89 protein-coding genes, 2 pseudogenes and 4 riboswitches (2 of these 95 cut by a window edge) are annotated in these 115,343 nt (G+C 28.8%); of the genes and pseudogenes, 69 read left to right on the top strand and 22 right to left on the bottom strand.

Annotated elements, in window-relative coordinates; all coding sequences use genetic code 11:
• The 10 genes and pseudogenes from KHQ81_01430 to KHQ81_01475 form a co-directional block, all read left to right on the top strand.
• Positions 1 to 15, top strand: a pseudogene (locus KHQ81_01430) (sugar ABC transporter permease) (it extends 792 nt beyond the left edge of the window).
• Positions 4 to 1,047 (top strand): carbohydrate ABC transporter permease, encoded by a 1,044-nt coding sequence (locus tag KHQ81_01435; protein ID QVK19520.1) that lies wholly within the window; start codon positions 4 to 6, stop codon positions 1,045 to 1,047. The pseudogene KHQ81_01430 and the gene KHQ81_01435 overlap by 12 nt, the downstream one beginning before the upstream one ends.
• A 2-nt stretch (positions 1,048 to 1,049) precedes the next feature.
• A complete protein-coding gene (locus KHQ81_01440; GenBank protein QVK18406.1) occupies positions 1,050 to 2,363 on the top strand; it encodes a hypothetical protein in 1,314 nt (437 codons plus the stop codon).
• Between the two features lies 1 nt (position 2,364).
• Complete coding sequence (locus KHQ81_01445) at positions 2,365 to 4,773, top strand: beta-galactosidase (protein QVK18407.1); 2,409 nt, start codon at positions 2,365 to 2,367, stop codon at positions 4,771 to 4,773.
• Between the two features lie 33 nt (positions 4,774 to 4,806).
• The gene (locus KHQ81_01450; GenBank protein QVK18408.1) at positions 4,807 to 5,784 is read left to right on the top strand and encodes a LacI family DNA-binding transcriptional regulator; all 978 of its coding nucleotides are present in this window, start codon (positions 4,807 to 4,809) and stop codon (positions 5,782 to 5,784) included.
• 12 nt (positions 5,785 to 5,796) lie between these two features.
• Positions 5,797 to 9,111 (top strand): cellobiose phosphorylase, encoded by a 3,315-nt coding sequence (locus KHQ81_01455; protein ID QVK18409.1) that lies wholly within the window; start codon positions 5,797 to 5,799, stop codon positions 9,109 to 9,111.
• Between the two features lie 36 nt (positions 9,112 to 9,147).
• Positions 9,148 to 11,328 (top strand): beta-glucosidase BglX, encoded by a 2,181-nt coding sequence (gene bglX, locus KHQ81_01460; GenBank protein QVK19521.1) that lies wholly within the window; start codon positions 9,148 to 9,150, stop codon positions 11,326 to 11,328.
• Complete coding sequence (locus KHQ81_01465; GenBank protein QVK18410.1) at positions 11,325 to 13,709, top strand: DUF5110 domain-containing protein; 2,385 nt, start codon at positions 11,325 to 11,327, stop codon at positions 13,707 to 13,709. The genes bglX and KHQ81_01465 overlap by 4 nt, the downstream gene beginning before the upstream one ends.
• 733 nt (positions 13,710 to 14,442) lie before the next feature.
• Entirely contained in the window at positions 14,443 to 15,642 is a 1,200-nt protein-coding gene (locus KHQ81_01470) for a hypothetical protein (GenBank protein ID QVK18411.1), read from the top strand.
• 458 nt (positions 15,643 to 16,100) lie between these two features.
• Entirely contained in the window at positions 16,101 to 17,933 is a 1,833-nt protein-coding gene (locus KHQ81_01475) for an ABC transporter ATP-binding protein (protein ID QVK18412.1), read from the top strand.
• Between the two features lie 109 nt (positions 17,934 to 18,042).
• On the opposite strand, the gene KHQ81_01480 is transcribed toward KHQ81_01475, so the two are convergent.
• Complete coding sequence (locus tag KHQ81_01480; GenBank protein QVK18413.1) at positions 18,043 to 19,224, bottom strand: IS110 family transposase; 1,182 nt, start codon at positions 19,222 to 19,224, stop codon at positions 18,043 to 18,045.
• 270 nt (positions 19,225 to 19,494) lie between these two features.
• Here KHQ81_01480 and KHQ81_01485 point away from each other — a divergent pair, with 270 nt between their 5' ends.
• Both KHQ81_01485 and KHQ81_01490 read left to right on the top strand, forming a co-directional pair.
• Entirely contained in the window at positions 19,495 to 21,282 is a 1,788-nt protein-coding gene (locus KHQ81_01485) for an ABC transporter ATP-binding protein (GenBank protein ID QVK18414.1), read from the top strand.
• 296 nt (positions 21,283 to 21,578) lie between these two features.
• Complete coding sequence (locus tag KHQ81_01490; protein QVK18415.1) at positions 21,579 to 22,397, top strand: hypothetical protein; 819 nt, start codon at positions 21,579 to 21,581, stop codon at positions 22,395 to 22,397.
• Positions 22,398 to 22,589: 192 nt separating this feature from the next.
• On the opposite strand, the gene KHQ81_01495 is transcribed toward KHQ81_01490, so the two are convergent.
• Positions 22,590 to 23,741: an iron-containing alcohol dehydrogenase gene (locus KHQ81_01495; protein QVK18416.1), complete on the bottom strand. Its 1,152-nt coding sequence runs from the start codon at positions 23,739 to 23,741 to the stop codon at positions 22,590 to 22,592.
• A gap of 426 nt (positions 23,742 to 24,167) precedes the next feature.
• On the opposite strand from KHQ81_01495, the gene KHQ81_01500 reads away from it, so the two are divergent.
• The 4 genes from KHQ81_01500 to KHQ81_01515 all read left to right on the top strand — a co-directional run bounded on the left by KHQ81_01500 (position 24,168) and on the right by KHQ81_01515 (position 29,383).
• Positions 24,168 to 25,949: a M6 family metalloprotease domain-containing protein gene (locus KHQ81_01500; GenBank protein ID QVK18417.1), complete on the top strand. Its 1,782-nt coding sequence runs from the start codon at positions 24,168 to 24,170 to the stop codon at positions 25,947 to 25,949.
• A gap of 316 nt (positions 25,950 to 26,265) precedes the next feature.
• Positions 26,266 to 27,396, top strand: coding sequence for a leucine-rich repeat protein (locus tag KHQ81_01505; protein QVK18418.1), 1,131 nt, complete (start codon positions 26,266 to 26,268; stop codon positions 27,394 to 27,396).
• A gap of 66 nt (positions 27,397 to 27,462) precedes the next feature.
• Positions 27,463 to 27,615, top strand: a complete 153-nt coding sequence (locus KHQ81_01510) for a hypothetical protein (GenBank protein QVK18419.1) — start codon at positions 27,463 to 27,465, stop codon at positions 27,613 to 27,615.
• A 217-nt stretch (positions 27,616 to 27,832) separates the two neighbouring features.
• On the top strand, positions 27,833 to 29,383 hold the full coding sequence (locus tag KHQ81_01515; GenBank protein ID QVK18420.1) for an ABC-F family ATP-binding cassette domain-containing protein: 1,551 nt from the start codon (positions 27,833 to 27,835) through the stop codon (positions 29,381 to 29,383).
• A gap of 43 nt (positions 29,384 to 29,426) precedes the next feature.
• Here the strand turns inward: KHQ81_01515 and KHQ81_01520 are convergent, their stop codons facing one another.
• Positions 29,427 to 30,863 carry a hypothetical protein gene (locus KHQ81_01520; protein QVK18421.1) on the bottom strand — a complete coding sequence of 479 codons (1,437 nt, stop codon included), beginning with the start codon at positions 30,861 to 30,863 and terminating at the stop codon, positions 29,427 to 29,429.
• 437 nt (positions 30,864 to 31,300) lie between these two features.
• On the opposite strand from KHQ81_01520, the gene KHQ81_01525 reads away from it, so the two are divergent.
• Positions 31,301 to 32,065 carry an NYN domain-containing protein gene (locus KHQ81_01525; protein ID QVK18422.1) on the top strand — a complete coding sequence of 255 codons (765 nt, stop codon included), beginning with the start codon at positions 31,301 to 31,303 and terminating at the stop codon, positions 32,063 to 32,065.
• Positions 32,066 to 32,184: 119 nt separating this feature from the next.
• Here the strand turns inward: KHQ81_01525 and KHQ81_01530 are convergent, their stop codons facing one another.
• The 6 genes from KHQ81_01530 to KHQ81_01555 all read right to left on the bottom strand — a co-directional run bounded on the left by KHQ81_01530 (position 32,185) and on the right by KHQ81_01555 (position 37,523).
• On the bottom strand, positions 32,185 to 33,378 hold the full coding sequence (locus KHQ81_01530) for an IS3 family transposase (GenBank protein QVK18423.1): 1,194 nt from the start codon (positions 33,376 to 33,378) through the stop codon (positions 32,185 to 32,187).
• A gap of 59 nt (positions 33,379 to 33,437) precedes the next feature.
• On the bottom strand, positions 33,438 to 34,199 hold the full coding sequence (istB, locus tag KHQ81_01535) for an IS21-like element helper ATPase IstB (GenBank protein ID QVK18424.1): 762 nt from the start codon (positions 34,197 to 34,199) through the stop codon (positions 33,438 to 33,440).
• 24 nt (positions 34,200 to 34,223) lie between these two features.
• Complete coding sequence (locus KHQ81_01540; GenBank protein ID QVK18425.1) at positions 34,224 to 34,859, bottom strand: hypothetical protein; 636 nt, start codon at positions 34,857 to 34,859, stop codon at positions 34,224 to 34,226.
• A gap of 8 nt (positions 34,860 to 34,867) precedes the next feature.
• On the bottom strand, positions 34,868 to 35,431 hold the full coding sequence (locus KHQ81_01545) for a transposase (GenBank protein QVK18426.1): 564 nt from the start codon (positions 35,429 to 35,431) through the stop codon (positions 34,868 to 34,870).
• Between the two features lie 52 nt (positions 35,432 to 35,483).
• Positions 35,484 to 35,726: a hypothetical protein gene (locus tag KHQ81_01550; protein QVK18427.1), complete on the bottom strand. Its 243-nt coding sequence runs from the start codon at positions 35,724 to 35,726 to the stop codon at positions 35,484 to 35,486.
• A gap of 213 nt (positions 35,727 to 35,939) precedes the next feature.
• Positions 35,940 to 37,523: a transposase gene (locus KHQ81_01555; GenBank protein ID QVK18428.1), complete on the bottom strand. Its 1,584-nt coding sequence runs from the start codon at positions 37,521 to 37,523 to the stop codon at positions 35,940 to 35,942.
• A 370-nt stretch (positions 37,524 to 37,893) separates the two neighbouring features.
• Here KHQ81_01555 and KHQ81_01560 point away from each other — a divergent pair, with 370 nt between their 5' ends.
• Both KHQ81_01560 and KHQ81_01565 read left to right on the top strand, forming a co-directional pair.
• Positions 37,894 to 41,145: an ATP-dependent DNA helicase RecQ gene (locus tag KHQ81_01560; protein QVK18429.1), complete on the top strand. Its 3,252-nt coding sequence runs from the start codon at positions 37,894 to 37,896 to the stop codon at positions 41,143 to 41,145.
• Positions 41,146 to 41,174: 29 nt separating this feature from the next.
• Positions 41,175 to 41,888, top strand: a complete 714-nt coding sequence (locus tag KHQ81_01565) for a hypothetical protein (protein QVK18430.1) — start codon at positions 41,175 to 41,177, stop codon at positions 41,886 to 41,888.
• Between the two features lie 79 nt (positions 41,889 to 41,967).
• Here KHQ81_01565 and dcm read toward each other — a convergent pair whose 3' ends face one another.
• Positions 41,968 to 43,200 (bottom strand): DNA (cytosine-5-)-methyltransferase, encoded by a 1,233-nt coding sequence (gene dcm, locus KHQ81_01570; GenBank protein QVK18431.1) that lies wholly within the window; start codon positions 43,198 to 43,200, stop codon positions 41,968 to 41,970.
• Positions 43,201 to 43,319: 119 nt separating this feature from the next.
• Here dcm and KHQ81_01575 point away from each other — a divergent pair, with 119 nt between their 5' ends.
• The 20 genes from KHQ81_01575 to KHQ81_01670 all read left to right on the top strand — a co-directional run bounded on the left by KHQ81_01575 (position 43,320) and on the right by KHQ81_01670 (position 66,431).
• Positions 43,320 to 44,690, top strand: a complete 1,371-nt coding sequence (locus KHQ81_01575; GenBank protein ID QVK18432.1) for a restriction endonuclease — start codon at positions 43,320 to 43,322, stop codon at positions 44,688 to 44,690.
• Between the two features lie 319 nt (positions 44,691 to 45,009).
• Positions 45,010 to 46,482 carry a DUF2971 domain-containing protein gene (locus tag KHQ81_01580; protein QVK18433.1) on the top strand — a complete coding sequence of 491 codons (1,473 nt, stop codon included), beginning with the start codon at positions 45,010 to 45,012 and terminating at the stop codon, positions 46,480 to 46,482.
• Positions 46,483 to 46,530: 48 nt separating this feature from the next.
• On the top strand, positions 46,531 to 46,701 hold the full coding sequence (locus KHQ81_01585) for a hypothetical protein (protein QVK18434.1): 171 nt from the start codon (positions 46,531 to 46,533) through the stop codon (positions 46,699 to 46,701).
• A gap of 376 nt (positions 46,702 to 47,077) precedes the next feature.
• Positions 47,078 to 47,314 (top strand): hypothetical protein, encoded by a 237-nt coding sequence (locus KHQ81_01590; GenBank protein QVK18435.1) that lies wholly within the window; start codon positions 47,078 to 47,080, stop codon positions 47,312 to 47,314.
• 566 nt (positions 47,315 to 47,880) lie between these two features.
• The gene (locus tag KHQ81_01595; GenBank protein ID QVK18436.1) at positions 47,881 to 48,153 is read left to right on the top strand and encodes a hypothetical protein; all 273 of its coding nucleotides are present in this window, start codon (positions 47,881 to 47,883) and stop codon (positions 48,151 to 48,153) included.
• A gap of 183 nt (positions 48,154 to 48,336) precedes the next feature.
• The gene (locus KHQ81_01600) at positions 48,337 to 48,741 is read left to right on the top strand and encodes a C-GCAxxG-C-C family protein (protein QVK18437.1); all 405 of its coding nucleotides are present in this window, start codon (positions 48,337 to 48,339) and stop codon (positions 48,739 to 48,741) included.
• A gap of 401 nt (positions 48,742 to 49,142) precedes the next feature.
• Positions 49,143 to 49,244, top strand: a riboswitch (purine riboswitch).
• Between the two features lie 113 nt (positions 49,245 to 49,357).
• A riboswitch (purine riboswitch) is annotated at positions 49,358 to 49,459 on the top strand.
• A 53-nt stretch (positions 49,460 to 49,512) separates the two neighbouring features.
• Positions 49,513 to 49,992 carry a 5-(carboxyamino)imidazole ribonucleotide mutase gene (gene purE, locus KHQ81_01605; protein ID QVK18438.1) on the top strand — a complete coding sequence of 160 codons (480 nt, stop codon included), beginning with the start codon at positions 49,513 to 49,515 and terminating at the stop codon, positions 49,990 to 49,992.
• Complete coding sequence (purK, locus tag KHQ81_01610) at positions 49,985 to 51,094, top strand: 5-(carboxyamino)imidazole ribonucleotide synthase (GenBank protein ID QVK18439.1); 1,110 nt, start codon at positions 49,985 to 49,987, stop codon at positions 51,092 to 51,094. The genes purE and purK overlap by 8 nt, the downstream gene beginning before the upstream one ends.
• A 10-nt stretch (positions 51,095 to 51,104) precedes the next feature.
• Positions 51,105 to 54,794: a phosphoribosylformylglycinamidine synthase gene (locus KHQ81_01615; GenBank protein QVK18440.1), complete on the top strand. Its 3,690-nt coding sequence runs from the start codon at positions 51,105 to 51,107 to the stop codon at positions 54,792 to 54,794.
• A 12-nt stretch (positions 54,795 to 54,806) separates the two neighbouring features.
• Positions 54,807 to 55,535, top strand: coding sequence for a phosphoribosylaminoimidazolesuccinocarboxamide synthase (locus KHQ81_01620; protein ID QVK18441.1), 729 nt, complete (start codon positions 54,807 to 54,809; stop codon positions 55,533 to 55,535).
• Positions 55,522 to 56,922 carry an amidophosphoribosyltransferase gene (locus tag KHQ81_01625; protein ID QVK18442.1) on the top strand — a complete coding sequence of 467 codons (1,401 nt, stop codon included), beginning with the start codon at positions 55,522 to 55,524 and terminating at the stop codon, positions 56,920 to 56,922. Before KHQ81_01620 ends, KHQ81_01625 begins: the two co-directional genes overlap by 14 nt.
• A 21-nt stretch (positions 56,923 to 56,943) precedes the next feature.
• A complete protein-coding gene (gene purM, locus KHQ81_01630; GenBank protein ID QVK18443.1) occupies positions 56,944 to 57,969 on the top strand; it encodes a phosphoribosylformylglycinamidine cyclo-ligase in 1,026 nt (341 codons plus the stop codon).
• Positions 57,966 to 58,550, top strand: coding sequence for a phosphoribosylglycinamide formyltransferase (gene purN, locus KHQ81_01635; GenBank protein ID QVK18444.1), 585 nt, complete (start codon positions 57,966 to 57,968; stop codon positions 58,548 to 58,550). Before purM ends, purN begins: the two co-directional genes overlap by 4 nt.
• Positions 58,531 to 60,057 carry a bifunctional phosphoribosylaminoimidazolecarboxamide formyltransferase/IMP cyclohydrolase gene (gene purH, locus KHQ81_01640; GenBank protein QVK18445.1) on the top strand — a complete coding sequence of 509 codons (1,527 nt, stop codon included), beginning with the start codon at positions 58,531 to 58,533 and terminating at the stop codon, positions 60,055 to 60,057. Before purN ends, purH begins: the two co-directional genes overlap by 20 nt.
• An 11-nt stretch (positions 60,058 to 60,068) precedes the next feature.
• Entirely contained in the window at positions 60,069 to 61,328 is a 1,260-nt protein-coding gene (gene purD / locus KHQ81_01645) for a phosphoribosylamine--glycine ligase (protein ID QVK18446.1), read from the top strand.
• Positions 61,321 to 62,616, top strand: a complete 1,296-nt coding sequence (gene purB, locus KHQ81_01650) for an adenylosuccinate lyase (protein QVK18447.1) — start codon at positions 61,321 to 61,323, stop codon at positions 62,614 to 62,616. Before purD ends, purB begins: the two co-directional genes overlap by 8 nt.
• Before the next feature lie 878 nt (positions 62,617 to 63,494).
• A complete protein-coding gene (locus tag KHQ81_01655) occupies positions 63,495 to 64,547 on the top strand; it encodes a Hint domain-containing protein (GenBank protein ID QVK18448.1) in 1,053 nt (350 codons plus the stop codon).
• Positions 64,548 to 64,559: 12 nt separating this feature from the next.
• Entirely contained in the window at positions 64,560 to 65,024 is a 465-nt protein-coding gene (locus KHQ81_01660) for a hypothetical protein (GenBank protein QVK18449.1), read from the top strand.
• A 441-nt stretch (positions 65,025 to 65,465) separates the two neighbouring features.
• Positions 65,466 to 66,005: a hypothetical protein gene (locus KHQ81_01665; GenBank protein ID QVK18450.1), complete on the top strand. Its 540-nt coding sequence runs from the start codon at positions 65,466 to 65,468 to the stop codon at positions 66,003 to 66,005.
• A gap of 45 nt (positions 66,006 to 66,050) precedes the next feature.
• Positions 66,051 to 66,431, top strand: a complete 381-nt coding sequence (locus KHQ81_01670; protein ID QVK18451.1) for a hypothetical protein — start codon at positions 66,051 to 66,053, stop codon at positions 66,429 to 66,431.
• Positions 66,432 to 66,994: 563 nt separating this feature from the next.
• Here KHQ81_01670 and istB (KHQ81_01675) read toward each other — a convergent pair.
• On the bottom strand, positions 66,995 to 67,744 hold the full coding sequence (gene istB / locus KHQ81_01675) for an IS21-like element helper ATPase IstB (protein ID QVK18452.1): 750 nt from the start codon (positions 67,742 to 67,744) through the stop codon (positions 66,995 to 66,997).
• A pseudogene (gene istA, locus KHQ81_01680) lies at positions 67,744 to 69,029 on the bottom strand (IS21 family transposase). Before istA ends, istB (KHQ81_01675) begins: the two are co-directional and overlap by 1 nt.
• A gap of 1,011 nt (positions 69,030 to 70,040) precedes the next feature.
• Here istA and KHQ81_01685 point away from each other — a divergent pair.
• From KHQ81_01685 to KHQ81_01805, 25 genes are all read left to right on the top strand, one after another.
• Positions 70,041 to 70,199, top strand: a complete 159-nt coding sequence (locus KHQ81_01685; GenBank protein QVK18453.1) for a hypothetical protein — start codon at positions 70,041 to 70,043, stop codon at positions 70,197 to 70,199.
• Positions 70,200 to 70,562 (top strand): type II toxin-antitoxin system PemK/MazF family toxin, encoded by a 363-nt coding sequence (locus tag KHQ81_01690; protein QVK19522.1) that lies wholly within the window; start codon positions 70,200 to 70,202, stop codon positions 70,560 to 70,562. It abuts the gene before it with no gap.
• Between the two features lie 283 nt (positions 70,563 to 70,845).
• Positions 70,846 to 71,661 (top strand): zinc transporter ZupT, encoded by an 816-nt coding sequence (gene zupT, locus KHQ81_01695; GenBank protein QVK18454.1) that lies wholly within the window; start codon positions 70,846 to 70,848, stop codon positions 71,659 to 71,661.
• A gap of 69 nt (positions 71,662 to 71,730) precedes the next feature.
• Entirely contained in the window at positions 71,731 to 72,891 is a 1,161-nt protein-coding gene (locus KHQ81_01700) for an ArsA family ATPase (protein ID QVK18455.1), read from the top strand.
• Between the two features lie 67 nt (positions 72,892 to 72,958).
• Positions 72,959 to 73,137, top strand: a riboswitch (cobalamin riboswitch).
• A 98-nt stretch (positions 73,138 to 73,235) separates the two neighbouring features.
• A complete protein-coding gene (locus tag KHQ81_01705) occupies positions 73,236 to 75,335 on the top strand; it encodes a ribonucleoside triphosphate reductase (GenBank protein QVK18456.1) in 2,100 nt (699 codons plus the stop codon).
• Positions 75,336 to 75,337: 2 nt separating this feature from the next.
• Positions 75,338 to 76,015 carry an anaerobic ribonucleoside-triphosphate reductase activating protein gene (locus tag KHQ81_01710; protein ID QVK18457.1) on the top strand — a complete coding sequence of 226 codons (678 nt, stop codon included), beginning with the start codon at positions 75,338 to 75,340 and terminating at the stop codon, positions 76,013 to 76,015.
• 104 nt (positions 76,016 to 76,119) lie between these two features.
• A riboswitch (purine riboswitch) is annotated at positions 76,120 to 76,221 on the top strand.
• Between the two features lie 105 nt (positions 76,222 to 76,326).
• A complete protein-coding gene (guaA, locus tag KHQ81_01715; protein ID QVK18458.1) occupies positions 76,327 to 77,865 on the top strand; it encodes a glutamine-hydrolyzing GMP synthase in 1,539 nt (512 codons plus the stop codon).
• A gap of 21 nt (positions 77,866 to 77,886) precedes the next feature.
• A complete protein-coding gene (gene guaB, locus KHQ81_01720; GenBank protein ID QVK18459.1) occupies positions 77,887 to 79,359 on the top strand; it encodes an IMP dehydrogenase in 1,473 nt (490 codons plus the stop codon).
• Positions 79,360 to 79,518: 159 nt separating this feature from the next.
• The gene (locus tag KHQ81_01725; protein QVK18460.1) at positions 79,519 to 81,129 is read left to right on the top strand and encodes an alpha-glucosidase; all 1,611 of its coding nucleotides are present in this window, start codon (positions 79,519 to 79,521) and stop codon (positions 81,127 to 81,129) included.
• A gap of 386 nt (positions 81,130 to 81,515) precedes the next feature.
• Positions 81,516 to 83,213 carry an FAD-dependent oxidoreductase gene (locus tag KHQ81_01730; protein ID QVK18461.1) on the top strand — a complete coding sequence of 566 codons (1,698 nt, stop codon included), beginning with the start codon at positions 81,516 to 81,518 and terminating at the stop codon, positions 83,211 to 83,213.
• A gap of 18 nt (positions 83,214 to 83,231) precedes the next feature.
• Positions 83,232 to 84,473, top strand: a complete 1,242-nt coding sequence (locus tag KHQ81_01735; protein ID QVK18462.1) for a YeeE/YedE family protein — start codon at positions 83,232 to 83,234, stop codon at positions 84,471 to 84,473.
• Between the two features lie 325 nt (positions 84,474 to 84,798).
• Positions 84,799 to 85,560: an ABC transporter permease gene (locus KHQ81_01740; GenBank protein QVK18463.1), complete on the top strand. Its 762-nt coding sequence runs from the start codon at positions 84,799 to 84,801 to the stop codon at positions 85,558 to 85,560.
• Positions 85,560 to 86,555, top strand: coding sequence for an ABC transporter substrate-binding protein (locus KHQ81_01745; protein QVK18464.1), 996 nt, complete (start codon positions 85,560 to 85,562; stop codon positions 86,553 to 86,555). The genes KHQ81_01740 and KHQ81_01745 overlap by 1 nt, the downstream gene beginning before the upstream one ends.
• Entirely contained in the window at positions 86,539 to 87,306 is a 768-nt protein-coding gene (locus KHQ81_01750) for an ABC transporter ATP-binding protein (GenBank protein ID QVK18465.1), read from the top strand. Before KHQ81_01745 ends, KHQ81_01750 begins: the two co-directional genes overlap by 17 nt.
• A 489-nt stretch (positions 87,307 to 87,795) precedes the next feature.
• On the top strand, positions 87,796 to 88,494 hold the full coding sequence (locus KHQ81_01755; protein ID QVK18466.1) for a hypothetical protein: 699 nt from the start codon (positions 87,796 to 87,798) through the stop codon (positions 88,492 to 88,494).
• 144 nt (positions 88,495 to 88,638) lie between these two features.
• Positions 88,639 to 90,129, top strand: coding sequence for a glycerol kinase GlpK (gene glpK / locus KHQ81_01760; protein ID QVK18467.1), 1,491 nt, complete (start codon positions 88,639 to 88,641; stop codon positions 90,127 to 90,129).
• Between the two features lie 24 nt (positions 90,130 to 90,153).
• Positions 90,154 to 90,711, top strand: a complete 558-nt coding sequence (locus tag KHQ81_01765) for a glycerol-3-phosphate responsive antiterminator (GenBank protein ID QVK18468.1) — start codon at positions 90,154 to 90,156, stop codon at positions 90,709 to 90,711.
• Positions 90,712 to 90,847: 136 nt separating this feature from the next.
• Positions 90,848 to 92,299 (top strand): NAD(P)/FAD-dependent oxidoreductase, encoded by a 1,452-nt coding sequence (locus tag KHQ81_01770; protein ID QVK18469.1) that lies wholly within the window; start codon positions 90,848 to 90,850, stop codon positions 92,297 to 92,299.
• Positions 92,292 to 93,548, top strand: a complete 1,257-nt coding sequence (locus KHQ81_01775; GenBank protein QVK18470.1) for an FAD-dependent oxidoreductase — start codon at positions 92,292 to 92,294, stop codon at positions 93,546 to 93,548. The genes KHQ81_01770 and KHQ81_01775 overlap by 8 nt, the downstream gene beginning before the upstream one ends.
• A gap of 1 nt (position 93,549) precedes the next feature.
• On the top strand, positions 93,550 to 93,912 hold the full coding sequence (locus KHQ81_01780) for a DUF1667 domain-containing protein (GenBank protein ID QVK18471.1): 363 nt from the start codon (positions 93,550 to 93,552) through the stop codon (positions 93,910 to 93,912).
• Between the two features lie 139 nt (positions 93,913 to 94,051).
• Positions 94,052 to 94,678 (top strand): rhomboid family intramembrane serine protease, encoded by a 627-nt coding sequence (locus KHQ81_01785; protein QVK18472.1) that lies wholly within the window; start codon positions 94,052 to 94,054, stop codon positions 94,676 to 94,678.
• Positions 94,679 to 94,763: 85 nt separating this feature from the next.
• Positions 94,764 to 95,273: an RDD family protein gene (locus KHQ81_01790; GenBank protein ID QVK18473.1), complete on the top strand. Its 510-nt coding sequence runs from the start codon at positions 94,764 to 94,766 to the stop codon at positions 95,271 to 95,273.
• A 30-nt stretch (positions 95,274 to 95,303) separates the two neighbouring features.
• On the top strand, positions 95,304 to 95,732 hold the full coding sequence (locus KHQ81_01795; GenBank protein ID QVK18474.1) for a hypothetical protein: 429 nt from the start codon (positions 95,304 to 95,306) through the stop codon (positions 95,730 to 95,732).
• Positions 95,733 to 95,831: 99 nt separating this feature from the next.
• Positions 95,832 to 96,704, top strand: coding sequence for a hypothetical protein (locus KHQ81_01800; protein ID QVK18475.1), 873 nt, complete (start codon positions 95,832 to 95,834; stop codon positions 96,702 to 96,704).
• A complete protein-coding gene (locus tag KHQ81_01805; protein ID QVK18476.1) occupies positions 96,701 to 97,150 on the top strand; it encodes a MarR family transcriptional regulator in 450 nt (149 codons plus the stop codon). The genes KHQ81_01800 and KHQ81_01805 overlap by 4 nt, the downstream gene beginning before the upstream one ends.
• A 263-nt stretch (positions 97,151 to 97,413) precedes the next feature.
• Here the strand turns inward: KHQ81_01805 and KHQ81_01810 are convergent, their stop codons facing one another.
• Positions 97,414 to 99,930: a M48 family metallopeptidase gene (locus KHQ81_01810; GenBank protein QVK18477.1), complete on the bottom strand. Its 2,517-nt coding sequence runs from the start codon at positions 99,928 to 99,930 to the stop codon at positions 97,414 to 97,416.
• A 213-nt stretch (positions 99,931 to 100,143) separates the two neighbouring features.
• Here KHQ81_01810 and KHQ81_01815 point away from each other — a divergent pair, with 213 nt between their 5' ends.
• Positions 100,144 to 101,091 (top strand): IS1 family transposase, encoded by a 948-nt coding sequence (locus KHQ81_01815; protein ID QVK18478.1) that lies wholly within the window; start codon positions 100,144 to 100,146, stop codon positions 101,089 to 101,091.
• 176 nt (positions 101,092 to 101,267) lie between these two features.
• On the opposite strand, the gene KHQ81_01820 is transcribed toward KHQ81_01815, so the two are convergent.
• The 7 genes from KHQ81_01820 to KHQ81_01850 form a co-directional block, all read right to left on the bottom strand.
• On the bottom strand, positions 101,268 to 102,494 hold the full coding sequence (locus tag KHQ81_01820) for a M48 family metallopeptidase (GenBank protein ID QVK18479.1): 1,227 nt from the start codon (positions 102,492 to 102,494) through the stop codon (positions 101,268 to 101,270).
• 90 nt (positions 102,495 to 102,584) lie between these two features.
• Positions 102,585 to 103,076, bottom strand: a complete 492-nt coding sequence (locus KHQ81_01825; protein ID QVK18480.1) for a phosphatidylglycerophosphatase A — start codon at positions 103,074 to 103,076, stop codon at positions 102,585 to 102,587.
• Between the two features lie 212 nt (positions 103,077 to 103,288).
• On the bottom strand, positions 103,289 to 104,386 hold the full coding sequence (locus tag KHQ81_01830) for an FtsX-like permease family protein (GenBank protein ID QVK18481.1): 1,098 nt from the start codon (positions 104,384 to 104,386) through the stop codon (positions 103,289 to 103,291).
• A gap of 1 nt (position 104,387) precedes the next feature.
• Positions 104,388 to 105,059: an ABC transporter ATP-binding protein gene (locus KHQ81_01835; protein ID QVK18482.1), complete on the bottom strand. Its 672-nt coding sequence runs from the start codon at positions 105,057 to 105,059 to the stop codon at positions 104,388 to 104,390.
• 1 nt (position 105,060) lies between these two features.
• On the bottom strand, positions 105,061 to 106,167 hold the full coding sequence (locus tag KHQ81_01840; GenBank protein ID QVK18483.1) for an FtsX-like permease family protein: 1,107 nt from the start codon (positions 106,165 to 106,167) through the stop codon (positions 105,061 to 105,063).
• A 103-nt stretch (positions 106,168 to 106,270) separates the two neighbouring features.
• Positions 106,271 to 106,906: a response regulator transcription factor gene (locus KHQ81_01845; GenBank protein ID QVK18484.1), complete on the bottom strand. Its 636-nt coding sequence runs from the start codon at positions 106,904 to 106,906 to the stop codon at positions 106,271 to 106,273.
• A complete protein-coding gene (locus tag KHQ81_01850; GenBank protein ID QVK18485.1) occupies positions 106,899 to 108,080 on the bottom strand; it encodes a hypothetical protein in 1,182 nt (393 codons plus the stop codon). Before KHQ81_01850 ends, KHQ81_01845 begins: the two co-directional genes overlap by 8 nt.
• A 199-nt stretch (positions 108,081 to 108,279) precedes the next feature.
• Between KHQ81_01850 and KHQ81_01855 the strand changes: the two genes are divergently transcribed.
• The 3 genes from KHQ81_01855 (at position 108,280) to KHQ81_01865 (ending at position 111,475) form a co-directional block, all read left to right on the top strand.
• Positions 108,280 to 109,386, top strand: a complete 1,107-nt coding sequence (locus tag KHQ81_01855) for a nitroreductase family protein (protein ID QVK18486.1) — start codon at positions 108,280 to 108,282, stop codon at positions 109,384 to 109,386.
• Between the two features lie 84 nt (positions 109,387 to 109,470).
• Positions 109,471 to 110,007: a GNAT family N-acetyltransferase gene (locus KHQ81_01860; protein QVK18487.1), complete on the top strand. Its 537-nt coding sequence runs from the start codon at positions 109,471 to 109,473 to the stop codon at positions 110,005 to 110,007.
• 133 nt (positions 110,008 to 110,140) lie between these two features.
• Positions 110,141 to 111,475, top strand: a complete 1,335-nt coding sequence (locus KHQ81_01865; protein QVK18488.1) for an IS3 family transposase — start codon at positions 110,141 to 110,143, stop codon at positions 111,473 to 111,475.
• 90 nt (positions 111,476 to 111,565) lie between these two features.
• Here KHQ81_01865 and KHQ81_01870 read toward each other — a convergent pair whose 3' ends face one another.
• Entirely contained in the window at positions 111,566 to 112,036 is a 471-nt protein-coding gene (locus tag KHQ81_01870) for a DUF441 domain-containing protein (protein ID QVK18489.1), read from the bottom strand.
• Positions 112,037 to 112,202: 166 nt separating this feature from the next.
• On the opposite strand from KHQ81_01870, the gene KHQ81_01875 reads away from it, so the two are divergent.
• On the top strand, positions 112,203 to 114,197 hold the full coding sequence (locus tag KHQ81_01875) for an LTA synthase family protein (GenBank protein ID QVK18490.1): 1,995 nt from the start codon (positions 112,203 to 112,205) through the stop codon (positions 114,195 to 114,197).
• Between the two features lie 81 nt (positions 114,198 to 114,278).
• Here KHQ81_01875 and KHQ81_01880 read toward each other — a convergent pair whose 3' ends face one another.
• Positions 114,279 to 115,343, bottom strand: the 3' portion of a protein-coding gene (locus KHQ81_01880) for an aminopeptidase (protein ID QVK18491.1). 165 nt of this gene lie beyond the right edge of the window; 1,065 of the gene's 1,230 nt are visible here — the last part of the coding sequence; its start codon lies beyond the right edge, outside the window; its stop codon occupies positions 114,279 to 114,281.

The raw sequence follows: 115,343 nt of genomic DNA on the forward strand, positions 1-115,343 counted from the left end.
CTAATGGTTTTAATATTAGTTCTTATTTTTAGAATCGATGTCAAATTTTCAATTAATAAACATAAACAATTTGGAACATTTAGTTTATTGCATCCAGAGCGATATGAAAATAAGGAGTTCTTATTTTTACAAAAACCTAAGGCTCGAAAAGTTAAGAGAATTGTATTTGGAAAATTAGGTACCGATGGATGGTTGTTTAAAATATTTATCTACATTTTAGTCTTAAGTATCTTATTTGTTTATCTTTACCCATTAATATTTATGTTACTAACAAGTTTACAATCAATGTCTGACTTGAGAAATCCAGGGGTAAATTTGATACCAAGCTCACTTTATTGGGATAATTTTGCGAAAAGTCTTGAAGTTCTCGATTATTTTAATACTTTAAAATCGTCCTTCTTTATTTCAGTTGTCCCATCAATCTTATTGGTATTTTCATGTAATTTAGTAGGATACGGGCTAGCGAGATTTAACTTTAAAGGTAAAAATATTGTATTTGCTTTAATCTTAATGACCTTTATTGTTCCTTCACAAGTCTTAACAATACCGACCTACCTAATGCTTAAAAAAATTGGTTTATTAGGAAATGTTTTAGCGATTATATTACCTGCAACATTTGCCCAAGGGTTAAAACATAGTATTTTCATCTTAATCGCCTACCAATTTTATAAATCAATTCCAAAAGTGTTAGATGAGGCAGCAGAAATTGATGGTGCTTCTCCACTTAAGATATTCCTTAGAATTGCCTTACCATTATCAGTTCCAGCATTACTTGTCTCATTCCTATTCTCATTTGTTTGGTACTGGAATGAAACATCTACAATATCACAATACTTAGAAAATTATAAAACACTTCCGATTCAATTATCCAAATTTGCTGCAACATTTGAAAAACTTTATCCTATGAGTGATTATGTTGATCAAGCAAACAGAAGTATTAAAATGGCAGGAACACTACTTACAATACTACCCGTTCTAGGTGTATACTTCATTCTACAAAGATGGTTTGTAGAAGGTATCGACAGAACAGGGATAACAGGAGAATAAAAATGAAGCGATTTTCAATAGTATGTATATCTATTATCACAATGATTTTATTAGTAGGATGCACAGAAAAAAAAGTTACAACTAAAACTACAACGACAACCACAACAACGACAAATACACCATTAGATGATGTTTTATCTTATGAAATGAAAGGATCATTTGATTTTTTCTGGAATGAAACGATGACAACAGAAAGTCTTAAAAGTTATGGGCTAACGAAGGATAGAACGAATGGACCAGTTGCCAGTATCGCATCAAGTGGTTTTGCCTTATCCGCTATTCCAATTGGGATTGAAAATGGGTATATCACTTATGATGAAGGATATGAACGGGCATTAAAGACATTAAAAAGTTTAAAAGAATTAGAACGTGAGCATGGTTTCTATTATCATTTCTATACCTATTTGACTGGTAAGAAAAGAGATGGTGTTGAACTTTCAAATATTGATACAGCAATTTTCATATCAGGTGCTTTATTTGCTGGTGAATATTTTGGTGGAGAAGTAACCACTGTCGCAAAAGAAATTTATGATGAAGTAAATTGGCAATGGTTTTATAATGATTCTAAAAATCAATTTTATATGGCATGGTATCCTGACAAAGGGTTTCAAGGTGCTTGGGATTTCTATGCTGAGCAGTTGATGATGTATGTTTTAGCTGCTGGGTCTGATACTTATCCAGTTGGAAAAGAGGCATATGATGGTTTTATAAAACATGTTGCAACTTATAAAGATCATACATTCATCCATTCTTGGTTTGGGTCATTGTTTACTTATCAATTCTCCCATGCTTGGATAGATTTTAGAAATATTACAGATAGTAAGGGAATTAATTGGTTTGATAATTCAGTAGAAGCATCGCTTGCCAATTATGAATATACCCAAAGTCAATCTAGTCGCTTTGAAACATTTAATGAAAATGTCTTTGGAATGACAGCATCTGATGGACCATTTGGTTATAGTGGTTATTATGGGGCTATGCCATCAGGATATGATAATAAAGCCCATAAAAATGATGGAACAATTCCACCATGTGGTGCCTTAGGATCAATTGTCTTTACCCCTGAATTATCAATAAACGCTGCAAATTATTTTTATAATGAAATTGGTGAAAAAATTAAAGGGAAATATGGCTTTACCGATGCTTATAATTTAGATGAAGATTGGTATGCCTCTAGTCATATTGGAATAGATAAAGGAATTACACTTCTTATGATTGAAAATTACCGCAATGAAACAATATGGACTCATTTTATGAAAAATGATCAAGTACAAAAAGGATTAGAAACCCTTGGTTTCACTGAAAGTGGGGAATAATATGTCCATCGTTATAAAAGGTAAGAAAATATATATAAATGGTGAGCCAACACTTATTCAAGCAGGAGAAATTCACTACTACAGATTAAAACAAAGTGAATGGCAAAAAAGAATTGATGATTTAAAAAGCACAGGGATGAATGCGGTAGCATCGTATATCCCTTGGCTTTGTCATGAAGAAGAAGAAAATCAATTTGACTTTGAAGGAAAAACACATGAAGAGTTAAATTTAATTAAATTCCTAAAAATGGTAGAAGAGAATGGATTATATTTTATCGCAAGACCAGGTCCATTTGTCATGGCAGAGATGAAAAATGATGGAATTCCTTATTGGGTAAGAGAAAAATATCCACATCTAATCCCAAAAACTTGGGATGGGAATAAGGCTACAACCGTTACCCTTGATTACTTAAATGAGGATTTTCTACACGTTGTAAAAAAATGGTATGGAAAAGTTATTCCTTTATTAAAAGAATATTCGATTAATGAAGGTGGAAATCTAATCGCTTGCCAATTAGATAATGAAATTGGAATGTTGTCATGGGTAAGTAATAATCCTGATTTAACTGATACTGTTTTACAAGCATTTAGAACATATCTTAGGGATAAATATGAAAATCCATGTCAATATTATGATTTTATTAATGAAGATTTTTCAATATTTGTTGAAAAAATCCGCAAACCTGAAGAGTCATATGTAACTAATTTACATGTTGATTTAGGGGAATATATGCGGATAAGAACGATACAGTATGTGAATATATTAAAAGAATATGCAGAAATGTTTGGTTTAAAGGATATTCCATTTTTAATAAATATTCATGGGACTGGTGGAGGTCGCGCAATGACCTACCCCATTGGAATATCCCAATTATATAAAACTTATCACCAAGATAATTCATTTATTGCTGGAAGCGATGTTTATTTTGATGATTTAACCGTGCCAAGACTTGTTGATAGTTATATGGCTAATATTTTAACTAATTGTGTAAATAATGAGGATCAACCGTTAACTTCATTAGAATTTAATGCAGGAAGTAATAATTTTGGTGATGATTATGGTGGAAGAGTAAGAGCTAGTTCAAATAATCTTCGTGTAAGATTATTCATTGCCCAAGGCAATCGCTTGCTTAATTATTATTTATTTAATGGAGGCACCAATTATCGTTTTAATAAAAAACGCAATGATGGAAATGACCGTATCGCAACAACAGGTGAAGAACATGGATATGCCGCTCCAATCGGACCAAAAGGTGAAAAGACGTATTTATTTGATAAACTAAGTCAAGCAACAAAACTTGTTAATACCTACAAAGACAAGTTAGCAAGTGCCGTTGTTTTACATGATACAATCAGTTTTGCATTTATTCCTGATTACTTTATGACGGAGTTTAGTTATCCTAAGAGTCAAAAAATACGAAAAATTCATGATAATATTGCTCGTAATCGAGCTAATTTTGCTTGGGATAGTGTGTGTCGAGCAATGTTATTGTTAAATTATCAATTTAATGCAGTTAATATTCAAGATAATGAAATTGATAGTAAGCATACAAAAGTCTTAATATTACCATCTAGTCTATATATGGCTAAAAAGATTCAAGAAAAAATAGTGAAATACTTAGCCTCAGGAGGAAAAGTTTTACTTTATGGAGAAGTTCCAATGTATGATTTAGAAGGTAATGCCTGCTCTATCTTAGCTAATGTATTAGGTGTTAAGTTTAACAAAGTCATCACAGATAACCAATCTCATTATATCCCATCGGTAGAATGTGCTAACTTTTTGAAAGGATTAAAAGCCTATCATGTCTATTATAATTTAGCTTATCATTTAACCAAGGGACATCCGATTCTAAAGTTATATGATACTGATGAAACAGTTGGATTTGAAATCAATAATTCAAGTGGTCATTTAATTGGTATTACTTGTCAATATCCTTGTCATTTAGATGCTTTCGAACGCATCTTTAACAGATTTGGTATTCAAAATAGAGTAAGACATACCGATTCCTATCATGGGGTATATATATTATCGACTAAAAATGAGATAGAAGAAAAATTCATCCATGTTTTAAATTTAGATGATGTTAAAAAGAAAGTCCAAATAATTGAAGACGATGAAGTTTTATTTGAAGGAAATAGAATTGAAATTGAAGAAAATGATGGGTTACTTTTACCAATGAATATGAAATTAAAACAAGCTCATATTTATTATTCAACCAATGAAATTATTGAATTTGATGAAGATACCATTACCTTTAGATTAACAGGTAGTCAATTAGTTTGTAAGTTAAAATCAAATCGTAGGATTATGCCGGGACCGTTTAAAATTCATTATGAAAATGATTATATTTATATATTTAAAGAATCTAGACTTTACAATGAACATACATTGGTTGTACAATTTAAATAATTAGGTATAATTATCACACAAGGAGGAGTAGATATGGCTACCTTAAAAGATATTGCTCAAAAATCCGGTTTTTCGATATCAACTGTATCATATGCACTAAATGATCATAGTAGTATACCTGAAGAAACGAAAAAGAAAATATGGGAAGTTGCGAAGGAAGTTAATTATTATCCAAATGCTTCTGCCCGAAACTTAAAAAAGAATCATACAGATGTAGTGGGCGTTTTTATTAGTGGTTTTGAAGGACCTGCTTATCATCAAGTGTTAGATGGAATCAATATTGCCCTAACGAATACACCTTATACGTTATTTGTATTAAATGGAAGAGAAGCAAAGAAAATGGCTTATCAACGTCAAGTTGATATCGCAATTACGTTTGATGATACAATATCAGATGAAGATTTAATAGGAATTGCTGATTCAGGGACACCAGTATTAACCTTAGACCGCATTTTAAATCATAAAAATATGTACCATCATATTATAAATAACCAATTGGGTATGTTACTTATCACGAATTATTTATTAGAACAAGGATATCAAAAATTTGCTTATTTAAGTGGGCCAGTCTTATCACATGATAGTAATAATCGTTATAAAAGTTTTTTAGATGTCTTAAAAAGTCATCATATCGATTTTGATGAAACAAAATATAAATTTATTGGTGAATTTACGATTCAAAGTGGTTACCAATCTTTTATGGATATTTATAAAAAAACAGGATTAGATTTTGAAGTATTAGTATGTGGTAATGATGAGATGGCAATTGGAGCCATTCAAGCAGCTAATGATTTAGGTATAAAAATTCCAGAAGATTTATCAATTACCGGTTTTGATAATATTTTATTAACAGAATATTTTTCTCCTAGAATTACAACCATAGCGATTGATAGGGTTAATTGGGGAAAAGAAGTAGCGAAACTCGCTATGAATATATTAAATAATAAATATGTAAACAATGATACTTATGAAGAAATTTCCTTAATAATTGGGGCAACAACGAAAAGCTGAAAGGAGTCTGGCATGAAATTGGGGAAGGATATAAAAACAATAGAAGTAAAAAAGGATGGAATCACTTTTAGATTATTAGAATCTGGTGATATCCTTTCTATTAATAAAGACAATATTCAGTTAAATCAATATAGAGGTAATTATATTGATGGAACAGTTACGAATATATATTTGCGAGTTAAAAAGAATAATCAGTATAAATATACACCCTTAATAGGGGTAAAATCACCGAGTGAGTTTAAAACTTCTGATAACGAAGTAATTTATCAGGGTGTATTTGAAGAGATAAAATACCAACTTAAATTAACTGTCTTCAATGCCTCTTGGTTTTATCAAATAACACTAAAGAATCAAACAAATGAAAAAAAGATAGTCGATGTATTTTATGGGCAAGATGTTAATTTAGCTCCAGCTGGTGGTAATGAAGCATATATTAGTCAATATATTGACCATCAAGTGTTTGATAATGAGAATGGTTTTGTCGTTTGTTCAAGACAGAATATGTTTCAACCAGCTTATTTACAAATTGGTTCAATGACAAAAAATATAGCTTATGCGACAGATGGTTTTCAATTTTTTGGAAAAGGTTTTAAAACAAAAAGACAACCTGCTGCACTTAATCAAAAAGAATTATCTAGTCAAGTATATCAATATGAGTTTGCCTATACTTGTTTACAATCAGAATCAATTGATTTAATTGATGAAGAGAATATAGTTTTTTATGGTTTATATAAAGACGATCATAAAGAAGCAGTCACTCAAATTGAATATACTGAAGAAGTGTTAAATGACTATCATCAATTGACCACCAATGATTTCATAGGTAACTTTTCAAAGGTCTCATTATCTATTGATGTAGATGATGTGATTAATGGTTGTGATTTACAACTTGAAGAGGTAAATACTTTATTTCCTAATCGTTATCATGAAGAGTGTGATGAAGGATTATTATCATTCTATCTAAATAATAAATCACATGTTGTATTAAAAAGAAAAGAACAACTTGTTGAACGTCCTCATGGTCACATCTTGTTAAATGGTAATGTAAATGAAATAAAAGATAATGTTTATTCAACAACAAATTTTATGTATGGTATTTTTAATTCACAAATTGTTTGTGGAAATACTTCATTTAATAAAATGATTTCAAATGCGAGAAATGCGCTTAATCTACTAAAGACAAGTGGACAAAGAATATATGTTAAATTAAATGGATGCTATCAAATCTTAAATATGCCATCCGCTTATGAAATGGGACTTAATTATACGAAATGGTATTACAAACTATCAAATGAGATGATTATTGTTACCGTTTATACAAACTTTAATGGGCAAACCATTGTAATGGATATCGAGTCAACTAATCAACATGATTTTATGATTACAAACCACATGGTCATGGGAGTAGATGAATACGCTCATCAGATTGAGTATCTTAAAGAAGGAAATAGCTTAACCTTTAAAGTTGATTCTGATACATTTACAGCGAATCAATATCCTAACTTAACTTTTAAACTAGAATCAACACAAGATTTTACTGTTGTCCATGATGAAATTTTTTATGAAGACAAGTTAGATAGATGTGAACCTTTAGTGAATTTACTATTTAATCAAACTAAAAAGATTAGTTTACAAATAAAAGGTGATGTACATGGACAAATTGATGATAATAAAGTTAGTGATTTAAGTAGTGAATTAACTCAATTTATTAACTATTATCAAGAAAATGTGAATCATTTTAATATCAGTATTAATAATGAATCTAGCCAAGAAATCGATAAATTTAATTATTTAATATATTGGTATACACATAATGCTTTAATTCATTATGCTTCACCTCATGGATTAGAACAATATGGTGGAGCAGCTTGGGGAACTCGTGATGTTTGTCAAGGTCCTTTTGAGTATTTCTTAGCGACACAAAAATTTAGTATTTGTAAAGCAATTTTAAAGAAAGTTTATGCCCATCAATTCTTAGAAAATGGCGACTGGCCACAATGGTTTATGTTTGATAAATACAGTAATGTACAAGCAAGTGAAAGCCATGGAGATATTATTGTTTGGCCACTTCGATCATTAGCATTGTACTTAAAAGCAACAAGTGATTATTCGATATTAGATGAAGAAATGCCTTATGTAACCCTAAAGAATATGACATTTACAGAAGAAAAAGAAACCTTATTAAGCCATGTCAAAAAACAAATTGAACATATGACTGATAATCTTATTCAAAATACCCATTTATCGATCTATGGTGATGGTGATTGGGATGATACTTTACAACCAGCTAATCCTGAATTGAGAAAAAATATGGTGTCTGGTTGGACGACTGCTTTGACCTATGAAGCATTTCATTTATTAAGTGAATACTTAAATGAAGAGAATCTAGAATTAAAACAACTGTTAAAAGAGTTATCGATAAAAATTAAAGAAGATTATTTAGCATATGTCATAAAAGATAAAGTACCAGCTGGTTTCTTATTATTTGATCAAGATAAAATTAAATACATTGTTCATCCTGAAGATAAAAAGACAGGTGTTAAGTATCGTTTATTACCGATTAATCGTTGTTTTATTAGTGGTTTATTTGATAAAGAAGATGTTAATCATTACTTTGAATTAGTAAAAGAACATTTATATCATCCAGATGGTGTAAGATTAATGGATACAACAGTAAACTATCAGGGTGGAGTGAATACTTATTTTAAAAGGGCTGAACAAGCAGCGAATTTCGGTCGTGAAATTGGTTTACAGTATGTTCATGCACATATCCGTTTTGTTGAAGCAATGGCTAAAATTGGTTATAAAGATGAAGTTTATAAAGGATTAATGCGAATAAATCCAATTAATATACAAAAACATGTACCTAATGCTGAAATAAGACAAAGTAATTGTTATTTCTCTAGTTCTGATGCTAAATTCAACAATCGATATGAGGCAATGAAGAATTTTGATAAATTAAGAACAGGTGATGTTGCAGTAAAAGGTGGATGGAGAGTTTATTCTTCAGGTCCTGGGATTTATTTATATCAATTGATATGTAATTTTCTAGGAATAAGAATTGAACAAGGTGATTTATTATTAGACCCGCAAATTCCAACGTATTTAAATGGTCTTACTTTCCAATATAGATATATGAATAAAATAATTAATTTCCATTATCAAATGAAAGAAAATCAAAAAATCAACCAAATAACTATCAATGGAAATGAAGTTAAGTTTTCTAATATAGTTAATCCTTATCGAGTTGGAGGAGCTATCATCAAAAAAGAAGTATTAGAGAAATATTTAACAGAAGATATCAATAAAATTAATATTATGTTGTAAGGTGGAAAGATGAAAGAATTACAGATTAAAGAGGAAATGAGATCAATTAAACGTGATCCATTACCAAAGCGCACAAATGAAGAAATTAATCAATTAGTTAATGATTTAATGTCAAAAATGACATTAAAAGAAAAAATTGGTCAACTTTATCAAACCACCCATGATGGAGCAGCGATAACTGGACCTAGTTATGATGCCTCACAAAATAAAAAATTAATCAATGAAGGATTGATTGGTTCTTTTCTAGGGTTGTATGATAATATGGAAATTTATCGATTACAAAAGGAAGCAGTAGAAAATACGAGATTAGGTATCCCACTTTTCTTTGCTAATGATATTATTCATGGTTGTAGAACAAGTTTTCCACATAACTTAGCGATGGCTTGTTCGTGGGATCCAAAATTAATCGAAGAAGCATCTTCTGTTGCTGCTTATGAATCTAGTCATAGTGGGATTAATATGACATTCTCCCCTATGTTAGATATTGTTAGAGATCCTAGATGGGGAAGAGTAATGGAGAGCTTTGGAGAAGACCCTTATTTAGGTCAGTTATATGCTAGAGCCTACGTAGATGGTTATCAACAAGATGATTTAACGAGTTATGATAGTGTCGGGGCTTGTGCTAAACATTTTGTTGGGTATGGTCAAATTGAAGGTGGACGAGATTATAATACCGTTGATATGTCAGAACGAGTACTACGACAATTTTATTTACCACCATTTGAGGCTGCAGTTGATGCTGGGTGTGAAGCAGTCATGTCTTCTTTTAATGTGTATGATAGTGTACCAGCAACAGCGAATAAATTTTTATTAAGAACTGTTTTAAAAGAAGGAATGAATTTCTCTGGATTTATAATTTCTGATTATACATCAAGTGGTGAAATCATTAATCATAAAATCGCAAGTGATATGAAAGAAGTTGCAAAAAAGTGTATTGAAGCAGGCCTAGATCATGAAATGGTTTCTAATTCTTATATTAATCATTTAGAAACATTAGTAAATGAAGGTAGTATTTCAGAGTCTTTAATTGATGATAGTTGTAGACGAATGTTAACATTTAAATATAAAATTGGATTATTTGATAATCCATATAAAAACATCTATTTAAATTTTGAAGATTATTGGTTAAAGGATGAAGATAGACAAAAAGCAAAAGAAGTAGCATTAAATTCTGTTGTATTATTAAAAAATGAAAAAGTTTTACCTCTAAAGACGAAAAAGATTGCCCTAATTGGACCTTTAGCGAAATCAAATCAGGTCATCGGTCCATGGTGTGGTAAGGCTAGAGATGAAGATTGTGTTTCATTGTATGATGGTCTAAAGAGAAAATTTGGAGACGCTATTGAAATTAATTATTCATTAGGTGTTGATTACAATTCTCATGATGAATCATTATTTAATGAAGCAATAGAAGCAGCAAAACTTTCAGATGTTATCGTACTTGCAATGGGAGAACAGCAATGGATGAGTGGGGAAGCTCAATCACGTGCTAGCATCGAGGTACCTGGTGGACAATTAAAATTATTAAAAGAATTACGTAAGCTAGGAAAAGAGATTGTTTTTGTCCTATTTACTGGCCGACCACTAGATTTACGTGAAGTAGAAAAAAATAGTGATGCCATTGTCTGTGCCTGGTTTTTAGGAAATGAAAGTGGGAATGCCCTAGCAGATATATTATATGGTGATTATAATCCATCTGGCAAATTAACAATGTCGTTTCCTTATGTGGTTGGACAAATACCAATTTATTATAATCATTTAAATACAGGTAGACCGTATGTTCCAGAAGATTTCTATCGAAGTAAATATAGTGATATTCCAAATAATCCGCTTTATCCATTTGGTTATGGATTAAGTTATACTGAGTTTTCCTATACCAATATTTCTTTTAATCAAGAAGAAGATGAGGTAAGCGTTCATTTTACCATAACAAATGAGGGAGATTTTGACGGAGTTGATATTCCTCAAGTCTATATTGAGGCAAAATCTTTTAGTGTTTCAAGACCGGTGAATGAATTAAAAGGCTTTAAGAAAGTTTTTCTTAAAGCAGGTGAGTCAAAAGAAATTATAATTAAGGTTAAAAAGAAAGAATTTGCTTACTATAATATTGAGATGAAAAAAGCTGTAGAATCTGGAGAATATTTAGTTAAATTAGCTAGAAATGCAGAAGATATCGTTTCAACAAAAACAATTTCATTTAGAGAGGAAATTAAATGAATCAATATATTTTAAAACAATTTGAAATGAAGACAAACCCTCAAGGAAATATTGAAAATATCATCCAAGGGAATAATTATCGCTTTACACTGTTAAATCACAAGGTAATCCGTATGGAGTATTCACAGAATAATCAATTTGAAGATAGAGCGTCACAAGTTGTTTTAAATCGATTTTTCCCAAAAGTTGATTTTAAACTAGTTGAAACGGATACTAGACTTGAAATTATTACGGATGATTTTCATTTATATTATCAAAAAGGAAAAGCATTTAATAAAGATACATTAAAGATTCGCTTACTAGAAAACAATGAATATTATCAATTCGGGATAAAAGATAACAATAATTTATTGTCAACATCAAGAACACTTGATGGGGTTGATGGTAAAATGGAACTTGAAGAGGGGTTAATTTCTCGAAGTGGTTATGCAGTGATTGATGATTCAAAAACTTTATTATTTAATGAAGATTCTTGGGTAGAGCCTAGACAAAATGATAATCTTGATTTTTATTATTTTGGATATGGACATAATTATAAGGCTTGTATTCAATTCTTTCATGAAATGAGTGGGAAGACACCTTTATTACCAAGGTATGTATTTGGTAATTGGTGGAGTCGATATTATGAATATACAGAAGATAGTTTAAAAGGTTTAATTGAATCATTTGAGAAGAATGATATTCCCTTATCAGTTTGTGTCATTGATATGGACTGGCATGTAACAGATATCCCTAAAGAATTAGGAAATGGATGGACAGGTTATACTTGGAATAATAATTTATTTCCAAATCCTAAAGGCATGTTAGATTATTTAAAAAATAAAAATTTAAAGGTGACACTAAATTTACATCCAGCACTTGGTATAAGAGCACATGAGGATTGTTATAATGATGTAACTGAGTTTATGGGTGTGGACCCTAAAACAAATGAAGCTATTGAATTTGATTGTGCTGATCCTAAATTTATGAATGCTTATTTTAATTTAGTCCATCACCCACATGAAACTATGGGAGTTGATTTTTGGTGGATTGATTGGCAACAAGGTGAAACGACTAAAATTGAAGGATTAGATCCTTTATGGATGTTAAATCATACTCATTATCTTGATATAACTCGTAATAATAATCGCTCGATAATCTTCTCACGCTGGGCAAAACTTGGCTCACATCGTTATCCAATTGGATTTTCAGGCGATACCCTTGTAACTTGGGATTCACTTGATTTTCAGCCTTATTTTACAGCGAATGCCGCGAATATTGGGTATAGTTATTGGTCCCATGATATAGGGGGACATTTCTTAGGTAAAGAAGAAGCAGAGTTATATACTAGATGGGTTCAATTTGGGGTATTCTCTCCAGTATTTAGACTGCATAGTTCGAAAAATCCTTTTACTAGAAGAGAACCATGGAACTGGAATGAAAAGACGTTTAAAATCGTTAAAGACTTTATGCAGTTAAGACATAAACTGGTTCCTTACTTGTATACAATGTCTTATAGAAACTATGAAGAGAACTTACCAATGATTGTCCCAAGTTATTATGAATGCGATGATTACCATGCCTATGTTTATAAAAATCAGTATTATTTTGGTACAGAGTTCTATGTTGCTCCTATCACTAAACCAATGAATAAAGATATTCAATATTCCCTTCATAATGTTTGGTTACCAAAAGGAAAATGGTATGATTTCTTTAATTATCAGGCATATGCTGGTGAGAAAGTATATCAATTACCTTATCAAGTAAATGATTATCCAGTATTCGCCAAAGCAGGAGCAATTATTCCATTATCAAACGATAAAGGAAATACTTATGATAATCCAAAAGATTTAGAAATAAAGATCTTTCCAGGAGAAAATAATACATTTACAATGTTTGAAGATGATTCAACTTCAAACGGCTATTTAAAAGGTGAATTTACGAAAACACAATTTGAACTAACATGTATAAAAAAATCAATGAATTTATCAATTATCTTTGATGAACATTATGAAAATTTTATTCAAGATAGAAACTATACCTTACATTTTGTGAATATAAATGATGATTTTACGATCAATTCGAATATATCATATGATTATCGTTATGAAGATCATCAATTATATCTAACATTTACAAAAGGTACAGATCAAATTAATTTTGAAATTGTACATGAGGATCAAATTGAATATAAACAAAAAATTGATATTAATCAATTGATTCATAAAGTATTGTTTGAAGCTGAAGTAGATATGTTATTTAAGGAACAAGTATATAGTGCAGTTTTATATTCTAAAGATGTAAATGAGCAGATCTCTAAGTTGATTTCAATAAGAAATAATGAAAATACTGAGTTTATTGATTTCGTTATCGCTATTTTAGTTAATTTAAATAATAATTAAGCAAATATCCTATAAGATAGACAATTATCTTATAGGATATTTTTTTATCAGCACCATTTCATTATTTGAATAAAAAAAGAAAAAAGATAAACATAGTATATTATCACTACAATATTTCCCAAATTATGGTAAAATAAAAAGATAAGGGGATTCTAAGTTAAAAATAAATTTTAACAAAATGATAGAAAACTAAGAAATGTAGGGGGATGATTTATTATGTCATTACCAATGTGTCAATATTGTTCTAATGAATTTACGTGGAAAATAATTATAAAAACGATATGGTGGAATAAACCAGTTTTATGTGTTAAATGTCATACTATGCATAAAATTACTTTTCCATCAAGAATGTTTTTATCTTTTTTTACGTTTTTACCAATCTATATATTTATATATTTTTATTGGAACTATTTTATTCCTAATTTAAATGCAATTTGTTTTGTATGGCTTTTCACCATTCTACTAGCCTTTATTTTAATGTGGAATACTGTATCTATATTTATTTCACCGTTTTATGTTAAATATAAAATAATAAGCAAGAATTGATGGATAGTAGTTATTTGATAATTAGTATTATGGGTAATCAAAATTGGTTTACATTTATTTGTTAACCCTAATTCACTTAAGGTATATAGACTTGACTATGTATAGATGTAATAAAATATGTTTTAATAGTTATTATTACAAATTCATTATAAGATAATTTAAAATAGATATTTGAGAGGGGATATAAATGATAAATTTAATAATTGATATGTTACTTATCTACTTAATTCAATTAGGTGGCGCATTATTCTATGCTCACTTAACCAAAATAAAAGTTTTTAATCCAATATTTATTGGCTGTGAAGTTTTTATCACAATAATATTTATAGGACTATTGGTTTATAACCTATTCAAAAAGTTACCTTCATACGCAATAGAACATTTTAGGAATAAATGTTTTTTAATATTCCTATTTGTATCTTTTATTCCGTTATTTTCTAATATATATATGAATTATAGAGTGGTTAATATTAATTCAATTGATGATTTTATGAAAATTAAATGGAATACACATGGGAAATATATTTTAAATAAAGATTTAGATTTTAAGGATTATTCAAATGATGAAGGATTTGTTATTGAATCATTTAGTGGAACATTAGATGGAAATGGGAAATCAGTAAATAATTTGAAGTTGCCTTTATTTAAAAATCATCAAGGTACCGTTAAAGATTTATACCTCGAAGATGTGAATATTAAATCTAGTGGGTCATTTGCATTTTATAATTCTGGAAAAATAAAAAATGTTCATGTAAGTGGAAAAATTGAAGGTGGATTTTGGGTTGGTGGATTAGTTATGGTTAATAACTCGACTATTGAATATTCTTCATTCAATGGAAGTATTATAGGTGATTATGTAGTTGGTGGACTAGTAGCTTTTAACAATTCAATGATAAAATCAAGTTATGCCCAAGGAGAAATTAGTGGCAACTTTAAAGTAGGAGGGATTGCTGGTCAGTTGGGTGAGGAAGCAATAATAAAAGATTGTTATACAAAACAAGAAATTAGTGGTAAGAAAATAATAGGTGGGATTGCTGGAGCAATTGATGATGGAGGTATTATAAAGACATCTTTTGTATTAGGTAATATAACAGGTGATGAAGTTATAGGTGTATTATCTGTTGATGATAAAAGAGCTTTTAAAAGTTTTATAGTAGGTGAAATACATTGCGATTCTTATATAGTCGAGTCAAATATTTTTTATTTATCGACTACTTACAATGAGGTAGAAAATGAACAGAGTATTAATTCTAAGATAATGACAAAAGAGTGGTTCATAAATATATTGAAATTTGATGAAACCATTTGGGACTTTTCTCCACTAAAAAATAATGAAGCACCTATTTTAAAAGGTATTACTGATCAACCTCGGGTTAAGCTTAATTAATATATTATAATAAATACTAAAATACCACCATCATTAACTGATACTGGAATTTCAGAAATTAACATAAAAATTTATGTCCCATCTAATTATGTTATTCTTTATAAAACTGAATGGCCACAGTATGCTAGTATTATTTATCCAATTCAATAATTGATTTGAAATGATTACTTTATAATTACATTTTTAGGGTAGAATGAAAACATGAGTAATATAATAATCATTTTATAATTCTAGATTAAATTTTCAAGAATATAAATTTAAAATCCTCAACTAAGATAATCTAATTGAGGATTTTTTTTCATTCTCGTAATGTCACTACGCCTACTTAAGAATAGTAATGATAGTAGAATTTAAACCAAGATATTTGTATTTTTTAATCCAAATTTGTCAAATTATGGTAGAAATTGTCAAACTTTTCATTTATAATTGAAAGTATAATTCATTATGAGGAGGATTTGATGGAGGAGAAGAAGAAATTTAAGCTTAAAACCCTATTTTTTATGATACGAAGTATTTTAAATGCTTCACCTATCCTTTTTCCACTGATGGTCATACTGAGTATTATTTCTATAGGGATTTCAGCATATGCACTCTTTGTTTTAAAAGATGCTACAAATGCGGTAGTTGATTTAGTAAGATTAAATACGACATTCAATCAAGTTATATTTTTTGTATTGTTGTATTTACTGATTGAAATACTTTTCAATCAATTTCTACAATATATCTCTGATATTACTGAAAGACATTATTATAAGCAAGCAGACAGATATTTTAGAACAGTATTATTGTATAAACTAGGCAAATTACCTCAAGTAAATATGTATGATAGTGAGGTCTATAATAAATATCAATATACATACACCTATTTATACATGTTTCAACAACTTCCTTGGCATTTAATACGTTTTTTAATTAATTTTTCATTATCCAAACTTCTTTATTTAGGGATTATATTTTCCTTTAATCCAATAGTTGGATTATATTGTACGTTTTTATTTGCGATAAACATTATGACAAGTATATTTGTGACAAGTAAGCAAGCAGAGGTTGATAAGGAACAAGTCTTACCAACTAGAACTAAAAATTATTACCATTCTTTAGTATCAACTAAAGCAACAATCAAAGAAACTAAAATTAATCGGTTAGAATCTTATTTTTTTAAGCGATTTAAAGAACTTTATTTATCTGTTAGAAATGCTCACTTTAAAGTGAATAAAACTGATACTTGGATCAATCAAATCATTAGTACGTTTAATTTTCTTTTTAATAATGGATTAACCTTTTTACTGTTATACATGGTTTTTAAAGATAAGATTAATATTGGTGAAGTGACATTGATTCAAGCAGCAGGGACTTCTTTAATTTATGCTGCTTGGCAATTTAAACGTCCAACTAAATATATTGTTCAATTTGTTAAATATGCACCAACCATGTTAGAAATGTTGTATCCTTTAACTAAAGAAGAAAGAAAGGATATGAAAGAAAAAGATTATCCTCCATTTGAATTAAAATATGGGGAATTAAAAAATATTGTTTTAGATAATGTTAGTTATCAATATCCATCGAGTGAAGAAAATGTGGTTAAAAGTATTTCTTTGTCAGTTAATCAAGGTGAAGTGATTTCTATTTTAGGTTACAACGGTAGTGGTAAAACAACAACATGTAAATTAATTAGTGGAATTTTAACACCTACAGAAGGTAAGGTATACTTTAATAATCAAGATATTGAAACATTAGATAAAGATGACTATTACAATTATTTTGGAATTGGCTTTCAAGATTATGCAAAATACAGTTTATCGTTAAAAGATAACATAGGTTTTGGAAGAATTGAGGATTTAGATAATAAAGATATGCTTGAATCTGCCGTTAAGAAAACGAATCTTACGAATATTATTGATAAACTTCCAAATGGTATCGACACATTTTTGGGGAAAGAGTATGACCATCAAGGGCAAGACTTGAGTGGTGGACAGTGGCAAAGAATTATTTTAGCTAGGGCCTATATGGGAAGTCCTGAAATCTTAATTTTAGATGAACCAACAGCTTCTATTGACCCATTTGAAGAAGAAAGAATGCTTGATGAGTTTCGTTTAGCATTAGAAAATAAAACTGCCATTTTGATTTCTCATCGAATTTCATTTGCACGATTAGCTGATAAAATAGTGATGATGAAAGAGGGGGAAATTGTTGAGATGGGAAGTCATGAAGAATTAATTTTGAAAAAAGGTTATTACTATGAACTCTTCTCTTCACAACAAGAGCTTTATCAAAGTGAGCTAACTATTTAGAATGCAAGTGTTTTTTAATAAAAATTTTAAAAAATATTTTCTAAATAAATAAGTATGCTAAAAAGAACTCAAGGAACTTTGAGTTTTAGATCTTTGATAATTTAATATGTTAATGATTAGTTACATAAGCTGTATTATATTTCAATATAGAATATATGGTTCTTATAACTTTCTTTCCTACATGGCTTAATGCAACAAAATGGTGTTTACCTTCATTAATCTTTTTTTGATAATATTTAGAGAATTTTTCATCTGAATGAATGATTCTATTAGATACATGATGTATTGCATAACGCATGTATTTTGAGCCTCGTTTTGACATTTTCGAATTACTAGATTCAAATTCACCAGATTGATAAATAGATGGTTCAGCACCAATAAAAGCAACTAGTTTATCTTCACTAGAAAATAATGAAATATCGCCAATACCGGCAATTAATATTGCTCCTGTTGTATATCCAACGCCAGGAATAGAAAGAATTATAGAAAAGTGTTTATCCATTATTTCTTTTATGTAGTTATCGTATTGATCTAGTTGTGAATTTAAAAACTGAATTTTCTCAACAATTAATCGGATTTCAAAAGCATAATATGAAGCATCATCGCCAATAGATTCTTTCGCTAATTGTTTAATTAATTTCGCAGTGGTTAAATAGTGATGGCCCTTAGAATGCTTAAGAAGATTAGATAACGCATCTATACGTGTGTTTTTGATTACAGAAGGAATAGAGTAGGTTTTTAATAATTCTAATGAACAATTTATATATAAGTTACTAAATACAGTTTTATATTCTGGAAAAGCATAGTCAATTAGATTAGATAATTGAATTTTAGTTTGAGAAATCTCTTTAGTTAATCTAATTCTGTGACGTGTTAATGACTTTAGTTCTTCGGCATGGTATAATTTTCTTGTATAGGGTTGGAAGTCTTTCCAATTTCCTTGTAGAAATTTACAGATGGCTTTTGCATCGGTTTTATCTGTTTTAGTTTTACGAACAGATGAAGCTTTCTTAGCCATACTGGTTAAAAGTGGATTAAATAAGTAAACATCAAATTGTTGGTCAAAAAGATAATTCAGTATGTTCTTAGAATAATGCCCTGTAGACTCTAATCCTATACGCACATAATTATCATTAACTAACTCTTTAAAGTCATTAATAACTTTAGAGAGTTTTTTAAAACCCTCAATATCATTAGTAATCGTAAATACATCACAGGGAACTACTCCGTTGTGATCAGTAATAAAGCAATCATGTTTTTTCGAAGCAACATCAATACCTACATAAATCATGATATATAAATCCTCCCATATAAATAGCTATTACTAGTAGCGTGTCACTACAAACTTTATAAATGTAACCTCGCTATTGATAAACAGTCTATTCGCTGTAACTAACTAATTAACATATTAAATAAAGCTGTAGCTATAAACTCACTAAAACAGTCTTATAAGCTGTAAGGTGACAGAAAATAGTCTACTAGTTATTAAATATAATTATAATATAAAAAATGTAGTTACAGCAAATTATGACTGTAATTACATTATACGAGGTGATAGATGATGAAAAATAAAAAATCCAATTTTTTGAAACTATTACCAATGGTTTTTAAACAAGGAATTAAAGATGGTAAAACAGGATTTGTTCTTTTACATCTATTAGGAATAATTGTTAGTGCTTCCTGGTATTTTAGTTTAAGAGTACCAGAAATTACCACAAACATTGCCTACAAGTTCATTACTAAAGAAAACCTAGACTTTGTTGAAACCATAAAGCCTTTATTTATATTAATTAACATCCTATTAAGTTTTCATTTTGTATCAATTATTAAGCGATTGCTTAGTATTTATGTTACACGAAATATAAAAACAAATTATGAGCTTGGCCTAGCAAGAAAATTATCTAAAATGACTTGGGAAAGTTATGAAACACATGAAGTCAACTTGAAAATTGAAATGGTTAAAAGAGATGGTGTTAATTCCTATATGGCTATCTCACTTGATTTAATCACTTGGCTTATAAATACAGTTTGTGCTTTTATTATTTATGTGTTAGTTGTTATTCGAATTAGTTGGTTAATCGGTTTTCTTTTTCTTTTAGCTTCAATCATTTATATAATAATAGGCGTATACTGCGGAAATATAGTTTATAAAACCCATCGTAATAATGATGGAATCTATAAAAGAAGATCTTATTTATATGGATGTAGTAAAAGTAAAGAGGCTCATCAAGATGGGATTGTTAATAGACTTTATCACCATTTATCAAAAAGATGGCGTAAAATGAACGATGACTGGATGAATGATACAATAAAAGCACAATCAAAAATTGAAATTTATAATTTAATCCCAAGTTTTATATTTGCTTTAATCGCTGGTAGCTTACTGTTTATTGTTGTTAAAGAAATTCAAGCAGGAAGACAAGAAATAGGTTATTTCACTTTGATTATCACAACTATAATAAACTTTCGAGGGACACTTTACAGTTTATCCACAAATATTCAGTGGTATCAAAAATATTTTAATGTATTTCAAGATTATTTAACGCTTATGAAAGTTGAAGAAGAATTACCAAATACTAATAAATTATTAAGGAATAATTTTGAAATAACTTTTAATAATGTATCGTATGTTTACCCACAATCTGAACATAAAGCATTAAATCATCTTAATATTGATATTAATTCTCATGAAACAATCGCAATTGTTGGTGTTAATGGAAGTGGGAAAACAACCTTTGTAAATATATTGATGGAATTATCTAAAAAATATCAGGGGGATATTTTTGTTAATGATCAAAATATTAATGACACAATTGGTATTTTACGAAATAGTTGTAGTTGTATTTTCCAAGATTTTTTAGAGTATCAGTTTAGTATTAAAGAAAATATTGCTCTTGGTGATCTATCTAGAGACTTAACTGATGAAGAAGTATGGCGTATTTTAAATGATGTTGGTTTAGCTGAATCTGTTAAGAAATTACCAGATGGTATTCATTCAATGTTAGGTCAAATTAATAAAGGAACGGAATTATCTAAAGGACAGTGGCAACGTTTAGCTGTTGCAAGATTATTAGCTAACAAAAATTCAAAGATTTGGATACTCGATGAACCAACAGCTTATCTAGACCCAATTGGAGAAATTGAGATGTATAATTTCATCTATAAACTTAAAGGTAATAGAACGGTCATTTTTATTTCACACCGTTTAGGATTTGCGAAGAAAGCTAACAGAATTATTGTATTTAAAGATGGATCTGTGATAGAAGATGGAACACATAGTGAATTAATGAAAGATTCAACTAGTGAATATGCGATAATGTATGACAAACAAAAGAAATGGTATGAATAATGGCTAATAAAACCCTCATTTAGAAATCTAAATGAGGGTTTCTTATAAGAAATAATTTATTTAAACAATAAATTGAATTATTTACTGCATGATAATTAAAACTAGTGTATAATGTAACTATATGGTAGATATTTTTGATTAGAAAAGATTTGAATAACATCAAAAATAGATGTTAACAAATATAATAATAAAAGAAAGGTGGGGGAATCTGTTATCAATTTAAGTATAAAAAAGTAAATAGTTGAATAGGGAATATAATAAGAGTTGATGTCTTTTTGGTAACGGATACAATGAATATGATTAACAAATTAAATATTTTTTTAAAGAAAGCTTTTATATATATACTTTATATTATTATTGCTATTATTTCTATTGTAATGATAAAGGTAAAATATAATCAGGGGGATTGGCAATACCCATTTAATATATTTACTGATGCAACAGTGGGAGCAGCTTTATTGTTATTTTCGTTAGTAGGTATTTTAATTGAATTATACATATCTAAGAAATTATCACTAATTATATCCAAAACAAAGATTTTGATATCAAGATTTCGATTCGAATTAGTAGTTTTATGTATTTATATATTATTGTTTTATTTGACTTTCAAATTTTCATTCTTAGTAAATTTGATAGTAGTCGGAATTGTTTTGATTAGTAGAGTTACATTTATTGGAATCAAGGAAAAGGAGAAAATTTATTTTTTTCTTCCAATCGTTATCATTGTTTTATTGATTAATACCTCGTGGCTTTTTCCTACAGTTGAAGTTGATTCAAGTGTTCAAAGTTTTGAAACTATTTTATTCACTATACTCATGATGATTTCTATTTATGGACTGATTATATACAGTATTTATATTGTTATAAGAACGATTATTATTAAAAAATCTATATTAAAGAAAATTATAGTCTTTTCACATATTTTTCTTTTAATTATCTCATTAGATACTTTGACAAATCAGACTACATATCACTGTTCAAATTTTAATAATAATTGTGAAGTTGTATATGACAATTCATTTAATTATGTAATTTTAATGATATACATGATTGATTATACATTTATGATACTAAAGAGTGTAATTTATTCAAGAAAAGTGTTGAAAAAATCTTAAACAGTAAGAAATTGCAACAATATAAAAAGTTGTTAGAGGTAGAAATCACAAAAAGAATACGATAAGAAAAAGAAAGAATAATTAGAATAAATATAAAGTTAAAAAAACCTCATTTAGAAACTTAAATTAGTTTCTTTTTGAGGTCTTTTAATTTTGGATAGAAGTTATATATACAATAAATTGAATAATAAACTACATATCAATTCCATAGAATGCTGCTTTATAAATAGCTTTAACATCTTCTACAGTAGGGTTTCCTGGATTTGTTAATGTACATGGATCAGCTAATGCATTTTTAGACATACGATCTAATACTTCAACAAATTTTTCTTCAGTAATTTCAACTTCAGTTACTTCTTTGAAAGTTAAAGGAATATTTAATTTAGTGTTTAAAGCTTTTAATGCTGTAGGTAAATCTTCAACACCTAATTGTTTTTCAATATCTTTATATTTATCAGTGTATTTACGGTTGTATTGGATAATATATGGCATTAAGATAGCGTTAGCTAATCCATGAGTAACACCAAACTCTCCACCGATTTTATGAGCTAAACTATGAACTAATCCTAAAGAAGCATTAGTGAATGCCATTCCTGCTAATGCAGATGCATTATGCATAGCAAATCTTGCATCCATGTCATCTCCGTTTTCAAATGCAACAGGTAATTTTTCATAAACTAATTTGATTGCTTCCATAGCATATGGGTCTGTATAACTTGAAGCATTAGTAGAAGCATAAGCTTCACATGCATGAGCCATTACATCCATACCAGTATTTGCTGTGATATGAGCTGGCATTTTTTGAGGTAATGCTGGATCTATAATCGCAATATCAGGTGTAATTTCACCAGATACAATTGGATATTTAATATGGTTTTTAGTATCAGTAATAACAGAGAAAGCTGTAATTTCTGATGCTGTACCACTAGTAGAAGGAATAGCAATAAATTTAGCTTTATTTCTTAACTCAGGTAAAGATCCTGGAGTAATAATTTCTTCAAATTTTAATTCAGGATATTCATAGAATGCCCACATAATTTTAGCTGCGTCTAATGCAGATCCACCACCGATTGCTACAATCCAATCAGGTTCAAAATCTTGCATTGCTTTTGCACCGTTTTCTACTGTTTCAACAGATGGGTTAGGCTCAACTCCATCAAATAACGCAACTTCCATTCCTGCTTTTTCTAAATAACCCTTTGCTTGGTCTAAAAATCCGAAACGTTTCATTGAGCTTCCACCAGTAACAAGCATTGCTTTTGTTCCTTTAAGTGTAGATAGATACTCTAATGTTCCTTCTCCAAATACTATATCTTTTGGTACTCTAAACCATTGTAAATTCATATGAAGTCCTCCTTATATGTTTGTTATTTTTTTCACAAGTACATGATACCACATTGTGAAATAATTAGCAACGATTTTGATAACAATTTTCGACGTTTTTTGACATAAAAATAAGGTGGAAAAATTATCAAAATATGACTACATATATTTATAGTATATCCTCAATTTGTTTTTGCTAAATCAAAAATGTTTTAATTTGATGATAGTTAAAAAAAGGAAATTAATCATTAACAGATTTATAAATTTAATTGAATTATTGATGTTTTAGATTTATAATAATTACAAGGAAAATGAAAGAAGAAGTAATTAAATATAAGATTATTCTTAAAGATGGCTGATAAAATGTTAGGGAAAAAGATGAAATCTACAAGAAACATTCTGTTAACCATTTTTTGATTTTTACCTATTTAATAATATGCGAAATGGATGATAAATAAATATATTGTAGAATTTATAGATTATGATAATACCATTATTGACACAATAGAAGTGGAGTATGGGGAGAGTGTAGATGCACCTGATAATTTACAAAGAGAAGGTTATATTTTTACTGGTTGGGATAAATCCCTTAAAAATGTCTATACAAATACTAAAGTACATGCAACCTATATTCCAAATAATCTATTACAAGCGATTGAAGCCTTTGAATTTATTTTTGAAGAAGGAGATACAGCTTTAGGAGTTAAGGGTCAAGTAATAAAGTTTAATCAATCATATAGTGAATATATTAAGTATCATTGTATTAGTAGTGATGATTCAATCATTAGCTTTAATCCATTAGAAAATGAAGGCGTAGTAAACCATACTAGCGAAGATCAAGTCGTAAAAGTAACGGTATATGCTTCTATTGATTTAGGTAATGATTCTTATTATGAATTATCAAAAGAGATTAATATTACCGTTTTAAAAAATGAATCAATTGATTTAAAAGTTGATAAAGACCAGTTAATAGTAGAAGTAGATGAATCAATGCAAGATGCAGTTGATAAAATGTATCATTATTATGGAGAATCAGAAACGTCCTATTTATTACCATCTAAAGGAAATGTGAATTTATTAGTTATCCCAATACAGTTTCCAAATGATAAATTTACAAATAATGAACTAGCTAGAATTAATTATGGATTTTTCGGTGATGGGGACCGCTATGAAACCTTGAAATCATATTATTATAAAAGTTCATATGGTACACTTAATTTATCAGGTGATGTTCTAAAGCCTTATACAGCCCAATATAACTATAATTATTATCAGAACTATACTAGTCAAGCCAATGAAGATGCCAGTGGCGTTGACTTATTAATTGAAGAATCAGTTAGGTATTATTTACAAAATAATCCCAATCTTGATTTATCGATTTATGATTCTGAAGGTGATGGCTATATTGATGGAATTCATTTAGTTTATTCAGCGCCAATTGATTACAATTCTGAGGATATATTTTTCTGGGCAATTCAATATTACTACTTTGCGACGGCTGGTTATGAAGATTCAGATTATGTATCTTGGGATAACTATGAGATTAATTCTTATGTATTTTCTAGTGTGGATTTTTTCTATGAAGGGCATACAGAAAATGCATGGACGATTATTCATGAAACAGGACATTTATTAGGATTAGAAGATTATTATGACTATACACCTAATGAGGACCTTAATGAAGGGGGATTAGGGAGTGCTGATATGATGGATTCAAATAGTGGAGACCATAATCCATTTAGTAAGTTAATTTTAGATTGGATTGACCCAATTGTTGTTACTAAATCATGTACTGTTACGATAGATAAATTTGATACATCAGGAGATACGATAATCGTTTCAAACCAATTTGACAGTATTTTTGATGAGTACTTTATCATGAGTTTTTATACCCCAACTGGACTAAATGAGGAAAATCAATATTTAACTAAAAATGGATTGTTAATGTATCATGTGGATGCTAAACTTCCAACAAATTATGATGATTTATCAGAATACTCTTTGTATTTAGAATATAATAATTCAGACTCTGTTCATAAGTTAATTAAGATTGAAGAAGCAGATGGAAATAACAGTATTTCAAATCAATTATCAACAGCATCAAATCGTGATTTATTACAAATTGGTGATTCTTACAACTTAAAAATGTATAATGAAACGTCTTTTTGTGAAGTTAAAGTACTTTATATAACAGATGATACAATTACTCTATCATTCACTTTTCAGTAATAAATCTTAGGATTATTCACCTAACTCAGTAATGAACCAAGTTACAAATTGCAATTAATAAATATCAAATACAATAGTCACATAAATCAGAATAAACCCAGGGTTGTGCCTTTGTCTTCTGGAATTTGAAGTGATTATCTCAAGGCACACTGAGTTAAAAGGACAATTATAATACATATTATTACCAAAAATTATATAATACATTTTTTACTTTTTCTCCAGTCTATAAGTATATTAAAAAAACCATTAAATATAATTGAATTCGCTGCTTTTTATGTTAATATATATTTAATAGTATTGTACGAGGAGATTTATTATGAGAAAAATTTTAGTAATTATTTTTGTTAGTTTTTTATTCACGATTATTGTTGGGTGTAATGATTCAACAGACAATCAATACACTATAACATTTAATAGTAACGGTGGAACAGAAGTGTCTTCAATCACTCAAGATTATAATACTCAAGTAACAAAACCGGATGACCCAACTAAAGCAGGATATGATTTTGGTGGATGGTACAGCGATAGTGATTTAACACAAGAATATTCATTCACAATAATACCAAAAGAAAATATCACATTATATGCAAAGTGGATAGAATTTTCTACTGAAGGTTTTGAATTTACTGTAGCAGGTAATTATTCATTTTCAGTAAGTGGATATAACGGATCAGACACTAATATTGTGATTCCTAAATATTACAAAGGCTATATAGTGGATTCAATAGGTTCTTATGCATTTAATGAAGCAACAAGTTTAACAAGTATAACAATACCAAATAGCGTAACAAAAATAGGTTCTTATGCATTTAATGAAGCAACAAGTTTAACAAGTATAACAATACCAAATAGTGTAAAAACAATAGGTGATTATGCATTTAGCGAAGCAACAAGTTTAACAAGTATAACAATTCCAAACAGTGTTGAAAGAATTGGACATAACGCATTTTCAATGGCCGAGAATTTAACAAGCATAAATGTTGATATTGACAACTCTCAATATAGTTCTAAAGATGGAGTTTTATTTAATAAAAATCAAACATTAATTATTAAATATCCAGAAGGTAAAAAAGAAGACACCTATGTAATTCCTGACAGTGTAACAATAATAGGTCTTTATTCATTTTCCATAGCAACAAGTTTAAAAAGTATAACAATTCCAAATAGTGTAATAAAAATAGATCATGGCACATTTGCATTTGTAGAAAGTCTATCGACGGTAATATTTGAAAAAAACAGTCAATTAATAACAATACGTGATCTAGCATTTTTAGGTACGAAAAATTTAACAAGCATAATATTAACTGCTACGACTCCACCATCCATAGATGGTCTTTGTGTTTACAAAGATAAGTTAAAAATCTATGTTCCATCTGATTATGTTAGCCTTTATAAAACTGAGTGGAAATCTTATGCTAGTATTATTTATCCAATTTCAGAATCTTAATGAGTTACAATTGATGTTTCATTTAACTTAAAATTGTTTAATGAAACGTCTTTTTGTGAAGTTAAAGTGTTTGATGTAACAGATGATACGATTAGCTATCGTTCACTTTTTACTAATAAAATATTCACTAAATCTAACAATAAACCATGGAGTCAGCCTTTTGAGGGAGATGACATGGTTTATTTTATTAATTCAAAAAAACAAATGATGATGATTTAATTGGATTAAGAACAAATTAATTTTTATGGTTTGATCTACATCACACTACCCGGATAATTATTGGTTTAGTGTTGAAAATATAAATAAATTAGGTAAGATTGCCATATAACAATTTCTTAGTTTACAACGAATATCACTTTTCAAAAAAATGTATTTACAGTTAGTTCAATTTTGTTTATTATATTAAGGGTGTATAAAAAGATAAGGAGTTAAAAGTATGAGCGTTTTAACAGTAAAAAATGTAACCCATGGATATGGAGCACGATCAATTTTAGAAGATGTTTCTTTTAGATTATTAAGGGGGGAGCATGTTGCCTTAGTTGGTGCGAATGGAGAAGGAAAATCAACATTTTTAAATATTATCATTGGTAATTTAGTACCAGATGAAGGTATGATTGAGTGGTCTAGTCGAGTTAGTGTTGGTTATTTAGATCAACAATCTAGTTTAAAATCTGGGACAACGATAATGGATAATTTACGTTTAGCCTTTGATCATCTATATAAATTAGAAAAAGAAATGTTTGAATTATATGAGAAGATGGCTGAATTAGATGACATGGATAAGGCTTTAGAGGATGCTGCTGAAATTCAAAATATATTAGATAGTAGTGGATTTTATATAATCGATTCCAAAATAGAAACCATAGCTCGTGGTTTAGGATTAAGTGAAATTGGTCTTCAGACACTTGTAGATGAATTAAGTGGTGGTCAAAGAACAAAAGTATTGTTAACAAAATTATTACTTAAAAATCCAACCATCTTAATATTAGATGAGCCAACAAACTATCTAGATGTTAATCATATTGAGTGGTTAAAAAACTATTTAAAAAATTATGAAAATGCGTTTATTTTGGTTTCACATGATATTCCTTTTGTAAATGAAGTTTGTAATCTTATTTATCATATTGAAAATTGTGAATTAACTCGTTATGTTGGTAATTATGATGAATTTCTACGTTTATATGAACTGAAGAAACGTCAAATAGAAAAGGATTATAATCGTCAACAAAAAGAAATTGAGCGTTTAGAAGATTTTATCGCAAGAAATAAAGCAAGGGTCGCTACTAGAGGAATGGCAAATAGTCGTGCAAAACAATTGGCTAAAATGGATATAATAGAGAAACCACGTCAAAAACCAAAGCCTATATTTTCCTTTAAAGAAGCAAGAACACCAAGTAGAGTTTTAATTGAAGCGAATGATTTAGTGATAGGTTATGATTCACCAAGTAGAGTTTTAATTGAAGCGAATGATTTAAAAGGAAAAAAAATAGCGATTTGTGGTGTGAACGGATTAGGAAAGTCCACATTATTAAAGACAATTCTTGGGATTATTCCACCTATTGAAGGATCAGTTGTATTTGGAGATCATGTTATCTATGGTTATTTTGAACAAGAAGATCACAAAGATAACGCCAAAACAGCATTAGATGAAATATGGGATCTGTACCCATCACTAACCAATCATGAAGTTCGTCAAGAATTAGCTAAATGTGGTTTAACAACTGATAATATTTTAAGTCCTATGAAAGTACTATCGGGTGGAGAAAATGCGAAAGTACGTCTTTGTAAATTGCTTTTACGAGAGTTAAATTTACTTATATTGGATGAACCTACCAATCATTTAGATGTCGATGCTAAAGATGAACTAAAAAAAGCAATTAGCGAATTTAATGGAACGGTTATAATTGTAAGTCATGAGCCTCATTTTTATGAAAGTTTTGTAACTGATATATGGAATGTAGAAAACTGGACCACAAAGGTTGTATAAAAATAATTAAAAGCCCTGCTTCTTTGCAAGGCTTTAATTATTCTTAATTAAGAAATAATGGATTATCAGTATAAAATAATGGTGCTGAGCAATAAAAGTTTACACGATTATCACTTACATTTTCATAATCAAAATCATTAGTATGAACGATATCATTTAAACAATAACAATAAGATATATTTGAACGTTCATCAGCATCTAAAATTCTTCCCCATACATTACGTTCATAAGAATAATGTTTAACTAGGTAACCATAGTCAGTATAAGTAAAGATATTTTTATATAATAGTTTTTCATTGATATAATGATCGATTGAAGCAATTTTTGTTTCAACGGTATTATAATTAATAGAAAAACGATGAAAAGTATTATCTACAATCATACTTGTAATAACTGGTGTTTTATAGTAGGTTACAACCTTCTTTATGGGGCTAATATAAGTTTGATATTCAATGGATTTTACTTCTAATTCATCTGCGTGTGAAAACCTATTATAATAGGTTTCTTTTACCGTATCATTTGGCCATTTTTGAACGGAATAAAGGTTATGTAAAATAAATTGGTTTTCAGTATCATCATGTTTTTGTAAGCGAAATAATTCAGATGAGTCTTTCTTTACCACAATTTCTTTATTTTCGATTAAATTAGCAACAAGGTTATTTTCTTTGTTTATTTGCCTTATACCATCTTCATTAAAGACTTCATTAATATGGTTTGATGAAAATTCGATTTCATTATAAATGTTTTCAATCGTGTCTTTTTCTAGTATTGGGAGTAATGATAAATCTATATCAGTGATAGATTTAATATCTTGTTTAGTTAATACATAAGTTGTTTTTTGCCGTTTTAATAATTGATTATTTTCATAGAAATATTTATGGTCAATATAAACAATTTGATTATCTTCTTCATTAATGACACCAAAAGTAATATTTTTATCTTTTTTAGTAGTTATGTTTAGAAGTTTTGGACAGGTTCCAATATCTTGATGTTGATAGATTTTATTACCATACCAATCATAAAAAGAACAGGTTTCAAGACTTGGAGTTAAGAAATGATTGATATAGAAAATTTGTATATTTGCGATTATGACAACAATAATGATAAAAATAAACGTGATTACTGTTTTCATTAAACGATTAAACTCTAAGAAGCTTCGTTCAAAATAATAAAAATATTCCTGAGAGATATTTTTATAAAAAGTAATTAAAAAATGAATGATAAATACTGATAATAATACGAGTGCTAATACTTGATAAAAATATATTTCATAGTTTTTTGGAGCTCTATTTATAGGTCTGGAAAAGATAAAAATAGTTAAGATAATTAATAGGATCGTAACTTTAGTGCTTTTCATTGTTTCATATAATATTGACAATATTTTTTTTCCAGAAAATAAAGATTCTCTTTTTATCTTTCGATAATGTTTTAAATTATTTTTTACTGTTTTAATGTTTTTAAAAATAATAATCCCTCCCAACTTAGATTTATTCTGTTGTTTATTACAATATTTTTATTGAGATATTTAGTAATAATAATATAAAAATAGAAATCAACATAATAAATTCCTTAACTAGTATTTATCTTAAGGGGTTTTTCTTTATATGTCAACATAATTTAATAAAAATTGAATGGGATATATACCTTTTACAGATCATAATATCGACATTTTTTAAGATTCAATAAAATATAAAGATCTTATTGTTTGAAAGTTAATTAGACACAGGACTATTCAAATTATAAATGGATTTGTGAAGTATTCGTTTAAAACTATTTGTTATTGGGTAAAGTAATGTTAGTAATAAAGAAAAACAACATGCAAGCATTATTTATAATCAAAATAATTTGTTTTAATAAGATATTTGTTTTATAATGGTAATAAGGGAAAAATACAAAAATATGATTAGGAGAGAGACGATGGAAAGAATATCAATCGCTATTTACATAGACTTAGAAAATATCAATAAAAATGTTGATATTAAAGAATTAATGAATGATATCAGTTTACAGTATTCTAAAGAGGAATCAAAACCAGTATTCGCTGTTAAAATAGCATGTGGTAGAACACAAGCAATCACAAATTACAGAAGTCAGCTAGCTGAATTAAATTATGAAATAAGAGAAACACCGCATATTGCAAATAAAAAAAATCGAGCTGATTTGATCATTTCATTAGATGCATTTGAAAAGTTTTATATTGATCAACCAGATATATCATTATTTGTTTTTCTAACAAATGATTCAGATTATTCTGTTATTATGGACTTACTTAGAAAATATGGAAAAGATGTTTGGTTAGTCACAAGAGAAGAGGATGCGAAAAGAGATATATTCCAAAATAGTACAGATAATATATTAATAATTACTGAATATACATTAGAAGATAAAGCACCGTTACAACAAAAATTATTTGGTGTAACAACTGAAATTGATAGAAGAGCTGTTTTAACCATGTTAAAAGTATTTAATACATTAGACCCAGATAAAGAATATGAATTAGGTTATTTAAATAACCAATTTAATAAGCGGGATAACAGTATTAAAATGAAAAACACACAGTTTAAATCATTTAAAAGATTATATAAATTTTTAGAAGATCAATCTGTCATTAAAATTAAAAAAGAGAAAGGTGGAGATAAAGTTACTGATATAGATACTTCTAAAATAAAGGAAAATTTATAGAGATATTCATTTATATTAGATTAGTGAAGGGGCTGTAAAAAAATAGTTTTTTAAAACTATGGAGCGATACTGAACTTACACCTGTCAAGTAGACAGAAACAAAAAAAGTAAAAATTTCATTAAGCTGCTTTAAGATGGTTTCTATATTGAGTAGGGGCCATCTTATTTAATGTCCATTGATATCTCTTACAGTTATAATATCTCATATAGTTATCAACAATTTTATATAACTCATAAAAGTCTTTAGCCTGTTGATAATCACATTCATCTTTGAAATGACCAAAGAATGTTTCCATTTTAGCGTTATCAAGGCAATTACCTCTTCTAGACATAGATTGTATTATATTTAATTCTTTCAATTTATTTACATATGACGGATTTGTATAATGAACACCTTGGTCTGAATGAATCATGGTGTTTTTCAACTTTTTCTTTCCGTATTTCTTAACAAGTTGATCAATTATTTCAAGTGATAAATTTAAACTTAATCCTCTAGATAGCTTCCAAGCCACTATTTCTCTCGTACAAAGCTCTTTAACGACAGATAAATAATATCTTTGGTTACCATAGATTAAATAAGTTATGTCGGTCACAAATACAGTATCTGGCTCTTTAACATCAAACTGTCTATCTAATTTGTTTTCAAAATAATTGTGTTCCTTATTTGCCTGCATAATCCCTAAATAAGGGTTTACCTTACGTATTTCAGCTCGTATTCCATATTTCTTCATTAGTCTATAAATCTTCTTAGGATTCATGACAATGCCTTCATCGTTTTTTAAATCCATATTTATTCTTAAGTATCCATGCTTCTTATTATGTTTTAACCATGTTTTTTTTATAACTACAAAATCAGCGTAATCCTGTTCTTCTCTTTTTTGTCTATTAGGTATTGTTTTAACCCACTTATAATAACCTGATCGAGATACTTCATAATATTTACATAATAACTCAATGGATATTTTAACTTGATCTTTTAATTTATGTATATAACGGAAAATATCTTGAGTAGGCTTAATTTTAAACTCATTTCCGCTTTGTTTCACTTCCTTTCCTAGCCTGTATTCTTTTTTTAATTCTTCATTTTCTTTTCTTAGGACTTCTATTAATTTCTCTTGGATCAGTACTTTTTCATCACTAGATAATTCTATTTCTTTCTTTGGTCGTCCTGATTTGCCATTTTTATTACGACCTCTATTTTTCTTATAGAAGGATTCTTTTCCTTGTTCATCATATTGCTTTATCCACTTTAGTACATACATATCATTTTTATCTTTATTAAATGGTAGTTTATTTATTTCTGTTAATGTCAATATAAATTTCACCAATTTTGATTATGATAGATTCACCAATTATGGTAATTTACTCATAATCATTTTTTATTAGGTTCAATACTTTCTATTTTATCTTTAGTTCTGTATGATCTACCGACAATATTTATCACATGAGAATGGTGAAGTAATCGATCTAGAATGGCGTTAGCTAATACACTATCTCCAAATATTTCTCCCCATTTAGAGAGTGGTTTGTTTGTTGTTATAATTGTAGACTTTTTTTCATACCGTCTAGCGATTAATTGAAATAATAAATTAGATGATTCTGTATCAAGAGGTAAAAATCCAACTTCATCAATTACTAATACCCTGTATTTGGTGAAAAATTTTAATCTTGTTTCTAATCTGTTTTCTAAATGTGCTCGTTTAAGTTGTAAAATTATATCGTTACAACTTATAAAATAAGTACTTTTTCTTGATTTAGCTGCTTCAATTCCTATTGACGTAGCTAAATGAGTTTTACCAACCCCTGGAGATCCGATTAGAAGAATATTTTCATTATTCTCAATGAATTTTAAATATTTGAAATTTAATATTTCGTCTTTATTTATAGATGGTTGAAACCCAAAATCAAAATCATCTAATGTTTTAAGAAAGGGGAAATTAGCGACTTTAACACATGACGTTATTGCACGTTCTCGTTTAAAATTCATTTCATACTCTGTAAGTTCATATAACGAATCTACTATATTCTTTTCGCCTTTTGCGATAAGATTCAAATAAGAGTCGATATTGGCTCTAAAAAGGTTTAAATTTAGGGTTTCTAAGTTATTTAATAATTTATTATAATTATTTAACATCGCGTACTCCTCATCTTTCTACTATTATCGTGTTATTTGATCTAATAATGCTAGATTTTCTTTTGCGATTTGATCAATATCTAAATTATCATTTTTAATGGTGATACCAAGTGCAGCTTTATAATGGCTCTCATTATAATTAAATTTCTTGTTGGATATATTATGTATTATGATTAAATCAGTGTTATAATAGATATAGAGTTTATCATCAATGGGTATCAATTTAACTCTTTTGTTTATAAACTTACTGGGTACAGAATATCCATTTCCTTTATAATTTACAAGCAGTGTTTGCGGCACTGATTGTATATCTACGTTTTCTACGTAGGATTCTAACAGAATTTTGTTAGGTAAAGGATTTAGATATTCTTTTTCTTTTTCAAATAAGACACTCGGTGGTATATTGGTGGTTTGATTATTCTCTAGATTGACCTTGTTGTTTATCTTGTTCAATATATTGATCAGTTCCTCTTCATCTTCAAATTCACCATCATAAGGACGTAACCAAGCCAAGAATCGGTTAGCGGACTCATCTTTACCTTTTGTTTCTGGAGTCCTTGCCTTACATAATCTTATCGAAATTCCAAAATCCCGTTCAAATTGTTTTATTTTAGAATGTTTCTTTTTAGTTCCATTTGTGATGCTAACGACAGCTGACATATTATCCGTTAAAATATGTTTAGGGATACCCCTAGATGATTTAATGTATCGATTACACAACGGATGAAGTCTTCTGTCGTTTTTGTTTTTGAATAAACGAATTTATGATACCTTGAGAATCCTAGAGTAGAAGTTAATACATTAAACTCAAATACTTCTCCGTACTTACTTATTAGTTTCATACTTTCTTTCCAATCTACTTGTAGTTGGTCTCCTGGCCTGGTTTCATATCTAACATGTGGAGTGGTGCTTTTAGGTATGGTAATATGATTATTTTGAGTATAGTGTCTAAAGGTTGAATATGCCGGTATATTTTCATATTTATCTCTTAAATATTCATGAACTGCTTTCTTTGTTACGCCAGATTTATTCATCAAATGTGATATTTCTTCTTTATATTGATCAAATCCACTTTCGCGTTTTCTTGTAATCAATTTCTTTCCTCCATCTTCATAATATTTTTTAATAGTATGTCGGTCTAATCCATAGATTCTTGCTAATTCACTATAATTTGGTTTCATATCATACGTTCTCAATATATCTAACATTCCTAGTACATTTATTTCAGTCACTTTTTTTACCTCGCTTCAGTTCAACTGAAACTATTATACTAAAAAAGATAACCTAATTGATTATGTTATTACCAAAATTGGTAACTTTCTCATAATCAAGATTGGTTATCTTTATATTATCATTAATAATTTCGAATATTTCCCTCATTGGATATCCTTGTTTTCTCATCTCTACAGCCTTAATCTTAAATTTAGGGGTATATTGAAGTATCTTACCTACCTTAAGCACATTAGGATTCTGTTCCAATTCTTGACGATGTTCTTTAATATATTCTTTAATACTTATTTTACTCATTATTATTACTCCCGTCTTCAACTTTCTCTATTATAAAATAAAATACCTACATAACCAACACTTTTTTATTTCGTGTCTACTATATAGGTATAATATCAATACAGCTCCTTTTTCTTTTTATAAAATATTGGTAAATATAGAAAAATGCCCATTATGAGCATGTTTAAAAGGATTTTCAATGAAAACCCTATTTTCAATATTTAATTGTTTCATTTATTGAATTAATCTTTTTTTCTTATTGTGATATTTGTACAAGTTATATCCAGTAGAAACTAATAATAATTCTAATCTTACAGAATCCATACCTCTTCTTACTATTCTTTTGTACCAACGGTCGTATTTTATTACTCCAAAGGTACCTTCAGATTGAATAGATCTATTCTTTCTTAATTCAATTCCTAATTCACTTTTTAAGTTATTCATAACCTCTTGGTGTAATGATGTTAATTCCTCATTTAGTTTGATAATTCTATTCCCTTTTGATCTATGACATTCTGACCTAAGTGGACAATCAGTACAATCTTCACACTGATACAATTCTTCTGTTCGTCCATATTTATTCCCACGTACAGGTCTTGTTTTTAAAAAATGAAATCTTTTATTATTAGGACAGACTAGTTGTCCGTTCTCATCTTGTTTAAAATTAAAAGGTTTAAAAGGATTATTTATATATTTCTTATCTTCTGTTGACTTCTTATAAGTAGAGAATTTTTGATACAATTCTATACCATTTTCTTTACAATATAAGTAATTATTATAGCTCCCATATCCAGCATCACCAACAGGATAGGTGGGATATTTATAATAATGAGTTTTGAAACTTTCTATTAAAGGTTTGAAACAATCTGAATCTGAAGCATATTGAAATGCATCACAGACACTTATATATTCATCTGAAATACCTAATTGTATATTATAAGCAGGTATTAGTTGATCATTTCCCATATAATCTCTTTTTACTCGCATAAATGTGGCATCTTTATCCGTTTTTGAATAACTATTTCGTTTATCACCACATGTTTGAATATGTTCTGCATATTCTTTTAATTTACTTAAATACCGCTCTAATTTTTCATAATACCTTTGAGTATCACTCTTTCTTTTCCCTTTCCCATGAACAAATGTAGATAGATCTATTTTAAATCTATTCTTGAAATCATAAAATATTGATTCGAAATATTCTATCTCATATTCTTCACGAGTAGAATAACTAGTCATTTCATAATTTAGAAAAGTACTGTTTATTTCATCTAATAAAATAGTTATCTTTCTATATAATTTTTCTCTATTCGTTGTACAAGCTTTCTTCCATATCCAAGTATATTTATTGGCATTCGCTTCAAACTTAGAACCATCTATGTATACAATATCAGTATTTACATTATCTTTGTCAAAGATATATTCATTAATATCATAAAATATTTCTTCAATACTACATTTTAAGTAATTATTAATAAAATTAGAGAACGTCATATGAGTAGGAGTACTATTCTCGTCTCTTAATAAATGCATAAATCTAATATCTGTTTTACATAAAGACTCTAGTTCTCTTAAAGATGTGTAACCTTTTAACATAAAACCAAATAGTGTTACCTCTAACAAAGTGACTAAATTATAACCGATGCGACCTCTAGATTCTATTTTATCGGTTATTAGGTACTTTTTTAAATTACATCCCTTCATTACCTCATCAAATGTATAGATAGGATCATCAAACGGAATAATTGTTTGAATTTCCAGTGGTAAAACTAGTTGTTTTAGTGTATAATTATTTGTATAATTTAGTACTTCAGACATACTTAAATTATACTAAAAAAAGGAACTTCATTCCAGATTTATTAATCTAGAATTTAGTTCCTTTTTTGTTTATTGAGAGCTATTTATTTTTTACAGCCCCTTTTTTGTTATACTAAAAGTTATTAATATGGAATAATTACAAAACTATTTGCAGTTATCATATACATTAGCTGAAATAAGTATAAGGATTTAACTTAGAAACATGTAGTAACTTTTTTTTATCTGAAAGTCTATTTTGTTAGGAGTAATGAAATTCTATACTATGATTAATATTTATCATATATAACTATAATATTTAATACAAAATTTGACAAAAATACTTAAAAGTTTATAATATAAGTATAATAATGAAAAGGGTGGTAATATTGATATGAAAGTGGAAAAATTGATTATTAAAGGTAAAATCAATATTTTAAAAGGATTTTCAGAAGATGATTTTGAAAATTTAAAAAAATATTATATACCTATAATTAATATTCAGAAAAATGAATTTAAACAATATTTATATTACATTAACGATAATTGTAATGAAATTGTAATGAATTTACTAAAAGCCATGAGTGACAAGAATAATACATATATAATGCGATATGAAGAATTATCTTCAGTAATTAATAATATTGGTATTAATATGTTTACTAAGGTAGAAAATCAAAAAAAATTTAGAATTATAAACAATTCTTTAACTCCAAATCAATATTTTTATTTTTCTAATGAATTTGTATCTAATAATCGAACTCTATTAGAAGAATATATAGAGAAAGATATCTATAGAGATATAAATAATGAAGATGAATACAAATTAATTAGTAACATTTATAGTGATATAACCTATTATAAGAATTCTTATTTTTATGCGTTTTCAAATTTAGAAGATATGTTTTCTGATATGGAAAAAATATATATTATTGATCAAGTTGATGAAAGTAAATTAGAGAAGACAAGTATCTATACAGATTTTATTGAATTAGCTAATGATACAAACAGTTACTTTATATTAATGGATAAAATTTTATCAAAATCCACAAATCTAATATATATAAGTTTTAAAGATAAGAAAGCAAGAAATGTATATGAAAAATATGTGAGAAAATTACCGAAAATATTTAGCGATATAAAAATTATGGTAGTAGATGATACAGAAAAAATTAATGAAATAAAATATAGATTAGACATACTGGATATTTTTAGAAATTATTGGGGATCAAATTTTAATTTTAGAGAACTTGATTTTTATGATAATCCAGACGATGATGAAAACTATAAAACAACAAAAAAAATATCTCAAGGAATGATTATTGAGGATATTATCAAACAAGCGGAAAGAGCATATTCAGGTGATGAGTCTTATAAAGATATTTTCATAACAGCACCAACTGGGGCAGGAAAATCAGTATTATTTCAAATTTCTGCATTATATTTAGCAGAAAAATATCATAAAGTTACAATTGTTATTTCTCCACTTATCGCTTTAATGCAAGATCAATTAGATGATATGAGAAATAAAGGGATTTATAATTCAACATATATTAATTCATCATTAACACAAATTGAAAAGGAAGATAGAATTGATTGCATAAAAAAAGGTGAGATTGATATAATTTATTTAGCACCAGAAACTTTATTAGCTTACAATATCAAAAATATTATTGGAGATAGAGAATTAGGATTATTTATTATAGATGAAGCCCATATTGTTACTACTTGGGGGAAAAACTTTAGACCAGATTATTGGTATTTAGGTAGTTATATTAGTAGTATACGTAAGAACCAAAATCAATTCCCAATTTGTACATTGACTGCTACTGCAGTTTACTATGGACGAGAGGATATGTATGAAGAAATAACTTTGAGTCTGAATATGAAAAGAACAAGTACTTATTTAGGAAAAGTTGTAAGAAATAATATTTCATTTAATTATAATATAGATAAACATTTACTTGGAAGAGAAGAATACGAAAAAAATAAATTAATTCATATGTTAAAAAAAGTCGAAATCTCAAATAAAGAAAATAAAAAAATTTTAATATATTTTCCGTTCGCAACTCAGGTAGAAAAATATTATAATAAATTAAGATTGAAATTTCCAGGAAAAGTGACTAAATATCATGGAAAATTAAAAAAAGAAGAGAAAGAATTAAATGCAGAAGATTTTAAAAAAGGAAACAAGTTAATTATGCTTTGTACAAAGGCATTTGGAATGGGTATAAATGTTCCTGATTTTTCCAATGCTTATCATTTTGCATTAACAGGTAATTTAAATGATTACGTCCAGGAGTTTGGACGTTTAGCTCGGGATTATAATATTCAAGGTCAAGTTATGATGAATTTCTTTGATAATGATTTTAAATATATAAATCAGTTATTCGGAATGAGTATAATACAAGATTATCAAATAAAAGCTGTACTAAAAAGATTATATGATTTATACTTAATTAACAAACGTGAACGCAATTTCTTGGTTACACCTAAAGATTTTGCACAAATTTTTATTAGGAATAATAAAATAGATGATGAAGATATTGAAAGGAAATTAAAAACAACATTACTTTTAATAGAAAAAGATTCTCGAAATAGGTCTATTTTTCCTATGGTAATTTCACGACCAAGAAGTCTATTTACAACAATATTTTTGAGTATAATTAAAGAATATGAAAATGATTTGTTGGATAGTAAATATGGTAGATATTTTAAAAGAGTATCAGATGGTAGAAAAAATTCCAAAGAATATAGAGGAAGATATAATCAAGAATGTTTTGTAAGTGATTTGGGAGATACATTCATATTTAATGCTAAAGAATGCTGGATTAATGAATATCCAGAATATAGTTTTGCTAAATTTAAATATCTATTATTGTCTGAAAAGGAAAAACTAGAAGGATTTATTCTAAAAGAAAAAATCAGTCAAAAGTACAGATTAGAAATAATATCTTTTACTCATGAAGTGTCTAAATTAAAAAATATACTATCAGATCATTTAGAAAAAGTTAATTCTATATTAGATGACTTTAAGGATAAAGGCAAAATGTTCACTATTGAGCAATTTAGACAAAATTTAATTTCTAAAGGTTATTCTAATGAAATATCCTATTCAATTGCAAACTCATATATACCTTTTGTTAATATGAGCACAAATACACAAATGAATTTTGGAACATCAATATCTTTTAATAGAGACTATGAAAAATATCAAATTAAGAATAGAAAATATAATACTCTATTAAGAAATTTATTAACCAATAATGTTATTAAATCTCGATTAGATAATTGTAATAATAAAGAAATAATAATTTACTTTAATATATCATCAAATAAAAATGAGATAAGGTTTTTATACCTTTTAGAAATGTTCGGTTTAATTAACTTTAAAATAAAAGGAGGAGATCAACCAGAGATATTTATACGTATAAATGAACCATTTAAATTAGAAAGATTAATTCAACCTAATTCTAACTATAGAAATGAATTATTGGAAAATGTTAAAACTAGACATAAAAATTCTGCTTTAATAATTAAGAAATTTATAAAAGAATTAGATAATGATTATTTACGTTGGGATTTTATTGAAGATTATTATTTAGGTAAAGATGTATTAACAATAGCTTATAATAATGATAAATAAATATTTCTAATTGATAATAGGAGTTATTGATGAAAAATTTGAGAAATAGAGACCATATTAGTGAACATAATATTTCTAATTATTTAGATAAATATTTTTATACAAAGATTAAGGAAATTGGTACTAATATAGAGCAAATTAAACGAGTATATACTAAGGAAGAACAACTAAAAGGTATAGATGTTAAAATAATACAACAATCTGGTAATATTATTTCAATTGACGAAAAAGTCGCGACTAATTACAATACAAAATTATCTAAGTTTGCTTTTGAATTAGATTCATATCAGTTTAATAGACTTGTACCAGGATGGTTAGTATCTGAAAACAATACTGATTATTATTTGCTTGGTTGGATAGATGTGATTGAAGACTTAGTTGAAAGTGGTATAAAAATAAAATCAGATACAGTTATTAACGAAGAAGATATTAATTATTTAGAGTTATTATTAGTAACAAAGGAAACGATAATTGATTTTTTGTCTGATAATGGGTATGATGTTAATTATCTAATTGAACTTACTAAGGATATTAGACATGGTAAAAGGAAATTAGACCGAAATAGATATTTGTATAAAAATGAATATGATAATGGAATTAGGGATTTTCACTTCACTATGTCTGGAACAAAAGTAGAAAATCCATTAATGGTTAATATTAGAAAAGAAAAGTTAATAGAGTTAGGTAATAAACGACTATTTATAGTTGATAAAAATGGTGTTAAAGTTAAGAAATTTGAATAAAAATCCGCGATTTTTTTTCGCGGATTTTGTTAATTAACCTTTCATTAAAACAATTCTTTATCTATAGATTAATCGATTATTACTCATTATTCTCATTTTCAATTATATCATTTAATGTTAAAGATAATTTATTTACTATACCAACAACTAATGCATTTCCCATAAAGAAGAACCTTTTTCTATCAGTTATATTAACTGCACATTTAGATGGATTAGTCCAATTGTCAGGGAATCCATTTAACCTTTCACATTCAATTGGAGTTAATAAACGTAATTTACCGTTTTTTATATCTTTAATAACGTGGGTACTTCTATTAACAGATGCTTCGCTAGTTAATATTGTTCTTGCAGGTAAATCTACTTTATCAGGGAATGACATACCACCCTCTGAATAGAAATATTCAAAGCCATTAGCGTCTACTCTTTTCTCTTTTTTTGCACCTTTCATAAACTTAAAACGTTCAAGTTTATTGGAATCTTTATCAATAAAGTATTTATTATCAACTTCTGTCTCTAAAATATCCCTTAATGGAGTTATCTCCCTCTCAACGGGTTTTGTATCAATTGTTACAACTTTTCCACTAATCATAATACCTGAATTATAAAATTGTGATTTAAAATTATCTGATACATCTACTAAATCCTTATAATATGAAATATCAAATTGTATAGGTTTCTTTTTTGAGTTATAGGATGAGTTTAATTTAAATTGATTATTAAAGAAACCTGTTTCCACAATAATCTCTTTACGTTCTGATGTAGCTATTTTTTTATAATAATTAGTTGAATTGAGTGATGCAAACATAAAAACTCTACGTCTTCTTTGAGGAAAACCATATTCTGCAGCATTTATTACTCTCCATTCTAAAGAGTAGCCTAAATCATAAAATGTTCTAAGCATAATCCCAAAATCTCTTCCCCGTTGTTTAGATGGAGATTTAATTAATCTATCTACATTTTCAAGTAAAACGAATTTAGGTTTTTTAACTTCAAGTATTTTTGCAATATTCCACCATAAGACACCCTTTTTACCTTGTATTCCTTCAGCTTTTGTTCTTGCAACGGAGTAATCTTGACATGGAAATCCTCCTACAAGTAATGTATGATCTGGAATTAAAGATTTATCTACTTTATTTATGTCTTCATTAATAACATTTTCATGACCAAAATTTGATATATATACTTCATAAGCATGTTGAGCTTTTGTAGCTGGTTCCCATTGATTTGCCCAAAGGGTTTTCCATCCATTTTTTTCAAGACCAAGTCTAAATCCACCTACTCCAGCAAATAACTCTATCATAGTTCTTTCCATTGATACTCCTCCAATATTTGTCAAAAATAATCATATATTGTATACTATTGTTACATGTTATTATACTATAAATCTTGTTTAAGATCAAGGAAAATAATTATATTTTAGGGGTGGTAAAATTGTTATATGATAAGAATGATATTCAGTCTATATTTAGTTATGCCAAAAGCCTTGAAGGAAAAAAATTTAAAGATGTTGGATCAAATCCAGTTCTTTTTAATAATACAAAAGGTGGATTAGGACAATTTATTGAAGAGGAGTATTTTGGGTATAAAGTTAATTCTCGATCAGAAGCAGATTTTTTTGAAGCTGGATTAGAATTAAAAGTTACCCCTTACAAAACTAATAAAAATGGTACAAAATCTGCTAAGGAACGTTTAGTTTTAAATATTATTAATTATATGGACGAAGTAGAGAAGTCCTTTGATGAAAGTTCATTTTGGACTAAAAGCAATAAAATTCTATTAGTTTTTTATGAATGGCTAAAAGATGTCTCAAAAGAAGAATATGAAATAAGAAAGGTACTATTATTTCAATATCCTGAAGAAGATCTAATTATAATTAAAAGAGATTGGGAAGAAATTAACGAGAAAATAAAAAATGGACTAGCCCATACAATTTCAGAAGGAGACACCCTTTATTTAGGTGCGTGTACTAAAGGTGCCAATAAAAATAGTTTACGACAACAACCAAATTCCAATATCTTAGCAAAACAAAGAGCCTATAGTCTGAAACAATCTTATATGACATCAGTATTAAATAAATATGCTTTTGGAAGTAATACATCTGAAAAAATAATTAAAGATTATAAAGATATTCAATATATATCACTAGAACAATACATTTTAGGTAAATATAGTAAATATTACAATAAAAGAATTGATGATTTAAAGCAACAATTTAATATTAAAGGTAATCCGAAACAGTATGTTTACATGATTGCTAGTAAAATACTGGGTGTAAATAATATATCCAAAACTGAAGAAATAGAAAAAGCAAATATAAAGATTAAAACAGTGAGATTGGAAAAAGATGGTCATATAGAACAAAGTATGTCGTTTCCAGGTTTTAAATTTAAAGATTTGGTAAAGGAAGAATGGGAAGAATCAACATTAAGAACAATGTTTTACGAAACTAAATTCTTAATTTTCGTAACACAAAAAAATTGTAAGGGTGATTTAATATTCAAAAAAGCACTATTTTGGAATATGCCAATCGAGGTTTTAGATGGACAGATTAAGGATACATGGCTTGAAACGGTTAGGATAATTCAAGAGGGTGTTAAATTAGTGAATAAAAATGGGATGATATATAACAACCTGCCAGGTATAAAATTTAATGGTATATGTCATGTGCGTCCGCATACTAGTGTATCATCATATGAAAAAGGTAATCCTAATGCTGATGAACTACCAGATGGTAGATGGATGACAAAGCAGTGTTTCTGGTTAGATAGAAAATATGTAAGAAAGTTTTTATTACATGAATAAAATCAAATTGATTTTTTGGAAAAAGTGATTTTTGGAACAATACCAATTTTATGAAAAATATATTCCTAATACTGGGAAAATATTAGATATAGGTTTTGGATCTGGAAGAGATAGTATATATTAGAATAAGTACTAAGTAAAAACAGTGATACTGTAAACCACAGTATCATTTTTTTATTAATCACTAATGATTGTAAAAATATGACATATTATGTTGTTTGTTATAATTATTAAAAAATTTAAATATATGGATATTTATTTGCTTTTATTATATAATAAAAGTAAATAAGGGAAGTATAGTTAAAAGGGGAGAAAACATATGGATGTGGGAAATCGTGATTTTCATTTTTTAATAAATAACCTCTTTTGTGAGTATACAGAGAACTTAAATGATGCAAATGATTACTTAGAAGAAATAAATGGTTTAGAAACAAGTAGTTTGTTAGAAGAATTTTATAAAAAATATATCGTTAATTTAATTTGTTTAAATCTTGAAGAATATGAAATAGTATATGAAAATGCGAAAGCATGTTTATCTATTTATAAAAAATTAAATCAATCAGATAGAGATAGTTATAGTAGTGAATACTTATTTTCATACTATTATGTAATTTTTCTTAAAGAATATTTTGAGAAAAATGATCAGATTGAAAATGAATTATTAAATTTAAAAAAAGAAATTCAAAAAGAAGAAAAAAATGAAATATTAGATGATTTATTAAGGAAAATTAATCTATATCTCTTAACTATTTCAAAAGAAAATGAATTTATTACAGATGATAATATTAAGGACTTTAGTTTTGATGATTTTACATTTTTATGTGAAAAAACAGCTTCTAATATAGTAGGTCAAAATAATAATCATGATATTGATTTTCTAAGTCATTATACGAGTATTGGGAATTCTTTTAATATTTTGGAACACAAAGAATTATGGGTCACAAGATACGATTTCTTAAATGATAAATCTGAATTTAAATATATCAAGAATGTTTTATCAGAATTACGTGATGATTTTAGTCTACAAGAATTATTTGATGATATTGAAAAACGATTTATAATAAACTCAATTGATATTATAATAAGAATTATTTCTTATTTTCATGGAGAACTGCCTTACAATAAACTAAATGAAGATGAAAAGAATCTTATTGAGAATTATAAAAACAAATACTATTTTGTTTTATCGTTTTCTAAAAACCAAGATTCTCTCCCTTTATGGGGAAATTACACTGATTTTAATGGTGTTAATCTTTTATTAGACAATAAAAAACTAACAGATACTTTCAATAATCAAAATCAAGAAGATTATGATCTATTGTATTTTATTAATACAAACTCAAAGAAAGAGCTATATTCAACCTTTTATTCTGGTGAAGTATTATATGATTTAAAAGAAATAAAGCGTATTTTACTTAAAGATTTTAGGAAAGCATTAGACTTACATAAGAAAAAGGCGAACTTTATTAGAGAATCGGTAATGACGCGTATACTCATTGAAATAACACTATTAAGAAGATTACTTGTAAAGATTAACTATTTTTCTAGCGAAGAAGAATATAGATTTGTATTTGCATTAGATGAAGCGTTATATCATCAAAAAGTTAATTTTAGATGTGGAAAAGACAGCTACATTCCTTATATAAAGATTCCAATAACATTAGATAATATAGAAAAAATAGTTGTTGGACCAAGAAATAATTCTGATTTAGTTGTAAAAGGATTTGAAGAATATAAGACGCATAATAAACTAAATTTTAAGGTTGTTAATTCTGAAATTCCTTTTAGATAATATAAATAAATAATTTATCACTTGGTATACTAATATAGAGGTGTTTTTATGAGTGATAACAATAAGGAGGACAAACCTATGACAGCCAACACAGTAGAAAAAATTCTAAAACAAGATCAGGATATTGTAAAAGCCTTAAAAGAAAAACCAAAGAGTAATTATGCACAAATGTATAAGAAAATAATAAAAAATAAAAATAGTGATTCTATTAAGAAATAATATAAAAAGGGTCTTTAGTATAATTAGGTTACTAACTTAAGTTGGTAATCTTTTTTTATTATGATTAAATTAAAACAAAATACTATTTAGATGGGGATAAAGTAAAATGGGACGAATACTCTTATTTATTACTATGGAACATAATGGATTTAGGTATAACAAAAATGATTATTTCTACACAAGAAATAACTTTGAGGATATAATTGAAATAAGTAATAGATTTGTAGAATGAAATCAACTTATGAATATGATGCTTGAGGTAATTTGTTGTTAAGCATATTGAATAACTCAAATGGAGTTATGGGTTAACAGACTATAAACTTTATGGCAAAATTGAGACATGTTAAGAAAACAATACTAAAAGAGGTGATATTATATGATTTTACAAATTTTTGCTAATGTACCAGAGGATGTTGATTTATACTTTAGAATTAATAATCATGAGGAGCTATTGAATATTGATAATCCCTTAGAAACTGTAACTTTAGAAAAAAATGGTGAATATCAAATATATTTTTATCAAAAGAAAGCATCAAATAAGTTTTCTATATTTAGATTTTTCCTCTTTTTTTTACTTCTGTTATCCAAGGGGTTTTTCACATTTTACTTCTGAACACTGATTCAAATTGGTGGAATCGTATTAATCCTTATTGTATAAGGGCAGAAATAACTACTAAATTGGTTAATGATACGAAAATAATTGTAAAATACAAGAAATCCTATTACAACGAGTCTTCTGATACATGGATAAAGCCAACGTTTATAGTAAATTCTGATGATCAAGCAAATATCGAGTACTTGCCAAATCCCTTTGATTTTAGAAAACAGTATTTTAATTTTGTAAAAAAGTATGTATCAATAGCTAGTATTGGATTTATATTATTTTTAATATTGTTATATTCTGCAATAATGAAGAATGACTTCATATTCATTTGCATAATGGTATCATTCATTTTAATTTTAATATTTATTATTTTTTTGATTTTTTTAAAAGAACATAAAAGAATGAACAAACTTTACAAGTCTTTTATGAAAAAAAATCAAAGCTAGATAATAAACAATAATCTAACCTCATTAACCTTGAGTTGGCTTTGGTCAGGCTCTTACTTTTGTGCAATTCAAGTCGATTACTTGGTGATTATAAAGTGGGTACATACGTTTTATGATTGGAGGATATAAATGTTGAATAAGCATCCTAAATTTCGATTACTTTTCACATTGCCTTACTTATTTATCGCAGTAATATTCTATTATCAAAATCCTTCATCTTTGTCAGTTAAAATATTTATTATATTTATTATGCTTTATGCATGTTATATTTCTTTAGTAAAAAGTGGTCTGTTAAAAGATAAATATGCTTATTCAATAGATAACTATAGATTCGATACATTTATGATCTTTTATGGATTTTTAGTAACAAATAAAAATGGTGGGAGTGATTACTCATACTAAATAATATAGAACCAATGAAGACTAAATCTACAATCTGAGATTTAGTTTTTTTATTATAGATTGACTAAACAATTAAAAACATGTCATTTTTTAGCGAAAATTGGTAAATAAAAGAGATTTTTGATAGAAAAAAACTAATTATTCGTTTATAATCAAATTATAATAAATAAAAGGAGAGATAATATGTTAGTTGAATTACTTCAAAATGGTTATGGAAATGAACAGAAATTAAATTGTGCACAGAAAATTTTATTTGCATCAAATGAAGCATTTCAATTAGGGTTAAGTGATGATGCACTTAGTTTAGCTGGTGGTTTTGGTGGCGGTATGGCAATTGAAAATAGTTGTGGCGCTTTAACAGCAGGTGTAATGGTCTTAAGTAAACTATTTCCTGGTACTGATGAAGACAGTAAAACCCGTCTACGTTCTTTAACTAAAGAATTATTAACAACTTATGAAGCTAAAATGGGACATATTGACTGTGCTCCATTAAAAAAAGAGTATAGAAATGACGAAATTGGATGTAAGAATATAATTATTGAAGCAGCTAAAATACTAGAATCAATTGTTGAAAGAGAATTAAAATAATATGTTGAAAAGGATGTAAATTAATCGATGGTTATTTACATCCTTTTTTCTTACCATATATATAATTTGATTAATTATAAATATTGTCTATTTTTATATTATAACAAGCTACTTCTGGAAAATTAAATTCAGTTATTGCTTATATTGATCTTTAGGATTGATTGGTGAAAAATTAAAGTTTCTTGATAAGAAATTAGATGCTATTGATTATCATTAATAAGGCGAAGTTCTTTCAATGAAAAGGTTAACCAATCTAATCATTTTGAAGTATTAAAAGAAGACCAAACGGATGCTCCATAATATCAATGGTGGACATCATGCCTGATAATAATTACTCTATGATATAAATAACTGGAAATTATAATTAATTAGCGCTATCATATTGAAAATGATAAGATTATTAGGTAAAATAAGAGAGTACTCGTATATCATCGATGATAAGGATCGAAAGTCTCTACCCTAAAACCGTAAATTTTAGGACTACGATTATGACTTTTTTGTCATTTTTGTAAGTTAGAGCATTCGATTGAATGCTTTTTTTGTTTTAAAAGAGCTTTATCGTCTAAATGAAAGGAGATTAGGTTTAGTAGTTAAACTATTAAAATTCTAATTAAATTTACTTATTCATATTTTTTCTCATATAATATCGGAAATATGGTCCGAAAGTTTCTACCTGCATACCACAAATAAGCAGACTATGAGAGAAGTTTTTTAAGCATTGATGCGTAAACTTCTTGTAGGTTTACGCTATTTTTATTTTAGGAGGAAAACATGATAGGAATTGTAATGGGTAGTTCTTCTGATTTACCAACAATGGTTAAGACAAAAGAAATATTAAATCAATTTGGTGTTAAATATGAAATGAAAATTATCTCAGCTCATCGAACACCTGAGTTACTCTTTGATTACGCTAAAAGTGCATTAGAAAGAGGAATTAAAGTTATTATTGCCGGTGCTGGTGGCGCTGCGCATTTACCAGGTATGTTAGCATCTCTAACAACCGTCCCTGTCATTGGTGTACCAATTCAATCTAAAACGTTGAATGGAATAGATTCACTTCTATCCATTGTACAAATGCCTAGAGGAGTTCCTGTTGCTACTGTTGCGATTGGAGAACATGGCGCAGTTAATGCAGGACTATTGGCTGTTGAAATCCTAAGTATAACAGATGATTCACTTAGTGAAAAATTAACCTTATATAAAAATGAAATGAGAGAAAAAGTATTAAAGGAAAGTGACTTAGATGAGTAAAGTTATTTTACCAGGGAGTACCATTGGGATTATTGGTGGTGGTCAATTAGGAAGGATGCTTGCTATTGCGGCCAAACAAATGGGTTATAAAATCGCAGTATTAGAACCAACTAAAAATGGACCTTGCGCACAGGTTGCTGATTTAGAAATCAATGCTTCCTATGATGATCCTTCAGCACTTAAACAATTAGCTGAAAAAACTGATGTAATTACTTATGAATTTGAGAATATCCCAGTGAAAGCTATATGTAATCTAGAAAAATGTGCGTATATTCCTCAAGGGTATAGACTTCTTGAAATCTCACAAAATCGAGTAATTGAAAAAACGATTTTGAATGAGAAAGGATTTAAAACCGTTGATTTTGAAATTGTTAGTAATCAAGAACAACTTAAAGAAAAAATAGAGATTTTAAAATACCCTTGTGTTCTAAAGACAGCAACCGGTGGTTATGATGGAAAAGGACAAGTTGTTTTAAAAAATAAGAGTGATTTAGATAAAGCGTATACTCTGCTTACAAATTCCTGTGTATTAGAAAAATACATGAATTTTAAAGGAGAAATATCTGCGATAGTGACCCGGTCAACAAATGGAGAAATCAAGGTCTTCCCAATTTCAGAAAACATTCATGTTAATAATATATTGTCTAAAACGATTGTACCGGCTAGAGTAAGTGCTATTGTTGAGAAAAAAGCAAAAGAAATAGCGATTAACTTTATGAAGACCTTTGATTTTTATGGGACAGTTGCGATTGAAATGTTTGTCTTAGAAAATGATGAAATTTTAATCAATGAGATTGCGCCACGTGTCCATAATTCAGGTCATTATTCAATCGAAGCTTGTTTTACGTCCCAATTTGAAGAACATATTAGAGCGATTTGTGGGTTGAAATTAGGAAGCACTGAGTTAGTTCAAAAAGCAGTGATGGTTAATCTATTAGGTAAAGATTTAGAGAAAGTGACTGAGTTACTACAAATAGCTAATTGTAAGGTTCATTTATACGGCAAAACCGGTGTAAAAACAAATCGGAAAATGGGTCATGTAACTTTTATCGGAACGAATCAAGAAAAAATAATAAACCAAGTAAAAGAAATCTTTGGATAAGGAGAATAAAATGGGAGAATTTCGTGTTTATGTTGAGAAAAAAAGTGATTTTCAGACTGAAAAAGAAGCACTGTTAATTGATTTAAACGAAAATTTACACCTCAATTTAAAAGATATCCGTCTATTAAATATTTATGATATTTTTCATGTGACTAAAGATGAACTAGTGATTATTCAAAATCAGGTTTTATCAGAAAAAGTTACTGATCAAGTATATCATGAGATTAAATTACCAAAACAATATCTTGCGCTAGAATATTTACCAGGTCAATATGATTTACGTCAAGATTCAGCGGAACAATGTATTAAATTATTAATTTCCAATCAAGAAGTTATTGTGAAAACAGGAACGCTCATTTTATTTTATGAAGATGTAGATTTAAATAAAATTAAGAAATATCTAATTAACCCTATAGAAAAAAGAGAAAAAGATTTACTAATTCCTTTGTATTTAGATGAAAATATTGAAGTTAAAGACATAAATAGTTATGATCAGTTTATTAATTATACGTTTGATGAATTAAGTTTATTTTATGAAAATAAAAAGCTAGCGATGTCTATAAAAGATTTAGCGTTTATTCAAAGTTATTTCAAGGATGTTGAAAGAAGAAATCCAACCGAAGTTGAACTTGCTGTGATAGACACCTATTGGTCAGACCATTGTCGCCATACAACTTTTGAAACGATTATTAATAAAGTCACCTTTCCTAAAAATGATATGGGTTATTTTATTGAAGAAGTATTTAATGACTATATAAAAACAAAGAAAAATATAAATGAAGAAAAAAAACCTATCACATTAATGGACTTAGCAACGATTTATGGAAAACAATTAAAAAAAATTGGAAAGTTAAATGATTTAGAAGTTTCAGATGAAAATAATGCTTGTAGTCTTTATGTTGATGTAAATGTTAATGGAAAGATGGAAAAATGGTTGTTGATGTTTAAAAATGAAACCCACAATCATCCAACTGAAATTGAACCATTTGGAGGGGCTTCAACCTGTATAGGTGGTGCAATTAGAGACCCACTTTCTGGACGTGCCTATGTTTATCAAGCAATGCGAATAACAGGGGCAGGGAATATTTTAGAGCCGGTTGATAATACAATCGAAGGGAAATTACCACAAAAGTTGATTTCAAAAAATTCGGCATTAGGGTATAGTTCCTATGGTAATCAAATTGGGTTAGCAACGACTTTTGTACGAGAAATATATCATGAGGGGTATAAAGCTAAGCGAATGGAAGTTGGCGCTGTTGTTGGGGCTGCGCCTTTAGAAAATGTTCGTAGAGATAAACCAGTTAGTGGCGACTGTATTATTTTATTAGGCGGAAGAACAGGACGTGATGGCATAGGGGGCGCAACTGGGTCAAGTCAAAAACATGATGAAACCTCAATTCAATCTGCTTCACAAGAAGTTCAAAAAGGTAATGCACCAACTGAGCGTAAAATTCAAAGATTGTTTAGAAAGAAAGAAGTAACTCAGTTAATTAAGAAGAGTAATGATTTTGGGGCAGGAGGAGTTGCTGTTGCAATAGGAGAGTTAGCACCTGGGGTTGAAATCTATCTTGATCAAGTGATCCTTAAATATAAGGGATTAAATCCGTTAGAGATTGCGATATCAGAGTCACAAGAGCGAATGGCTGTTGTCGTTAGTGAACAGGATGTTAAATCATTTATTGAATATGCAAATGAAGAGAACCTTGAAGCAACCGTTGTAGCTAAAGTGACCAACTCAAATTATTTAGTGATGAAATATCATGAGAAAACAGTTGTAAATATTAGTCGTGATTTCTTAAATACAAATGGGGTAAGAAATGAAGTTGATGTAATCATTCCTGAAATGAAGGATAAAAACATTTTTGATATAAAACAGAAGGGTTCTTTTAAAGAACAATTTTTAAATAATTTAAAACAAGATAACATTGCTAGTCAAAAAGGCTTGGTTGAAATGTTTGATTCTACAATCGGGGCAACAACCATTCTTCTACCATTTGGGGGAAAATATCAATTGACAGAATCAGATGCCTCCGTTCAAAAAATACCAGTATTAAATGGAGAGACCACGACCTGTAGTATTATGAGTTATGGATTTAATCCTTTTATTTCAAGTCAATCACCTTTTCATGGCGCAGTTTATGCAGTGATTGAGTCGATTGCGAAAGTGGTCGCAGTTGGTGGGGATTATCGTAAAATTCGTTTTTCTTTTCAAGAATATTTTAAAAAATTAGGAACTGACCCTAGAAACTGGTCACAACCTTTTCTTGCTCTTCTTGGAGCGTTTTATACACAAGATGCATTCTCTTTACCAAGTATTGGTGGGAAAGACAGTATGAGTGGTAGTTTTAATGAATTACATGTACCACCAACCTTAATATCATTTGCGGTTTCAGTTGAAGAGGTAGACCAAATCATCTCACAAGAGTTTAGGGCACCAAATCATTATATTTATTTATTTGACTATGAGCAGGATAATAATCAATTGCCAATGATTGATGAGTTAAAAACAAATTATAAATATATTTATCAAGGAATAAAAATGAAAAAGATTGTATCTGCTTGTTCCATAAAAATGGGTGGTTTAGCAGAAGCACTAGCGAAAATGAGTTTTGGGAATAAAATTGGGGTTGATGTAATAGCTGATATGGATCTATTTAAACCAAAATATGGGTCAATTGTGGTTGAAAGTACAGAAGAATTAACTGATTGTCAGGCGATTTATCTTGGAAAAACAACAGATGCTGAGATTCAAATTAACCAAAACTTAATCTCAATTGATGAAGCGATTCAAGTAAATCAGAGTACTTATGATGGGATATATCCAAGGGTTAAACAAAGTAATAATAAAGACGTTGAAAATAGTGTGTTCAATTCTCCTATCATCAAAAAAAGTAAATCACAAGCTAAACCAAAGGTTTTTATTCCAGTATTCCCAGGGACAAACTGTGAATATGAAACAGGGCGTGCTTTTCAAAGGGCAGGGGCTCTTGCAGAAACATTTGTATTTAAAAATCTAAATCAAGAAATGATTCATACTTCTCTAACTGAGATGGTAAAGCATATTAACCAATCACAAATTTTAATGTTTTCTGGTGGGTTTAGTGCTGGGGATGAACCTGATGGTTCTGGTAAGTTTATCACAACAGTTTTAAATAATGAAATGGTTAAAGAAGCCATTGAACGTTTCTTAGATAAAGATGGATTAATACTAGGTATATGTAATGGTTTTCAAGCACTAATTAAATCAGGTTTATTACCTTACGGGAAAATTGGTGTTGTTTCCTCTGATTCCCCAACTCTTACTAAAAATGATATTAATCGACATGTAGCGAAAATAGTAAACACAAAAATTACTTCAAATAAATCACCTTGGCTTATGAATATGTCTGTTAATAAGACTTATCAAGTGGCGATGTCTCATGGTGAGGGAAAATTTGTCGCAAGTGATGAAATGATTAAACAATTATTTAATAATGGTCAAGTCGCAACACAATATGTTGATTTAAAAGGACAACCTACGATGGATGCTAGGTTTAATCCAAATGGGTCTTATCACGCGATTGAAGGAATCACAAGTCCTTGTGGAAAAATATTAGGTAAAATGGGTCATTCTGAGCGAATGGTCAAAGGATTGTATAAAAATATGACAATTGATAAGGTTCAAGATATATTCACAAATGGTGTAGGTTATTTTAAATAATGGAGGATATAAATGAATAAAGAAAATTTAATTTATGAAGGTAAGGCGAAGCAAGTTTATTGTACATGTAATCCTAATCAAGTCATTATCCATTATAAGGATGATGCAACAGCTTATAATGGAATTAAAAAATCAATTATTGACAACAAAGGTATTTTAAATAATGAAATTTCATCGATTATTTATAAACTTTTAGAAAATCATGGGATCAAAACGCATCTTATAGAGAGATTAAATGAACGTGAACAATTATGTGAAAAAGTTGACATCATTAAACTTGAAGTGATTGTACGAAATATTGTAGCGGGAAGTATGGCAAAACGATTAGGGATTAAAGAAGGAACAGTGCTTGATGATGAAACCTATGAGTTATGTTATAAGAATGATTATTTTGGTGATCCACTAATCAATGAAGACCATGCGCTCGCTTTAAAACTAGCTACTAAACAAGAATTAAATTTTATTAGAATTACTTCATTAAAAATTAACCATATTTTAAAAATGATATTTAAAGAAATGAATATTAATATTGTTGATTTTAAACTTGAATTTGGTCGAAATGAAGCAGGTGAAATCATACTTGCAGATGAAATATCACCGGATACCTGCAGATTATGGGATATGGAAACAAATGAAAAATTAGATAAAGATCGTTTTAGACGTGATTTAGGGAATGTAGAGGGCGCTTATAAGGAGATATTAAATCGATTTAAAAGGAATGAGTTAAATGTCAGAAATTGATTTATTTTATGAAAATAAAATGAACGAGGAATGTGGTGTATTTGGTATTTTCAATCATGAAAATGCTGGTGAATTAACTTATTATGCTTTACAAACATTACAACACAGAGGACAAGAAGGAACAGGGATTTTATCAAGTAATGGGAATGTTTTAACGCAAGTTAAAGGTGAAGGTTTAGTAAACCATGTCTATAAATCTGAAGATATTAAACGTCTTAAAGGCATTCATGCAATCGGTCATGTTCGTTATTCAACAAGTGGTGGAGGAGGTTTATTAAATGTACAACCTTTCTTGTTTCACTCACAAACAGGACAACTTGGTCTTTGTCATAATGGAAATTTAGTTAATACAAAAAATCTAAAAGGGTATTTGGAAAAAGAAGGAAGTATCTTCCAAACAACATCGGATACAGAAGTATTAGCACATTTATTAAAGAGACAAAAAGGAACCTTTATGGAAAGGTTGAAGGAATCACTTCTATATTTAGAAGGTGCATTTGCTTTCTTAGTTCTTTTAGAAAATGAATTATATATTGCTTTAGATAAACTTGGATTAAGACCACTATCCATTGGAAAAATTGGTGATGGCTATGTGGTTGCTAGTGAGACCTGTGCCTTTGAAACGATAGGAGCCACCTATATTAGAGATGTACAACCAGGAGAAGTCATTAAAATAAGTGATTCTGGAATGGAATCTCAGTTTTATTCATTAAACAATGAAACGCATATGTGTGCGATGGAGTATATTTATTTTTCAAGACCGGATAGTGATATATTAAATGTAAATGTTCATACCGCTAGAAAAAGATGTGGAATTGAATTAGCGAAAGAAAACCCTGTTTTAGCTGATATCGTCATTGGTGTACCTGATTCAGGAATGAGTGCTGCCATCGGTTATTCAGAAGCAACACGGATTCCTTTTGAGATGGGGATAATTAAAAATAAATATGTGGGGAGAACATTCATTGAAGCATCACAAGCCCTTCGTGATCAAGGGGTGAAGATGAAACTAAGTGCTGTTCGTTCAATCGTAAAAGATAAACGAGTGGTTCTAATTGATGATTCAATTGTACGGGGAACAACAAGCAAAAAGATAGTTAATATGTTACGACAAGCAGGTGCTAAAGAAGTTCATGTTAGAATTGCTTCTCCTGAGATTAAATATCCTTGTTTTTATGGCGTAGACTTTTCAACCTATCAAGAGCTAATATGTGCACAGAAAAAAACTGAAGAGATAGCACAATTAATTAATGCGGATTCACTTTCGTTTCTATCAATAGAAGGTTTATTAAATGCAGTGGGTAAAAAGGGATTATGTAAAGCATGCTTTAACGGTGATTATCCAACCCATTTATATGAAAGACTAGAAGATGCGAATGTGGAATAAATTTTAGAAGGAGTATGACTTATGAGTGAAGTTTATAAGAATTCTGGTGTTGATATTCATAAAGGCTATGAAGTGGTAAAGCGAATAAAAAATGATGTGGATAAGACAAAATGCCTTGGTACAATGGGAAGTATTGGTGGCTTTGGAGGCTTATTTGATTTATCAAAATTGAATATAAAAGAACCTGTTTTAGTATCAGGGACAGATGGGGTAGGAACTAAATTACTCCTAGCCATTATGTTAGATAAACATGATACCATTGGTGAGGATTTAGTGGCAATGTGTGTGAATGATGTATTAACCCAAGGGGCTAAACCATTATTTTTCTTAGATTATGTGGCGGTAGGTAAGAATGAACCTGAGAAAATTGCCTCGATTGTAAAAGGAGTAAGTAATGGGTGTCTTAAAGCAGGTTGTGCTTTAATTGGTGGCGAAACAGCAGAGATGCCTGATGTGTATGAAAAAGATCATTATGATTTAGCTGGTTTTACCGTTGGAGTTGTGGAAAAAAGCAAGATGATTACAGGAGAAAAATGTGAAGTCGGTGATGTACTCATTGGGTTAACCTCAAGTGGGATTCACTCAAACGGGTATTCATTAGTAAGAAAAATCTTATTAAAAGACCATCATTTAGATTTAAATCAACAGGATGAAAAATTAAATCAAACGCTTGGAGAGGCCTTATTAACTCCTACTAAAATTTATGTTAAGCCTGTTTTAGAGGTATTAAAGAATATAGATGTTCATTCAATGACACATATTACCGGTGGTGGCTTTGATGAAAATATCATTAGAGGACTTAAAAGTGGATATGGTGTTACAATTGATTGTGAGTCATTTAAAACACCAGAAATTTTTTCTTTAATTGAGCGCTTAGGTGAGATTCCTAAGCGGGAAATGTATCAGATATTTAATATGGGAATTGGGTTTATCTTAATGGTAAGTCCAAATGATGTAGAAGAAACACTACGTATTTTAAAGGAAAATAATGAAGAGGCGTGTGTCATTGGGAAGGTAATTAAAGGCGAAGGAGTTAATCTAGTATGAAACGTTTAGCGGTATTTGCTTCCGGAAATGGTAGTAATTTTGAAGCCATCGCTAAATATAAAAATGAGGTATATGAGGTTAAGTTATTAATATGTGATCAAAAAGATGCTTATGCATTTAGAAGAGCTGAACGCTTAAATATTCCTTTTTATGTCGTTAATTTCAAAGATTATAAAGATAAGGCAAGTTATGAAACAGAAATATTAAAGTATTTAAAAGAATATGAAATAGATTTTATTGCTTTAGCAGGTTATATGAGATTAATTGGGGATGTTTTATTAAGTGAATATGATAATAAAATAGTTAATATTCATCCATCCTTACTTCCTGCTTTCCCAGGACTTCATGCAATTGAGCAAGCAATTAACTATGGGGTTAAAGTAACTGGTGTTACGATTCATTATATTGATGAAGCGATGGATAGAGGTAAAATTATTGCCCAAAAAAGTTTATCTATAAATAATGAGATGTCAATAGATGATGTTGAAAAGAAAATTCATAAGATTGAACATTTATTATATAAAAAAGTATTAGAAGAAATCTTAAGAGGAGATAATAAAGATGAAAAAAGCATTGATTAGTGTTTCTGATAAAACAAATATCGTTGAATTTGTTTCTGGATTAATATCAAATGATTATGAAATAATTTCAACGGGCGGTACCTATAAAATATTATGTGAGGCAAATCTTCCGGTAACTAAAATTGAAGATTATACCCAGTTTAAAGAAATATTAGATGGAAGAGTTAAAACCTTACATCCGAAAATTCATGGTGGTATTTTAGCGATTAGAGATAATGATGTTCATAAAAAAGAAGTAAGTGAACAAGCCATTGATTATATTGATTTGGTTTGTGTTAATTTATATCCTTTTAAAGAAACAATCTCAAATGATAATTGCACATTAGAAGATGCGATTGAAAATATTGATATCGGTGGACCATCAATGTTACGTGCAGCCGCTAAAAATTATCCTTATGTGACAGTTGTTGTGGATAATAGTGATTATGATCTAGTTCTAAATGAAATTAAAACACAAAATAATACATCTCTTCAAACGCGTTTTGCGCTTGCAAGTAAGGTTTTCCGTCATACAGCTAGTTATGATGCAGTAGTCGCTGACTATTTAACAAATAAAGAAGGTCTAGAATTTCCTGAACAATTAACTTTAACTTATGATTTAAAACAAAACCTTCGATATGGAGAAAATCCACATCAAAAAGCAGCCTTTTATGCAGCAAATGAAAATGCATATACCCTAACAAATGCGAAACAACTTCACGGGAAAGCTTTATCTTATAATAATTTACAAGATGCTAATGCAGCCCTACAAATCGTGAAAGAATTTGATGAAGTTGTCGTTGTTGCACTTAAACATTTAAACCCATGTGGTGTTGGTGTTGGTAAAGATGTTCATCAGGCATTCTTAAAAGCATATGAAGGAGATTCGGTGAGTATCTTTGGAGGAATTGTTGCCACAAATCAAGTCATAAATAAAGAGGTAGCGTTAGAGTTAGTTAAAATTTTCCTTGAGATTATAATTGCGCCAGGTTTCACAGATGAAGCTTTAGAAGTATTAAAACAAAAGAAAAATTTACGTTTATTAGAAGTTAATATGAATGAAAAGAAATCAAGTGAAATGCAGTATGTATCAATCAATGGTGGCTTATTAGTTCAAGAACAGGATTCATTATTATTAAGCGATGAATTAACGGTTCCAACAAAGCGTAAACCAACTGAAAAAGAACTGGAATCCTTATTATTTGGTAATAAGATTGTTAAGCATGTAAAATCAAATGCGATTGTTTTAGTAAAAGATAATATGACAATTGGGGTTGGTGCTGGTCAAATGAATCGTGTTGGGGCAGCTAATATCGCAATTGAACAAGCTAAAGAAAAAGCACTTGGGTCAGTGCTAGCATCAGATGCCTTCTTTCCAATGAGTGATACGGTTGAAGTAGCTGCGAAGGCTGGTGTTACTGCCATTATTCAACCAGGAGGTTCTATTAGAGATCAAGAATCAATTGATGCTTGTGATAAGCATAATATCGCAATGGTATTTACACAAATGCGACATTTTAAACATTAGTAGGTGAGGATATGAAAGTATTAATTATTGGTAGTGGTGGGAGAGAACATGCCCTTGCATGGAAGTTATCACAAAGTGACCAGGTATCAGAAATTTTTGTAGCCCCTGGTAATTGTGGAATGAGTGATGTTAGTAAATGTGTTGATATCAAAGTGACTGATGTTGATCAACTAGTTTTGTTTGCGAAAACAAATCAAATTGATCTAACGATTGTAGGACCTGAACAAGCATTAGAAAAAGGGATTGTTAATGCGTTTAATAAAGCGAGTTTAAGAATATTTGGGCCTACAAAAGAGGCAGCATTAATAGAAACATCAAAAGATTTTTCTAAACAGTTAATGAAAAAATATGGGATTCCAACAGCAGCGTATGAGACTTTATCTGATTATGATGAGGCTTTAAATTATATAGAAAAAAAAGGTTATCCGATTGTTATTAAGGTGGATAATCTAGCATCGGGTAAAGGCGTTATAATTGTACATAATAAAGAAGAAGCAGTTACTGCCTTAAATGAAACACTGAAACAACATAAATTTGGTTGTAAAAAAGTTATAATTGAGGATTTTTTAGAGGGAGAAGAATTTTCATTAATGGCTTTTGTAAGTGGTGATAAAGTATATCCTATGGTCCTAGCACAAGATCATAAAAAAGCATTTGAGGGTGATTTAGGACCTAATACAGGAGGAATGGGCGCTTATTCTCCTGTTCCACAAATATCGCAAAAGGTAATTGATGAAGCAATCAATACTATTATGATTCCCTGTGCTAAAGCATTAGTAGAAGAAAATCGTAGTTTTGAAGGGGTATTGTATGGTGGCTTAATATTAACTAAAACAGGTCCTAAAGTGATTGAATTTAATGCTCGCTTTGGTGACCCTGAAACAGAAGTTGTATTACCACGGTTAAAAAATGATTTATTTGTCTTAATAAATGATTTATTAGATCAAAAAGACATTACACTAAATTGGGATGAAGAACAAACCATTGGTGTGGTACTTTCATCTATCGGTTATCCTCAAAAATATGAAGTTGGTTATGAAATAAAAGGGCTAGAATCATTAGAAAATGTCACGGTGTTTCACATGGGAACAAAAGAAATTGATGGTAAAATCGTCACAAATGGTGGTCGTGTGTTATTTGTCGTCGGAAAAGATAAATCAGTTACAAAAGCACAAACTATTGTTTATCAAGAAATAAAAAAAATTAATTGTAAGAATCTTTTTTATCGTAAGGATATTGGTTTTAAATTAATAGGAGGCACAAATGATTAATCGTTATGCAAGAGATGAAATGAAGAATATCTGGAGTGATGAAAATAAATTTAAAACATGGTTAAAGGTAGAATTGTTAGCTTGTGAAGCTTGGTCACAATTAGGACATATTCCAAAAGAAGATGTGTTAGTTTTGTGGGATAAAGCTAAATTTGAAATGAAAAGAATAAGTGAGATTGAACAAGATACAAGACATGATGTCATCGCATTTACTAGAGCAGTAAGTGAGTCACTTGGTAATGAAAAAAAATGGGTTCATTATGGACTTACCTCAACTGATGTTGTTGATACCGCGTATGGTTATCAAATTAAGCAAGCTAATGATATTTTAAGAAAAGACTTAGAAACATTTATTAAGGTATTAAAAGAAAAAGCGATTCAATATAAACATACAGTGCAAATGGGAAGAACACATGGGATTCATGCAGAATTAACCACGTTTGGGTTAAAACTTGCTTTGTGGTATGAGGAAATGAATCGTAATTTTACTCGTTTTGAGCAAGCATGTAGTGATATTGAAGTAGGGAAAATGTCTGGAGCTGTTGGAACATTTGCGAATATTCCCCCCTTTGTTCAACAGTATGTTTGTGAGAAATTAGGCATAGAGGCAAGTAAAATTTCAACGCAAGTGTTACAGCGTGATCGCCATGCTTTCTATTTAAATGTTTTAGGATTAATCGCATCATCTTTAGAAAAAATGGCAGTAGAAATAAGACATTTACAACGAACGGAAGTAAAAGAAGTCGAGGAATTTTTTAATAAGAACCAAAAAGGTTCATCTGCCATGCCTCATAAACGTAACCCAATTGGTTCAGAAAATATCGTTGGTTGTGCTAGAGTAATGCATGGCTATGCTTTAACAAGTTATGAAAATGTTCCATTATGGCATGAACGAGATATATCTCATTCTTCAGCTGAACGGATTATTATTCCTGATGCTACGATATTACTTGATTATATGTTAAATCGATTTACTAAAATTATTAAAAATTTAGTTGTTTATGAAGATAAGATGTTAAAAAATATTGAATTAACTAATGGAGTTATTTTTTCACAACAGGTTTTGTTAAAGCTCATTGAAAAAGGATTAACACGAGAAGAAGCATATGATTTAGTCCAAAGTAAGGCAATGATAGCTTATCACAACAATCATGCATTTTTAGAAATATTAAAAGAAGATAATAAAATCACAAAACTACTTACCTTAGATGAAATTGATGATTGTTTTAATACCAACTACCATTTAAAAGCAGTTGATGAGATATATACTAGTCTAGGATTAGATTAATATATAAGAGGCCTAGTTTCTAAATCCATTGATAATCTTCATTGGAAACAGTATAATTTACTTGGAATATTTTAAAGGGAAGAATTTTTTTGATGGATTATACTAGTGGCTGGGTTTGTTTTTTGTCTTGTTTTCAAATTAATGTATTTTTTTATTAAATTAACATTGTATTTTAAGAAAAATAATTTACAAATTATTTTGGTTTGTGATATGGTTTATGACTATCACTAACATTATTTTAATTTTACACATAATATTCACTATAGTATAAAAGTAATGTGTAATAGTAGGCTAAAACTTAATATTTTAAAGGAAACTGATATCAATTTATAAGTTGTTCTGCTGAAAATTAATTTATAAATTAAAAAAGTAGATTTAAAATTATCTTTGATTTAAGTAAGTTATTCAGCAGAAAAAAGCTGATTAATCAAGTTGATTTCATCAGCTATGTATTGGCCTGTCCTTTATGGATTAAATGGATAGTTTCAATCCTTGGATTATAGAACAGGTGGATTAAAAAATCTGAATTCAAAGATTATATTGTTTATCCTCTTGATGTATCAATGATTATTTAAAAAATGTTATTAAATATTATATTTACTGTGCTGGATTCTTGAATCCAGCCTTTTCAATTTTATTTCACTTTGAATTGTTGCTTGAATTATATAAGTTACATATTCCAAACAGAACAAAAAGGTTTCCTGGTATTTTTTGACAATAAACTACAAAAATCGACATAATTCGACAAATATAAAACTACATACAAGATATAATTATAATGAACTGGCCAGTTCTTCCTAAATGCTGATGGGTTAATTGGTGAAACAGGTGATATATTAGGGCATAATATGTATGCATATGGGAAGAATAACCCGGTTATGATGGTTGATCCGAGTGGATGTTGGCCTAGTTGGGTGAAGAAAGCAGCTAAAGTAGCAGCTATAGTAGTTGTAGCAGCAGTAGTAACAGCAGCAGTTGTTGCATCAGCAGGAACAGCAGCTTGTGCAGTAGGAATAATAGCGTCATCGTTAGGAGCTTCAGCTACGGTTGCAGCTGCAGCATCAACTGCAACAATAATAGGTGCTTATGTTGTGGCTGGTGGAATTGCAGCAGCAGGAGTGAGTGATGCTGGTGAAGTAGTGACTGGTACAAATGTTATAAAAGAAGGTATTTTTGGAGGTGATGAAGATACTTATAATGATGTAAAAGCAGGATTATATATATTAGCTGCTGGAATAATAACTGCTGGAAGTATGGAAACTGGGAATTGTTTTGTTGAAGGTACACTTATTAAAACAGTTGATGGTGATAAACCAATTGAAGACATCGAAGTTGGTGATTTAGTTTATGCAGAAAGTCCTGAAACTGGCGAAAAAGGATTAAAACAAGTAGTAAGATTATTTAGAAATCAAACAACGGAATTAGTTCATATTAAAGTAAAAGGTGAGCAAATAACAACAACTAATGAGCATCCTTTCTATGTACCTGAAAAAGGTTGGACAGCTGCCGTAGAACTTAGAGCAGGAGATAAACTAGTTCTTTTATCTGGGGAAATTGTTGTAATTGAGTTTGTAAAACATGAAATATTAGAAAATCCTGTCACTGTATATAACTTTGAAGTTGAAGATTTTCATACATATTATGTTAGTGAATTAGGTGTACTTGTACATAATACTTGTACACCAGGAAAATCTAAGAGATATTCACCAGAAAAAATTGCAAAAAAATATAATATTTCGGAAAATGACTTTCACACACAGGTTAAACCAAATATACTAAATCAAGTTAAACCAAAAGAATATTTAGTAGGAAGAAATCCAGATATTGCATTAAATAAATCAGGAGATATAGCTTACCAAGGAGCAAATGGAAGAGGGTTTCAAGACACAGGGCTTAATATATATGATATAATAAGTCAAATTTATAAATAGAGGTTTAAAAAAATGGTTATATCAGATTTAAATATTATATGTTTAAGGCAAAATGAAAAGCAAATGTTTAACAACTCAAAAGTTGGTATTGATGTTTTGGATTTAAAAAATACTGAAAAAAGTTTTTATGGAGATCATTGGAAATTATTAACCGCATTACAAGGGATCTGGTATTTTATATATCCACTCGATGAATTGAAAGAATATGATTATGAACATGGTTTTTTTAATATTGAACCTAGTAAAAAAACAAAATTTAAGTATTATATATCTTTATGTAATATGAACAAGGAATTACTTTCTTCATTACTAGATTTTTATCTAAGTTGCTCTCCAATAAAACAAGTTTGTTTTTTAGTTAGATTAGACTGGAATCCAGAAAATATTATATGTGGTACTATAAGAAAAAAAGACTTTTTAAGAAAATTAGATCAAGGAAAATTACTCTTTAACAAAGCTTATATTTTACAAGAATAAATTTAGAGATTAGAAATGGATAATATTTTATCTTCTATGTTGTACTAGTTCAACTGTTATTGTTGAATCTAAGTTCAAAAAAGGGATAGATAATTAATTGTCATCTTTTAGTTAAAATATGAAGTTAAAAATAAGAAAGATCCAATTATATGAACAATATTGGATCTTTCAAAATTTTATTGATATAAGTCTTATGTTTGGGGTCTCTTTTACAAGGATGTCGAAACAGGATGGTACTATCTGAATAGCTGTTATTATAATTCTGAGATAGGTCGCTTCATCAATGCGGATGATACATCAATATTATCAGTGACTCAAGGTGAAATATTAGGAGCTAACTAATATTCTTATGGTATGAATAATCCAGTGATGAATGTTGATGATAATGGTTATTGGCCTCACTTAAACAATTGGCAAAAGATTGCTATAGGAGCAGTTGCTTTGACTGCAGCTGTTGCAATAACTGTTGCTACTGGTGGAGCTGCTGCACCACTATTAATTGGAGTTGCTGTTTCAACACTGTCAGGTGCAGCCATTGAAGGGGCAATCGGGTATGCAACCGGAGGAGAAGAAGGACTTAAAGAAGGCCTTGTTAATGGAGCTAGCGATGGATTCATGTGGGGTGGAATATTTGCATTAGGATCATCTGCCGTAAGCGCAGTAAAGGTAGTTAATCAAGCAAGGCAAGGAGTTACAATTGGGCGGAATATGAACAAGGTAAGGAGAGCAGCTATAGTATCTGAGACTAGTACGTATAAAGGGTTAAATTCCAAAATACATAATGGAATTAAGAAAGTTTTGGGTAAAGATATGGCAGATGATATAAGTTATTTACATAATAAAGCGTGGATAAATAACATGATGAAACTTAATGCAAACATATATGATAATGGGCTTTCCGGTGCTGCTCAAGCTGGAAGATATTACTCAATGGAACTTAGAATGGTTAGAAATTATGCAAATTATATTAAGATGTGGTAAAAAAGTTATCTCCAATGTTATTTTTACATATTGAAGGAGTACTATATGGATAGGAAACAAATTATATTAAAAGAGTTTAGTTTTCTTAAAGAATATAACTTTAATTTTACATATGAAAATATTTCAAGCATTATGGATGTTTATAGGTTTGTATGTAATTATTCAATAATTGAAATTGAATATGATATTCGTGAAAACTATATTAATTTTAAAATTAGAAATTCAGAACTTAAAACTATCTTGTCAATTTCATATGAGAGTTTAATGGTTAATGATTCAATGGTTTATATAAGTAAATTTGAAGACGAACTAAACGAAAATTATAGTGAATTACACAAAATTGGTTACTACTCATACAAATTATTTTTAAAACATATTAAAATATTAACGGAGTTTACTAAAAGGAATTTACACCTAATTATTTAATTGCGTAAAAGTTTATTTCCCATTTCAGAACTACTTCCTCATCTGATGGGGGTCTACTATTACGCAAAAACTCTATTTTCGCGTAACAGTAGCAACACGATAGTCCAAACACATCTTGTTTGTGGAAACAAGAGATTTGAGATAGCAGCAATGTTGGTTACAGCAACATAATAAATATTCCCTGCTTTTGTATAAGAATTATTAAAATTGAGTCAATTTCAGTATTACATTAGCATCAACATGATTATTTAATATAAAAATATGTATCAACATGGGTATGACAATAGTAGCAACATGGGAATGTAACTTAATATCTTGGGTTCTGTTGCATAAAAATAATATAAAAATGTAATTTCAAAAAATAGATATAAAAGTACCTTTGACTGAAGTAAGTTACACAACAGAAAAAAGCTGATTAATCAATTTGATTTTATCAGCTACACTAAATGTATTAGTTTGTCCTTATGGATCATATGCATAGTTTCAATTCCTTAGATTACAGAATAAGTATATAAATGTCAAGATAAGAATGTACATTTTTGATCATTTAATAATGTACATTTTTAATTTTCTTCGATAAAGTAATTTTTAAGTCGATAAGATTTACCTGTAATGTTAACTACATGAGCATGATGAAGAACTCGATCAAGGATAGCGTTAGCTATTACAGGGTCTTTAAAAATATCATCCCAATTAGAAAAGTTAATGTTGGTTGTAATTATCGTACTTCGTTTTTCATATCGTCTATCTATTAGCTGAAAGAACAATTTAGAATCTTCTTTGTCGATAGGTAAATAGCCTAGTTCATCAATAATCAATAATTTGTACTTGGTAAAATGCTTGAGTCTATCGTTTAAGCGATTTTCTAACTTAGCTTTCTTTAACTGGGCTATCAAATCATGACATTTTATAAAGTAAGTTGATATACGCTTCTTCGCAGCGGATATACCTATTGATGTAGATAAGTGGGTTTTACCAACACCACTCGTTCCCATAAAAACGATGTTCTCGCATTGATGGATGAATCTATGACTCTCAAAATCTAATATTTGTTCTTTGTTTATATTTTCTTGGAAAGAGAAGTCAAAATCCTTCAATTCTTTGTAATGGGGGAATGCCCCTACTTTAACCATAGCTTTGATCATACTAGCCTCTTTATAATCAATTTCATATGTTGTTAATTTAATAAGCCCATCAACGAAAGATAGATTATTTTTATTAATAAAGTTAATAGTATCGTCTAAATGATTTTTCATTTCTTTTAATTTTAAATATTCTAAATTTGCGATTAATTGCTCGTGTGCTGTTGTCATTATTTATAACGTTCTCCTATCTTATTAAGATTTTCTTTTGCGAATTTTTGAATATCTTCATCATCAAAAGATAGAGTCATTCTGGCAATCTGTATATAGTGCTCCTCTAAATAATTCAACTTTTTACTACTTAACGAGTGTATTGTCACCAAATTTGTGTTAGAATATATGTGAATTTGATTATCATATACCTGCAGTTGAAGTGTACGGTTCATATATTTAGGTGGTACTGAATATTGATTACCCTTATAACTAATCATTGATGATGAGTTTACTTTCGCTGTTATGGTTTTAATCAAGTATAGATTTCTTATCGTGTCTCGTGGAGGGGACTGTAAGAAATCTTTTTCATTTTGTAGGCCAAATAGTGGAATCATATCATAAGCTCTATGTAACCTACTGTTTTCTCTGTTGTTTATTTCTTGTACCTTTTTCACTAATTGTTCATAATTTAAATCACCACTATATGCTTTTAATTCATCTAGAATTTTCATAGGGGATTCAACCTTTGCTTTTGTATTTGGTCTGCCTGCGATACAGGGTTTAACTTCAAATCCATAATCATTAGCGAATTGTTGAAATTTATTATTTACTTTTCCTTTTGAATATTCAGTTCTTGGTACATCCATTACTGTTTTCATATTATCAGTTAGTATTTCATGAGGTACACCACCAAATGCTTGAAATGCTTCGTCTATGAAGTTAAACAGTATGTCTTGAGATTTAGTTAATGATAATCTATAAACTCTAAACCTTGAGTAACTCAGTAATAAAACGAATATATTGATTGTGATGACTTCTCCTGTATCAAGCACGAAATTCATTGATTCTTTCCAATCTAGCTGTGCTTGTTGACCTTTATCTGTTTCATAACGTATAACTGAAGGTGCTTTGATAGCACTTTTTTCTTTTGATCAAAGTACTCTTGAAATTCTGGTGTTTTACTTATATATCGCCTAAATGATGATTCAGCACATTTTAGTCCATAATTATCACTAAGATACTGCCAAAGCACTTTTTTATATTCAAAAACTTTTATTTTATCATTGAGTAAATCTTTAATTAAGTAGTAATAATCATCTACTATACTTGATCGTTTTCTATTTTTAGACTTCTCATAACCATTAATGTACTTACTTATCGTTCTTCTATCAACATTTAACTCTCTTGCTAATCGACTTTTATTTACCTTTAAGTTTGTTGTTTCCATTAAATTCTTTAATACCTTCAAATCATTTAATTTCTGTATTTCTATATTAGTATCTATTTCATAGTTTAGTATCATAAGTTGTCCTCCCATTGATTAACTATGAAATTATACTATATTAACTGTACATTTTAAAGTGATCACTTCTGTACATATCTATCTTATCATTTATATAAGTATCTTATCATTAATAGTTAGGCAATTAAGTATCATATTACAGCAATATAGATAATAAAAGTTTTAAGCATAAACATGGTAATGACGACACAACAATGGTAGGGTGTGTTCAACTACTAAAAATACCATTAAAATTGTATCAACATGGGTATGACAATGGTAGCAACTTGGATACGTAACTCGAAATATGTATCAACTTGGAAATGACGGCACAACAAAGGTAGGGTGTGTCGAACTATTAAAATAAGAATAAGCCATTATTTATATCTATTCTAAGTTATGCAGTTTGAAAAACATATATAAGTCTAGATTATTACCTTATACAATAACAGGCAATTAATGATGTCAATTGCCTGTTTTTTTTATATAAAACTTCAATTGAAGCTACTTACCTATACGGTTTGTTATTGTAGTATTTATAAATTTTCAGTAATTATATCTGTCTTATAGGGCTTGGCACATACAATGATATCTATTTCCTAGTTTCTTGTTTCGTTTTTACATCTTTCTGTAAATAAAATTTAGTATCCCTACTTATTTTTCATTGAATTTTTGATTTAAATTACATTAGTTGATTGAATTAACTTACACTTAAATTTAATATCATTTATCAACATAATGTTGAATTTCTTTTGTCGTTTGCGTATAGAACAATGAACAGTATGTAGTTAGTGGATAAAAACTTAGTATAAGATTTAAATTACTGAAACTAGGACCTTAGATCTTAAATTCAAATTTTATATATAAGTAATTTGATAGTATTGATTTATTTGTAGTTGTATAGGAGATAAACTTATTATCTATAAAGGTGTGATAGAATGAAATGTTTTACTATCTCTGTATAAATATCATGTATAATAACTTAAATTATATTGATTAATATATCTAATATAATATAAAGGGGAAAGATTTATGACAATTCAATTAAAGAAAGCACAAAGATTAATACAGTGGAATGTTCGGAAAATGTACTTACATTCTAAAAGAGTTCATCAAAAAAAGTGGATTGTAAAAAGAGGTGAAGTTTTCTTTGTTGATTTAGGTGAAAATGTAGGGAGTGAAGAAAATTAGATTAGACCATGTGTTATAGTTCAGTCAGATTCATATAATATTAAATCTCCTGTAACTGTTGTAGCTATAATATCAAATAGTAATTTAACTATTCCTGATATTCAAGTTCCTATTTCAGGAACATATTATTATACAGAAAATAGTATTCATAAACAATTAACTGGAACAGTAGATTTGGGTCAAATAAAAACAGTAGGAAAAGAAAGATTAGTCAGTAAAAATATCGCTACATTAACTTCTGAAATAGATGAAATTAATAAGAAATTATTAAATGCAGTTGGTTTAACCTCAATTATAATAGCATATGAAAATAGAATTAAATCTCTTGAAGGAAAAGTACAATATTTACAGAAAAAAGAATAATCTATTGACACATTTCATATTATATATTAGAATATAATTACAGTTATGATAGGTTTGGCAACCTATCGGTAGATATATATTCAGTTATGACAAATTTGGCAATTTGTCGGTAAACCACCTTTTTAAGGTGGTTTTTTTATATAGCATTGGATTCAATTTACTGGAATGTAAGTCGTAATGACTAATAAAATTATCCATTTGATAGATATTTTTATACTATTTGATAATTTAGTTTAAAAAGTATAAAATAGGGTTAATAAAATTAATGGAGGAGGGTTGGCATATGATCAATCAAACCGTTTTAATTGCTTTTGGACTTACACTAATTGCTGGATTATCAACAGGTATTGGGAGTTTATTAGCTTTATTCGCTAAAAAAACGAACACCAAATTTTTAGCTGTAAGTTTAGGATTTTCTGCAGGGGTTATGATATATGTTTCTTTTGTTGAAATCTTTTTTGAAGCACAAGATGCCTTAGTTATGGATTTAGGAGAAAGATTAGGTTCTTGGATTACAGTTATATCCTTTTTTGGTGGGATGGCATTTATCGCTATTATTGATAAATTAATTCCATCTGCTGAAAATCCTCATGAATTATCTAAGTTGGAAGATTTGGATGAACAAGATACTGAGAAAGCCCGTCATTCTAAACTTTTACGAATGGGTTTATTTACCGCATTAGCGATTGGAATTCATAATTTTCCTGAAGGGATTGCCACTTTTTTATCAGCATTAGAAAATCCTTCTATAGCGATTCCAATCACTGTTGCCATTGCGCTACATAATATCCCAGAAGGTATTTCAATATTTGTCCCAATTTATTATGCGACAGGGAATAAAAGAAAAGCATTTATCTATTCATTTCTATCAGGCATATCAGAACCAGTCGGTGCTATCATTGGTTATTTAATTTTATATCCATTCTTATCAGATACTGTATTTGGTATTTTATTTGCTGGAGTCGCTGGTATTATGGTATTTATCTCATTAGATGAATTACTACCATCAGCGAGAGAATATGGAGAAACGCATTTATCTATCTATGGTTTAGTCGCAGGACAAATTGTAATGGCAATTAGTTTATTGTTATTTATATAATGACGTATAGTTATCTGGGTATCGTAAATGATAATTAAATATAGAAATGGTTTCTAAGGAGTTTTAAATATGCGATTAATATTTTATACAGGAAAAGATGGTGTAGGGAAAACGAGTGTTGCTAGTATAGCATCAGTTCATTTATCATCACTTAAGTTAAAAACATTACTCATTAGTACGGATACTAATCACAGTTTATCACAGGTATTTGGTTTTCCAATTTATAATAAACCTACTCAGGTAAAAGAAAATCTATGGGCATTAGAAATAGATAATAAAAATAAAGATTGGGATATTATTCATAATTGGTTAAGAAGACTTATGAAATGGGAAAAATTAAAGGGTATCGCTACAGATGAAATCCCAATTATTCCGGGAATTAATCAAATACTCTATTTATTAGAAATAAAAAAATATCTATCATCTAATTTATATGATGTAATAATTGTTGATTGTGAGCTTATGGGAGAAGTGTTACGTTTACTAAGTTACCCTGAATTACTAGAGTGGTGGATAAAGAAGTTATTTCGAAACGAACGCTATTTATTAAAAATGGTTAGACCACTATCTAAAATTGTATCGTTTGGTTTTGAGGTACCGAATGAACAGGTAATGCATAGTAGTGAATATCTTATGAAGGAATTTATAGATTTACAAGAAATCATTTTAAATCAATCAATGACTTCATTTAGAATCGTATTAACACCAGATAAAATGGGTATATATGATGCAAGACGTGCTTTTACTTATTTAAATATGTTAGGTTTTAATATAGATAGTATTATAATCAATAAAATACTTCCTAAAGAATTGGAAACAGGATTTTTTTCAAAGTGGTATAAAAGCCAAGAACAAAATATTATAGAAATACAATCTAGTTTTAATCCACTTCCAATTTATCAAATTAAATTGATGGATTGTGAAATACAAGGAATTAAGCAACTAAATCAAATTTTAAATGAAGTATTTAATGATACTGACCTTTCACATGTTCTTTATAAAGATGATATACAAAAGATATATAAAGAAAATGGGAAATATATTTTAGCGATTAATATTCCAGGTTTTGATAATGATGCCTTTCAAATAAGCAAAAACGATGAAGTGTTAACGATAGAAGTAGGGTCATTTGAGCGTCTTGTATATTTACCAAGAATATTAAGAGGACGTTTAATTGAACAATCATTTTATAAAAATCAACAACTATATATACAGTTTAGAAATTTATAAAAATGAATAAGAAATATTGTGTTGTTTAAGATTGTATTTTGTGGTTAAATGTAATACAATTAATATAAATTAAAAAAACTGTTTTGGCGTCATAAAGACTTAATAGGGAAGCAGGTTAAAATCCTGAGCTGTCCCAGCAACTGTAAACGAGTACGAAAAGATAACAACCACTGTAGATGATACGGGAAGGTATCTTAGTAGGATAATCCGTGAGCCAGAAGACCTACCAAATAGTTTGATTTAGTTTCTCCTGGGGATGGGAATATTGAATGATACTAGGTTAGGTATCATGAGTTTAATCGTATTTTCTATCCTCCAGAAATTATATTTTGGAGGTTTTTTTTATGTTTCAATCTGTAAGAAAAAGATCAGGAACCATTCAACCCTTTGATCAATCAAAAATTACATTGGCGATTATGAAAGCCATAGATGCAACGCATCTAAATTTAAATAAAGAGGAAGTAGAAGAATATAGTCAAATTGCTACGCAAATTGTTTTAATTAAACTTAAGAAATCAAATTCTTCTGATATCCTTGAACTAGAAACGATTCAAAACTGTGTTGAAGATGCACTAATGGATTTAGGTCTTAAAGATGTTGTTAGAAACTATATTCGTTATCGCTATCAACATGAAAACATGCGTAAAAATAAAAGTACCTATGTTAATGTCACAAAAATAGTCGGTGAATATATCTCTAAAGAAGATTGGAAAGTATATGAAAATTCAAATATGGATTATTCTTTACAAGGTTTAAATAACCATATCGTCTCAGAAGTCACAAAGGATTTTTGGTTAAATCATATTTTAACAGAACAACAAAGAAAAGCACACTTAAATGGTGATATACATATTCATGATTTAGGGTTATTATCGACCTATTGTTGTGGATGGGATTTAGAACAGTTGTTATTACATGGTTTTACCGGGGTTAAAAATAAAGTTCAAAGTAGTCCTCCAAAGCATTTTAGAACAGTATTAGGTCAATTAGTTAATTTCTTTTACACCTTACAAGGAGAGGCTGCTGGTGCTCAAGCAGTATCATCTTTTGATACCTATTTAGCTCCTTTTATTCGCTTTGATAAACTATCTTATCAGCAAGTTAAACAAGCGATGCAAGAATTTATTTTTAATTTAAATGTTCCTACAAGGGTAGGGTTTCAAACACCTTTTGTAAATCTAACCATGGATTTATCACCTTCATCTATCTTAAAAGATAAGCCAGTTATTATAGGAGGAAAATATTTAGAAAATACCACCTATGGTGAGTTTAGACATGAGATGGACCTCATTAATAAGGCTTTTTGTGAAGTGATGACAGAAGGCGATGCTTCTGGTAGAATATTTACTTTCCCAATTCCAACCTATAATATTGACAATAATATCGATTGGAATGATGAAGTCGTTGATTTAATTATGGAAATGACGAGTAAATATGGGATCCCTTATTTTTCTAATTTCATTAATTCTGATATGTCACCAGAAGATGCTAGAAGTATGTGTTGTCGTTTAAGACTTGATAATCGTGTCTTAAGAAAAAGAGGTGGGGGATTATTTGGTGCTAATCCTTTAACTGGAAGTATTGGTGTTGTTACGATAAATCTACCTCGTATAGGTTATCTAGCAGATGATGAAGAAACATTTTACCGTCATCTAGATCAAATGATGGACATTGCTAAATCCGTATTAGAAATAAAGCGAAAAGTGATAGAAAAAAATACTTGTGATGGGTTGTATCCATATTCTAAGTATTATTTACAAGATGTGTATAATCACTTTGGTGAATATTGGAAAAATCATTTTAATACAATAGGTATAAATGGAATGAATGAATGTATTAGAAATTTTTATGCTGATTTAGAAGATATTACAACTAAAAAAGGACAGGCTTTTGCTAATAAAGTATTAGATTATATGCGAGATAAAATGGTAGCTTATCAAGAAACGGGAGACATTTATAACCTTGAAGCAACGCCTGCTGAAGGGACAGGGTATCGTTTAGCGAAACTTGATAAAGAAAAATATCCAATGATTATTACTGCTTCTGATAAAACGCCATATTACACTAATAGTACACATTTACCAGTAGGCTATAGTGATGACTTATTTGAAGTACTTGATTTGCAAGATTCACTTCAAAGTAAGTATACTGGTGGAACTGTTTTACATGCCTTTTTAGGAGAACGAATTGATGACCCAAATCAAGTGAAAAAGGTTCTTCAATTAGTTTTTAATAAATACAAACTACCTTATTTATCAATAACGCCAACCTTCTCTATCTGCCAAGAACATGGTTATCTAAAAGGAGAACACTTTAATTGTCCACACTGTCATAAACCAGCTGAAGTTTGGACTAGGGTAGTCGGATTTTATCGACCAGTTCAAAATTTTAATAAAGGTAAAAAAGAAGAATATAAAGATCGTTTTGAGTATAGGTTGAATTAACGATGATTGGTGGAATTGTTAAATTTAGTCTCATTGATTATCCAGATAAAATTAGTTGTGTCTTGTTTTTATCTGGTTGTAACTTTAGATGCCCCTATTGTCATAACCGTCCACTTGTTTTAAATCAAACTGATGGTGTTAGTTATGAAGAATTAAAACAATTTTTAGAAAGTAGAAAACAACAATTAGAAGGAGTTGTCATTACAGGTGGAGAACCAACCATCAATCCTAATTTTATGAAAGTTATCACTTTAGCCAAATCATTAGGATATAGTATCAAATTAGATACCAATGGTACAAGGCCAGATGTACTTAAGGAATTAATAGATAAAGCATTAGTTGATTATATTGCGATGGATATTAAAACAACAACAAATTATTATCAACAGTTAACAAAATATAACAAGTCTCTTAATGGTATTTTAGAATCTATAGACCTTTTACTTCATTCAACTATTGATTATGAATTTAGAACAACGGTTGTTAATAATTATCATCATTCATTAGATTTTAATGAAATTGGTTGCATGATAAAGGGTGCTAAGAAATACGTTTTACAAAACTATCGTTATTCAAAAAACCAAATTAAAGAAGAACAGTTATTGCCATTTACTAAGCAGAAACTAGAAAAAGCTAAAACAATTATGAATAACTATGTAAGTGATATCATAATAAAATGACAAGACATAAATATTTGGGCAATATCATCCATCAAGTGGTAAATTTTTCATTTTTTAAAAATAATAAAAAGTAGCGTTTTCATCTTGAAATTAGATGAATAATAATATAGAATAGAGTAAATATTCGTATATACTCGATAATATGGTTCGAAAGTCTCTACCCTAAAACCGTAAATTTTAGGACTACGAAATATTTAAAATGACATGTTTGTTTTTAATATGACATTTTAAATATTTCAAAAAGAGCATTCGTACTTTATGCTCTTTTTTTATATTGAATTTTAACAAATTTATCTGATTTAGGAGGAAAAATGGATTATAATAAAATCATTGTTTTGGATTATGGAAGTCAATACAACCAGCTCATTGCACGAAGGATTAGGGAGTTTGGTGTTTACAGTGAATTATTTCCACATACTATAAAAGCTGATGAAATAAAATCGATGAAGAATGTAAAAGGAATCATATTAAGTGGTGGTCCTAATAGTGTTTATGAAAAAGATTCATTTGGGATTGATGAAGCAATCTATCAATGTGGAATTCCCATTTTAGGCATTTGTTATGGGATGCAGTTAACGACTCATAAATTTGGGGCAACAATCAAACGTTCAGTTCATCGTGAGTATGGAAAAAAATCAATAAACGTTGTTAATGAAGATTCTAAGTTATTTCATCATTTACCGAAAACACAAACAGTTTGGATGTCACATGGTGACCAAGTGGAATCATTACCAGATGGTTTTAAAATTGAAGCTTCAAGCGACACTTGTCCTTACGCAGCGATTAGTTGTGAAGAAAAACAAGTTTATGCCGTTCAGTTTCACCCTGAAGTTCGTAATACAGAGTATGGAAATCAAATATTAAGAAATTTTGTTTTTAATATTTGTGAAGCTGAAGCCAATTGGAGTATAGAGAATTTTATTGATAGACAAATCAAAGAAATAAGAAACCGTGTTGGTGATAAGAAAGTTTTATGTGGTTTAAGTGGTGGTGTTGATTCTTCTGTTGTTGCCATGTTATTACATAAAGCGATTGGAGATCAACTAGTATGTTTATTTGTTGATCATGGGTTATTACGTAAAGGTGAATCAGATCAAGTAATGGATACCTTTAGTGAAGGATTTCATATGAATGTCATCCGAGTTGATGCTAGTGAGCGTTTCTTATCTAAACTAGAAAATGTTTCTGACCCAGAGAAAAAACGGAAAATTATTGGTAACGAATTTATTTATGTCTTCGATGAAGAATCTAAAAAATTAGGAGAATTTGATTTTCTAGCCCAAGGAACACTATATACTGATATTATCGAATCTGGAACGAAAACAGCTCAGACAATTAAATCACATCATAATGTTGGTGGCTTACCAGAAGACATGAAGTTTCAATTAATAGAGCCTTTAAATACATTGTTTAAAGATGAGGTTCGTGTTCTAGGAGAGAAATTAGGACTCGCAAAAGAAATTGTATGGAGACAACCCTTCCCAGGACCTGGACTAGCCATTCGTATTATTGGTGAAATTACCGAAGAAAAATTAACCATTGTTAGAGAATCAGATGAAATATTACGTTATGAAATTAAAAAAGCGAATTTAGATAAAGATATTTGGCAGTATTTTACCGTGTTATCAAATATGAAAACAGTTGGCGTTATGGGAGATGTACGCTCTTATGACTATGCCCTAGGTATTCGAGCGATTACATCAATTGATGGAATGACTGGAGAATGGGCAAGAATTCCATGGGAAGTACTTGATCTTATATCTAGAAGAATTGTTAATGAAGTAAATGGTGTCAATCGAATAGTTTATGATATCACATCAAAACCACCAGCAACGATTGAGTGGGAATAAGAAAAGAAATGAGGTTAAAGAATGAATAATTTAAATGGAAAACTAATGATTGAAGGTTATACTTTTGATGATTTATTATTAATACCTCAAAAGTCTTCAGTTGTTCCTTCTGAAGTTAGTCTGGTTACCCAGTTAACTAATACAATAAAGTTAAATATACCGATTGTTAGTGCTGCGATGGATACTGTTACAGAGGCTGAAATGGCTATTTCACTAGCTAGACAAGGTGGAATAGGATTCATTCATAAAAACATGTCCATTGAGGACCAAGCACAACAAGTAAAAAAAGTTAAATTAAGTGAAAATGGAATGATTACATCACCAGTAACGTTAAAAAGAAATCAAACGTTAAAGGATGCAGATTACTTATTAGGGTACTATCGTATATCCGGTTTACCAGTCGTTGAAGATGATGGAACATTGGTTGGTATCCTAACTAATAGAGATTTAAAATATCGTGATGACCTTAGCTTGTCAGTTGAATCTACAATGACAAAACAGGGACTTATTACTGCACCAGTTGGTACTTCTTTAGAAGAAGCGAAAGACATTTTACTTGAAAATAGAATTGAAAAACTTCCTATTGTTGATGAACAATTTAAGTTAAGAGGATTAATCACGATTAAAGATATTGATAAAGCGAAAGTATTTCCTAATGCAGCTAAAGATTCACAAGGGAGATTACTTTGTGGGGCTGCTGTTGGTGTTGCTCCTAATACATTAGAAAGAGTAGCCGCTTTAGTAGAATCAGATATAGATATTATTACAGTTGATTCAGCACATGGTCATTCTGAAGGCGTTATTCAAACTGTAAAAGCGATTAAAGAGAAGTTTCCTCAACTACAGGTGATTGGTGGAAATATCGTCACTAAAGAAGCAGCTTCTGATTTAATTGATGCTGGTGCTGATTGTGTAAAGGTTGGTGTTGGACCGGGTTCTATTTGTACAACACGTATAGTAGCCGGTGTAGGTGTACCACAAATAACTGCAGTTAACGAAGTATATCAAGTGTGTAAAGAGCGTGGTGTGACACTTATCGCCGATGGAGGCATTAAATATAGCGGGGATATTTGTAAAGCAATTGCTGCAGGTTGTGATGTCGTTATGATTGGAAATTTATTAGCGGGAACAGAAGAATCACCAGGTGAAGAAATCATCTATAATGGTCGTCGCTACAAAGTATATCAAGGAATGGGATCTTTATCAGCGATGAAACGTGGTTCTAGTGATCGTTATTTCCAAGGTAATATGAAACAAGCTAAAAAATTAGTTCCAGAAGGAATCGAAGGACGAGTTCCTTTTAAGGGTAAATTAGAAGATCTGATTTATCAATTATGTGGAGGTCTTCGTTCAGGGATGGGATACTGTGGTACAGGAACCATTCAAGATTTAAAAGAAAATGGTAAATTTGTTAAAATCACAGGCGCAGGTTTAACAGAATCACATACTCATGATGTAGATATTACCGTTGAATCTCCTAATTATACGAAATAAGTATATTAACAGATTTCTATGAAATCAGTTTCTGATTTTTAGAAATCTGTTTTTTTATTTTTCTTTTTTTCTTATTATGTTATGATGTAAAAGATAAATAAATAAGATTATACAGGTAAATAATAAGTAACAGAAAAATATGAAATGGAGAGATTATACATGCAACAAAAATGGTGGCATAAATCAGTAGTTTATCAAATATATCCTAGAAGTTTTAATGATACAACAGGTAATGGTGTCGGTGATATAAAAGGAATTATTGAAAAGTTAGATTATTTAAAGAATTTAGGGATTGATGTGATATGGTTAAGTCCTGTTTATCAGTCACCTATGGAAGACAATGGATATGATATTTCTGATTATCAAGCGATTGATCCCTTATTTGGTACATTAGAGGATATGGATTTATTAATAGCTGAAGGAAAAATGAGAGATATTAAAATTGTTATGGATTTAGTTGTTAACCATACATCAGATAAGCATAAATGGTTTGAAGAATCAAGAAAAAGCAAAGATAATCCATATAGAGATTATTATATATGGCGTGATCAACCAAATGATTTAAGAAGTGTATTTGGTGGGTCTGCTTGGACTTATGATGAAAATACAAATCAATATTATTTTCATAATTTCGCAAAAGGACAACCAGATTTAAACTGGGAAAATCCTACGGTTCAAAAAGAGATACATCAGATGATAAATTGGTGGTTAGAACGAGGGATTGGTGGCTTTAGAATGGATGTTATCGATTTGATTGGTAAAGAAATCGATAAAAAAATTATTGGTAATGGACCAAGATTACATCCATTATTAAAAAGTATGAATCAAGAAACATTTGGAAATTATGATGTTTTAATGGTAGGTGAAACATGGGGAGCTAATCCAGAAATCGCTGAGATGTTTAGTGACCCTGAAAGAGAAGAATTAAGTATGATTTTTCAATTTGAACATATGACAATTGATTGGGGACATTTAGGGAAATGGACACCAAAAGAATTAGATTTCAACTTATTGAAACAAATTTTATCCAAATGGCAAACAGATTTAGTTAAAGGATGGAATTCACTTTTTTGGAATAATCATGATCTTCCAAGAATTGTTTCTCGTTGGGGAGATGATAAAAATTTTCGAGTAGAAAGTGCTAAGATGTTAGCTATCATACTACATATGATGAAGGGAACCCCATATATATATCAAGGTGAAGAAATTGGAATGGTGAATGTTAAATATGATCAGTTAAGTGATTATAATGATGTTGAAATACATGGGACTTATAAAGATATTGTAGAAGAACAACATAAACTTTCATATGATGAATTTATGCAAGGAGTTTATGCAATGGGGCGTGATAATGCCCGTACGCCAATCCAGTGGTCTGATGAATCTCAAGCTGGATTTACAATAGGGACTCCTTGGTTAAAAGTTAATCCAAATTATAAAGAAATAAATGTAGAAAATACATTAAAGGATAAAAACTCTATCTTCTACACTTATAATAAGTTAATTGATTTACGTAAAAATAGTGAATATAGCCAGACAATTATTCACGGTCAGTATGAGCTTCTATTAGAAAATGATCAAAATATATTTGCCTATAGACGATTTGATGAAAATCATGAATTATTAGTTGTCGCAAACTTTACAGGTAATGAAGTTTCAATCCAACTTAATAATAGAGCACAAGAAATAATCCTATCTAACTACGAAGATTCAAATATAAATCCACATAGCTTAAGACCTTATGAAACATGTGTCTATAAAATTAAATAGGATATCCTTATGATTCCTTTACTTAGATAAAGGAATCATTTTTTATTTAACCTGAACAAAATCGTATGATATTGCTAGCATAGTTTAATCATATGGTAATATTAAACTATCAATTATATGAGTGTCCAAGCTAAGTTTGGTAATTTCATTATTAGTGAAGTTTTGTTAAAAACTAATTTTTGTAGTCATTGCAAATACAAGTTGTTTTGCTTTCTTAAAAATCTCTAATCGATGTTTGATAAAGTTCTATGATAGCGTTATTATAGCACTATATAAAGCAATAAAGTATTTCGATTTTTTACATATTTTGCCATTTATCTTGCAATATGAGTTTTTTATAGTATAATTTGAATTATATAAGCGTTTTTATTTGAAAGGAGAAATTTATGTCAAAAAGAATTTTAATTGTTGGAGGCGTTGCTGGTGGGGCTTCAGTTGCTGCGAGAGTCAGAAGACTTGATGAACATGCTGAAGTGACAATGTTTGAAAGAGGACCTCATGTATCTTTTTCTAACTGTGCACTACCTTTTTTTCTAAGTAGAACAGTTAAACAAAGTGATAACTTAGTTTTGATGAGTCCTGCTCAATTTGAAAAGCAATACAATATTAACGCTAAAGTTAATAGTGAAGTTGTCAAAATTTCACCTGAAGAACATAAAGTTGTTGTCAAAGACTTAATATCGGGTGAAACTTATGAAGAGGAATATGATAAGTTATTCCTATCACCAGGTGCAAATCCTATTTTACCTAATTCAATTAAAGGAATTAATTCAAAACATGTATTCCCTGTAAGAAATGTTGTGGATATTGTGCACATCGATAACTATATTAAAGAAAATAACGTTAAAGATGTAGCAGTAATTGGTGGAGGTTTCATAGGCCTTGAAATCATGGAAAACTTAAAAATGTCAGGGATAAATGTAACACTTATTGAAGCTGTTGATCAAGTTATGAGACCGCTTGATAAAGATATGGTTCAAATTATTCAAAAAGAAATCATTGATAACGGTGTTGAATTAATTGTAAATGATCCATTATGTAATATAGAAGAAGACAAAGTCATTCTTCAAAGTGGTAAAGAAGTCGAAGCTCAAATGGTTGTTGTCGCTATTGGAGTTAAACCTGAAATTAGTTTAGCTGTAGAAGCTGGAGTAGAATTAGGTGAAACTGGCGCAATCAAAGTGGATGCGAACTACCAAACAAATGTTAAAGACATCTATGCTGTTGGTGATGCAATTGAAGTATATTCTTCATTACTTCATAAACCTACAAGATTAACTCTTGCAGGCCCTGCACAAAGACAAGCTAGAGGAGCTGCTGATCATATGTATGGTCGTACAGTTCAAAACAAAGGTGTTATTGGTTCAAGTTGTGTAAAAGTATTTGAATTAAATGCAGCTAATACTGGTTTAAATGAGCGTGATTGTATTAAAAACAACATTAAATATGATTTTGTATATTTAATTCCTGGTGATAGAGTTGGTATTCTTCCTACTGCTAATCCTATGCATTTAAAACTCATATTTGAAGTACCTACAGGAAAAATCTTAGGATGTCAAGCAATTGGCAAAGGAAATATCGTTAAAAGAGTTGACGTTATTGCAACTATGATTACCATGGGCGGAACATTAGAAGACTTAAAAGAATTAGAGTTGTGTTATTCTCCAATGTTCTCAACTGCTAAAGATCCACTTAACCATGCAGCTTTAGTTGCTTTAAATATATTAAATGGTGAATTCAAACAAGTTAAAGTATCTAAAATTAGAAAAATTGTTGAGAATGGTGGATTTATTATCGACGTTAGAGAACCTCATGAATGGGAAAAAGGTCACATTAAAAATGCAGTGAATATTCCAATGAGTATGTTTAGACAAAGATTAGATGAAATTCCAACAGATCGCCCTGTTTATGTACATTGTAGATCAGCTCAAAGATCGTATAATGTAGCAAGAGCATTGGGGCAATTAGGATTTGATAATATCTATAACATCTCTGGATCATTCATGGGAATATGTTATAATCAATATTTTGAAGATGTTTCATTAGAAAGGGATAAAATTGTAACAGAATACAATTTTAAATAAAATTTTTAAGGAGGAAATATGAGAGGATTAAGTAAAAAGCAATTGATTGAGGTATTTGTTGGATTTGCGTTAATTGCGTTAGTGTTAGTTTTAGGTTATTTAGATGTTTTTGCATCTACAACCGTACTTGTTAAATGTTTAATCGGTATGGGATTAGGTTATGCATTAACAAGAGGTGACTTCGGTTTTGCAGGTTTATCAAACAGAGCTTGTAGAAAAGGATCAACAAAATTAATAAGAGCTTTAATGTTAATGTTCGTAATCTCGTCAATAATTGTTGGTTCATTTATAGTAAGTGGAGCAAGCCCAAGCTTGTGGGTTAATCCAATTACTTGGGGATTATTATGTGGTGGTATCTTATTTGGTATCGGTATGGCTTTCTCAAGCTGCTGTGCAACTGGTGTTTTACAAGACTTTCCGATTGGTCTTAGCCGTGCATTTATCACATTAATTTTCTTTGGAATCGGTGTGTTCTTAGGATTCCCATTAATGAAATCTGATTTTGCACAAAACTCTTTATTCACCTCTGGGGATACTTATAAAGGTGTATGGTTCGTTGATTGGTTCACTTGGGATGGAGCTAATGGTGTAATAGGTGCTATTCTTTTAACAGTTTTATTAGCTGCTATAGTTGGTTCTTTAGCAAAATGGTATGAAAAGAAAATTTCTAAAAAATTCCCTAATGAAGAAATCCAAGTAGAAGAAAAAGAATACACAACTTACCAAAGATTCTTAGTTAAAAAATGGTCAATGACTCAAACAGCTCTTGTAATCTCATTATTATTCGGTTTATTATATGTTGTTACAAGTAAAGGATGGGGAGCTTCAACAGTTTATGGTAACTGGTTCGGATCTATTTTAGTTAAATTTGGTGTCAGTGCTCAATCATTAGTTGATTTTACTGGTAGATCAGAAGCATCATTCACTACTCCTTTATTCTCACACGCTGGATATATGCAAAACATTGGTATTATTGTTGGTGCCTTTGTAGGGTTATTATTAGCGGGTAATTTCGGTAAGATGTTCAAAGCTGGTTTAAAAATTAAACCTATGGAAATTTTATTATTTGCTGTTGGTGGTTTATTAATGGGATTTGGTACTAGATTATCTCTAGGATGTAACGTTGGTGCGTTATATACTCCAATCGCTAACTTCTCACTAGCTGGATGGTTATATTTCTTCTTCTTATTTGGTGGAGGTTACTTAGGAAATATGATTAGAAAAGCATTCTACAAAAAAGTAGATTCAAGCAAACTTTAATAATATTTCAATAATCTAAAAATACAAGCAAACCTTTGTATATTAAAAGGTTTGCTTTTTCTTAAAAAATATTTCTTAAAAAATTGAAACAAAAAAAAACACTGAATTTAACATTAAAAAATTCAGTATTGTCTAAAAAAAAGGAAAAAACCACTAAATTATGGTATAATTTAATTTAGAGTACATCCTGTGAATGTAAAATATTCCACTTTACTCATTAGAGTAATCTATTAATATATAGTGGGTTGAAATCCACACAAAAAAGGGAGTAAGATGCTTTTTTTATTATTTTTTGAATTAATGTTTTGTGTCAGAAGGTGACTGTATGTGGTTTAAGAAATTAATTGTTTGGTTGGTGGTTATATTCATTTGGTTCATCATAACCATTCCAAGTTTAAATTTAGTAAGTGACGTTATTGTTCCTCCACCAAATAAAGTGTTTTTATCATTTGTTGAATTCTTAACTGATGGATATGATAGTAAATCATTTTTGAGTCATATAGTCGCTAGTTTTGGTCGATTGTTTTTAGCAATTGCTTTTGCTGTTATCACAGCTGTACCTTTAGGGCTTCTATGTGGTTATATTAAAAAAATTGAAATTGTTGTTTCAACTATTGTTGAGTTTGTTAGACCATTACCTCCACTAGCATATTATATGGTCCTTGTGTTATGGTTAGGAATTGGTAATACATCAAAAGTTGTTCTATTGTTTATTGCTGCATTCGCACCAGTCTATATTGCTTGTGTTCAAGCAGTCAAACTTGTTAAGCAAGATCATATTTTATCAGCTCAAACATTGGGTGCTAATAAACTGCAGTTATTTACACATGTTGTATTCCCAAGTTCATTGCCAAATATCTTTACAGGTATAAGGACTGCTACAGGTGTTGCCTTTACAACACTTGTAAGTGCTGAAATGGTTGCGGCTGTATCTGGGATTGGTTGGGTAATCCTTGATGCATCTGGAAAATTAAATTCAGAAATAGTATTTGTAGGAATTATTGTCATAGGAATTTCTGCTATATTAATTGATAAATTTTTAATGTTTGTTGAAAATAAAGTTATATTTTGGAAAGGACAAGCGTAATGAAAAAAATTCAAGTTTTACTGTTACTCGCATTATTAACATTATTAGTAAGTTGTAAAGGAAATAAGCATGAAGTTAATATAGGTATATTAAAAGTGCCTAACGATGCTATGCTTGCTAAACAAATGGGATTATTTGAGGAAAAATTTGGTGATTTAGGATATGAAGTTAATTATTTTATTTTTGATTCAGGGGTTGATGCAAATAAAGCCATCGTTTCAGGAGATATCGACTTTGCTACTATGGGAAATATTAATGGATTAGTTGCTTTAGGAAGCAACTTAGATGCTGAACTTGTTTGGATTCATGAAACTTTAGGTGAGGTTGAAGCCTTAGCTGTAAGAGAAAGTGTTGGTATTACTTCAGTTGAAGATTTAAGAGGAAAGAAAATTGCCACAACTTTTGTTTCTACAGCTCATTATGTTTTACTTAACGTCTTAAAAGAGGCTGGAATTGAAGATGAAGTTGAATTATTAAATATGAAGACTAGTGAACTAACTGCTGCTTGGTTACGTGGTGATATCGATGCAGCTTATACTTGGCAACCATCTTTAGGAACGCTTCTAGATAATGGTGGAAGTATCATAGTTTCATCAGAAGATATGATTGAAAAAGGTTATATGACTGCGAATGTTGAATTAGCTAGAAAATCATTTGCTGAAGAACATCCAGAATTAGTTACTACTTACATCGAATGCATGGTTGAAGCATTTGAATACTTCAATACAAATAAAAGTGATGCGATTGATAAATTAGCTACTGAATTAGAGTTAGATGTAGAAGAAATCACAATCGAAGTCAGTGGATCCATTTGGACAAGTTTGGAAGAAATGCAAGGGGATGAGTTCATCACTGAATACATAGATACCATGTATTCACAATCAGATTTCTTATTAAATCAAGACTTCGTTGACAGAATTATCTCAAGAGATGAAATAGCTGTATTTATAAACAACTCCTATGCTTTGGATGTAAATAATGAAGAAAATAATTGAAATTGATCATATTAGTGTTGATTATGATTTGAATGAAGAAACAATAGGAGCTATTAATAATGTTTCTTTAGATATAAACGAAAATGAATTCGTTTGTATCTTAGGTCCTTCTGGATGTGGGAAAAGTACATTATTAAAAACCATTGCTGGATTTATTATTCCTAATAAAGGCCATATTTATATGAATAATAAGGAAATACAGAAGCCTGATAAATCAAGAGGAGTTGTTTTTCAAGAACCTAACCTATTTCCATGGTATACTGTTTTTCAAAATGTAGCAATTGGACCTAAATTTGACAATCGTTCCAAAAAAGAGATTAATAATATCTGTGATAAATACTTGTCTCAAGTTGAATTAGAAGGATATAAAGATTCTAAAGTATTTGAACTTTCGGGTGGACAAAAACAAAGAGTCGCAATCGCTAGAACCCTTGCCAATAATCCTGAGGTCATTCTAATGGATGAACCATTTGGAGCGTTGGATAGCTTCACAAGAAAGAAAATGCAGATTATGATTAGAAATCTTTGGAACAAAAATAAGTCTAATATTTTCTTTGTAACTCATGATATTGATGAAGCATTATTGCTAGGAACTAAGATTTATGTTATGAGAAAAGGAGAAAAGAGTATCATTAAGAGTTATGATATAGACTATACATATAGATTACTTAACAATCCTAAAGAGCATGTAGTAGAGGAAGAAGGGTTCATAAAACTTAAAGAAGAAATAATAAGTTTATTAGAAGAATAAAATATGATTCTGTTAAATGTTATTATTTAAATATTTAGATTTTCTGTGCTGGGTCTTAAGATCCAGCCTTTTGAATCTCATTTATAACTGTTGCTTAGTAGCGGTGTACATATCTGTAGTTATAACTCTAAGGGTTACTATCATGTGGTGAGAGTAATGATTTTCTAAAAACCCTCCAGTAGCTATGTTTTCTACAAAGGAAAGATAGTTAATATATTGACACAAAATACCATTAAAAATAAGATTCTTTTATTATCGTGTTATACCAATAAAGTATATATTAATAAACAATGATATCTTAAAAAATTTAGATAATTATATAAAAAATTTCGGTATTTATGGTACAATTATAATGACCTATTTTAAGTAGAAATTTTTAAATGCTTAAGCATTCTTATATCATAATAAAAAGCTTTAGTTTTATTTTTTTAATATGATAACCATGTTATAATAATATGGTTATTAATAGATTTTGGGAGGTTATTATATATGCAAAAGAAGGCGATACTCTATATAATTGTTAGAATCATTATGGGATTAATGTTTATTCTTAATGTGGTTGGTATTTTTATCATTAAAGATGATGGTCAACAAAGTAGATTGGCATTTAATGCATTTCAATCATTATCATTAGTACTTGCTTCAACAATTCCAGAATTAATTGAAAAAAAGGGAAAATTAAATATCCCTGATTTCATGGAAGTTATCTTTATTATCATGTGTATATGTCATTTTGTATTAGGAGAAATAGGAAGTTTCTATATTAAATTTTCTTGGTGGGATTCAATGCTTCATACTCTTTCAGGGTCAATGATTGCTATTTTGGGATTTTCGATAGTAAACTCAGTTAATCAAGAAAAAAATAATATGATTGTTTTTCCTATTTTTGTTGCTATCTTTGCTGTATGTTTTTCAGTTACAATTGGCGTTTTATGGGAAGTTGTAGAGTTTACAATTGACCATTTGACTGGTTCTAATATGCAGCGGTATATGAATTCTACAACACTTGTACCATTTGAAGGAAGAATAGCTTTACTTGATACAATGAAAGATTTAATGCTAGATACAATTGGAGCTTGTGTCATTTCTATTATTGGTTATCTCAGCATGAAAAAAGATAAACATGCATTTCAAAGATGGACGATAAAAAGAGATCAAATTATTGATGAAATGAATAAAGCTAGTTAATTAAAAATAAATGTACTTTTAGAATAAGCATCGAAAAATGTTTAAAACTAAAAGTACTTTTTTATAATATAAATAAGATTTGATTCCTCTTTGTCAAAATCTTAGGGATGTAGTATAATATAAAAAATGATTGGAGGCGTTTTCATGGAAAAATACATCATGTCAATCGATCAAGGAACGACAAGTAGTAGAGCCATTATCTTTAATAAAAAAGGAGATATTATCTCTAAAGCACAAAAAGAATTTAAACAGATATTCCCAAAACCAGGCTGGGTTGAACACAATGCCAATGAGATTTGGTTATCTGTCTTAGCTGTCATTGCTGAAAGTTTAGTAAATGGGAATGTAGATCCTAAACAAATAGAGGCTATTGGAATAACTAATCAACGTGAAACAACTATCGTTTGGGATAAATTAACAGGACTACCAATTTATAATGCGATTGTTTGGCAGTCTAGACAAACCTCAAGTATTTGTGAGGAACTAAAAGCACAAGGGCATAGTGACTTATTTAGAAATAAAACAGGCTTATTAATTGATGCATATTTTTCAGGTACTAAAGTTAAATGGATATTAGACCATGTGGAAGGTGCAAGAGAAAAAGCAAACAAAGGTGAGTTATTATTTGGTACGATAGACACTTGGTTAATATGGAAGTTATCAGGTGGAAAAGCCCATGTAACTGATTATTCGAATGCCTCAAGAACCCTTATGTATAATATCTTTAACTTATGTTGGGATGATGAATTACTAAATATTCTTCAAGTACCTAAACAAATGTTGCCAGAAGTGAAACCATCCTCATGTGTATTTGCTCATACCGTTACCCATCACTTCTTTGGTGAAGAAATACCAATTGCTGGTGTTGCTGGGGACCAACAAGCTGCCCTTTTTGGTCAAGCATGTTTTGATAAGGGAATGGCTAAAAACACCTATGGAACTGGATGCTTTATGTTAATGAATACAGGAGAAAAAGCAATCAAATCAAATAATGGTTTATTAACAACGATTGCTTGGGGACTAGATGGTAAAGTTGAGTATGCATTAGAAGGAAGTATATTTGTTGCTGGGTCTAGTATTCAATGGTTAAGGGATGGTTTACGGATGTTTAATGAAGCATCTGATAGTGAAGCCTATGCTCAAAAGGTAAGTAGTACAGAAGGTGTTTATGTTGTACCTGCTTTTGTTGGTCTTGGAACCCCTTACTGGGATAGCGATGCTCGTGGTGCTGTTTTTGGTTTAACAAGAGGAACAACAAAGGAACATTTTATTCGAGCAACCTTAGAATCCATTGCTTATCAATCAAAAGACGTTTTGACTGCAATGGAAGAAGATTCAAATATAACATTAAAATCATTGCGAGTAGATGGTGGAGCTGTTAAGAATAATTTCTTAATGCAGTTTCAGGCAGACATTTTAGGAACCCCTGTTTTCCGACCAGTTGTGAATGAGACCACAGCATTAGGAACAGCTTATTTAGCGGGTCTAGCGGTAGGTTATTGGAATTGTAAAGAAAATATTGCTAGTTCTTGGAAAGTTGATCAAACCTTTAAATCACAAATTGAAGAGGATTCAAGAGAGAAACTGTATAATGGATGGAAAAAAGCTGTCAAAGCTACGATGATGTATAAATAAAATATAATATAAGGAGTTAATGAGATGGTTAAACAAACCATAATACCAGTGTTAAAAAGCATCAAAGATTGTGAGCGGGCAGGAGAGTATACGGATGAGTTTGTTATTGTAATGGATGTACATCTATCTCAGTTAGGTCATTGTTGCCAACTAGTTAAGCAAAATGGGAAGAAGGTTATTATCCATTTAGATCTCATTAAGGGACTTAAAAGTGATGGTTATGCTGTTGAATTTCTTATCAATGACTTAAATGTTGATGGTGTCATTTCTGTTAAAAGCTCTGTAATCGACAAAGTAAAAAAACTTGGGAAAATAGCCATTCAACGAATTTTTATTATCGATACCCAATCTTACAAAAAAAGTATTGGTTTAATAAATAGTTCTAAACCAGATTATATTGAAATGTTACCAGGGTGTTTGTTTAAGATGATTAGAAGAGTAAAAGAGGATTTAGGGGTAAATGTGATTGCTGGTGGATTAATTGAAACAGAAGACGAATATGAAGAAGCCATTAAAAGTGGTGCAACTTCAATCACTACTTCTAAGAAGCTTTTATTAAAAAAGTGTAAAAATAGAAAATAAGCATTTTCTTTTGTAGATGCATATGATATAATATAAATACAAAGTTAATAAAAAGGCGAGAGAATTTTAGAGAAGAGCCAAAAAAGATCTGTAATAGGTCTTTTTTGGCTCTTTTTTCTTAGAAAGGAAGATTAATATGTATGATGTGACGATTATAGGATCAGGAATAACAGGGTCATTTATTGCCCATAACTTAGCTAAATATCAGCTAAAAGTATTAGTTTTAGAAAAAGATGTTGAAGTAGGAGATGGGGTAACAAAAGCAAACAGTGCGATTATCCATTCAGGTTATGATCCAAAACCAGGTACTTTAAAAGCAAAATTAAATGTCTTAGGAAATAAAATGTATGAACAAGTCACAAAGGAATTAAATGTAGATTATAAAAGAATCGGCTCTTATACTTTAGCATTTAATGAATTAGAAGAAAAAGAGCTAAGAAAATTATATCAACATGGAATTGAAAATGGTGTAGAAACTTATTTAGTTGAAAAAGAAGAAATCTTGAAAAAAGAACCAAATATTAAAGATACGGTTCGTTTAGGGCTTTATGCACCAACAACAGGTATTTTAGCACCTTGGGATATGATTTATGCATTATTAGATAATGCGTTATATAATGGTGTTGAAATAAAGACAAGTAATGAAGTACTTAACATCGATAAGAAAGAAGATCATTTTGTAGTTAAAACTAATCAATCAACCTATAAGACACGTTATGTGATTAATGCTGCTGGATTATATGCTGAACATATTACACGAATGGTTACAGATAATCCTGGATTTAAAATGAATTTTACTAGAGGAGAATATTATGTATTAGATAGAGGATATGATGATTATGTGCATCATGTTATTTATCCGACGCCAACCGCTAAAGGAAAAGGGGTCTTAATTGTTCCTACGATTCATGGAAATGTGTTGTTAGGACCTACTAGCGAAAGAATTGAGGATGCTGATAGTACAGAAGTTACAAAAGTAGGACTAGAATTTGTTAAAAATCATGTCAATCAAATGATTAATAATACCCCATACAAAGGAATTATTAGAACATTCTCTGGTATAAGACCTAAAACAGATCGATTAGATTTTATTATCGAAGAATTAAATGATACACCTCAGTTTATTCAAGTCGCAGGAATTGAATCTCCAGGTCTAGCATCTGCCCCAGCAATTGCGAAAATGGTAGAAGAGATGATTTTAAATAAAGAATCATTAGAAACAAAACATGATTATAAAATTTATCCACAAAAACAAGTGAAAATAAATGAAAAACCAATTGATGAAATCAATCGCTTAATTAAACAAAATCCTAAATACGGGACAATTATCTGTCGATGTGAATCTATTACAGAAGGTGAAATCATCGATGCAATTCATAGTCCATTAGGGATAAGAACAATCGATGGCATTAAAAGAAGAGTAAGACCAGGGTCAGGACGTTGTCAAGGTGGATTTTGTCAACCTTTAATTCTAGAGATTTTAGCAAGAGAACTTAAGGTTAGTAAAACAGATATATTACTTGATAAAGAAGGTTCAAATATTTTAACCGAAGAAACGAAAATCAATGGAGGTGATGGAAATGAATAAACAATACGATGTATGTGTCATTGGTGGTGGAGCTGCTGGGATGTCTAGTGCACTTGGTGCAGTAAAAAATGGTGCCAAAAAAGTGCTATTAGTCGAAAGAGATATTGAATTAGGAGGAATCCTACAACAATGTATTCATAATGGTTTTGGTTTACATCATTTTCATGAAGAATTAACAGGTCCAGCTTATGCTGAAAGATTAAAAACTGAACTATTAGAGACAAATGTTGAAATAAAATTAGAAACAACTGTTTTAGAAATCACAAAAGATAAAACCGTACATTTAATGAATAAAGTAGATGGTTACCAAATAATCGAAGCAAAATCAATTGTTGTTGCGATTGGATGTCGTGAGCGTACAAGACATCAAATTGGAATTCCAGGAAAAAGATTTAATGGAATTATGACTGCTGGATTAGCCCAACGTTATTTGAATATTGATGGTTACTTAGTTGGAAAGAATGTATTTATCTTAGGTTCAGGTGATATTGGTTTAATTATGGCTAGACGTATGAGACTTGAAGGAGCGAATGTCTTAGGAGTTGCTGAACTGATGCCTTATTCAAATGGGTTAAATCGTAATATCGTTCAATGTTTGCATGATTACAATATCCCACTATACTTAAGTCATACAGTGACAGGCGTTAGCGGGAAAGATAGATTAGAAAAAGTAACGATATCAGAAGTGGATGAGAATTTCCAAGTTAAAGAAGGAACAAGTAAAACCTTTGAAGTAGATACCTTATTATTATCGGTTGGATTAATTCCTGAAAATAAATTATTAACAGATATTCAAGTTGAAGTAAACCCAATCACAAACGGTGCTTATGTAGATGATCAATTTCAAACGAATATCCCAGGAATCTTTGCCTGTGGAAACTCTTTACACGTTCATGATTTAGTAGATTTCGTCGCAGAAGAAAGTTTTGAAAGCGGAAAAAATGCAGCGAAATATGCCTTAAATCAAGAGAATAATCATATAAGTATTCCTGTAAAACCAGCAAGTAACGTTCGTTATGTTATTCCAAATAAAATTAAGATAAGTGATGATGAAGTAACATTTAAGTTTAGAGTAACAAAACCAATGAATAAAGGATTAATCATTGTAAAACAAGGAGATTCAGTTATAAAGGAAATTAAAAAAAGTCATCTCCTACCAGCTGAAATGGAAAGTGTCAAATTAAATAAATCATTATTTAAGCCTAATAGTCAAGATGAAATCTTTGTTGAAGTGAAAGGGGTTGAGTAATATGTTTAAAAAAGAAATGATTTGTATCGTATGTCCTAGAGGGTGTAAACTAACGGTTACTAAAGAGAATGAAGAATATCAAGTGAATGGAAATTTCTGTAAACGTGGTATTAAGTATGGAATTAGTGAGATAGTTAATCCTGTAAGACAAGTCACCTCAACTGTAAAAATAGATGGAGCAACACATAGAAGATTACCTGTTATTACAGATAGAGAAATACCAAAAGATTTAATATTTAAAGTAATGAATGAAATTAATCAAGTATCTATACAAGCACCAGTTAAATGTGGTGAGATAATTATTAAAAATGTTTTAAATACAGATGCAAATATTATCGCATCAAGAAGTATGGAAGAACTATAAAACTATTAGAGGGTGAATTGAGGTTACTCAACTCACTCTTTTATATATTTATAATTTATTTAATTTCTAGCTCCATAATATGGTATAATAATGTAATTAAGTATAAAATAAATATATATGAATCTAATTGGAGGTAAAAATGTCTATTTTCTTACACTATGGTGATATAAAAACAATCATAAAAAGATGTCCTGTGACAAGTTTATTAATATTAGTAAATTCGTTCTTTTTATTAATAACTATTATATCTGGTGGTATAGTAGAAGGTTTTAAATTTGGAAATCTAGTTCGTTTAGGAGGACTTGTTCCATCTTATGTATTTGCTGGTGAATATTATCGGTTATTTATTACTATGTTTTTACATGGTTCTGTTATTCATTATCTTTTTAATACATTTTTTGGTCTATTAATATTAGGAGCTGGTTTAGAAAAACTTATTGGTTCAATTAAATTTCTGATTATTTACCTATTCTCTGGATTAGTTTCAAGTTTATTTGTCTTAGTTTTCTCATATTCGGAAGATTTAACAATTGGAGCCTCAGGTGCAGTTTTTGGAGTACTTGGTGCATTTCTATTTATAATTTTATTTAAGAAAAATTTATTATCGTTTTCTGATAGAACTTATATTAGGAATTTACTGATTGTTAATCTAATTTTTACTTTCGTTACTCCATTTATTAGTAAATCAGGTCATTTAGGTGGCTTAATCACTGGATTTATACTTGGCTTTGTATTACTCATTAATAAAAATAATTATTATTATTAAAAGTCGATCGTTTTGATAGAGGATGTTTCAATTATTGACAAAATTTACCAAAATGTTAGAATATAATTAAGAGGGAGGGGATTTGATGATAGACAAAGAAAAAGAAAGGCTTATTTCTGATATGACTGCAAATGGTAGTAGAAGAGTTGTTTCTCGAATTATTGATTTTATTTTTCAATTAATTTTAATGTCACCAATTTTCATATGGTTACTTTTAACTGGTAAGGAGATAACTCAGTTATTAAATTATATATGCATAGGAATTATCATTTTTGCTGAATTCATTATTCCAGTTCTAACCAAAGGAAAATCTGTGGGGAAATTTGTCTGCAGATTAAGAATAATATCTATTAGTGGATATGATGCAAGTGTTAAACAATTATTTGTTAGAAGTTTGTTTTATATTATATTAATTATTGTTGATATTTTTGCTTTTGGTATCTTTAAGTTCACTGTTAATTTAATGCTGTCAATTGTATTTATCTTTTCTATTGCTTCAATATTTTTAGATATTTATAACCGTACTGCTTGGGACAAGCTTGCTGGGGTTTATGTAGTTTTAGATCATGATTATAGAAGAATTGATATCTATTAATAATTATTAAATAAGTATATGGAGGAGAGTATGGATCATATTGTTTATTTAGATGCTAAGGCTAAAGAACTAGAAAATTTATTAAATCATAAAAAATCAATGGTTATTAGAGGTGCAGCAGGAAGAAAGTTACCTTATGGAAGAGTCCGTGAGGGAGATGTTTTATATTTCATCAATAATAATGCTGAGGGCTATATAAGGGCGAAAGGAACCGTTAAATATGTCTTTCATTCAGAAAAAATGGATAAGGAAACATCCATTAAATTAATAGAAGATAACCAAGATAAACTTCTTTTGTCAGATAAACAGTATAAAAGATGGGCTGGGAAGAGATATATTGTCTTAATTGATGTTGATAATATTTGTGAAGTTGAACCGTTCAAAATCAATAAAACGAATTATAGTAATATGGATGATTGGTTACTTGTTGAAGATATTAATACTTTGAAAATAAACTAAGTTCTAAAAAATAACAAAATATAGTTGACAAATCGTATAAAAGGTAATATATTACATAAGTAGGTAATATATTACCTAAATTTATTTTGGGAGAGAAAAATGAAATATAAAAAAACAATTAATTTTTTAGTTTTGATGATTGCTTTCTTATCAATTATAGCTGCATCAATCGGTTTATTTTCAAATAGTGGAGAGGGTCAATTTGAATTTACCTCTATCTATGGAGAGAAGATCTTGATTTATGGAAAAGGATTATATCAACATGAAACAGCTAAGTTAGGTCTAATGGCTAGGGGACAGGATGCTGTAACATTATTTATATGTATACCATTATTATTATTATCATTATATATAACGAATAAAGGTTCTTTAAAAGGTAAGTTATTATTATCAGGTGTACAGGGTTATTTTTTATACACTTATACACAATTTACACAAATTGCTTATAATCCTTTATTTTTAGTGTATATTTTGTTAATGACATTAAGTTTATATGCCTTTATTCTCATTATGTTATCATTTGATATGAATGAACTTAAAAGAAAATTTGACGGGAACTTTCCAGTTAAAACAAGTGCTATTTATGGAATTATATCTGCTTTGTGTTTATCAATTCTTTGGTTAAGTGACATAATTAATGCTTTAATTAATCAGGTACCTATAAGTGTATTAGATCATTATTCAGCAAATCCTGTTTATTCAATGGATTTAGGACTTGTTGTTCCAACATTTTTAGTCGCTGCGTTTTTAACATTAAAAAAGAAACCAATAGGTTATCTAATATCAACGATAATGATCATTAAAGCAATAACCATGTGGACAGCATTAACAGCGATGAATGTTGCGATATCTTTTGAAGGAGAGACTCTCGATATCAGTGATTGGATGATGACACCAATATTTACTGTTATATCAATACTTATTTTAATTAAAATATTTATAAACATAAAAACAGATGGAGTACAAGAATGAAATCATTAGATACATTAGGAAAAAAAACCTATATTTTTGGTTATTTATTTTTATTATCAAATAAATTACAAGCAGTGATAGACCGTGACTTTAGTAAATATGATTTAACTGCGAAACAGTGGTTTCTTATGATTATTTTAGAAGAGTTTTTTAAAACACCACCTACTTTAAAAGAAGTTAGTGACTTTATGGGAAGTTCACATCAAAATGTAAAGCAAATAGTAACTAAATTAGTTAATAAAGAATTTATGACAATTGAAAAAGATAAAGATGATAAAAGAGCTTTAAGATTATCATTAACAGATAAGTGCGACCAATTTTGGGGTGGACGTAAAGAAATTGATTTAGAGTTTTTCGAAAATTTATTTTCTTCGTTTACAGAAGAAGAAATTGATTTATTTTATAGCTTCATTAATAAGTTGTATGATAAAGTTAAAAGTTTATAATAATTATTACGATTATTAGTATTTGTTTTGTTAATGATTATGGAATTAATTAAAACTAAATAAAAGATTCATATTTTACTCCTATTTTTTTAACATTTAAATATGGTTATATTGTAACTTATGTTTTATTTATAATTTATAATTAAATAATCCAAATATAATATTAATAAAAGATAATTGGAGATAAATAAAAATTAAGTAAGTGGTAAAACAAAAAATCTATTATCAAAAATGAATAATAGATTTTTTGTTAGTTGTTATAGTTAATCTTCAATTTTTCTAATTGCTTTGATGCGATATGCAATTGGTGGATGAGAATATTTCATTGTAACATATATAGGATGAGGGGTTAAGTTTGTAAATTTTTCTCTTGCTAATATTATTAGGGCTTCTTGAATTTCATCTTTAAAGCCATTTACTGCAGCATAATAATCTGCTTCGTATTCAAATTTACGAGAAAAACTATTTTTGATGGCTTGTAGTATAATGGAAATTGGTGACAGCAATAAAAGAAAGATAATCATTCCAAATCCTAAATTCGCATTATTAAATCCGAAAGCAATACTTATAGAATCTGATCTTACAGAAAACAATAATATGACAAAAAATAAAGTAATATAAACTATTTTTATAATTATATTATATATATTATGCTTATATTCTGTATGGCCAATTTGGTGGGCTAGAACGCTGACAACTTGATCTGAATTCATATTTTCAATTAATGTATTAGATAAAACAAGCTTTTTAAATTTACCAAATCCATAGAAATAAGCAAACATTCTAGTTGAACGTTTTGAGGAATCGATGACACTTATTTTAGTTATTTCATACTCTTCTTTTTCTACAAAATGAATAATTTTATTTTTTAGTTCTCCATCTTCTAGGGGGGTCAATTTATTAAAGATAGGTACAAATAGTTTTACGTAGAATAAATGAACGAATAATACGATAATAACGATTAATAACCATGTATAAAAGTAAAATATATTTTTATCATGATAGTATAGTAATGATAATAGATAAATAATCACTCCACCTAAAACAATTGTAAGGAATAATTTTTTAAATTTGTCATACACAATTGTTTTATTAGTCGATTTCTTAAGACCATATTTTTCTTCAAAACTAAAATGTTTATAGATAGAAAAGAATAAAGCAATTATAAATTCGATTAAAAAATAACTTCCAAACAATAGGACTGCTTGTAAATGAACTGAACTGGTTGATTTAAGTATAATACGATTGAAAATTGGAAATACACTAAAAATTAATAAAGTTATAATGGTGATGATTCGAACAGTCCTTGATAATATACTTAATCTGAAGTTTTTCATGTCATATTGTAACCATTTTTGATATGCCTCTTGGTCATAAACATCAAGTATTTCTTCAGGGATTTCCCCATCTCTGTGTTTATAATTTAAAATAGATAACCAGGTATTAAAAATAAAAGCTAGGATAATTATACTTAAAACATAAATTCTCACATTAACAGGATGATAATTATCATCATTATACACCTCAAATATAAGGTCTGAATCGATAATGGATAATACAGTTTTCGAATAATTTTTTTCAGTAAAAAAATTGATGTTTAAAGGATTAATAATCTGATCATTTGATATTGTTTTATAATTGTTTTTAAAAAAATGCAATTGTGAGATAAGATTATCGTATGTAATTGATGTATCATTTAATTGTATACCATGTTGATGTAAAGTGACTATATCAGCGTTTAATTCTTCTTGTATAAAATCTTTTTCCGCATATATTGCGGATTGATAAAGATATCTATTAATTTTATATCCATCTAGTATGTTTTCATCATCTTTATATACACTATTATTTTCTGAGTTATGTTCATATATTTGAGCATAATCCCAACCTGTGGTGTCAACTAAATTCCATTTTAAAGTTATCCATTCATCGGATGTATCACTATCTGTATATAAAAAAATCTGTCCATTTAAATTATAAAAACTTAAAATCTCTGAACTAATAGTATTATTTTCTAAAAGTTCTAATGAATGATATATATTTGTTTCTGGATTAAACCATCTTATTTTTCCTTCCGTTTTTGTTCCACTATATCTATAAAATTCATAACTGTTATCAGGATAATACTCGTAATCTACATAATTTTGAATAGCCCTAATATACACTTTATATTGCTCTTCACTAAATTCCGTATAGAATATTCTAGAATTATCTTCGGTTGATTCTAAAACTTTTATTGTGAGTTTATTATCTTCAGTAATTGATAATTTAACTGATTTTTTCCAAATTTCAAAAATATCCATTCTTTTTATAATCATATATTCTTCAGATAAAGAAATCATATATTTATCATATTTATATTCTTCTTTATTCATTGAGAAGTAAGTATTCAATTTAAAACTCGTTTCATCTTTTAAATAATTGATAAGTGGATTAAGGAATCTACTAGTTAGAATGATAATATTATCATCTGATAATGTTCTTTTAGATCTTTTATTAGAATAAAATGAAAAGTCTTCAGGGTAATAAATCGATTCATTTGCTTCAGTAAATACTGTGGATATTTCATCCTGCTCATTATACATGGATGATAATTTTTCTGTGTAAATTGTCAATCTATTGATGACATCTTCTTTTGTGTATTGAACTAAGTCATCTGTTGTGCTTTCGATAGAAGTAGTTGTATTTACTAAATCACTATTTGATTGCGCATGACAACTCGTGATTATCATTAAAATAATAATGACTAGGCCTAAATAAAATCCCTTTTTAAAAACCATAAAAACCCTCCTATATAATGAATAATAGGTAATTTCCTGTCCTATATTTGTAGTATAAACTATAATGAAAGATATGACAACCTTTGATGAGTGAAATTAATTTATTTATAAAAAAAATCGCTAAATTCAATTTAAGTGTTGATATTTTTTTATTGTTACATCTATGATGTAATAAGTCACTTTATAATGAAATTATAAAGTGAGGTAATTAGAATGATAAATAAAATAGATTTAATTAATGAATTAAATAAACTATCTATAAAGAATTATGAAGATGTTTTTAGTTTCATTATGTCTTTCAATAACCCTATAGAATCTAAAAGCGATATTTGTTTGAATTGTCCACATTGTGGTTCAGTTGAGTTTGTTAAAAATGGAAAAACAAACAAAGGAATTCAAAGATACATTTGTCGCGAGTGTAATAAATCATTTTGTGATACATCTAACACTTTTCTTTATAGAAGTAGATGTACTGAAGATATATGGTTAAAATTTATTGATTGTGAAATATCAGGATTATCTTTAAAAGAAACTGCTTATTATAATAATTTAAGTGTCACAACTTGTTTTTATATGCGACATAAGCTTTATAAAGCAATCAGAAACTTAAAGATGAAAGAAACTTTATCTAGTAAAGTTGAATTAGATTGTATTTATACAAAGATAAATCTTAAAGGAACCAAACCATCAAATATGCCTAGACATAGTAAAAAGAGAGGTAATACATCTGCATATTCAGGTATATCTCATCACAAAGTATGTATTGTCGCTGCAATCGATGAAAATGATAATATGTTGCTTGAGATAGCTGGAGTTGGATCGGAATCAATGGAAAAATACACTAAATATACCGATAAATTTATGGATACAACTTTAATTATTTCTGACAGTAAACCATGTATTCAACAATTTGTGAATAATTTAGGTGTTAAGAATGATAAAGTTCCTGTGATAGCTAATAAAAAACGTTATACTACTAATCTAGGTAATAGTTTAGGTGATATTAATCAATTGGCTACCGGGATTACTAAGATTATAAAAAATAGTCATGGTGTATCTATAAGACATTTACAAGATTACTTATCATTTTACCTATATAAAAAACAATTACATTATAGAACTAATCGAAAAGATCATGCAAATATAATGTATTCTTATTAAAATACAATCATCATTTATCTAATAAGGATACGTTAAATTTTGATTATCCAATATCTTTAAAAGATGCTTATTATGAATATCGATATGGGATTTTTGCATAATCATCAACACTTAAATTGAAAAGAACGAAAAAAATCTATTATTATATATAATAATAGATTTTTCAGTTAATATTTTTAGTCTTCAATTTTTCTAATTGCTCTAATACGATATGCAATTGGTGGATGAGAATATTTCAATGCAACAAATAAAGGATGAGGAGTTAAATTATCATAATTTTCTCTTCCTAATATTTTAAGTGCTTCTTGCATTTCAACTTTATAGCCATTTACTGAGGCATAATGATCTGCTACATACTCAAATTTACGAGAGATTCTACTTACAATGGCTTCAAGTATAATCGATATAGGTGATATTAATAACATAAAGATAATTAGTCCAAATCCAAAATGGGCATTATCAAATCCAAATGCGGTACTTACAGAGTCTGATTTTACAGAAAACAATAAAACGGCTAGATATAAGGAGATAGTAATCATCATAATAAATATATTTTTTATAATATGTTTATGTTTTGCATGACCTATTTCATGAGCAAGTACACTGACAATTTGATCTGAGTTCATTTTCTCAATCAATGTGTCATATAAAACTACCTGTTTGAATTTTCCAAATCCTGAGAAAAAGGCATTTAGTTTTGTTGAACGTTTTGAAGCATCTATGATACTAATTTTTGTTATCTCATAACCCACTTTATTGGCAAAATTAATAATTTTATCTTTAAGTTCACCCTCATCTAATGGTCTTAATTTATTAAAGATTGGAACAATTAATTTAACATATAATAGGTTAATAATTAATATGATAACAACAATTGATATCCATGCATAGATATAAAATAAATCACCAACGTTATGATATAATAATGATAATAGGTAAATTAATCCTCCACCAAAAATAATTGAAAGGATTAAGACTTTGATTTTGTCAAAAACAAAGGTCTTTTTGGTTGATTTATTAAAACCATATTTTTCTTCGATTGTAAATTGTTTATAGTATGAAAAGAAAATACCAATAACAAAATCAATTATGAAATAGATACCTAAAAATATTAAGGTTTGTAAATGAATAGAATTTGTTAAATCTATTGCGATATCATTGAAAATAGGAAAAACTCTAAAAATTAATAAAGAAATAATAATGATTAATCTAATTGTCCTTGATATCATTGATAACCTAAAGTTTTCCATATTATATTGCAACCATTTTTGGTAGGCATCTTGGTCATAAACATCCTTTACTTCTTCAGGAATTTCAGCGTCCTTATTTCGATAATTGAGAATAGATAACCAAGCATCAAATAAAAACGTTAGAACAATTAAACTTAAAATGACAAGTTTCATACATTTCCTCCTAGAAAATTAGTTAATTATATTTTAACATATTAATAAAATGATATTATGGAAAAAAGCTCAGATGAGCTTTTAATAAAATTATTTTGTATGGGCGATTCTACTTGCAGCAGCGGCGGCGATTGCACCAATGATATCGTCCAAAAATGTATTACATTTTCCTTTTTCTTTTCCTTCTTTATCAATCTCTCCGATTTTCCCTAATTTAACTTTGTCAACATAACCGAAATTAGTCAATCCTATTGAACCATACACATTTACAATGGAATAAGCTAATACTTCATCAATTCCATATAATGAGTAATCATTTAATAAAATTGAACGAAGTGGTTCTTGTATATGTCCACTTTCAGCTAATGTATCGATTGCGATTCCTGTCAAAACAGTATTAGTTACCTCTCTTTTACTTAATACTAATCTAACGTTTTCTAAACATTCTTCTACTGTCAAGTCTTCATAGTATTCACGTTGTAATTCAAATGTTATTTTAGCAATATCTAGAAGTGTTACCCCTCTTTCTTCTAAAAGCTCTATTGCTCGTTTATTCAATAACTCATAATCAACTTCCATCATATTTCACCTCTCTAATTAAAAAAATGTAGGATATTCATTATATCACATTATTAGAAATAATCAACTATAATAAACATTTTTTTAAGATATGATATATTAGATTATTATGTATATTAAAAAATATGATGTGTGAACCACAAATATTAGTCTTTATATATGATTTATGATTAAAAATTAACAAAGGGATAGTATCTAGTAATTAAATTAGGTTATTATGCATTGTTTTGTTGAATCACATCTAACCATTCCATCTTAGCTATATATTTTTTAATTGGAAGATAGGTAAGTAAAAAGATAATTACAGATAAGAATATAGAAAAATAAATGACACCCGGTTCAAATATACGATAAGGAATTCCATTATCTACACAATATAAATAATAGAATAAGGTCATAATCAATTGTCCTAGTAAAGTTCCTCCAATGAGTCCGATTAAAATAATAATGCTAAGTTCTTTTAACATTCGGGTTAATATAAATCGACGTGAATAGCCAATAGCTTGTAATATCGCGAACTCTCCTAGTCGCTCAGTAAAATAGACTTTATTTAAATTACTTACAGAAATGGTAACTTCAAACGCAGTAATGATAAGAATTATGATTCCTACAATTTTTAATAAATAAAATATATTGTCCATTATATTATAAATTTCATCTCTATACGTATTTATGATGATTTCATCGTATGTTTTAAAATTTTGATAAAATTGATCAATGTTTTTTTTTTCTATTTTGAAAATATAATCATTTGGTGTTGGATTATAACTAATAAAAGTATTACTACCACCTTCATAAATACCGGTTATTATATAACGTTTAGGTAACATCTGTTCTTGACCAATTGTATCACCTACTGATTTATTCATCCCTTTACTCAATTCGTTTGAAATTAGGATTTCATTTTCTCTCTGAGGGTAAATTCCATCAATTAATTTTCCATCAATACTATTAAGAACGTAAGATATATTTTCATTATCAATTTCAAATATCCAAGCGAAGGAATTAAAGATGATCAATTTTCCCATTCCTTCTGAAGTAATACTTCCCCTGAATTCTTTTTCAATCCCCTCACTCATTCTGATTTCATTTAATAGTTCATTTCTCCTATCTTCTTGAACGTCGTTTTTAAATGAAAATGATGCATAGTTATCTAGTATCATATTTGAACTTTTATCTAATCCATAGCTAACAGCAAAACCAATAGAACATAAAAAGGTAAATAAGGCAATTTTAATAATGAGCAAAATAATTTGTGGGGATACTTGTTTCATACGTATTAAAATATAATTCCTTAAATTTAAAGGTTTCATATTAATCACCTATTTCCTTATTTATTTTAACTTCGCCATCCCATATGTGAATCACTTCATCAGCACCTTTTAAAATACTTGAATCATGTGTTACAACAATTAGTAGAGCATCATCACGATATTTATTGACTACTTTCATCGCATTTATTGCGCTTTTATGATCTAGAGAAGCAGTGATTTCATCTGCAAAGATAACTTTAGGTTTGTGAATTAAAGCCCTAGCAATTGCAACTCTTTGGCACTGACCACCACTAAGTTGATATGGCTTTTTATGATAATGATTCTCAAGACCAAGTTCAGTAAGGATGGTTTTTGCACGCTGAACATATTTATCATCATACGAATTAACAGGGACTAAAACATTTTGTAAAACAGATAAATAGTTTATTAGAAAATGTTTTTGAAAAATAAAACCAAAATCACGTTTTCTTAGGTTAGCTAATTTTTCATTTCCCATTTCATTTAATATTAAATTGTTGTAGTAAACCTTTCCACTTGTTGGTTTTTTTAAAGCACTGAGAACATACAGCAATGAACTTTTACCACTACCTGAAGGTCCTAATATACCATAAAACTTGTTATTTTCTAATTTTAGAGTTATATTTTTCAATGCATATGTCTTTGTTTCCTTCTTTAAATCATATACTAAATTTATTTTTTCTATCTCAAACATTTTATATCTCTCCTTCTATAATAGATACACAATCAATTTTTCTTAATAAAATCCAAGTAGGTACTAATGAAAATACCGAAGTAAATAATGGAATAACAATGATTCTCATAAATAGTTGTACATTTAGTTCAAATCCAGGTATACCTTTCGGATTTAACAAGAATATATTTATTAAAGATTTTTCTAATAATAAGAGTAATAAACTGATTAATAATGCTGAAAGTGATGTATAATAGATTTCTTTATTAATTCTAAACAATATTTTTTTATCACTATAGCCTAAGGAGCTTAACACACCAAATTCTTTTCGTCTTTGAAAATAGTGAACATAAGTAGAAATTCCTAATCCCACACCTATACTGATTAAAACAATGAAGGTTACTATATTGAACAAATTTTCAACATCATCAGTAACATTTTCAACAATACTATCATAATAATTTTTATCGACTACATTAAAATTACTATTTACATTTTCTTTTAAATATTGATTGACTTCATCAAATTTACTTTTTTTAGGGACAATTATATATCCTTTATTTCGGGTATCATCTTTTGAAGTAAAATGTATATTTAACTCTACTTCACTAACAGGTAAAAATCCAATTAAGTAATTTGATTTAAAACCAATATTCATTATCAATGGTTGTTTACTATCTATACTGCTCCCTGTTTTAAAATCATTATTTTTGATTAGTTTTTCATCTAGTATTAATTGATTTAAATCATTTTCAGGAACGAATTTCTCTTTGAAATCAATTTTTAAAATATGCATTAAATAAATAATGTCTTCTCTATCCATAAGAAGGATTTCTCCGTTTGAATTAATTGCCATCCCCTGAAATGGGACAACATCTATTATTACAGGAATGATTCTTTCAATATCAGGATTTTGATAAACCTTTTCATCTATTGTATTTCCCTCTGTATCAATAAATGTGTAGAAATGATACTGATTTGATACCATTTTGGCAAGGTCAATAGAATTAATCAAAAACATATGGATGCTACCAATTAATAAAATTGAAAAAATAATTGATATAATTAAAGATGAAACTTTTTTGATATTGCCTTTAAAATATTGATGGAAACTTAATGGTTCTTTCATTTTAATACCGCCTTTCTACTAAATTAATTTTATTATATAAAAAATATAGTCATAAAAGTAAGTAACCCTTAGTCATATTTTTATATGACTAAGGGTTAAACCTTTAATATAATTTATTTTTTATAAACTCAATTAGGGATTCACGGTCATTCATATTTGTCTTACTATAAATGCTTGAAATATAATTCTTTACTGTTCCTTCAGATATATATAATACACTAGCAATATGTTTATTACTAAATCCCTCTCTTATTAAATCAATAATTTCTAATTCACGTGCAGTAATATTATAATTTTTCATTTCATTTTTTCTTTTTTCTTGATTCATTAATTTATTGGCTAATACTTGTGCCACTTTAGCAGGCATAACATATTGACCAGAATAAACATCTCTAATATTAGATACTAGTTTGTCGTATTCTATATCTTTAAATAAATAGCCACTAGCACCATAGCTAATTCCTTCAATAATATAGTCTTCATCATCAAATGTCGTTAGCAGAATTATTTTTGTTTCTGAATTAAATTTCCTAATTTCTTTTACAGCCATCACGCCATTTAAATTAGGCATTCTAATATCCATGAGTAATACATCAATAGGATATTTTCTGCATATATCAATCGCATCAAATCCATCTTTACCAAGAGCAACAACATGGATATCATCATATTGACTTAAAATAACCTTTAATCCTTCACGCATTAAGTTTTGATCATCTATTATCGCTATTTCAATCATTTTTTCTTCTTCCTTCCAAAGGTATAAAAACCTGTATTCCAAACCCTTTTTCTATACCATAGTGAAACTTAATTGTCCCATTTAATTCTTTAACGCGTTCTTCCATCGCATTTACGCCAAATCCTTTATTTAAAAAAGAGGTACCATCCCCATTGTTATCTAAGTTTAATTCTAAAAATGTATTATCGATGGATACATTAAATAAAAAGGTGCTAGCATTTCCATGCTTAATCCCATTGGTTATTCCTTCTTGTAATATTCTGTAGATACAGCTTAAAATCGGATTGTTTAGTTGATTTAATTTATTATCTATTTGATAATTAATTTTCACGCCGGTATGGTTTATTGTATTATCGATTAAATCATTTATTTCTTTTAAATAATTAATGTTATCCTTTAATGTTTTTACAGATGTTCTTAAGTCATACAAGCCTTTACGTACTAGTTCGATGGCTCCTTTTATTTTCTCGTTACCCTCATATTTTTGTTGTGTAAGCATCAACTTTCCTACTTCTAATTCTACTAAAGCAGTTGTAAGTGTATGGCCAACTGTATCATGCATGTCTCTTGCGATTTTATTTCGTTCCTGGATTATTGTTAAATTCTCTAATTGATTATAAGCTTTTAATAGACTATTATGCGTATGCTCAATATCTAGATTTTTTAAGGTTAACTCAGTTTGCATCTCTTCTAACTTGGTATTTTGGTCAATTATATTAATAATTAACATAATAATAACTACAATGAGTAAAAAGATACTCACCTCAGATGATATGGTTTGAATCAGGATTGTAGCATTACTCAAGTGAGAAGTTTTAATAACTATATTAAGGACTAATAAGAAAAAGAAAAGAATAAGTGATAAGTATTTAGTATAAACTCTAAAGATTTGGTATAAAACAATAAAATAGAAATTTCTTATACTATTACCGACATCATAAATATTGATATAAGTGATTAATAGGATAGTAGTGAGTGTTAATAAACTAAAGAAATAGATTTTTTCTTTGTTTCTAACTAGAAATAATTCACTGTAAATGATAAAACCTGTCACTATACTTGTTATAACTAAAATCCATCCCATATTTTCAATATTTTCCCAAACAGTAAATAGTTGGTTTGTAAATAAAATCCCAATGATAATATATAAAATTCGCTCATCTACTTTGTTCATAACTACACCTTTATAATTTTTTAATCACTTAATTATAAAACTTTTTACAAAACTTAGCAAATACTCTTTTTAAACTTACTAGACACGTCAAAAAGAAATATTAAATAAACCAAATATAATTATGTAATATTAGTTGCATCTATGGTTTTTTGTATATAAAATGGTAATATAAAGGTATAAATCTTTTGGAGGTCATATAATGATTGAGTTACAGGAAAGATTAAATAAAATTAACCAGGAGTTAATGATTAAACAATCAAAAAGATTAAATAATCAAATCCCAATTAGTGTGATTGAAACAGCGATTAAAATTGCTGGAAGTGCTCCATCAGGTGCTAATCAACAGCCTTGGACGTATGTATTGATAAATGATACATCAGTTAAACAAAAACTAGTTGATAGATTAGAAAATGAAGCATTAAGGGATTATACTTTTATCATTCTATTATTTAAACAAAATCATGGAGTAAAAATAAATGAAGATGGGACTATAGAAATTGTTAAACATTATTATGCACATGATTCAGTTTGTTTATCAGCTGGAATGTTGGTAGGTGCCTTTCATTACGCAAATATTACTTATGATTTATTACCGATTAACAAAAAGATAAATGATATTTTATCAAGACCCAATCATGAAACAGCTATCTTATCCTTTTCAATAAAAGGAATAAGTGATAATTCAGATGAAGTGACTTGTAAGATAATGGATTTTTATGAAATTATAAAGGGGAGAAGAAGTATAAGACGCTACAGTAATCATAAGTTTAATGAAGAAATAATCAGACATTCAATTAAACTTGTTGATAATATACTAAGTAGTCAATCTCATTACTTTGAACTTGTTTCTGACAGTTCATTAAAACATAAAATAAGAAAGGCATCAGAAGAAAATGAGAAGCGACTATATGAAGAATTGATTTCAGAAGAATGGAAGAATGCGTTGAATCCATTGAAAACCAATTGGCAAAAATCCCATTTAACAGAAGCACCTTATCTCATTATTGCTTTTAGTAGAAAACATGATAATGTTTCAAGTAGAAAACAACAGAATCAACAAATCATGGATTCGAAAACAATGACAGGGATTGCAACGGGTCTTTTAATTCAGATATTACACTATATTGGATTATCAACACTCACTTATACGCCTAGTCCAATGAGGTTTTTAAATAGTATATTAGATATACCAAGTCATTTAACACCAATGATGGTTTTACCTATCGGGTACAAAGACAAAAGTTATCAACTACCTGACATAAAAAGAAAAGAATTAGAAGATATCCTAATAAAATTTAAAAGATAACTACAAAAAAGTGAGTTAAATTATATTTGATATTTTTGTTAATATACAATATAATTATAAGAAATAAGGAAAGAGAGTGTAGTTATGAATATTGAGACAATATTGGCAGATGATAAAACATCAAACATTATTAGAAATTTATATCCGTTATACTTATATGATTTATCAGAATTTAATGGTACGCTTCCTAATGAATATGGGATTTATGAAGATGAACCCGTTAAAACATTAGAAGAACAATATCATGTACAAGACTTATGGTTTCAAGAACCAGGTCTATTGTATCCTTTTATCATCTTTAAGGATAAGCTACCAGTAGGTTTTGCTTTAGTTTCTACCGGCAAGTATTCACCTAAAACGACGGATTATTATTTGTATGAGTTTTTCTTACTTCGACCATACCGTGGGGAAAATATCGCTGAAATAGCGGCAAAACAAGTATTTGATAAATTTAAAGGGAAGTGGGAACTTTTTACTCATCCTACCCCATCAAATATAAGAGCACAATCATTTTGGCAGAAAACGATTAATCATTATACATCAGGAAATTTCACGAGAGAAAATGGTCCAACTTTTGATGGTGAAAAGATAATATTTAGATTTAGTAATAATATTGATTAATATATACCATAATGAATAATAAAAGGAAGTCCATATGATATTATACCTATATAGTAGACACTAAATAAAAAGGTGTTGGCTATGTAGGTATTTTATTTTATAATAAATTTAGATAACTAAGGGAGATGTACTAATGAAGAAGAAATTAAGAATTAAAGATTATATAAAAAAACATAGAGATGAATTAGAAAAGAATCCCTATGTTAGGAAAGTTGGTAAGACAATCCAATATGCACCTGAATTTAAAATTAAAGCAGTTGAGTTAAAGAAAAAGGGAGTATCTATAAGAGAAATATTTGAAAGTCATGGATTACCCTATAAAGAACCTAAAAGTAATACTTACATAACAAACTGGACTAAACAATATGAAGAAAAGGGAAAAGAATCATTTTTTAATGAATCAAGAGGTCGTAATATAAATGGTAAATCAGGAAGACCAAAGAAAGAAGCAATAACAGCTGATGAAAAAGTATTAATACAGGAGAAAATAATAGAAGCGCAAAGGCAGGAGATTGAAGCATTAAAAAAGCAATTATGGCAAGGAAGGAAGGTGAAAATAAAAGAAAATAAATATGTTCCAACTCAATTAGTATTTCAATTTATCGATGATTTAAAAACTAAAATTAATGTACCAATACAAACATTATGTAAATATTTTAATGTATCAAGATCTGGTTATTATAAATGGATTAAATCTGCTAACAAGAGAAGACAAAGAGAGTTACAAGACAAATCAGATTTTAAATTAATAAGTGATTTGTGGGTAAAAAATAAAGAATTTGGATATCAAAGAATTACAATGCATCTAAGAAATGATTTAGGTGTAGTAATGAACCCTAAAAAAGTTTATCGTTTAATGAAAAAGAATGGTATACGTTCTACAGTAAGGATTAAAGATCCCTATAAACATTTAAAAGACTCATATAAAAATCATCATACATTTGAAAATGTATTAGATAGAAATTTTGATGTTGATGAACCTGGTACAGTATTCGCGACTGATATCACATACTTAATTTTTAATGGTTATCGATATTATTTATCTGTAATTAAGGATCTTTGTACACGTGAAATTGTAGCTTGGAAAGTATCTCAAAATCTAAGTCTAGATTTATCGTTAGATGTAATTAATCAACTTGTTGAAAGATATGGAGAAGAAAATCTAAAAAATACCTTAATCCATTCAGACCAGGGTTTACATTATACTAATTCAATGTATGTAAATAAACTAAAGGAATTAAATATTATTCAATCTATGTCACGTAAAGGTAATTGTCTAGATAACGCAAAAATGGAGACATTTTTTGGACATTTCAAAGACGAGTGTGAGTATTATGATGCTACTGATATTAAATCATTGAGGTTTATATTAAATGATTATATGAATTATTATAATCATAAGCGTTATCAATGGACATTAAAAAAGATGGCCCCTGCGCAATACAGAAGCCATCTACTAGCAGCATAAAATATTAATATATTAACTTTTTTGTTTCTGTCTACTTGACAGGTATAAGTTCAATATGGATTTCCTTTTTAAAATATAAGTATGATTAAGTTATTTAAATATCATAACAATAAAATCTATTATGGAATATAACATGAGTGCAATTCCACTACCGATTAAAGGACCTGATGCAACACCCTTAAAAATTATCATTCCAATAATGATACCTACTAAAACAAAGGTAACAACATCAGGTGAAGAACTCATCATCTCAATACCAAATTTCGCAAAATGAGTTACTAAAACACCAGCGAAAATCGCTACCCATGCTCGCCATGTGGTAATTGCTTTTAATAGATCGTGATAAGTAATATCACCTTTTGCTATTGGAATAAATGCATAGATAGTAATTAAAATAATTCCATATTTAATACTAAATTTCTTGATGGTTGTTAAAGTCTCATTATTTAATTTTAATAATACCATTCCGATTAAAACTAAAACAGCGATAATAATCGTTTGATTTTTACTAAATATTCCTAATAGTAGTAAAACAGCTAATAAAATTAATTTTTCATACATTTTAATCTATTTTCCTTTCTATAAATAAGTTTTATTTAACGAAGTTTATTTTTTAATCAATAATAACGAAAAAGAATAAATTTCTAATATAATCATATTGAAACAACTTTGATTTTGATGTAATATTGTATTGTTAAGCACAATTTAAATATTAAAAGGGGAACTTATGAATTATTTAAGAGAGAACAAAAAGTCAATCATATTAAGATTATTTATTACAGCAACTTTATTATTAGCGATAAGACTCATTTTCTTTTTACAAGATGGTACGAGCGATTTAGTCGAAAGTATCTTGATATACATGATTGCTTTCATTAGTTTAGGCATTGTTTTCATGATTTTATTACCAGTAAAACAAAGCCCTAAAGAATTTTTTATGAAATATAGAGATATATTCATTTTATCAATCTTTATTTTTTATTCAGAAATGTTGTTTCTATATGACAATCAATTAGAATATTCTGCTGTTACTATATTTATTATAATTCTTATCATTTGTCTTATTGATATCATTGCTTTATTATTACCCAATAGAGGTAAAATGATATTTATTATTTATATTTGTATCTCATTACCATTATATTTAATTGCTCAAGATATTTATTTTGAAATATTTAATGATTTCTTTTCATTTAAAGAAATTGTCTCAGTTGGAGCTGGATTAGAATATACAAATGGTGTTTTACATTTCCGCTTTATTCATTTTTTACTGATTATTTCTGCGGTTTTTTCAATTTGTATATTAATGATGTATAAATCAAAAAATCAGATTAAGTTAAATAAACAAACAGTTACAATATTTAATATTCCGTTACTATTTTTTCTGTTAGTGAATTTAAATGCAGAATATCCTGTTAAAACAGCACGCCTTTATTTATCAGATCATTATTTGTATACTAGTGTATATAGTAATAAAAAATTTGTTTCACGATTTGGTGCAGTAAACTATTGTGTAAGGGATTTTTTCAATTCAATTTTCCCAGAACGTGTAAATAAACAAGATGTTAAAGATATTGACAATTATTTTAAAAATAATCCTAAAATTCATTTAGAAAATGATTATAGTGGTATTTTTGAAAATAAAAATTTAGTTTTCGTTGTAGCTGAATCATTTGATAGTATCGCAATAAATGAGACCTTAACACCTAATATTGTCAAATTAAAGAATGAAGGGATTAATTTTAACAACCATTATGTTCCTGTGTATCCAAGAACCACTTCTGATAGTGAAATTATTTTTAATACCAGTGTCATTCCTTCAATTGTAGATGGTCCTACTTGTTATAATTTTAATGAAAATTCTTTTTCTCATTCACTCGCAAATTTATTTACTAATAAAGGATATCAAGCAGATGCATTTCATAGTAATGAAAAAGAATTCTATACAAGATATAAGGTTTACGACGGATTAGGATATGATAATTTCTATGGTCAATACGAATTGGGACTTAGTATGTCTGATAAAAGATATGATTCCATTTTTATGAAGAAAAGTCAAGACTTAATCTTAAAAGAGGATGGAAAATTTTTCAGTTTTATTACAACATTAAGTGGTCATAGTCCTTATAATTTAGATAATCTAGCGGTTAGAAAACATTATGTTGAAGTAAATAAATATTATGGAAATACAATACCAACAGAAGTAAAAAATTTTATCGCAGCTCAAATGGAAGTAGACTTATTTATAGGTGAATTATTCAAGGATTTAGAAAATAAAGGAATCCTTGATGACACGGTGATTGTCTTTACTGGTGATCACTATCCGTATACAATGGAAAGTTCAACTTACGAAAACTATAAAAATGTTAAGGGTGAATATTTAAAAAATCAGACGCCATTATTTATATGGTCTAGTGATATAGAACATAAGACCATAAATAAATTATCATCTTCATTTGATGTTTTGCCAACACTAGCCAATATGTTTAATTTAGATGCTAATTATACTTACTATTTTGGGAACGATATCTTTAGTAGTAATTATCAACCTATTGTATATTATAAAGATTATTCTTGGTATGATGGAGAAAACTATGTGCGTGATGGAAAACTAAAAAGTGGAAATGGTGATCCTGAGTATATTCAAAAAACTACAGATATGATTTATGAATATTTTGATATCGCTAAGAAAATTTTGAGAACAAATTATTTTAAAAAATAAATATTAGTTACTATTAAAATAGTTATTAATTAGGTAAAAAAGAGATGTCTCTTTTAGTATGAGACAATCTCTTTTTTTCATCTAATAAACAAAATTTCCATTATCAAATATTGGAATTTCTTTATTATCATGGGTTATACCAGTGATTTTTAAATCAGCAGTACCAAACATGAAATCTTCATGGTTAATTGAGTGATTTACACCATGTTTTTCTAATTCTTCCTCAGTCATGTTATCACCATTTTTTATACAAGATGGGTAAGCTCTACCGATTGCTAAATGACAAGATGCATTTTCATCATATAAAGTATTATAAAATAATATATTAGATTTAGATATAGGTGAATCATATGGCACAAGTGCTACCTCACCTAAATAATGAGAACCTTCATCAGTTTCAATTAATTCTTTAAGTGAATCATATCCTTTTTTTGCATTATAGTCAATTATTTTACCATCTTTAAAGGTAATCGAAAACTCATCGATTAATTTTCCATTAAAATTAAGTGGTTTTGAGCTGTAAACAATACCATTGACACCGGTTTTTTTAGGTAATGTGAACACTTCTTCTGTTGGCATATTTGCGATAAATTCAATTCCTTCTGGTGTAAATTCAGATCCAGCTAACCAAATATGTTCTTCTGGTAATTCTACTTCTAAGTCAGTTCCTAAGTTATTTTTAAACTTAAGCATTTTAAAATTATTAGAATTTAAGAAATCCATGCTTTTTTTCAAATTAGTTTTGTGCTCTTCCCAAGCTTTAACAGGATCTTCTTGGTTAACACGCATTGCATTTAAGATTGCATCCCATAATTTAGAGACAGCTTCTTCTTCATTAACATCTGGGAAAACTTTTTTTGCCCAAGATACCGTTGGAATAGATGCGATACACCATACATTTTTATTGCTCATTAAACGGTCGCGGTATTCTTTTACTGCCTTATTGGCTACTTTTTGATAACGAACCATTTTAGATGGATTTACTTCTTTAAGTAATTCTGGGTCGCTAGCATCGATTGTAAGAAATGCAGCCCCCTTACGAGCATATGAAAGATGAAACTCTTTTAACCACTCAGGAAATTCATCAAATATCTCATCATTAGCACTTAAATACTTCATTTTTGTTGATAAATCATCTTCCCATCT

Source organism: Mycoplasmatota bacterium, from assembly GCA_018394295.1.
Classification (GTDB): domain Bacteria; phylum Bacillota_I; class Bacilli_A; order Haloplasmatales; family Haloplasmataceae; genus JAENYC01.

Bases quoted from the DNA above. Each gene is read 5' to 3' on its own strand.
- KHQ81_01435 (QVK19520.1), top strand. From the start codon at position 4: ATGGTTTTAATATTAGTTCTTATTTTTAGAATCGATGTCAAATTTTCA.
- KHQ81_01440 (QVK18406.1), top strand. From the start codon at position 1,050: ATGAAGCGATTTTCAATAGTATGTATATCTATTATCACAATGATTTTA.
- KHQ81_01445 (QVK18407.1), top strand. From the start codon at position 2,365: ATGTCCATCGTTATAAAAGGTAAGAAAATATATATAAATGGTGAGCCA.
- KHQ81_01450 (QVK18408.1), top strand. From the start codon at position 4,807: ATGGCTACCTTAAAAGATATTGCTCAAAAATCCGGTTTTTCGATATCA.
- KHQ81_01455 (QVK18409.1), top strand. From the start codon at position 5,797: ATGAAATTGGGGAAGGATATAAAAACAATAGAAGTAAAAAAGGATGGA.
- bglX (QVK19521.1), top strand. From the start codon at position 9,148: ATGAGATCAATTAAACGTGATCCATTACCAAAGCGCACAAATGAAGAA.
- KHQ81_01465 (QVK18410.1), top strand. From the start codon at position 11,325: ATGAATCAATATATTTTAAAACAATTTGAAATGAAGACAAACCCTCAA.
- KHQ81_01470 (QVK18411.1), top strand. From the start codon at position 14,443: ATGATAAATTTAATAATTGATATGTTACTTATCTACTTAATTCAATTA.
- KHQ81_01475 (QVK18412.1), top strand. From the start codon at position 16,101: ATGGAGGAGAAGAAGAAATTTAAGCTTAAAACCCTATTTTTTATGATA.
- KHQ81_01480 (QVK18413.1), bottom strand. From the start codon at position 19,224: ATGATTTATGTAGGTATTGATGTTGCTTCGAAAAAACATGATTGCTTT.
- KHQ81_01485 (QVK18414.1), top strand. From the start codon at position 19,495: ATGAAAAATAAAAAATCCAATTTTTTGAAACTATTACCAATGGTTTTT.
- KHQ81_01490 (QVK18415.1), top strand. From the start codon at position 21,579: ATGATTAACAAATTAAATATTTTTTTAAAGAAAGCTTTTATATATATA.
- KHQ81_01495 (QVK18416.1), bottom strand. From the start codon at position 23,741: ATGAATTTACAATGGTTTAGAGTACCAAAAGATATAGTATTTGGAGAA.
- KHQ81_01500 (QVK18417.1), top strand. From the start codon at position 24,168: ATGATAAATAAATATATTGTAGAATTTATAGATTATGATAATACCATT.
- KHQ81_01505 (QVK18418.1), top strand. From the start codon at position 26,266: ATGAGAAAAATTTTAGTAATTATTTTTGTTAGTTTTTTATTCACGATT.
- KHQ81_01515 (QVK18420.1), top strand. From the start codon at position 27,833: ATGAGCGTTTTAACAGTAAAAAATGTAACCCATGGATATGGAGCACGA.
- KHQ81_01525 (QVK18422.1), top strand. From the start codon at position 31,301: ATGGAAAGAATATCAATCGCTATTTACATAGACTTAGAAAATATCAAT.
- istB (QVK18424.1), bottom strand. From the start codon at position 34,199: ATGTTAAATAATTATAATAAATTATTAAATAACTTAGAAACCCTAAAT.
- KHQ81_01540 (QVK18425.1), bottom strand. From the start codon at position 34,859: ATGTCAGCTGTCGTTAGCATCACAAATGGAACTAAAAAGAAACATTCT.
- KHQ81_01550 (QVK18427.1), bottom strand. From the start codon at position 35,726: ATGAGTAAAATAAGTATTAAAGAATATATTAAAGAACATCGTCAAGAA.
- KHQ81_01555 (QVK18428.1), bottom strand. From the start codon at position 37,523: ATGTCTGAAGTACTAAATTATACAAATAATTATACACTAAAACAACTA.
- KHQ81_01560 (QVK18429.1), top strand. From the start codon at position 37,894: ATGAAAGTGGAAAAATTGATTATTAAAGGTAAAATCAATATTTTAAAA.
- KHQ81_01565 (QVK18430.1), top strand. From the start codon at position 41,175: ATGAAAAATTTGAGAAATAGAGACCATATTAGTGAACATAATATTTCT.
- dcm (QVK18431.1), bottom strand. From the start codon at position 43,200: ATGGAAAGAACTATGATAGAGTTATTTGCTGGAGTAGGTGGATTTAGA.
- KHQ81_01580 (QVK18433.1), top strand. From the start codon at position 45,010: ATGGATGTGGGAAATCGTGATTTTCATTTTTTAATAAATAACCTCTTT.
- KHQ81_01585 (QVK18434.1), top strand. From the start codon at position 46,531: ATGAGTGATAACAATAAGGAGGACAAACCTATGACAGCCAACACAGTA.
- KHQ81_01590 (QVK18435.1), top strand. From the start codon at position 47,078: ATGATTTTACAAATTTTTGCTAATGTACCAGAGGATGTTGATTTATAC.
- KHQ81_01595 (QVK18436.1), top strand. From the start codon at position 47,881: ATGTTGAATAAGCATCCTAAATTTCGATTACTTTTCACATTGCCTTAC.
- KHQ81_01600 (QVK18437.1), top strand. From the start codon at position 48,337: ATGTTAGTTGAATTACTTCAAAATGGTTATGGAAATGAACAGAAATTA.
- purE (QVK18438.1), top strand. From the start codon at position 49,513: ATGATAGGAATTGTAATGGGTAGTTCTTCTGATTTACCAACAATGGTT.
- purK (QVK18439.1), top strand. From the start codon at position 49,985: ATGAGTAAAGTTATTTTACCAGGGAGTACCATTGGGATTATTGGTGGT.
- KHQ81_01615 (QVK18440.1), top strand. From the start codon at position 51,105: ATGGGAGAATTTCGTGTTTATGTTGAGAAAAAAAGTGATTTTCAGACT.
- KHQ81_01620 (QVK18441.1), top strand. From the start codon at position 54,807: ATGAATAAAGAAAATTTAATTTATGAAGGTAAGGCGAAGCAAGTTTAT.
- KHQ81_01625 (QVK18442.1), top strand. From the start codon at position 55,522: ATGTCAGAAATTGATTTATTTTATGAAAATAAAATGAACGAGGAATGT.
- purM (QVK18443.1), top strand. From the start codon at position 56,944: ATGAGTGAAGTTTATAAGAATTCTGGTGTTGATATTCATAAAGGCTAT.
- purN (QVK18444.1), top strand. From the start codon at position 57,966: ATGAAACGTTTAGCGGTATTTGCTTCCGGAAATGGTAGTAATTTTGAA.
- purH (QVK18445.1), top strand. From the start codon at position 58,531: ATGAAAAAAGCATTGATTAGTGTTTCTGATAAAACAAATATCGTTGAA.
- purD (QVK18446.1), top strand. From the start codon at position 60,069: ATGAAAGTATTAATTATTGGTAGTGGTGGGAGAGAACATGCCCTTGCA.
- purB (QVK18447.1), top strand. From the start codon at position 61,321: ATGATTAATCGTTATGCAAGAGATGAAATGAAGAATATCTGGAGTGAT.
- KHQ81_01655 (QVK18448.1), top strand. From the start codon at position 63,495: ATGATGGTTGATCCGAGTGGATGTTGGCCTAGTTGGGTGAAGAAAGCA.
- KHQ81_01660 (QVK18449.1), top strand. From the start codon at position 64,560: ATGGTTATATCAGATTTAAATATTATATGTTTAAGGCAAAATGAAAAG.
- KHQ81_01670 (QVK18451.1), top strand. From the start codon at position 66,051: ATGGATAGGAAACAAATTATATTAAAAGAGTTTAGTTTTCTTAAAGAA.
- istB (QVK18452.1), bottom strand. From the start codon at position 67,744: ATGACAACAGCACACGAGCAATTAATCGCAAATTTAGAATATTTAAAA.
- KHQ81_01685 (QVK18453.1), top strand. From the start codon at position 70,041: ATGACAATTCAATTAAAGAAAGCACAAAGATTAATACAGTGGAATGTT.
- zupT (QVK18454.1), top strand. From the start codon at position 70,846: ATGATCAATCAAACCGTTTTAATTGCTTTTGGACTTACACTAATTGCT.
- KHQ81_01700 (QVK18455.1), top strand. From the start codon at position 71,731: ATGCGATTAATATTTTATACAGGAAAAGATGGTGTAGGGAAAACGAGT.
- KHQ81_01705 (QVK18456.1), top strand. From the start codon at position 73,236: ATGTTTCAATCTGTAAGAAAAAGATCAGGAACCATTCAACCCTTTGAT.
- KHQ81_01710 (QVK18457.1), top strand. From the start codon at position 75,338: ATGATTGGTGGAATTGTTAAATTTAGTCTCATTGATTATCCAGATAAA.
- guaA (QVK18458.1), top strand. From the start codon at position 76,327: ATGGATTATAATAAAATCATTGTTTTGGATTATGGAAGTCAATACAAC.
- guaB (QVK18459.1), top strand. From the start codon at position 77,887: ATGAATAATTTAAATGGAAAACTAATGATTGAAGGTTATACTTTTGAT.
- KHQ81_01725 (QVK18460.1), top strand. From the start codon at position 79,519: ATGCAACAAAAATGGTGGCATAAATCAGTAGTTTATCAAATATATCCT.
- KHQ81_01730 (QVK18461.1), top strand. From the start codon at position 81,516: ATGTCAAAAAGAATTTTAATTGTTGGAGGCGTTGCTGGTGGGGCTTCA.
- KHQ81_01735 (QVK18462.1), top strand. From the start codon at position 83,232: ATGAGAGGATTAAGTAAAAAGCAATTGATTGAGGTATTTGTTGGATTT.
- KHQ81_01740 (QVK18463.1), top strand. From the start codon at position 84,799: ATGTGGTTTAAGAAATTAATTGTTTGGTTGGTGGTTATATTCATTTGG.
- KHQ81_01745 (QVK18464.1), top strand. From the start codon at position 85,560: ATGAAAAAAATTCAAGTTTTACTGTTACTCGCATTATTAACATTATTA.
- KHQ81_01750 (QVK18465.1), top strand. From the start codon at position 86,539: ATGAAGAAAATAATTGAAATTGATCATATTAGTGTTGATTATGATTTG.
- KHQ81_01755 (QVK18466.1), top strand. From the start codon at position 87,796: ATGCAAAAGAAGGCGATACTCTATATAATTGTTAGAATCATTATGGGA.
- glpK (QVK18467.1), top strand. From the start codon at position 88,639: ATGGAAAAATACATCATGTCAATCGATCAAGGAACGACAAGTAGTAGA.
- KHQ81_01765 (QVK18468.1), top strand. From the start codon at position 90,154: ATGGTTAAACAAACCATAATACCAGTGTTAAAAAGCATCAAAGATTGT.
- KHQ81_01770 (QVK18469.1), top strand. From the start codon at position 90,848: ATGTATGATGTGACGATTATAGGATCAGGAATAACAGGGTCATTTATT.
- KHQ81_01775 (QVK18470.1), top strand. From the start codon at position 92,292: ATGAATAAACAATACGATGTATGTGTCATTGGTGGTGGAGCTGCTGGG.
- KHQ81_01780 (QVK18471.1), top strand. From the start codon at position 93,550: ATGTTTAAAAAAGAAATGATTTGTATCGTATGTCCTAGAGGGTGTAAA.
- KHQ81_01785 (QVK18472.1), top strand. From the start codon at position 94,052: ATGTCTATTTTCTTACACTATGGTGATATAAAAACAATCATAAAAAGA.
- KHQ81_01790 (QVK18473.1), top strand. From the start codon at position 94,764: ATGATAGACAAAGAAAAAGAAAGGCTTATTTCTGATATGACTGCAAAT.
- KHQ81_01795 (QVK18474.1), top strand. From the start codon at position 95,304: ATGGATCATATTGTTTATTTAGATGCTAAGGCTAAAGAACTAGAAAAT.
- KHQ81_01800 (QVK18475.1), top strand. From the start codon at position 95,832: ATGAAATATAAAAAAACAATTAATTTTTTAGTTTTGATGATTGCTTTC.
- KHQ81_01805 (QVK18476.1), top strand. From the start codon at position 96,701: ATGAAATCATTAGATACATTAGGAAAAAAAACCTATATTTTTGGTTAT.
- KHQ81_01810 (QVK18477.1), bottom strand. From the start codon at position 99,930: ATGGTTTTTAAAAAGGGATTTTATTTAGGCCTAGTCATTATTATTTTA.
- KHQ81_01815 (QVK18478.1), top strand. From the start codon at position 100,144: ATGATAAATAAAATAGATTTAATTAATGAATTAAATAAACTATCTATA.
- KHQ81_01820 (QVK18479.1), bottom strand. From the start codon at position 102,494: ATGAAACTTGTCATTTTAAGTTTAATTGTTCTAACGTTTTTATTTGAT.
- KHQ81_01825 (QVK18480.1), bottom strand. From the start codon at position 103,076: ATGATGGAAGTTGATTATGAGTTATTGAATAAACGAGCAATAGAGCTT.
- KHQ81_01830 (QVK18481.1), bottom strand. From the start codon at position 104,386: ATGAAACCTTTAAATTTAAGGAATTATATTTTAATACGTATGAAACAA.
- KHQ81_01835 (QVK18482.1), bottom strand. From the start codon at position 105,059: ATGTTTGAGATAGAAAAAATAAATTTAGTATATGATTTAAAGAAGGAA.
- KHQ81_01840 (QVK18483.1), bottom strand. From the start codon at position 106,167: ATGAAAGAACCATTAAGTTTCCATCAATATTTTAAAGGCAATATCAAA.
- KHQ81_01845 (QVK18484.1), bottom strand. From the start codon at position 106,906: ATGATTGAAATAGCGATAATAGATGATCAAAACTTAATGCGTGAAGGA.
- KHQ81_01850 (QVK18485.1), bottom strand. From the start codon at position 108,080: ATGAACAAAGTAGATGAGCGAATTTTATATATTATCATTGGGATTTTA.
- KHQ81_01855 (QVK18486.1), top strand. From the start codon at position 108,280: ATGATTGAGTTACAGGAAAGATTAAATAAAATTAACCAGGAGTTAATG.
- KHQ81_01860 (QVK18487.1), top strand. From the start codon at position 109,471: ATGAATATTGAGACAATATTGGCAGATGATAAAACATCAAACATTATT.
- KHQ81_01865 (QVK18488.1), top strand. From the start codon at position 110,141: ATGAAGAAGAAATTAAGAATTAAAGATTATATAAAAAAACATAGAGAT.
- KHQ81_01870 (QVK18489.1), bottom strand. From the start codon at position 112,036: ATGTATGAAAAATTAATTTTATTAGCTGTTTTACTACTATTAGGAATA.
- KHQ81_01875 (QVK18490.1), top strand. From the start codon at position 112,203: ATGAATTATTTAAGAGAGAACAAAAAGTCAATCATATTAAGATTATTT.